Genomic DNA, 112,067 nt, shown 5'->3' on the forward strand with positions numbered 1-112,067 from the left:
GCGACCTTCCAATGTCAATCTGGCATTCTTATGGCTGTTCATCCGGTGGGATCCCTCTGTGACTCTGAAGCGTGTTAACTCCAGTTTCCCAGACCCATTCGGGTGAACAACCTATTGAGACATCACAACTAGCGGTGTCAAACGAACTGCCCCGAAGCCACTGACCGTCGTGAGGATCTCAAGCCTGAAGCCTGGGGAGACGTTGGCCGACGGCGCTGTGCGTCCAAGCAGCGGTAGCCTGAAGATCCGCAAGCGCAAGTTCGCCCATGGCACTGTTACAGAATGGATCTTCAATTGGACACGCGGCCGCAAGAGTTCTCGTCTCACCATCGGGCGTTACAGCCCGACGGAAACGGAGAACTGCTTCACTCTCTCTCAAGCCCGGAGCCAGGCTGCGCAGTTGCAGGCGCTGATCAGCGCGGGACAGGATCCGATGTTGCAGCGGGAGATCCAACGCGAGACGAAACGTGTGGCTGAGGCCATGGCGATCACGACGTTGCAGGAGGCTAAGGACAGAACCCTTGCCTTGGTGCTGGCTGCCTACATTGAATCGCTCAGGGCGCAGGAGAAAACCGATAGCGCCTCTGACGCAGAGAGCATGTTCGGCAACCACGTATTGAAAGCCTTTCCTGATCTTGCTGGGCTTCCGGCGGCAGCGATCCAGCCTGAACACATCTCGAGAATCCTGAGGCGCCTTGTAGACCGTTTTCGGTATCATGGGCGGCATCGGGGTGGATGCCGACAACGTGTTGTTCATGCGTCGAACGGCCGACAAACTGTTCGGCTAGGACTACGTCTGGTCGGTGCTGGCGGCGGGCCGCCATCAGATGCCGTTGATCACGCAGGGCGCGATGCTCGGCGGCAACGTCCGTGTCGGTCTGGAAGACAGCCTTTTCATCGGTCGGGGTGAGCTGGCCAAGAGCAATGCGCAGCAGGTGCTGAAGATCAAGGGCATTCTGAGCAGCCTCTCGCTGGACATCGCAACGCCGGCCGAGGCCTGCGAGATGCTCGCACTGAAGGGGGCATCGTCCGTGGCGTTCTGAGTCGCCGCGCGTGCTCAGGGATTCACCTCTCCGCGGAAGGGGCGTTTGCTGCCAAACTGCGCGGGCGCCGTGATCGCGGCGGCGGTGTGGGCTGCGCGAGGTGGCCCGAGGCAACGAAAGGTGGAACGGGTATGACGGGTCTGATCGCAGCCTCGGCGCTGATGCACTTCTCCGATTTGGTGGCCGGCCTGGGTGGCGATGCGAAAGCCATCATGCAGGCGCACGGCGTCGACCCAAGTGCGGCCGGCTGCGCCGAGGGCCTGCTGAGCTATTCGGCAGTGACCGCGGTCATCGGGCGCGCCGCGGTGCAGCTGGACTGTCCGGACTTCGGTATGCGCCTGGGACAGCGCCAAGGCATCGAAATCCTGGGTCCGGTAGCGCTTCTCATGCGGCATGCGGAGACGCTGGAAGATGCGTTGGAGGGCGTCTCACGCTACCTCTATCACTGTGCGCCGCCGGATGCTCTCGAACTGTGCCGGGGCTCTCGCTCGACGGCTTTCTCGCTGGAGATCGCGCCCTGGCAACTGGCACACCGCGACCAGACGGTGGAGAAGGGCCTGATGGTGGCCATGCAGGCGTTGCGGCTGGTGCTGGGCAAGGAGTTCGTGCCGCTGCGCGTGACCATGCAGCACAACCCGATCTCGACGCCTGAGACCTACCAGCACTACTTCGGCACCCGTGTCGAGTTCGGCAGCGATCGCAATGCCATTCATCTGCCCAACGAACAGTTGCACCGCGGCATCGAAGGCAGAGACCCCGCCGTACTGTCGCTGGCGAAGTATTACCTGGGCCAGATCGATCCCGTGCTGCCGCTGGCGGGCCGCGTGCAGCAGTTGATCCTGCGGATGCTGCCGGGCAACCAAGCCAACCTATCGTCGGTCGCACAGGCATTGCTTATCCACCCGCGCTTTTTGCAGCGCAAGCTGGCCGAGTCGGGTACGTCTTTCGAGGACATCCTGGACCAAGTGCGTCGTGACAAGGCCTGGTACCTGTCGGAGCGTGGACTTCAAGTCCGCCAGATCGCCAGCATGCTCGGCTACCACGAGCCGAGCAGCTATGCCCGTGCCTGCCGCCGCTGGTACGGAGAGTCACCCCGGCAGCTGATCGCGCGGCGCAGCCGCGGTCATTGAAGGCTCGCCCACAAGCGGATCCGCAACGCTGCGAGGGTAAGGCGCTCCACCTGCTCACACGTTAGCGAAAGGTCTTGCGCCAGCCCTCGCGGCCCGTCTGCCCCGGAAGGCGTGTCGCGAAATGTCAAGTATGAATCGCCAAATGACAAGACGCGTGGAAGTCGCCTGACCAGAATGACTCGGGTCCAGCCGCAAAGAAGCTGGGCCTCGAAACCGAATCAGGAGAAAAGACACATGACATCGATCCATGCGATCGGCGGGGCTGGCGACACCAGTCTCCCCGGTCACCCTACACGCCGCCTCGGGCTGCGCACCCTCTCACTAAGCCGCCGCAGCGCTTCTACGGTACGGAGGCGCATATGACGATGCGCGCCGTTGTGATGCAGGAGGGCCAGCTCTCCGTGAGCCACGTCGCGATCCCTCAGCCCGGGCCTGGAGAAGTGTTGGTTCGCACACTCGCCTGCGGCATCTGCGGCAGCGACCTGCACTGCGCCAAGCATGGTCAGCATCTGCTCCAGGCGGCATTCGAGGCCACCGGCCAGCGATTGTTCGACTACCACCAGCCCGTCGTCATGGGGCACGAGATCTGCGCCGAGGTCGTGGAGCACGGCGCTGGGTGCAGCCGTGCGCTAGCAGCGGGCGCCCGTGTCGTGTCGGCGCCCTTTTTGCTGCGCCAGCAGCCGGTGACCCTGGGCTTCGGCGGCATCGACACGCCCGGTGGCTACGCGGAGTACATGGTCCTGACCGAGGCCCTGCTGCTGCCGGTGCCCGATGGCATCCCGAACGACGTCGCGACCTTGACCGAGCCGCTGGCCGTTGCACTGCACGCGGTCAACCGGGGCGCCGTCGGCAGCCGTGACGTACCCATCGTCATCGGATGCGGACCCATCGGCCTGGCGGTGATCGCGGTGCTGCGCATGCGCGGCATCGGTCCGATCGTAGCGGCGGATTTCTCGCCGACGCGCCGCGCCATGGCCAGGGCCCTGGGCGCCGACGTGGTGGTGGATCCCCGCGACACGTCGCCCTTCGACTCGTGGAAATCGATGGCAGCCGCCACCGCACCCTCGGACTTCGGGCGGCAGACGGCAATGTTCCCGGGCTACGCCTTCCGGCCCGCGGTGGTGTTCGAGTGCGTCGGCAGTCCTGGCGTCGTTCAGCAGATTCTGGCCGGTGCCCCGCCCTCGTCCAAGGTCGTCGTTGCGGGCGTGTGCATGGAAACCGACAGCTACAAGCCCACGTTCGCGATCATGAAGGAAATCGACCTGGCCTTCTGCATGGCGTTCACGCCTGATGAATACGCCGAGGCCTTTTCGCTGCTGGCAACCGAGCAGATCCGGCTGGATTCGTTGATCACCGGCCACGTGGGCATCGAGGGTGTACAGGGCGCCTTCGATCGGCTGGCGTCGCCCGAACAGGACACCAAGATCATCATCGTCCCCTGACGATGTAAGAGGGGGTGGTGAGCGCCGCTCAACGCCTCCAGCGCCATTGACTATGCCATTTCACAACAACCAGGCCGGGGCCCGCGCGGCCCGAGGCGGAGACGCATCATGAACCCAGCCAACCCGGCAGACGCACCCACCCGCCAAGCCCTCGCGCTCGACGCAGCCGCATTGAGGCAGAAGTACGCGCACGAGCGCGACGCTCGCCTCAAACCCCAACGCAACGCGCAGTACATTGGCACCGACGCCGGTTTCGAGGCCCTGGAGGATGACCCGTATATCGAGCAGCCTCTCGTGCGCGAGGCCGTGGACGAGACCATCGACGTGCTGGTGGTGGGCGGCGGCTTCGGCGGCCTGGTCTGCGCAGCCAACCTGAAGAAGGCCGGCATCGATGACTTCCGCATCCTCGACAAGGCAGGCGACTTCGGTGGCACCTGGTATTGGAACCGATACCCCGGCGCGCAGTGCGACACCGAGTCGTACATCTACATGCCGCTTCTCGAAGAAACCGGCTATGTGCCGACGGAGAAGTACGCCCACGCGCCCGAGATCTTCGCGCACGCACAGCGCATCGCTCGTCATTTCGGGCTGTACGAGCGATCGCTGCTGCAGACGCAGGTCGCGGAGATGAACTGGGACGAAGCGACGCGCCGCTGGATCATTTCGACCGATCGGGGGGACGTGCTGCGCGCGCGCTACGTTTTCACTGCCAGCGGGCCGCTGAACCGGCCTAAGCTTCCCAACATTCCGGGCATCGAGCGCTTCAAGGGCAAGTTGTTCCACACCAGCCGCTGGGACTACGCCTACACCGGCGGCAACGCCAGTGGCGGCCTGACGGGCCTGGCCGACAAGCGCGTCGCCGTGATCGGCACCGGCGCCACGGCGGTGCAATGCGTCCCCTACGTCGCACAGTACGCCCAGCATCTGTACGTGATTCAGCGCACGCCCGTGAACGTGGGCGAACGTGGCAATGCGCCCACCGATCCGGCGTGGGCGAAGTCCCTGCAGGCTGGCTGGCAGCGCGAGCGCATGCACAACTTCAACGGATGGATCGAAGGCGTCAAGGCTGAAAAGGATCTTGTGGCCGACGGCTGGACGCGCCTTTTCTATGGCGTGCGTGCGGGCTGGATCCCTACGGACGGCACGCCGCTGACGCCAGAGATCGCGATGCCGTTGGCGGAGCAAGCGGATTTTCGGATCGGCTCGGAGTGGCGCGAGCGCGTGGCGCAGACCGTGAAGCGGCCTGACGTGGCCGACGGCCTGAAGGCCTGGTACGGGGTGCTGTGCAAGCGCCCGGCGTTCAACGACAACTACCTGCCCGCCTTCAACCGTGACAACGTCTCGCTCGTCGACACGCGCGGGGCCGGGCTCGACGAGATCGGTGAGCATGGGTTCACGCATGCCGGCGTCGAGTACCCCGTGGACTGCATCGTGTTCGCCACTGGCTTCGAGGTCGGCACTGATTACAGCAGGCGTTCGGGTTTCACGGTTCGCGGGGTGGGCGGCAAGACGCTGGCGCAACACTTCGAGAACGGCATGCGCAGCCTGCACGGTTTCTATGCGCATGGCTTTCCGAACTTCTTTTTTCTGGGCGTCGGGCAAAACGGCGTGAAGCCCAACTTCACCGACATGCTGACCGAGCAGGTTGAGCATCTGGTCGATCTCATCAATACCACGCGCAAGGTGGGCGCCACGCGCATCGAAGCCACAGCCAGCGCCGAGGCGGCTTGGCTGCAGACCCTGGTCGACAAATCGCAGATGGCCCGCGCCTACCTGGCTGCCTGTACGCCCAGCTACTTCAACGACGAGGGGGGCGACCTGAACAAGAGCTGGATCGCCAACAACTACGGTGGCGGCACGCTCGAGTTTGCCCAGTTGTTGAAGGCGTGGCGCGAGCGTGGCGACCACGAGGGCCTGAACGTCCAGTAGCCATTGTTCCGTGGACGCAAGCGTCGGGCCACCTCCAGGCCGGTGCTTGTCCGTCCGGCGAACGCCGACACTGCGCACCGGACCGTATTTGCCGCCCGTAATTTTTCCTTTTGATCCATTGGTGGCCAACTGCAACCGTTTCGTTGCCAAATTCCTACATGGCCGTACACAAATGGATCGTGACATGAATCGTGACAAGACTGGACTTCGATGTCGAAAAAGCAAAATACCCGCTATCGATAAGATAGCGGGTATTCCAGTTGCCATGCGGCTTGTAAGTGGCTCCTCGACCTGGGCTCGAACCAGGGACCTACGGATTAACAGTCCGGCGCTCTACCGACTGAGCTATCGAGGAATATTCGGTGTGTGACTAGCGATGTAAAAGGCCCTGCGTACACATGCAAGGCCTTGATGATCTTGGCTCCTCGACCTGGGCTCGAACCAGGGACCTACGGATTAACAGTCCGGCGCTCTACCGACTGAGCTATCGAGGAACAAGACTTAGATTATATACACAAAAAGTGAGCAAATTGCCGATAACTCACCCCGTTGGGCGACTACCAGCAGATGCGGCCCTGCATTCGTTCAGTGGCCCGGCTCCGGCCGTTGCCACAGCCACGCCAGCACGCACGCCATGCACAGGGACGCGCTGATGGCGACCCAGCGCGGCGCGTTGCCGAAGACGAGCATGGCAGCCGCCAGCGCCATGAGCGCGCTGGCGCTCCATTTGGCGCGGCGGCTTACCTGGCCTCCGTTGGCCCAGTCGCGCAGCATGGCGCCGAACACGGGGTGGCGCCAAAGCCAGGCATGCAAGCGCGGCGAGCTTCGGGCGGCGGCCCAGCCTGCCATGAGTATGAACACCGTCGTCGGCAGGCCCGGCACGAAGATTCCGATGACGCCGGTCACCAGGCTCAGCACGGCGAAGCACAGCAGCAACCAGCGCACGGGCAGGGGCAGCGGGGCAGGGCGCGGCGGTGGGGGCGAAGGCTCTGGCGGGGGCGGCATGTGCGGATTGTGCCTGCCGCTGTGCCACCGGCGGCGCTATGCTGCTCAGCACTTTCGACCTGGCGTCGGCTTTGTTTTTTGATCCATGACCGTTCAAACCATTCTCAAGATGGGTGACGCGCGCCTGCTGCGCGTGGCCCAGCCCGTGACCGAATTCGACACCGACGCGCTGCACCTGCTGGTGCGCGACATGCTGGAAACCATGGAGGCCGTGAATGGCGCCGGCCTCGCTGCCCCGCAGATCGGTGTCGACCTGCAGCTGGTGATCTTCGGCTCCGACCGCCTGAACCCGCGTTACCCCGACCGCCCCCTGGTGCCGCGCACGGTGCTGATCAATCCGCAGATCACCCCGCTGGGGGATGAAGAGGAGGAAGACTGGGAAGGCTGCCTGTCCATTCCCGGCCTGCGCGGCAAGGTGCCCCGCTGGACCCGCATCCGTTACCAAGGGGTTGATCCGTACGGCGACCCCATTGATCGGACGGCGGAGGGCTTCCACGCGCGCGTGGTGCAGCACGAATGCGATCACCTGATCGGCAAGCTGTACCCGATGCGGGTGCGCGATTTCACCCAGTTCGGCTTCACGGAAGTGCTGTTTCCCGAGATCGATGCCGCCGAAGACGATTGAGGCCCGAACGCGTTGGCGTTGGCGTTGGCGCTTTTAATGAAAAGTACCTCCAGCGCAATCAATACGACGGGAGTGTGCTATAAATTTTATAGCACACGAGTCGCCTGCAGGCAGTGATGCCGCTCGAGCATGCCGAGGCTGTCATCCACCGACGACCCATGCTTACTCCGAGAGCGCGTTCAGCAGTTCAGTTTCGATCTGGATCTGGCGCGCGTTGCTCTGCAGCTCGGGACCATGCACGAGGAAGGTGTCCTCCACGCGCTCGCCCAGCGTGCTGACTTTGGCCAGTTGCACGCTCAGGCGGTGGCGCGAGAGGATGCGCGCCACAAGGTAGAGCAGGCCGGCGCGATCGCTGGCGGAGATGTTGATGAGCCAGCGCTGGGCTTTCTCATCGGGGCGCAGCGTGACGCGCGGAGCGACCGGAAAGCTCTTCACGCGGCGCGATACGCGTTTGCGGCCGGGCTCCGGCAGTTCCGCGCTGCCGTCCTCGATGGCGCGGACCAGGTCGCTTTCCACCATGTGCGTGAGTTCTCGGTAGTGCCCCGCCTGCTCCGAAGCCACGACCTGGAACGTGTCGAGCGCGCAGCCGTCGTGGGCGGTGTGCACCCGCGCATCCAGAATGCTGAACCCCGCCCTGTCGAAGTACCCGCAGATGCGCGCGAACAGATCGGGCTGGTCTGAGGCGTACACCGTGACCTGAAGGCCTTCGCCCGCCAGCGATTGCCGTGCGCGCACCACCGTGCGCCCCGTGCCCACATGGCGCGACAGATGGCGCGCGTGCCAGGCGATATCGGCCGCCTCGTGGCGCATGAAGTAACCGACATCGAGCGTGTTCCACAACTTCTTGTGCGCCTCGAAAGGCTGTGCCTGAAGCGCGAGCATGACCAGGGCCTCGCGCTTGCGGGCTTCGATTTCGGCCGCGGCGTTGGGTGCATGGCCGCCCAGGGCGCGCAGCGTGGCGCGGTAAAGGTCTTCCAGCAGCTTGCCCTTCCAGGCGTTCCACACCTTGGGGCTGGTCCCGCGGATGTCGGCCACGGTCAGCAGGTACAGCGCCGTCAGGTGGCGTTCGCTGCCGACGCGCTGGGCGAAGGCGCCGATGACGTCGGGGTCCGACAGGTCCTGCTTTTGCGCGACCTGGCTCATGGCGAGGTGTTCGCGCACGAGGAACTCGACCAGCGCCGCGTCTTCTTCGTCCACGTGGTGCTGGCGGCAGAAGTGGCGCACTTCCTCGGCGCCGATCTTGGAGTGGTCGCCGCCGCGGCCTTTGCCGATGTCATGGAACAGCGCTGCCAGGTACAGCAGCCAGGGCTTGTCCCAGCCGCCCGCCAGTTGCGAGCAGAACGGGTATTCGTGGGCGTGCTCGGCCATGAAGAAACGGCGCACGTTGCGCAGCACCATCAGGATGTGCTGATCCACCGTATAGACATGGAACAGGTCGTGCTGCATCTGGCCCACGATGCGGCGAAACGGCCACAGGTAGTGGCCCAGCACCGAAGTCTGGTTCATGAGCCGCATCGCATGCGTGATGCCGGCGGGTTGCCGCAGGATCTTCATGAAGGTCGCTCGGTTCACCGGGTCGCGGCGGAAGGCGCTGTCCATCGCGCCGCGCGCGTTGTACAGCGCGCGCAGCGTGCGAACCGAAAGGTCCTTGAGCCCCACCGTGGTTTCGTAGAGCAGGAACGTTTCCAGGATGGCGTGGGGATTCTTTTCGTACAGATCGTCGCTGGCCACCTCGATCAGGCCGGCTTTTTCGAAAAAACGCTCGTTGATGCGGTGCAGTTCGTGCGTGGAGGGGCTGAGCCGCTCCTCGATGTTCAGCAGCAGCATCTGGCTGAGCTGCGACACGGCCTTGGCCGCCCAGTAGTAGCGGCGCATGAGCGTTTCGCTCGCGCGCATGGCCAGGCGCTTGCCGTCGGGCGAATGCGAGCGGTAGCCGAACGATTCGGCCACGGCGGTCTGCAGGTCGAACACCAGCCGGTCTTCGTGCCGCCCGGCGATGGCGTGCAGGCGCGAGCGGATGAGAAACAGCACCGCCTCGTTGCGCTCGATCTGGGCCACCTCGAAGGGCGTGGCCATGCCGTTGGCGGCCAGTTCACGCCAATCGCGGCCGAGGCCCGCGGCGCGGGCCACCCACAGCACCGTCTGCAGATCGCGCAGCCCACCGGGCGATTCCTTGCAGTTGGGCTCCAGGGAGTAGGGCGTGTTTTCGTATTTGGTGTGGCGCTGGCGCATCTCCAGCGTCTTGGCGACGAGGAAATCTTCGGCGTCCATCTGCGCGTCGTAACGCTGCTGGAATGCCGTGAACAGCGACGCACTGCCGCAGACGCGCCGGGCCTCCAGCAGCGAGGTCTGCACGGTCACGTCGGCGGCGGATTCGGTGAGGCACTCGCCCACCGTGCGCACGCTCGATCCGATCTCCAGGCCCGCATCCCAGCAACTGCCGATGAACGATTCGATGGGTGCGCACAACGCGCTGCCGGCAGCGGGCGAAGACCCGTCGGGCAGCAGGACGAGTACGTCCACGTCCGAATGCGGAAAGAGTTGCGCGCGCCCGTAGCCGCCCACGGCGAGCAGCGCCAGATCGTCCGGCATGCCGGCGCGCTGCCACAGCTGGCGCAGCAGCCGGTCCGCCAGGGTGGAGAGTTTGTGCAGCAGGGTGCGCACGCCGCGCGTGCTGGCGCCGGCCGATTGCAGCGACGTGAGCAAGGCCGCCTTGTCTTGGCGGTAGGCGTCGCGCAGGGTGTGCAGGTCGGTCATGGACGGCGGCAAAAGAGGTTGGCGCTGAAGGGGCAACATGGTTCTCAGGTTAGCACCGGACCGAAGCAAGAAGCGTGCGCTCCACCACCGCGCCGCCGGGTTTCTGGCCCGCCGACCGCTCGGGACGCGGGCGCTTTCAACACCCTGGCGCCCGTCGCATGATGTCTTGACGCCGTTACGTCTTGGTCGCGGTCACGAACGCGGGAGGCGGGGGCGAGCCCGCCGACAGCGTGAGCACTTCATACCCGGTTTCGGTCACCAGGACGGTGTGTTCCCACTGGGCCGACAGGCTGCGGTCCTTGGTCACGATGGTCCATCCATCGTTGCCGAATTCCTTCACTTCGCGGCGGCCGGCGTTCAGCATGGGCTCGATGGTGAAGGTCATGCCGGGCAGCAGTTCGTCCAGCGTGCCGGGGTAGCCGTAGTGCAGCACTTGCGGCTCTTCGTGGAACTTCTGGCCGATGCCGTGGCCGCAGAACTCGCGCACGACCGACAGGCCATGGTGCTCGGCGTATTTCTGGATCGCGTGGCCGACGTCGCCCAGGCGCGCGCCGGGTTTCACTTTCTGGATGCCGATCCACATGGCGTCGTACGTCAGGCTGCACAGGCGCTTGGCGGCGATGGAAACATCGCCGATCAGGTACATGCGGCTGTTGTCGCCGTACCAGCCGTCCTTGGTGATGACGGTGACATCCACGTTCATGATGTCGCCCTTCTTCAGGGGCTTGTCGTTCGGGATGCCGTGGCAGACCACGTTGTTGATCGACGTGCACAGCGATTTGGGATAGGGCGGGTAGCCCGGTGGCTGGTAGCCGATGGTGGCGGAGATGGTGCCTTGCTGCGCCATGCACTCGGCCGCGAGGCGGTCGACTTCATTCGTGGTCATGCCGGGCTGGATGTGGGGCGCAATGTAGTCCAGCACTTCCGAAGCCAGCCGGCACGCTTCGCGCATGCCGGCAATGCCTTCGGCGTCTTTGATGGTGATGCTCATGGGGCGCAATTATCCCATCGGCGCTTCGGCCGGCGCTCGCCGGGGCGAAGGCTTGCGCCGCGACCCGATCCGCCGCCGGTAAAATGCCGGGCTCAGCATTCTCCGCACCCCGTCGTGCCGGCCCCAGTCAGCGGCCGGCCGTTCCGGGGTGGGGCCGCACCCTTTCCATCACCAACAGGCCGCCGAAGTGATCTCGCCGACATCGTCCACGAAGCCCTCCTTGCACCTCAGCACGTTCGAAGGCGGCAACGCCCTCAGCGCCTTTCGCATGCGCCAGCTGCTGCCCCAGCTGCAAGCCATCCACGATCGCATCACGGGCATCGCTGCCCGCTTCGTGCACCTGGTGGCCACCGACGCGGTGCCCACCCCGGCAGAAACCGAGCGCCTGGCCGCGCTGCTGACCTACGGCGATCCCTACAGCGGTCCGGCGGACGGCCTGGCCATCGTGGTCACGCCGCGGCTGGGCACGGTTTCGCCCTGGGCGTCGAAGGCGACCGACATCGCGCGCAACTGCGGCCTGGCCATCCGGCGCGTGGAGCGGATCACCGAGTACCGCGTTTCGCTCAAATCCGGCCTGCTGGGCGGCACGCCTGCGTTGACCGACGTGCAGCGCGGCCAGATCGCCGCGCTGCTGCACGACCGCATGACCGAATCGGCCGTGGCGGACCGCTCCGGTGCCGCGGCGCTCTTCACCGAGCTGCCGGCAGCGCCGATGGATTTCGTGGATGTGCTGGGCGGCGGGCGGACCGCGCTGGAGTCCGCCAATGCCCAGTGGGGCCTGGCGCTGGCCGACGACGAGATCGACTACCTGGTGAATGCCTTTCAGGGCCTGGCGCGCAATCCGACCGATGTGGAGCTGATGATGTTCGCGCAGGCCAACAGCGAGCATTGCCGCCACAAGATCTTCAATGCGCAGTTCACCATCGACGGCGAGAAGCAGGACAAAAGCCTGTTCGCCATGATCCGCAACACGCACCAGTTGGCGCCCCAGCACACGGTGGTGGCGTACTCGGACAACGCCTCCGTCATGGAAGGCTCCCGCGTCGAGCGGTTCTTGGCAAAAATGCCATCCAGCGCAAGTAATACTAGGGCAGTGTGCTATGAAAAAAGTAGCACCACCCACCATGTGCTGATGAAGGTGGAAACGCACAACCACCCCACGGCGATCTCCCCGTTTCCCGGCGCCTCCACGGGCGCGGGTGGCGAAATCCGCGATGAGGGCGCGACGGGCCGGGGCTCCAAGCCCAAGGCGGGCATGACCGGCTTCACGGTGTCCAAGCTCTGGGGCGGCTGGAGCGATGAACGCGGCGGCAAGCCCGAGCACATCGCCAGCCCGCTGCAGATCATGGTCGAGGGCCCGCTGGGCGGCGCGGCGTTCAACAACGAATTCGGCCGTCCCAACCTGCTGGGCTACTTCCGCGAGTACGAGCAATCGGTGGCGGGCGTTGAGCGCGGCTACCACAAGCCGATCATGATCGCGGGCGGCCTGGGCACCATCGACGCGGGCCTGACGCAGAAGATCGAATTCCCCGCGGGCTCGCTGCTGATCCAGCTGGGCGGCCCCGGCATGCGCATCGGCATGGGCGGCAGCGCCGCCAGCTCCATGGCCACGGGCGCGAACGCTGCCGAACTGGATTTCGATTCGGTGCAGCGCGGCAACCCCGAGATCGAGCGCCGGGCGCAAGAGGTCATCAACCACTGCTGGGCGCAAGGTGCGGCCAACCCCATCCTTGCGATCCACGACGTGGGCGCGGGCGGCCTGTCCAATGCCTTCCCCGAACTGACCAACGACGCCGGCCGCGGTGCGCATTTCGACCTTCGCGCGGTGCAGCTCGAAGAGTCGGGCATGGCGCCCAAGGAAATCTGGTCGAACGAAAGCCAGGAACGCTACGTGCTGGCGATCGCCCCCGAATCCCTGGAGCAGTTCCGGGCCTTCTGCGAGCGCGAGCGCTGCCCCTTCGCCGTGATTGGCACCGCCACCGAGCACCGCCAGCTGGTGCTGGAAGACACGGCCGCGCCGTCCGCCGGGCAAAAGCACCCGGTCGACATGCCGATGGAAGTGCTGTTGGGCAAGCCGCCCAAGATGCACCGCGACGTGGCCACCGTGCAGCGCCAGTTCGCGCCCATCGACCTGACCGGCGTGCCGCTGCAAAAGGCCGTGATCGACGTGCTGGCCCACCCCACGGTGGCCAGCAAGCGCTTTTTGATCACCATCGGCGACCGCACGGTGGGCGGCCTGTCGCACCGCGACCAGATGGTCGGCCCCTGGCAGGTGCCGGTGGCGGACTGCGCCGTCACGCTGGCCGACTTCCAGGGCTTCGCCGGCGAAGCGATGAGCATGGGCGAGCGCACGCCGCTGGCCGCCATCGATGCGCCCGCCTCGGGCCGCATGGCCGTGGCCGAGGCCATCACCAACCTGCTGGCGGCCCCCATCGAGCTGCCCCGCGTGAAGCTCTCGGCCAACTGGATGGCCGCTTGCGGCGAGCCCGGTGAAGATGCCGCGCTGTACGCCACCGTGAAGGCCGTGGGCATGGAACTGTGCCCGGCGCTGGGCATTTCGATCCCGGTGGGCAAGGATTCGCTGTCCATGCGCACCCAGTGGAAAGACGAAAACGGCGCGAAGAAGGTCACCTCGCCCGTGAGCCTGATCGTGAGCGGCTTCGCCACGCTGGCCGACGTGCGCGGCACGCTCACGCCGCAGCTGGACGCGGTCGAAGACGACACCACGCTGGTGCTGATCGACCTGGGCCATGGCAAGGCGCGCATGGGCGGCAGCATCCTGGGCCAGGTGCTGGACCAGAGCGGCGACGTGGTGCCCGACCTGGACGACGCCCAGGACCTGGTGCGGCTGGTCGATGCCGTGAACGCCCTGCGGGCCAAGGGCCAGATCCTGGCGTACCACGACCGCAGCGACGGCGGCCTGCTGGCCACGGTGGCGGAGATGGCCTTTGCCGGCCATGTGGGCGTGGCGCTGAACGTCGATCTGCTCGTGACCGAGGGCGACGGCATCAGCGACAGCCGCATGGAAACGGGCGATGCCAAGAACTGGGCTTCGCAGGTGAGCGCGCGCCGCGAAGAACTGACGCTCAAGGCGCTGTTCAACGAAGAGCTGGGCGTGGTGCTGCAGGTGCGCACCGCCGAGCGCAACGACGTCATGCAGACCCTGCGCGAGCACGGGCTGTCCAAGTGCAGCCACTTCATCGGCAAGACGCGGCCCGCCTCGTCCGCCATGGACGCCGGCAAGGGCGAGCTGCAGGTGTGGCGCGATGCCAAGAGCGTGTTCAGCGCCACCCTGTCCGACCTGCACCAGGTGTGGGACGCGGTGAGCTGGAAGATCACGCAACAGCGCGACAACCCCGCCACGGCCGATGCCGAACACGCGGCGGCCGGCGTGCCTGCCGACCCCGGCCTGCACGTGGCGCTCACGTTCGACCCGGCCGAGGACGTGGCCGCGCCGTTCCTGAACCTCGCGCGGCCCAAGGTCGCCATCCTGAGAGAGCAGGGCGTCAACTCGCACATCGAAATGGCCTATGCCTTCAACGAAGCCGGCTTCGAGGCCCACGACGTGCACATGACCGACCTGCAATCGGGCCGCGCCCGCTTGTCGGACTTTGCCGGCGTGGTGGCCTGCGGCGGCTTCAGCTACGGCGACACGCTGGGCGCGGGCATCGGCTGGGCGCGTTCGATCACGTTCAACCCCGTGCTGTCCGAGCAGTTCCAGGGCTTCTTCGGCCGCAAGGACACGTTCGGCCTGGGCGTGTGCAACGGCTGCCAGATGTTTGCCGAACTGGCCGACATCATTCCCGGCGCCGAGGCCTGGCCGCGCTTCACCACCAACCAGAGCGAGCGCTTCGAGGCCCGCCTGTCGCTGGTGGAAGTGCTGGAATCACCGAGCCTGTTCTTTGCCGGCATGGCGGGCAGCCGCCTGCCGATCGCCGTGGCGCACGGCGAGGGCTATGCCAACTTCAAATACCGCGGCAACCCCGCGCAGGCGATTGCCGCCATGCGCTATGTGGACCACCACGGCGCCGCGACCGAGCAATACCCGTTCAACCCCAACGGCAGCGCGGGCGGCCTGACGGCCGTGACCACGGCGGACGGACGTTTCACGGCCATGATGCCGCACGCGGAACGCGTGTTCCGCAACGTGCAGATGAGCTGGACCAGCGGCGACCGCAGCGCGCTGAGCCCATGGATGCGCATCTGGCGCAATGCCCGCAAGTGGGTGGGCTGAGCCAGGGAGCCAGGGATACCGCTTCGGCCCGGCTTGACGGCATCGGCACCCTGGTTCGCCAGGGTGCCGATGTTCTTTGGGACATCCCCCGGTCGGGTCAGGCCTGGGGGCGCTGGTAGATCAGCAGCCGGCCCTTGTAGGCGGGTGCGTCCAGCACCGCAGCCTGATCCAGCCGCTCTTCCTGCAGGCCGAAGCCTTGCGCCGCCATCTGCTTGCTGAACGCGGCGCGGTTGCCGCGGTCGGGGTCCACGATCCAGATCTGCGCCTGGGGGCTGGCGTGCCGGTCGATGAACTGGGCGAGGCTGGCGCGGGCATCGCGCTCATACAGCAGGTCGCTGCCCATGATCAGATCGAAGAGCCCATGCACGGGACCGCCGTGGGCCTGCGCCAGCGGGCTTTCCAGGGCTTCGGGCGGGCCCAGGGCCTCGCCGCTGCCCCATTGGCCCTGGCGGTATTTCATGGGGGCCATGCCGTTCAGCAGCAGGTTCTCGCGCAGAAAGCTGCCTGCCAGCGGGTGGCAATCGCTCGCGGTGACGTCGGCACCCCGGCGGTGGCACACCAGGCTGGCCAGCGCCAGGCCGCAGCCCAGTTCCAGAATGCGTTCCCCGGCCTGCACCGGCCGCGACACCATGCGCGCGGCCAGTTGGGCGCCAGAGGGCCAGAGCAGGCCGAAGAGCGGCCAGGCGGCCGAGGAGATGCCCAGGGTTTCTGCGTCGCCGAAGGGGTCGGAGAACTGCTGGCGGTCCAGCAGCGATCGGATGATGAGGTTGTCCGCGCCGGCAATGGCGATGGATTCTTGCTTGGTCAGGTAGCCTGGCATGCGGCGCACGAAGAGCCCGCGTGAAGGACCCCGGTATCGGTGGGAGGGCCGCCAGTATGCGCCCTGCGCCGACACGGGCGCCTTGCGGGGCGTTGCTATAGTGGGCGCCGCCCGGCCTGCAGGCCTTCTTTCTCTCCCTCGAATTTTTTAAGGATTCCCATGGCCGGTGCCAGTCTTTTGACGCTGCTCGACGATATCGCGACCGTTCTGGACGACGTGGCGCTCATGACCAAAGTGGCCGCCAAGAAAAGCGCCGCCATGGCCGATGACGTGTCGGCGATGACCAAGGTCGCGGCGCAAAAGACGGCCGGCGTGCTCGGCGACGATCTGGCGCTGAATGCCCAGCAGGTGACCGGCGTGCGCGCCGAGCGCGAGATTCCGGTGGTCTGGGCAGTGGCCAAGGGCTCGCTGGTGAACAAGGCGATCCTCGTTCCGGCCGCGTTGCTGATCAGCGCGTTCATCCCCTGGGCCGTCACGCCGCTGCTCATGGTGGGCGGCGCTTTCCTGTGCTTCGAGGGGGCCGAAAAACTGGCCCATCGTTTCCTGCACAGCCACGATGCGCCCAAGGAAGAGGCTGGCCGCGAAGCGCATGCCCTTGCCAACGCCAACCCGGCAGTGGACATCGCCGCGTTCGAGAAAGACAAGGTCAAGGGCGCGGTGCGCACCGACTTCATCCTGTCCGCCGAAATCATCGCCATCACGCTGGGCACGGTGGCGAGCGCGCCGTTCGGCCAGCAGGTGGCGGTGCTGGCCGGCATCGCGATGATCATGACGGTGGGCGTGTACGGCCTCGTGGCCGGCATCGTGAAGCTGGACGATCTGGGCCTGTGGCTCACCGGCAAATCCAGCCGCGCCGCGCAGGCGATTGGCCGGGGCATCGTCGCTGCCGCGCCGTGGTTGATGAAGGTGCTGTCGGTCGCGGGCACGGCCGCCATGTTCCTGGTGGGTGGCGGCATTCTGGTGCACGGCGTGCCGTTCGTGCACCACGCGGTCGAGGGCCTGGCGGCATCGGCCGCGCAGTGGCCGGCGGGCGGACTGTGGCGCGTGCTCGTGCCCAACCTGCTCAATGCGGTGGTGGGCATCATCGCGGGCGCCATCGTGCTGGCGGTGGTGACGCTGGTGCAGCGCATGCGGGGCAAGGGCGCGCACTGAGCGAGCGCCGCTGCGGCAGAAGGGGCAGAAGGGGCAGAAGGGGCACAACGTGCGTGCGCCTGCCCGCCGGGGTGAGCATCGACAAGAGCAGCTGGGGCGGCGCGCTGCAGGTCGGCGTGGACATTCCGCTCACCAAGAACCTGGTGCTCAATTTCGATGTGAAGAAGGTCTATATCCAGACCGACGTGTTCGGCGCCGGCGCCAAGCTGGGCACGTTCAAGATCGATCCCGTGCTGGCCGGCATCGGCCTGGGCTGGCGGTTCTGATCGCCGTCCGCCGCGTGCCCGCAGCGGGCCGCTGATCGCCTGGTGGGGCAGGGCCGGCGCATTGCGCCGGCTTTTTTTCGCGGGTCCGCGTTGCGCGGCGGGCTCAGGGGAAGTCCCGGCTCACTGCGCTGGCTCTTCCGGTTTGCCGCTGCCTGGTCGGCGAAAGGCCGTGCGGGGCCGTGGACGATTCCGTCCGGTCCGCTCCGATCTTGTGCGACGGAGGGGATGCCGGGCGCAGTTGCGGACGTGTCCTACACCCATTTCGCGGGGCGTCTGCAATCCTCTGTTACATGGCGTTCGCCAGGTTGCCGCAGAGCGGCCCCAGAATGGCCAGGCATTGCAGCGCTGCCGCAAAGGCGCGCCGTGATCCGACAGACCCCCAGCCAGAGCGCCATGCAGAACACACCGCACCACGACGTCATCCAGGGGCTGGCCAGCCGTCCCGCGTGCATTTCACCCAAATATTTCTACGACCAGCGCGGCTCGCAACTGTTCGAAGAAATCACCCGGCTGCCCGAGTACTACCCCACGCGAACCGAACATGCGCTGATGCGACAGCACGGCGACGATCTGGCCCAGGCCGTGGGGCAGGGCGGCACGGTCATCGAACTGGGAGCGGGCAACTGCGAGAAGGCGCGCACGCTGTGCCGGCTCTTGCAGCCCGAGCGGTTCGTGGGCGTGGACATTTCGGCCGATTTTCTGCGCGAGGGCGTGGCCCGGCTGTGCCAAGATCTGCCTGGGCTGAAGGCCCACGCGGTGGCGGGCGACCTGACCCGCACCATCCATTTGCCGGCGGACATTCCCCGGGAGCGGCGGGTGGTGTTCTACCCGGGTTCGTCGATCGGCAATTTCGACCCCCCGCAGGCGCTGGACTTGCTCAAGCGCATGCGGGCGCTGGTGGACGACGACGGCGCGCTGCTGATCGGCATCGACCTGCCCAAGGACGTGCAAGTGCTGCAAGCCGCCTACGACGACGCAGCGGGCGTCACGGCGGCGTTCAACCGCAATGTGCTCACCCACATCAATCGCCTGATCGGCAGCGACTTCGAGCCCGAGGCGTGGGAGCACCGCGCGTTTTTCAACGGCGAGCAGTCGCGCATCGAAATGCACCTGGAGGCACGCGACGGTGTCCAGGTGCGCTGGCCCGGCGGTGGCCGCGAATTCGCTGCAGGCGAGCGCATCCATACCGAAAACAGCTACAAATACAGCCTGTCGGCTTTCCAGGAACTGCTGGCGCGCGCGGGCTTCTCGCGCGCCCACGCCTGGACCGACGACCGGGGCTGGTTCGCCGTGGTGCACGCACAGCCATGAACCTCGCCACCCGCCTCTCCCACGCCGTGACGCCCGGCACGCTGGGCGCCCGCTACTCCGAAGTGCGCCGCGCTTCCATGGCGCTGGCCCTGCCGCTGTCCGACGAAGACTGCTGTGCGCAGTCCATGCCCGATGCCAGCCCCGTGAAATGGCACCTCGCGCACACCACCTGGTTCTTCGAGACCTTCATCCTGGAGCCGAACGAGCCCGGCTTCGCTCCGTTCCATCCGGCCTTCCGGGTGATCTTCAATTCGTACTACAACGGCGTGGGCGACAAGCACCCCCGGCCGCAGCGTGGCCTGCTCACCCGCCCGGCGCTGCCGCAGGTGCTCGCCTACCGCGCCGACGTGGATGCCCGCATGGCACGCCTCATGGCCGACCGGCCGGACGATGCCGCGCTGGCTTCCCTGGTCGAGCTCGGGCTGCAGCACGAGCAGCAGCACCAGGAGCTGATCCTCACCGACGTCAAACACCTGCTGTCGTGCAGCCCGCTGTGGCCCGCCTACCGCTTGCCCGGCCATGCCGCGGCGCAGCCCGCGCAGTCGCCCACGGGCGGCACGCCGCTGGCATGGCATGCCTTCAACGGCGGGGTGTGCGAGATCGGGAACCCCGGCAGCGACGGCTTCGCGTTCGATAACGAGAGCCCGCGCCACCGGGTGTACGTGCAACCGTTCGAGCTGGCCTCGCGTCCCGTCACCACGGCGGAATACCTCGCTTTCGTGGAGGACGGCGGTTACCGCGATCCCGCCCACTGGCTGGCCGAGGGCTGGGACTGGTGCCGGGCGCAGGCGCTGGAGCACCCCATCTATTGGCGGCGCCAAGGCTCGGCGTGGCATGAGTTCACGCTGGCAGGACCGCGGCCGCTGCAGCCCCACGCCCCTGCGGTGCACCTGTCGTACTACGAGGCCGATGCCTACGCCCGCTGGGCCGGGGCGCGCCTGCCGACCGAAGCCGAATGGGAAGTGGCCGCCACGTTGCAGGGCGCAGACCCGTCCAGCGGACACTTCGCCGACAGCGGTGCGCTGCACCCCCGGCCCGCGTCCGATGCCGGGCGGGGCCTGGCCCAGTTGTTCGGCGATGTCTGGGAATGGACGCAGTCCAGCTACGCGGCCTACCCCGGGTTCCATGTGGCCGAGGGTGCCGTGGGTGAATACAACGGCAAGTTCATGGTCAACCAGTACGTGCTGCGCGGTGGATCGTGCGCCACGCCGCCGGGGCACGTCCGGGCGACCTACCGCAACTTCTTTCCGGCCACGGCGCGTTGGCAGTTTTCGGGCCTGCGCCTGGCGCGCGACCTTTGATGCACGCTGAATTGCTATTATTTTTATAGCTGTCAGCGCATGATTCCCTAGGGGGAGAGGCCAAAAAGACCTCAAACCCTTCGGACGGCCCCCGGTGGCGTTGTCCATGGCGCCTGGCAATGCCGTGGTGGTAGCACCGACCGGCAGCACATGTCTCGCGTGCCGGCGCGCCTTACACCGCGTCGAGCGCCTGTGCCAAATCCGCCTGCAGGTCGTCGATGTGCTCGATGCCCACCGACAGCCGCACCATGCCTTCCGTCACGCCGGCCTTGGCCAGCTCTTCGGCATCCAATTGGCGGTGCGTGGTCGATGCGGGATGGGTGGCCAGCGAGCGTGCATCGCCGATGTTGACCAGCCGCGTGAAGAGCTGCAGCGCATCCAGGAAGCGCGCCCCGGCCGCCCGCGGATCGGCTGCGCCGTCCGTGCGAAGGCTGAACGACAGGATGCCCGATGCCCGCCCACCCAACTGGCGCTGCACCAGGGCATGGTCGGGGTGGTCCGGCAGGCCGGCATAGCGCACCCATTCCACTTTCGGATGGCTTTGCAGCGCGCGGGCGATGGCCAGCGTGTTCTCGCAGATGCGGTCCATGCGCAGCGCGAGCGTCTCGATGCCCTGCAGGATGAGGAATGCGTTCTGCGGTGCCAGGGCCGCGCCGGTGTTGCGCAGCGGCACCACGCGCGCGCGGCCGATGAAGGCCGCCTCGCCCAGCGCCTCGGTATAGACCACGCCGTGGTAGCTCACATCGGGCTCGTTCAGTCGCGGAAAGCGCGCCTTGTGCCTGGCCCAGGGGAACTTGCCGCTGTCCACGATGGCGCCGCCCACGCTGTTGCCGTGGCCGCCCAGGTACTTGGTGAGCGAGTGCACCACGATGTCGGCGCCGTGCTCGATGGGCCGCAGCAGGTAGGGGCTGGGCACGGTGTTGTCCACGATCAGCGGCACGCCGTGGTCGTGCGCCACCTTCGCCAGCGCCGCGATGTCGGTCACGTTGCCCAGCGGGTTGCCGATGGACTCGACGAAGATCGCCTTGGTCTTGGCGTCGATCAGTTTGCCGAAGCTGGCCGGATCGCGGGCGTCGGCGAAGCGGGTGGTGATGCCTTGCTGCGGCAGCGTGTGGGCGAACAGGTTGTAGGTGCCGCCGTAGAGCGTGCTGGCCGAGACGATGTTGTCGCCGGCTTCGGCGATGGTCTGGATCGCATAGGTGATCGCGGCCATGCCCGAGGCCACGGCCAGCGCGGCGATGCCGCCTTCGAGTGCCGCGACGCGCTTTTCCAGCACGTCGTTCGTCGGATTCATGATGCGCGTGTAGATGTTGCCCTGCACCTTCAGGTCGAACAGGTCGGCGCCATGCTGGGCACTGTCGAAGGCGTAGGCGACCGTCTGGTAGATGGGCACGGCCACGGCCTTGGTGGTGGGGTCGGGCGACTGCCCGGCATGGACGGCGAGGGTTTCGATCCGCATGGTCTGTCTCTTTCTGGGTGACGGGAACAAGGTGCGTCGGATACAGGCGTGGCCTGCCCAACGCGGTGCGGGCCATTCTTGCACCGCACGCCCGGCGTCCGAACGACGCATTGGCTGTGTGCTTATGCGCGCACCGTCGCCGGGGCGCTGGCGCTGGGCTCCGGGCAAGGCCGGGCCTGCGACCGGCCGGGCCCGCGGTTGTCTCGTTCTCTCGTTCGGTCGTTCTCGCGCGCCGTGGCCGTGCGCTCGCCGGCCGGCCATCTCATCTGTGCTTTATGCGGTGGTGGCTTTGCCCGCAGCCGGGCGCGTGCGATAGAACTGCATGGGCACGGCCTGCATGTCCTTGGCGTGCTGGTTGATCACCGACTTCTTCATCTTGCCGACCACGTGCATCTCGCACGGCTTGCAGTCGAAGCGCAGGGTGAGCTTTTCCTTGCCGTTGATGAGCTGCAGCGGCTCGGCCTTGATCGTGCCCTTCACGCCGATCACGCCCTTGGCCTGCTTGGGGCACAGGCTCATCGAAAAGCGCACGCAGTGCTTGGTGATCATCAGGCTGACTTCGCCTTCCTCTTCCTTCGACTCGTAGGCCGCGTCGATCACCTTCACGCCGTGCTTCATGTAGAAGTCGTGCGCCTTCTGGTTGAACACATTGGCCAGGTACGTGAGCGTGTCTTCGGGGAAGGGCGCCGGCGGCTGCACCGGCTCGGCGCGCGGCAGGCGCACCAGACCGGCGGCACGGGCGGATTCGAGCGCGGCCACCGCGTCGCGGCGCAGCGGGTTCAAGGCGGAGGCCGGAATGAACCAGGGCTGAGAGAGGCTCACAGCGATGTCGTGCACGGAGAACACCGTGGCGCCGAAGCGGCCCAGCTGCTCGCGCAGGGTGGCCTCGGCCTGGGGCCCGTCGGTGGCGGGCTGGTGCGGGTGCACGATGGCCGCGCTGCCGACGAAGCCGTCCTCGTCGGTCAGCGTGAGATCGAAGCCATCGGGCGTTTCGGACAGTTGCGCCCACAGGCCGATGCGCCGGTCGCTCGACTTCTTGTCGAGCGTGCGCACCCAGTCCATGTCGCGGTTGCGGTTGATCTCCAGGCCACGGCGCAGGTCCTTGAACCCGGCGATGGGGTCTTTGGGAAACACGCGCCACAGGCCCTTCCTGGCGTTGACGGCCTCGGCGCGGTTGATCTGCAGGCCGACCAGTTCCTTTTGCAGGTCGTAGTAGCACAGGCCGTCGCCGTTGTGCAGCACGGTGTCGGGGCTGGACAGTTCGAGTTCGGCGAAGTTCTCGCCCACCTTGGTCACCCAGCCGATGGCACGGCCGGGCGTCTTGGGCGTGTCGAACGCGCCGATGTCGTCCTTGCGGCCATTGACGAAATAGTCGGTGAACTCGCGGTTGAAGTTCTGGTCCGGATCGGGCGTGAAGGTGAAGGTCGTGCGGCCCGACGATGACCGCGCCAGCGGCTCGGCCGAGAACTCGCGCTGCTCGATGATCTCGTCCAGCAGCTTGCGGTAGTGCGCCGTGATGTTCTTCACGTAGCCCATGTCCTTGTAGCGGCCTTCGATCTTGAAGCTGCGCACGCCGGCGTCGATGAGCGCGGCCAGGTTGTCGCTCTGGTTGTTGTCCTTCATCGACAGCACGTGCTTTTCGTGGGCGATGATGCGGCCGCTGCTGTCCAGCACTTCGTAGGGCAGGCGGCAGGCCTGGTTGCAATCGCCCCGGTTGGCGCTGCGGCCGGTGTGCGCATGGGTGATGTAGCACTGGCCCGAATACGCCACGCACAGCGCGCCGTGCACGAAAAATTCGATGGTGGTGCGTGCCGGGCCGGTGGCGGCGCGCACTGCGGCGATCTCCTGCAGGTCGAGTTCGCGCGCCAGCACGATCTGCGACAGCCCCGCGTCCTGCAGGAAGCGGGCTTTCTCGGGCGTGCGGATGTCGGTCTGGGTGCTGGCGTGCAACTGGATGGGCGGCAGGTCCAGCTCCAGCAAGCCCATGTCCTGGATGATGAGCGCGTCGGCCCCGGCGTTGTACACCTGCCAGGCCATTTGCCGGGCGCCTTCCAGTTCATCGTCGCGCAAGATCGTGTTGAGCGTGATGAAGATGCGGCTGTGAAAGCGGTGGGCGTGGTGGATCAGGCGCTCCAGGTCGCGCAGATCGTTGCCTGCGCCGGCCCGGGCACCGAAGGCCGGGCCGCCGATATACACGGCGTCGGCCCCGTGGTTGATGGCTTCGATGCCGATGTCGGCGTCGCGGGCCGGGGAAAGCAGTTCGATCTGGTGGGGCAGCAGGGACATGGGGCGCGATTATCCCAGCGGGCGCTGCCGGTGCCTACCCGCCCAGGGCTGGGCAGCCCGGCATTAGCACCGCGAATGCCCCGCAATCTGCACTGCATTGGTGCGGTTTATCCCGAAATCGGTGCGCGGCGCGGCTAGCATACGCACGCCTTGCCGCCGGCCCTGGCGGTTTTTTGACAAAAAGGATGGAGACTTTGACCGTGCCGAATGCTTCCCGACTGTGTTTTTCCCTGCGCGCCACCGCGCTGGCCTGTGTGGCCTTTGCCGCCTCTGGTGCCGCCATGGCCCAGGATGTGCAGACCGTCAAGATCGGCCATGTCGGCCCCCTTTCGGGCGGCATCGCCCACATCGGCAAGGACACCGAAAACGGTGTGCGCATGGCGGTGGACGACCTCAACGGCCGGAACCTGGTCATCGGTGGCAAGAAGATCCGCTTCGAACTGGCCGCCGAAGACGATGCCGGCGACCCGCGCCAGGCGACGGGCGTGGCCCAGAAGCTGTGCGACCTGAAGGTGGCGGGCGTGGTCGGCCACCTTCAGTCGGGCACGTCGATTCCCGCGTCCTCCATCTATGACAAGTGCGATCTGCCGCACATCACGGCAGCCGCCACCAATCCGGATCTGACCAAGCCCGGCTACAAGACCACCTTCCGCCTGATCGCCAACGACAGCGCACTGGGCGCGGCGCTGGCGCTGTATGCGGCGGACCACCTCAAGCTCAAGACCGTGGCGATCATCGACGACCGCACGGCCTACGGCCAGGGCGTGGCGGCGGTGTTCAAGGCCACGGCGCTGCAAAAGGGCCTGACGGTGGTGTCCGAGGAGTTCACCAACGACAAGGCCACGGACTTCATGGCCATCCTCACCTCCATCAAATCCAAGAAGCCGGACGGCATCTTCTACGGCGGCCTCGATGCCCAGGCCGGCCCCATGCTGCGCCAGATGGAGCAGCTGGGCCTGGGATCGGTGAAGTATTTCGGCGGCGACGCGCTGTGCACCGAGAAGCTGCCCGACCTGTCGTCCAAGGCGGCCGTGCTGAAGAACGTGACCTGCGCCACCGGCGGTGCCTCGGTCACCAAGATGCAAGGCGGTGCCGACTGGAAGAAGCGCTACGACGCCAAGTTCCCCGGCCAGTTCCAGATCTACAGCCCGTATGCCTACGACGCGGCCATGGTGCTGGTGGACGCGATGAAGCGCGCCGACTCGGTGGACCCCAAGGCCTACACGCCGTTTCTGGCCAAGACCCAGTACAAGGGCGTGACCGCCAACATCGCGTTCACGCCCAAGGGCGAGTTGACGGCCCCGGCCGTCACGCTGTACCACTACCCCGCGAACGCGCGGGTGGCGCTGAACTGAGCCTGGCGCTGATGTCCGGGTAGCGCATTCCAGCAGCCCGGCTGCCCGGCTGCCCGGCCAGCGTGGGGGCGAACGGCGCGGCGGGTGGGTTATTCGTTACAGTGGCGGCTTCGCCCGATGCCGCCGCCGATGCCCTGCCTTTCGCGATTTTTTCTGAGGTTCCGGCCCCTGAACGGGGCCTTCGGGCGTTGGCGCTGCGCGCGGCTGTCGCCCGGGCCGGCGATGGCGGCGCGGCGGGCTCGATCAACGTCCGGCACGGCGCGATGCCGCTGCCGCTCGCGCAACACACGGAGAACTGACCATGCGCATGGGATTCGGATTGGTGGGCCTGCTGGTGGCCCTGGCGATCGTCGCGGTGCTGGTGAAAAGGCAGATGGGCGCCACCCGGGTTGCGGTGCCGGTGGTTTCGGTGCCGGGCGCGCAGCCGCCGGCCAGCAGCGCCTCGGCCACGACGGTGCGCGAACAAAGCCAGCAGGTGCAGCAACAGGTCAAGCAGCAGGTCGAGGCCCTCATGCAGCAGGCCCGGCCCATGCCGGAAGACGAATCCAAGTGAAATCGGCCTCCCGCCCTAGGAAATCATGCGCTGGCAGCTATAAAAGTAATAGCAAATGACCCTTGCGGCCGAGGATGACGACGCCCCCTGGATGCGCCTGGCCCTGGCCGAGGCCCGTGCCGCGGGCGAGGCCGGCGAGGTGCCCGTGGGCGCCGTGGTGGTGTGCGGCGGCGAAGTGATCGCCACGGGCCGCAATGCCCCCATCGCCGGGCACGACCCCACGGCCCACGCCGAGATCGCGGCGCTTCGGGCCGCGGCGGCATGTTTGGGCAACTACCGGCTCGACGGCTGCACGCTCTACGTCACCCTCGAACCCTGCGCCATGTGCAGCGGTGCCATGCTGCACGCCCGCTTGCCGCGCGTGGTGTATGGCGCGGCGGACGCCAAGACCGGAGCGGCGGGCTCGGTGGTGGACCTGTTCGCCGAGCCGAAGCTCAACCACCACACCGAGGTGCGGCGCGGCGTGCTGGCCGACGAGTGCGGCGCCGTGCTGAGCGGCTTTTTTCGCCAGCGGCGCGGCCAGCAGCGCGCGCTGGCCCTGGCCGCGCATCCGCTGCGCGACGATGCCCTGCGCACGCCCGACTCGGCCTTCGACAGCTTGGTCGGCCATGCCTGGGCGCCGCACTACCTGAGCGATCTGCCCTCGCTCGGCGGCCTGCGGCTGCACTATCTGGACGAAGGCCCGCGCGACGCCGCCCGCACCTGGCTGTGCCTGCACGGCCTGCCGACCGGCAGCTACCTGTACCGGCACATGCTGCCCGTGTTCGCTGCCGCGGGCGACCGCGTGGTGGTGCCCGACCTGATCGGCTTCGGCCGCAGCGACAAACCCAAGAAGGAAGCCGCGCACCGACTCGAGTGGCACCGGCAGGTGCTGATCGAATGCATCGAACGGCTGGACCTGCGCCGCACGGTGCTGGTGGTCCACGGCTGGGGCGGGGCGCTGGGAATGACGTTGCCCATGGCCTTGCCCGGCCGGTTCCAAGGGCTGCTGGCCATGAACACCTGGCTGGCAGGCACCGAAGCGCTGCTGCCGGCCGGCTGGGCGGCGTGGCAGGCCGATTGCGCCCGCGCGGGCCGCAGCCCGGGCGGCGCCGGGCGCCTGATGGCGCAGGCGTGCGGCCAGCGCCTTTCCGAGCAGGACCAGGTGGCGTACGACGCGCCGTTTCCCGACCCCGGCTTTCGTGCGGCGCTGCGAGCCTTGCCGCTGGCCCGGTGGCAGGGGCCAGAGGGCAGCGCCATCGCCCGCGAGGCGGCGGCCTTCTGGCAAAACGAATGGACCGGCCGCAGCCTGCTGGTCGGGGGCACGCCCGACGCCGCCTTGGGCCTGGCCGCCATGCAGGCGCTGCACGCGGCGGTGCGGGGCAGTCCGCCACCCGTGGCGCTGGCCGGTGCCGGGCATTTCGTGCCGGAGCAGGGCGCCGGGATCGCCGCGCAGGCTGTGGAATACTTCCGCCTCTAGCGCGCCGGCATGGCTCCGGCGCACACACCGCATCCACCGGAGCGGGCCCGCGCGGCCTGAATGCCTTGTCCCTTGCTTCCCACGACGACCATGCCCATTGCGGCCATGACCACGGTCCCCGGCACATCTACATCTATTCGCCCTCCGGGGCCGTGCGCGACAAGGCGGCCTTCAAGCGCGGCGTGGCCCGCCTCAAAGCCATGGGCCATGAGGTCGAGGTGGATGCCGATGCCCTTGCCGTCCACACGCGGTTCGCCGGCGACGACGCCACCCGGCTCGCCGCCATCCACCGCGCGGCCGCCAGCGGCGCCGACCTGGCGCTGATCTCGCGCGGGGGCTACGGCCTCACCCGCATCCTGCCGGGCATCCGCTACAAGGCGGTGGCCAAGGCGGTGGCGGGCGGCACCCGCTTCGTGGGCGTGAGCGATTTCACGGCGTTCCAGAATGCACTGCTGGCCAAGACCGGCGCCATCACCTGGGCAGGCCCTTCGCTGGTGGGCGACCTGGGCACCCAGGGCGAGCCCGACGACATCATGCTGGCCTGCCTGGACGACCTGCTCACCGGCCACGGCGAGGGCAGCGGCTGGCGCATGAACGCCGAAAAGCCCAATGCCGCCGGCCAGCCTGCCGTGCGCGATATCTACGTCAAAAGCGCTCAATTGTGGGGCGGCAACCTGGCGGTGCTCGGCTCGCTGGTGGGCACGCCTTACCTGCCCGCGGTGCGCGGCGGCATTCTGTTCATCGAAGACGTGAGCGAGCACCCCTACCGCGTGGAGCGTCTGCTCACCCAATTGCTGCACGCCGGTGTGCTGGCGCAGCAAAAGGCCGTGATCCTGGGCCAGTTCACCGAGTACCGGCTGGCGCCGCACGACAAGGGCTTCAAGCTGCAGAGCGTGGTGGACTGGCTGCGCACGCAGATCAAGGCGCCCGTGCTCACCAATCTGCCTTATGGACACGTGGCCACCAAGGTGCTGCTGCCCGTGGGGGCGTCGGTGTCGCTGTCGGTGGAAGGGCGGGATGCGCTGTTGTACTGGGGACACACCCACTGACAAGGCGCTGGCACCACGGCGGTGCCCCGGCGGTGCCGCGCGCTGCACGGCGGCGATGTCGGCCCCATAATTTGCATTCCGTTTCCATTCTTTCTTTCACGTGCCTGCTCCTCTCGCGTGCTTGCACGCTTTATCGACCCTTTCCTGCCCCTGCGCTCTCAACCATCGCCGCGTGATGGCGGCTAGGGCTGCGCCCGGCATGGGCCCGGAGGTGGCGCCATGACGCCCTTCGGCAACCCCGTTCACACCGTCGTGTTCGCCGACATCGCAGGCAGCACCGCGCTGTTCGAAGCCGTTGGCAACGAGCGCGCGACCGCCGCCGTCACCCAGTTGACCGACTGGATCGGCGAAACCGTCACCTCGCACGGTGGCCGGGTGGTCAAGACGCTGGGCGATGGCGTTCTGGGGGTGTTCGAAGACGGTGCGGCCGGGGTGGCCGCCATGGCCGCGATGATGCGCAGCCACCGCCAGCGGATGCACGCCTGGCCGCGCGAACTGCGCCTGGACCTGCGGGCGGGCCTGGCCAGCGGCGAGATCGTGCAGGTGGATGGCGACTGCTACGGAGACGCCGTGAACGTGGCGGCCCGCCTGTCCGAACGCGCCGGCCCGCGCGAGATCTGGGCGACTGAAGCCACCGTCGAGCAAGCCGGTTCGGTGGACGGCACCGGGTTCGTGCGCCTGGGCGCCATGGACCTGCGCGGCCGGTCCGAGCCCATCGTGATGTACCAGGTCGAGTGGCGCGACGGCGAAGAGGGCGATTCGATCACCATGCAGGCGGCGCTGCCCAGCGCGGTGGTGCCGCTCGATTCGGGCAGCGCTTGCCTGGAGCTGTCCTGGGGCGGCGCGCACCGCGCCTTCTTGTCGGCGCAAGCGCCCGTGCACCTGGGCCGGGCCGCGCAGGCGCAGGTGCATGTGTCCGACCCGCGCGTTTCGCGCCTGCACGCCCGCATCGACTGGCGCAACGGCACCTTCGTGCTCACCGACCTCAGCAGCTTCGGCACCTGGGTGCACTTCGGGGGCGGCAGCACCGTCGTCAACCTGCGCCGCGATGCCTGCCTGCTGCACGGCACCGGGCTGATCGCGCTCGGGGTGCCGCTGGGCAAGGCCGGTGGGCCGACGGTGGGCTTTCGCGTATCGGGCGGCATCGTGCTGCCGCATTGAGACCGCGACCTTTTTTCGGCCGGTAGCCCCCAGTGCCCGCGGGCCGGCTGTTGCAGCTTGCGGCTTCATTCAGAAAGCGAGCGAACCCATGCGACATGCCCCATTGATCGAACTCACCCGCAGTGGAATCCCGGAAAGCCTGCACGCGGGCTCGGTGGCCGTGACGGACCGGCACGGCCGGCTGCTGGCCCAGGTGGGCGACCCTTTTTCGCGGGTGTTCACCCGCTCGACCATCAAGGCCTTCCAGGCGCTGCCGCTGCTGCGCTCCGGCGGCGTGCAGGCCCTGGGCTGGGGCGAGCGCGAGTTGGCCCTGCTGTGCGCCAGCCACAACGGCGAGGCGCAGCATGTGGAGGTGGTGCAGGGCATGCTGGACAGCGTGGGCCAGCCCCACACCGTTCTGCGCTGCGGCTGCCATGTGCCGATGTTCGCGGCCCTGGGGCTCGGCGCGCTGGCACCGGGTTTCGTGCCGGACGAACGCCACCACAACTGCAGCGGCAAGCACACGGGATTCGTGGCCTATTGCGTGCAGCAGGGCCTGCCGTTCGCCGACTACACCGATCCCGCGCACCCACTGCAGGCCCAGGTGCGAAACGAGGTGGCCAATGCCGTGGGGCTGTCGCCCGGCGACATGGCGATGGGCATCGACGGTTGCTCGGCCCCCAACTACGCCATGCCGCTCGCCCACCTGGCGCGGGGCTATGCCCGGCTGGCCGGCGAGGCGCCGGACGATGGTGAGCTGGGGCAGCACCTGGCGCCGCTGGCCGATGCCATGGTGGCGTTCCCCGCGCTGGGCTCGGGCACCGGGCGGCACGATGCCGACTTCATGCGCATCGGCGGCGGCGACTGGGTGTCCAAGACCGGCGCCGATGGCGTCCAGGTGCTGGGCAGCCGCAGCCGCGCAGAGGCGTTCGCGCTCAAGGTCATGGATGGCAACATGACCGCGCAGGTCGCGGCCAGCGTCGAGGTGCTGGACCAGCTCGGCTGGCTGAGCGCCGCGCAGCGCGAGGCATTGCAGCCCTGGCGATCCGCGCCGCTGCTGAGCGCACGCGGCGTGCCCGTGGGGGAACGCCGGGCCGTGTTCCGGCTGGAGCGCCCGGCGGTTTGAGTCAAAAAGGCCTCTGGCGCTTTATCGATAAGCGCTGGCAGCTACGAAAACAGTAGCAAACGGCCAGGTGTCGGGCAGGATGTAGGCCACGCCGGCCGACTGGCCGAACACCGGCGCGATGAGCCGGTCGTAGAACGCCGCGTCCACATTCACGCAGCCATAGGAGATGCGCTTGTCCTCTGCGCTGCCGTGGGTCAGCCGTTCACGGCGGCGTTCGGCAGGGCTCACGCTGCGCAGGCGGTGCAGGGAGACGGCGGCGTCGTAATCGATCCAGACGATGTCGTCGCCCCGCAGGTTCAGGCCGGGCTCGGTCAGGAAGCGGCCGGCGGGCGTCGTGCGCTCTTGCGGCCGGATCTGCGACAGCGGCCTGTCGCCGATGCCCGGCACCGTGGCGTCCCCACGCGCCGAACCCAGCAGCACCGCCGCGCTGCCGCGCCATCGGCCGTCGGGCGCGAACACATGCATGCGCGCGTGCAGCTTGTCGATCACGGCGAACGGCAGCCCGCCGTTGTCCGCGGTGCCCTGCACCCAGCGCACCAGTTGCAAGGCATGCTCCGACGTGCCCTCGGGCGGCCAGGTGGCGGCGCCCGCAGCCCAGGCGCCGGGGCAGGGCAGCAGGACCAGTGCAGCGGCGGCGGCGATGACCGCACGGCGGTGGTGGGCGGTGTTCGGATGGGCTGGCGTGGCGGTCATGCGGGTGAAGGCGGCGGAAGCGGCTGAGGTGTCTGGAGCGGCGGGCGTGGCGTGCGTGGCATTGCCGAGGGGTGGAAAGTGCGGTGCATGCCAGCCCTTGCGGGCATCACCTGCGGGTTTGGGCGAATAATGGACGCTTCTTTTTCGTTCCCCCGGATTTTCACGCCATGTTCGAGCGCTTTCGCAAAGCCTTCGCCCTGGGCATTCGCCCCGACGATCCTCCGCGCCCCGTCTCGCTGGAAGAGACGGAGCAGTGGGCGGCCGCGCAAGGCCTGGCTTTCTCCCGCACCGCGGAGCCCGGCGGCTTTCTGCTGCTGGGCCAGTACGAAGGCCACACCTGGCGGCTGGAGTGCGGCGCGCCCCAGCGCCACTACCTGCGGGGCACCGAACTGCGTGCCCGCATCGACGTCGGCGTGCGGCCCGACCTGGCGCTGATGCTCGTGTCCCGCCCGCTCAAGGAAGCGCTGGAGGGCGAGGCCTACGGTGCCTTCACCGACACGCTGCAAACCTCCCTCACCGGCGATCTGCCGGAAGAAGTGCGCTGGCTGGCCGTGTTCGAGGAAATGGCCTGGCCCGGCGTGCCGCTCGCTTTCTGGCAGCACTTCGCCGTGGTGGGCGAGGGCGGTGGCCATGCCAAGCGCTGGGTTCAGGAAACGATGATTTCGCATCTGCTGGAAATGCTGCTGCCCAGCCAGGGCGAGCCCGAAGCCTCGGGCGTGCGCCCGCCCAAAGCCCCGCCGCTGATGCTCATGGTGGCGCGCGGCAAGGTATCGCTGCGCATGCAGTACCCGGGCGATCACCTGCACGCGCTGGCGGATGCGGTGATGCTGCTGCATGAAGCAGCCCGCAGCGCCATGCAGCATCTGCCGCACGGTGCTGCCGACGAGGGCTGAGCACCGCCACTTGAGGCAGCGCGGCACCTTTTTGTGAATGGATGGGCGGCCTTACCTTGCAACCTCAGCAACCGCGCGTGATGGGCGGCTCCACGGTGCTGCCGTAGGGCGCGTATTTGCCCAGCTCCCACTTCGCGATGGCATTGCGGTGCACTTCGTCCGGGCCATCGGCAAAGCGCAGGGTGCGTGCGTTGGCGTAGGCGTAGGCGAGCGGGAAGTCATCGCACATGCCGCCGCCGCCGTGCACCTGCATGGCCCAGTCGATCACCTGGCAGGCCATGCTGGGCGCCACCACCTTGATCATGGCGATCTCGGTGCGGGCGACCTTGTTGCCCGCCACGTCCATCAGCCAGGCGGCTTTCAGCGTGAGCAGGCGTGCCATGTCGATCTTGCAGCGCGCTTCGGCGATGCGCTCCTGCGTCACGGTCTGCTGTGCCACTGTCTTGCCGAAGGCCGTGCGGCTGCTGGCGCGGCGGCACATCAGTTCGAGCGCGCGTTCAGCCAGGCCGATGAGGCGCATGCAATGGTGGATGCGGCCAGGGCCCAGGCGGCCTTGGGCGATCTCGAAGCCGCGGCCCTCGCCCAGCAGGATGTTGGAGGCGGGCACGCGCACGTTCTCGAACACCATCTCCACGTGGCCGTGGGGTGCGTCGTCGTAGCCGAACACGTTCAGCGGGCGCAGCACGCGAATGCCGGGCGCATCGGCGGGCACCAGCACCATGCTCTGCTGCGAATGGCGGGCCGCTTCGGGATCGCTCTTGCCCATGGTGATGAACACCGCGCAGCGCGGGTCCGCCGCGCCGGAGATCCACCATTTGCGCCCGTTGATGACGTATTCGTCGCCGTCGCGTTCGATGCGCGTCTCGATGTTGGTCGCGTCGCTCGATGCCACGTCGGGTTCGGTCATGGCGAAGGCCGAGCGGATCTTGCCCTCCAGCAGCGGCTTGAGCCAGCGCGCCTTGTTCTCGTCGCTGCCGTAGCGGGCGATGGTTTCCATGTTGCCGGTGTCGGGTGCCGAGCAGTTGAACACCTCGCTGGCCCATGGAACGCGGCCCATGATTTCGGCGAGGGGCGCGTATTCCTGGTTGGTCAATCCCGCGCCGTCGTAGCCCGAAGCCGCCGCGCTGTCCACGGGTAGAAACAGGTTCCACAGCCCGGCGGCGCGGGCCTTGGGCTTGAGCTGTTCGATGGTGTCCAGCGCCGTCCAGCGCTTGCCTGCGGCGGTGTTGGCCGCCAGTTCTGCGGCATAGGCGGGCTCCGAGGGGTAGATGTGGTCGTCCATGAACTGGCGCAGGCGGGCCTGCAGGTCCTGGGTCTTGGGGGAGTAATCAAAATCCATCGGGGTTCTCCGTTTGAAAGGCTGGGGCTGGCAGGCGCGGCAGCGGCGCCCGCCATGGGGTCACATGCGCTGGGCGAATCCCCAGGCCATCTGGGCCAGGGGCCGCGCCCCTTCGCCCGAAGTGCGGGCCTGGGCGCTGGAGGCGGTGCCGGCTTCGACCCGCTTGGCGATGCCTTGCAGGATCGAGGCGAGCCGGAACAGGTTGTAGGCCAGGTAGAAGTTCCAGTCGGCGCGCAGCGCCTCGGGCGTGGTGAAGCCGGTGCGTTCGCAGTAGCGGCGGATGTACTCGGCTTCGTCCGGAATGCCCAGCGCGGCGATGTCCAGCCCGGCGATGCCGCGGAACATGCCCGGCGGGATGTGCCAGGCCATGCAGTGGTAGCTGAAATCGGCCAGCGGGTGGCCCAGGGTGGACAGCTCCCAGTCCAGCACCGCGATCACGCGGTTCTCGGTGGGGTGGAACATCAGGTTGTCGAGCCGGAAGTCGCCATGCACGATGGACACGCGGTTCTCGTCGCGCGCGCTGGCCGGAATGTGCGCCGGCAGCCATTCCATGAGCCGGTCCATCTCTTCGATGGGCTGGGTGATGGAGGCGGCGTATTGCTTGCTCCAGCGGCCGATCTGTCGGTCGAAGTAGTTGCCCGGCTTGCCGTAGCTGGCCAGCCCCCGCTCGGCGAAGCGCACGCTGTGCAGCGCCGAGATCACGCGGTTCATCTCGTCGTAGATGGCGCCGCGCTCGGCCGGCTGCAGGCCGGGCAGCGACTGGTCCCACAGCACGCGGCCTTCCATGAACTCCATCACATAGAAGGCGCGGCCGATCACCGATTCGTCCTCGCACAGCACATGCATCTGCGGCACGGGCACGTCGGTGCCTGCCAGCCCGCTCATCACGGCGAATTCGCGCTCGATCGCATGGGCCGATGGCAGCAGCTTGGCGACCGGCCCGGGCTTGGCGCGCATCACGTAGCTGCGCTGGGGCGTGACGAGCTTGTAGGTCGGATTGGACTGGCCGCCCTTGAACATCTCCACCGTCAGCGGACCTTGAAAGCCTTCCAGGTGCCGGCCCAGCCAGTCGCTCAGGGCCTGGGTGTCGAACGCGTGCTGCTCGGAGACGGGCCGGGTGCCGATGAAGTGGTCGTAGTTGCTCATGGAGTGCGAAGGCTGGAGTGTGGGGCGGCGGTCAGTTGTCGGTTTCTGCGATGCGCATCAGGGCTTCGCGGTCACGCACCACGAGGCCGCCGGGTTCGATGCGGATGGCGTCCTCGCGCTCCATCGATTTCAGTTCCTGGTTCACGCGCTGGCGCGATGCGCCCAGCAACTGCGCCAGTTCTTCCTGCGCCAGTTGCAGGCCGATGCGCATCTCGCGCCCGTCCGACAAGCTGGGAATGCCGTAGCTGCGCACCAGGTGCAGCAACTGCTTGGCCAGCCGCGCGCGCAGCGGCAGGGTGTTGAGGTCTTCCACCAGGCCGTAGAGCTGGCGGATGCGCCGTGCATGCAGCCGCAGCATGGCTTCGTAGAACTCCACGTGCGCGTTCAGGATCTTGCGGAAGTCGGCCTTGGCCACGCACAGGATGGTCGTGTCGCCGTGCGCATAGGCATCGTGCGTGCGGCGGTCCCCGTCGAAGATCGCCACGTCGCCGAACCAGATGCCGGGCTCCACATACGTGAGCGTGATCTGCTTGCCCGAGATCGACGTGGAGCTCACCCGCACCGCACCGCGCGCGCAGGCGATCCACTCCTCGGGCGGGTCGCCGCGGGCGGCGATCAGGCCGCCGTCCTTGAAACGTTTGACGTACGCGCATCGGAGAATGTCGTGCCGCAGAGAGGGGGACAGGGAAGAGAACCAGCGACCGGTGTTGATCGCTTCACGTTCTTCGATGGTAAGAATGGGGTCGTCCATGGTCTGTCTTTTGGGTGACTGGTAGCACTTTCATTGTCGCGCGGGGGACCGGCGCCACCGCCTCTCGTTGTCCCGAGGCTGTCGCCTGTGTGTCTGGCGAACGCGCGCAGCTGCGCAGCGCCTGCCGCCGTGACGGGCATTCGCTGAAAGCGCAAGGGAAATATGCCCCGCGCCGCTGTTTTCTATGTCTTTTTTGCTATCTTATTGATAGCGGGCGTCGCGCTTTTCCAGAAACGCGGAGATGCCTTCGCCGGCATTGGGGTGCTGCAGGTTGCGCACGAAGTGCTGGCGCTCCTGGGCCAGTTGGGCGGTGAGCGTGTTCTGCGGGGCGTCGCCGATCAGCTCCTTCATGCTCGCCAGCGCATTGGGTGCGCGGCCGTTCAGTGTGCCGGCCAACTCCAGTGCGCAGGCCAGTGCCGAGCCGGCCTGCGAAAGCCGGTTGACCACGCCCAGCGCGTGCAGCCGTTCGGCCTCCACCTTGCCGCCGCCCATCAGCATCTCGCTGGCCAATTGGCGCGGCAGGGCGTGGGCAAGGCTCCAGCTCGCGCCGCCGTCGGGCGACAGGCCGATGTTGCTGTATGCCGTGGTGAAGGTCGCATTGCGCGCGGCCACGATCAGGTCGCACGCCAGCGCGAGCGAAAAGCCTGCGCCCGCCGCGGCGCCCTCGACCGCCGCGATCACAGGCTTCGGGTAGGCGCGGATGGTTTCGATCCAGTGGTGCAGCGCCTCCACGCCCTGCGCCTGCGCTTCGGCGTTTTCCTGGCGCCGTGCCAACAGCCGCTGCAGATTGCCGCCTGCGCAGAACGTGCCGTCGGCGCCGGTGATCACCACGCTGCGCACGTCCGTGCCGCGTTCGGTGCCGTTCAGTGCTTCGATGCCCGCCGCGTAGATGGCCGGATCGAGCGCGTTGCGCATCTCCGGGTGGCGAATGGTCAGCACGAGGGTCTGGCCGTGGGTGGTGCTCTGAAGCTGTGCGGGCATGGGCGCCTAAGGTGATGGAACGACGAAAGAAGGGCCGGACACCTGTCCGGCCTGTGAAGGGGACTGCGTGCGGACTGTGGCGCTTTTACTCTTCTTCGTGCAGCAGGCTGAGCCCGATCGCACCGCGCCGGCGCAGCCAGGGGCTGGGGCGGTAACGCGTGTCGCCGTACACCGTCTGCATGTTGAACAGCACTTCCAGGATGTTGGTCGGTCCCCAGCGGTTGCCCATGGCCAAAGGCCCGAGCGGATACCCCAGGCCCAGCGTGACCGCCGTTTCCAGGTCGGCAGGGCTGCAGATGCCTTGCTGGCAGATGTCGCTCGCGATGTTCACGATGGTGGCCACCACGCGCTGCGTGACGAAGCCGCCGCTGTCGCGGATCACGCTCACCGGCTTGCCGTCGCGTGCGAAGAGCGCGTGGGCCGCATTGCGGATGTCCACGCGCGTTGCGGGGTTGGTGGCCAGCACGCGGCGGCGCGTGGCCGTGTCTTCCACCAGCACGTCGATGCCGATCGTGCGTGCGGGGTCGAGCCGCTCCACCACGGCCACTGTGGTGATGTCGAAGCCCAGGGGCGCTACCAGCGTGATGGCGGTGGGCGAGGGCGACGTGCCGGTTTCGACCTGCGCGCCCAGGTCCTTGAGCAACTGGTACAGCTCGGCCCGGCGCGCGGCGCGGGGCGACACCCAGACCGGCGGCACCGTGTCCACGACCGGCACGGGTGGCTCGGCCGGCACCTGCGCGGCGCCGTCGGCGTAGCGGTAGAAGCCCTCGCCCGTTTTCCTGCCGAGCATGCCACCGGCCAGGCGCTGGGCGGTGATCACGCTGGGGCGGTAGCGAGGCTCTTCGAAATACTGGTGGTAGATCGACTCCATGACCGGATGCGACACGTCCAGCGCCGTCAGGTCCATCAGCTCGAAAGGCCCCAGCTTGAACCCGACCTGATCGCGCAGGATGCGGTCCACCGTGGCGAAATCGGTAATGCCTTCGTTCACGATGCGCAGGGCCTCGGTGCCGAAGCCGCGGCCCGCATGGTTGACGATGAAGCCCGGCGTGTCCTGCGCCCGCACGGGCGTGTGGCCCATGCAGCGGGCATGGGCCGCCAGCCGCTCGCACACGGCAGGGTCGGTGCGCAGGCCGGCGATCACCTCCACCACCTTCATCAACGGCACGGGATTGAAGAAATGAAAACCCGCCAATCGCTGGGGGTGTTTGAGCGCCGCTCCAATGGCCGTCACCGAAAGTGACGAGGTGTTGCTTGCAAGCACTGTTTCTGTGGCGACAATGCGTTCCATCTGCGCAAAAAGCGACTGCTTGGCGTCGAGGCGCTCCACAATGGCCTCCACGATCAGGTCGCATGGCGCCAGATCTTCGAGGGAGGACACCGCCGTTACCCGTGATTGCCACTCGGAGGCCTGGCTTTCGGACACGCGGCCCTTGCCTACAAGGCGCAGCAATTGCTGCTTGATATGGTGAATCGCTTCGCCCGCAGAATCGGGACGCGCGTCAAATAGAAGAACATTGCTGCCGGCCTGTACCGCCATCTGGGCAATGCCATGGCCCATGGCACCTGTGCCTACGATGCCCACGGTTGAGAAGGGGTTGCTGATCATGGGGCGCATTATGGCGGCGGCTTATTGGGGAGTACTTATGTGCCAGAATGGGCCGAACAAAAAAGAAACTGTTGTGAAAATAAGTAACGCGATTCTTGGTGCAAGTTTGTCGATGGTTGTCTGCAGCGCCACGGCCCTTTCGCTGGGCGCTAGCCGCGGGGCGGTCGTTCTGGGGGCTCCGGTGGATCTGGTCTTCGAGATCCAGCCCGATCCAGGAACCGATGTGGATGCCTCCTGCGTGGCGGCCCGGCTTGTTTCCGGCGAAACGCCCATTCCCGATTCGAAGGTGCGTGTCACGCCGCTGCCGGTCGCTGCCGGCCGTTCCACCGCCGTCAGAGTGCAGGCCAATGTCTCGGCCGACGAACCCATTCTGACCGCCACCCTGACCGCTGGTTGCCGCGGTGGTGTTACACGAAACTACACATTTTTTGCGCAGTTGCCCGAGTCGGCAGTCGGCGCCTCCCGTCCCGTGGACATCGGCCAGCTGGCCCGACCCCGCGCTGGCGCCAATGGCGCCTCTTCAGGGGCCGGTGCGTCCAGCGAGCGGGCGACCGGCGCTGGGACCCGCCCGGCCGGCACGGGCACTGGCACTGCTCGCCCACCCCGGACAGAACCGCGCTCCCCGGCTTCGGCCACCCGCGCGCGCGCCAGTAACGCGCCAGCGCCCGGCCGGGCGGCGATTCCCCGGGCACCGGAGCCGGCACCCGCCGAACGCCCACGCCTGGTGATGGAGCCGTTGGACGTCTGGCTCGATGCACCTTTGCCATTGCGCGCCGCGCCGGAAATGGTCGCACCCACCGCCGCCGATGCCAGCCCGCAGCGCACCGAAGCCGCTGCCTTGTGGAAGGCCCTGAATACGCCCGTGGAAGAACTGCAGCAGTCCGCAGCACGCACCGGCAGGCTGGAAGCGGAAGTGGCGACCCAGCGCGCCCAGGCCGCGTCGGAGCGCACCGCTGCGGCCGAACTCAAGCAGCAACTCGAAGCGGCCGAGTCCGAGCGTTTTTCATCCACCGTGGTCTACGGGCTTTTGGCGTTGCTGGCGCTGGCCCTCGGCCTGGCCGCCTGGATCTGGATGCGGGCACGCCGGCAATCCGAACTGGCCTGGAGCCATGCCGTGGCTGCCAGCGGCGGCCAAGGGCCGGCAGGCGGCGTGGTGGGGGACGGTCCCACGGGGCGTGAGTCCATTCAGACCGCTCCGCAGCCCGCCGACGATTGGGCCAGCGTGCCTGCGCCAGGGCCGGTATCGGCCCCGGTGCCGATGGCGGTGCCGGTGCCGATGGCGGTGCCGGTGCCTCCTGCTCCCATGCCTGCACCGGCGCCGGTCAAGCCCCCGGTCCGCGCCGCGACCTTGCCCGAGCGCGCTCCCCCTCCGGTGATGCGCCGCACCGAACCCTCGATGCGCAGCGTCCCTGCGCCGTTGGCTCCCACCGCACCCGCCCCCGTCCAGGCGCCCGCGCCGTCGCCTGCGCCTGTACCGGCCCCTGCGGCATCCGTGCCGCGGGCCGTGCCCATCGTGCATCCGGAAGACCTGTTCGATATTCAGCAGCAGGCCGACTTCTTCGTCTCGGTGGGCGAGCACGACCAGGCCATCGGGGTGCTCAAGCGCCACATCACCGAGCACGGCGAAACCTCGCCCTTCGCTTATCTGGAGCTGCTGCGCCTTTATCACACGCTGAGCCGGGTGGAGAGCTTCAACCAGCTGCGCGCCCAGTTCCAGGCGCAGTTCAATGCGAACGTGCCGGAGTTCTCTTCGTTCCATCGCACCGGCCATACGCTGGAAAGCTACACCGAAGCGCTGGCGGCCATCGAGGCCGAATGGTCGTCGCCCGACGTGCTCGACACGCTGGAAGGCTGCCTGTTCCGGCGCGGAGAAGACGCGATCGCGTCACCGTTCGATCTGTCCGCGTACGACGACCTGCTGCTGCTGCTGGCCATCGCCCAGACCACGCCCGCCAGCGCCCGGGGCGCGCCGCCGCCGCGCACCCGGACCACGCCGCTCACGCCGCCGCCTGACGACTTCGCGCCGCCGCCCATGACCGCGCCACGCGAGCCCGCGTTGAACAGCAGCGAGCAGGAATTGCAGTCCCTCGATTCGCTGTCGGCCGGTTTCTCGTGGGAGTCGATTCCTGCACCTCTGGCCGCCAAACCGATCTCCGAGGCCATGCTGGACATCGACCTGAACGATCCACCACCGCTCACGCAAAGCGACCTGCCGCCCGTGCCGGTCACCGCGCCGCCCCCGGCCGGTCAGCCGATCGGCTTCGGCATGGAGAGCGACAAACTGGAGCTGCGGCTCGAACTGGAAGAGTTGGAGCGAAAGCGCACGGAGAAGTAGGGCCGCGCAAAAAACAGGAAAAGGCCCCTCGGGGCCTTTTTCAATGGCGGGGCGCGCTGTGCCGTGGCGTTTTCGATTCGGACGGCCCAGTCCTGGTCAGCCGGCCATGCGGGCCATCAGGTCTTGCGCGGCACCTTCGGGGTCCACCGCATTCACGAGGGCCCTCACCATGGCGATCGAACCCACGCCGGTCGCCAGCACCTCGTCGAATTGCTCCGCGCCAATGCCGCCGATCGCCACCATCGGGTAGTGGCGCATCAGTCGCGCATAGCCCGCCAGCCGTGCCACGCCTTGGGGCACTGTCGCCATCTTCTTGAGCGTGGTCGGAAACACCGCACCCATGGCCACGTAGCTGGGCGATGCGGCGTCGGCGCGCACCATTTCCGCATAGCCGTGGGTGCTGACGCCCAACCGCAGGCCCGCGCCGCGAATGGCCTGCAGTTGCTCGGGCTGCAACGCGTCCAGGTCTTCCTGGCCCAGGTGCACGCCGTAAGCGCCGGCATCGATGGCGGCTTGCCAGTGGTCGTTGATGAACAGCAGCGCGGGCGTGCCGCGCACGGCCGCTACGGCGGCCCGTACTTCGGGCGCGATGGTGTCCGCATCGTCCGTCTTGTACCGCAGCTGAACGGTCGGCACGCCGGCGCGGGCCATCCGGCCCACCCATTGGGCGTCGGGCAGCACGGCATAGAGGCCGAGCTGCTGGGGGCAGGCGGGGAAGGGCTGGCGGTGCGGCAGCGGCTGCAGTCCAAAGTCTTCGGGGGCATCGGGCCACTGCGCGGCATCGAAGCCGCCGCTGCGGTCCGTCTGTGCCTGCCAGGCCCGGGCGAGGCACTCGGCATCGCTGGCGATAAAGCCCAATGCGCTGCAGGCCTGCAGGGCCGCTCGGTATACCGGGCCGCCCGACAGCGGCACGGGGGCCGGCTGGGACGGGAAGTCGGCGAAGGCGGTGCCATGCGCGGCCACGATGGCGCGCACCGATGCAGCGTGCCCCGAAGCGCTTCCGTGCAGCATTTCAGCCATGGTCGTGATGCCAGAAAGGGGTGCCCAGCACGGGGGTGCTGGGCTGGGCGGCTTCCTGCGCGGCCATGGCGCCCGCACGGCGGGCGGTGTGCCCGGCATGCACGGCGTCGGCGAAGGCGCCGGCCATGGCCACGGGGTCTTGCGCCAGGGCGACTGCGGTGTTCAGCAGCACGCCGTCGTAGCCCCATTCCATGACCTGGCAGGCATGCGAGGGCAGTCCCAGGCCGGCGTCCACGAGCATGGGCACATCCAGGCGCTCGCGCAGCAGTTGCAGCGCATACGGGTTGACCGGGCCGCGGCCGGTGCCGATGGGCGCCGCCCAGGGCATGACGGCCTGGCAGCCCACATCGACGAGGCGCTGGCACAGCACGAGGTCTTCGGTGCAGTACGGCAGCACCTGGAACCCGTCGCGGATCAACTGCGAGGCGGCATCGACGAGGTTCAACGTGTCCGGCTGCAGGGTGTAGTCGTCGCCGATCAGCTCCAGCTTGATCCACGGCGTGTTGAACAATTCGCGCGCCATCTGCGCGGTGGTGATGGCCTCCTGCACGCTGTGGCAGCCAGCGGTGTTGGGCAGCACGGGCACGTTCAGGCGCTTGAGCAGGTTCCAGAAGCCGCTGCCGGTCTCGGCCGCGTTGCTGCCCTGGCGGCGCAGCGAGGCCGTCACCATGGCGGGCCGGGCGCGCTGCACGGCGGCTTCCAGCACGCTGGGCGAGGGATAGCGGGCCGTGCCCAGCAGCAGGCGGCTGGAAAAGCGCTGGCCGTACAGGACCAGCGCGTCATCGGTTGTGGCGGTGTCGCAAGGGGATGGAGATGCCATGGCGCTCAGCCGCCCGTCACGGGCGAGATCACTTCCACCCGGTCGCCCTGGGCGAGCTGACGCAGGTGGTATTGGGTGTTGGGAACGAAGACGGTGTTCACGGCCACGGCGTAGGGCGGGCGCGCGGCGATGGCGGCCAGCGCGTCGGCCACCGTGGCGGGCTCCGGCAGGGTGGTGGCGGTCTGGTTGATGGTGATGTTCATGGAGAAAGGGCAGCCTCTTCGGCGAGGTGCAGGGCCAAATCGAAACGGGGAGCCAGCGCCGATTGTCCTTCGTTCAGCAACTCCATCACCACATCAAGGATGGCCGGGGCGATCATGAAGCCATGCCGGTACAGGCCGTTCACCTCCAGCACGCGCGGGCGCACCTGGCGAATGGCGGGCAGGTTGTCGGGCAGGGTGGGCCGGCACTGGGTGGCGACCTCCAGGATGCGGGCCTCGGCAAAGCCGGAATGCACCGCGTACGCTGCGCTCAGCAATTCCAGCGTGGAGCGAACGCTGGCGGGTGACAGGTCGTCCGATTCGATCTCGGTCGCGCCGATCACGAACAGGTGGTCTTCCTTGGGCGCGATGTAGATCGGATAGCGCGGGTGCACCAGTCGCGTGGGGCGCCGCAGCGTCACTTCGGGTGCATGCACGCGCACGACCTCGCCGCGCACGCCGCGCAGCGCATTCCACTGCGTGCGCGCGCCCAGGCCCCGGCAGTCGATCACCCAGTCGGGCTGGCCAGGCGTGCCGGGCGAGAAGTCGGTGGGCGCGCGTGGACTGTTCCAGAGCGCCCGCACCCCCAGGCCGGCGAAGCTGGCTTGCAGCGCCGCCAGAAGCTGGCGGTTGTCCAACTGGCCTTCGCCTGGCAGATACAGGCCCTGGGGGAAGCGCTGGCCCACGGCCGGTTCATGCGCTTGAACGCCCGCGGCATCCAGCACCTGCAACGCGGGCAGTTCGGGCAGCGCGGCATTGGTGCGTTCGAGCTGGCCGCGCAGCCGTGCGGCGTCGGGCGCATCCTGGCGGTGCCAGAGGATCAGCGTGCCTGCCTGCTGAAAGAACACGGGCGATTCCAGCCGGGCCAGCAACTGGGGCCATCGCGTGAGCGCGTGGTGGCCCATGCGCACCACGCCGGGCTCGGTGACGGCGGACTCGGCCAGCGGCGCCAGCATGGCGGCCGCGACGCGCGCGGCAGCGCCTTGCGCATCGGGGCCGGCCGCCTCGTGGACCGTGACGGCGTGGCCCTGGCGGGCCAGTTCCACCGCGAGCAGCCGGCCCATGAGGCCGGCGCCGAGAATGGCGATCGAAGAAGGGGAAGAGGGGGAGAGAAGGGGGCGCATCGGGTCCGTCTGTCTGCAAGCCAACAGGGGGACAAAACGGGAAGGGTCCGCCGATGAAACTCCCCACGCCAGCATGATCTGGATCGGGTCGCGGGGCAGGCGGGCCGTGGTTCGGCCGCCAGGCCCCAGGGTATTTTCTCAGTCGCGCGCCATGGGCGGGACACCCCTGTTTCGTCCGTCCAGGGATTACAGCACAGAGCCGTCACCCGCCTTTTTGACCTGGCGCATGCGCCATAATTTTTGCCCATGAACACAGAGACCCCTTCGCCATCGGCCGTGCGCCGCTACGCACGCGTGCTGTCGATCGCCGGATCGGACAGCGGCGGCGGAGCGGGCATCCAGGCCGATCTCAAGACCTTCAGCGCGCTGGGCTGCTACGGCATGACCGCCATCACCGCGCTGACCGCGCAGAACACCCAGGGCGTGCGCGCCATCCACGGCGTGCCGCCGGACATGCTGCGCCAGCAGATCGATGCCGTGGTGCAAGACATCGGGGTCGATGCCGTCAAGATCGGCATGCTGCATTCGCCCGAAACCGTGCGCGTGGTGGCCGACGCCATTCGCCGCTACCGCCTGCCGCACGTGGTGCTGGACCCGGTGATGGTCGCCACCAGCGGCGACCGGCTCATCGCGCCCGACACCGTGGGCGTGCTGGTGGGCGAGCTGTTTCCGCTGGCCACGCTGGTCACCCCCAACCTCGACGAAGCCGCGCTGCTGCTGTGCCGCCCCGTGCAAGGGGCCGACGCACTGGACCGCGCGGCGCAGGACCTGCTGGCCCTGGGTGCGCCCGCCGTGCTGCTCAAGGGCGGCCACCTGCCGGGCGACTGGGTGATCGACGTGCTGGCCGGACCGAGCGGCTTGCAGCACCGGCTGCAGTCCGCTCGCATCGCCACGCACAACGGGCATGGCACGGGGTGCACGCTGTCGTCCGCCATCGCGGCGTACCTGGCACTCGGGGAACCCTTGGTGCAGGCCGTCGAGCTGGCGCGCGCCTACATCCTGGCGGCCATCGCAGCGGGGGCCGACGTGCACACCGGCCGGGGCCACGGGCCGCTGAACCATGGGCACAGCCCGGTAGCGCAGCGCATCCTGGCGGGTTGAAAGACTCGGTGGCGAGCGCACTCACCATGGCCTTGCAGCGACCGCTACAGGCAATTAAAAAGCCAACGACGAAGCCGCCGACAACGAACAAGGGTAGAAGCGGGTCGAAGGCCGTTTGCTATAAAAATAATAGCTACATGCCCTAGTGTTTATTGCTCTGGAGGCCGATTCGATCATTTGCCTCGCGCTGCGACTCGTTTCAGCGTGGGCGTGGTCGCGTCACAAAAGCCAGCAAGAAGCACAGGCACAACGTCGGCAGTGCCGCGCCCAGCGCAGGGGCCACGCGCGGCAGCCCGTGGTAACAGGCGATGCCCGCCAGCCAGAGGCCGACCGGCAGCCACTCCACCCGCCGCGCCGTCGCCAGGGCCTGCCGCACCGGTGCGCCGAACGCGAGCCGACCGAGGATCACACCGAACAGCGGCACGAACACCGAACTGAGCAGCAGCAAAAACGGCTCCAGGCTGTGCATGGGAAGCACCAGCGCCAACGCAGTGCACAGCGCCGCCATCGCCAGGCCCCAGCGGCGCACGTCCCAGCGCGGCGCCAGGCTGTGGGCCGATACGGCGCCCGAATACGCATCGCCATAGGCGTTGTCCACCTCGTCGATGAGGATCAGCGACAGCGCGATCAGCCCGCCCTGGGCCAGCAGCAGTGCCGTCACCAGATCCTGGCTGGGCAGCGTGAGCGCCACCAGAACGCCGAGCGCATAGCACCACAGATTGGCCAGCGCATAGCCCAGCCAGGTGCCGCGCAGTGCGGCCCGGCCGTTCGTGCCATGGCGCGCGTAGTCGGCCACCAGCGGCAGCCAGGAAATCGGCATGGCGATCACCAGGTCCAGCGCCGGCAGCACGCCCATGCCGCCTTCGCCGGGGCGATTCCACAACATCGCGAAACCCTGGGCGTGCGCCAGCGACACGAACTGCCAGCTCAGCCACAGCAGCGACAACACCACCAGCGGCAGCGCGATGCGCGCGATCAGCCGGCGCACCAGTTGCACCATGGAGCCGCTGATCAGCAGCATCACCACGCCGCCCCACAGCAGCGTGGCCAGCACCGGCCATTGCGCCCCGCCCATGGCGCCGGCCTGCCGGCCGATGGCCACCGTGGCATTGCGCATCACCACCAGCTCGAACGCGCCCCAGCCCGCCAGCTGCACGATGTTGAGCCCGATGGGCAGGCCCGCGAACGCGCGCCCGTACACGGCATGCATGAGCCCGGCGCTCGCCAGGCCGCTGTCGCATCCGATCTTGGCCACCCAGCCCAGCAGGCCGGCGCCGATCAGCGAGCCCGCCACGATGGCGGCCAGCGCCTCGCGCGTGCCCAGGGCCGGCATCAGGTACGCGCCCACCTGCATGACCAGCAGCCCTACGCCGAGGCTGAACCACAGCGAGGCGTGGTCGCCGAAGCGAAACACGCGCCGGTCGGGGCCGACCGGGATCAGCGCGTCGTTGCCCGACGCCGATGGTGGGGAGGCGGCTGCGGCGGAAGGCGAAGGTGGCATGGATGCTCCGTGAATGGCAGAGCAGGGGCGCGGGCCGCTGGCTGGCCCGGCAGCGCGCAAAAAGCGGCGCGGTGGGCGTGGCGACGGGAGGCTGCTTCCCTGCGCGATGATGACATCAACAGGTTCAAAGGGACTTTCTCAGCCGCTGCCCTGTGGTGGTGGTCGTGGCGGCACCCCTGGCGAAGCCGCGATTCTAGGGGGCGGCAGCCGCCGGCACCGCCACTCCCAGCCGCTGGTGCAGCCAGGCGCTGGTCGTGGTGTATTGCAGCGCCACGGGCGCGCCGGACAGATATTCGGCCGCGCCGAAGGCCGCCAGCGTGGCCTCGTGGAATCCGCACAGGATCAGCTTGCGCTTGCCGGGATAGGTGTTGATGTCGCCCACGGCGTGGATGCCCGCGATGGGGGTGCGAAACGCCGCGGTATCGACCACGAGCTGCTTGCGCTCCATGGCCAGGCCCCAGTCGGCGATGGCGCCCAGGCGCGGCGAAATGCCCAGGCAGGCGATCAGTACATCGAGGGCAAGGCGCAGGGGCTCGCCGTCGGGGCCGATGAGCTGCAGCGCGGCCAGGCGGTCGCCGTGCACTTCGATGCCCGTGATCTGCCCGGCCACCACCGTGATGCGGCCGGCGTCGCGCAGGGCCTGCAATTGCGCCAGGGCTTCGGGCGGCGCCTGGAAGGCATCGCGACGGTGCAGCAGCGTCACGCTGGCAGCGGCCTGCGGGCCCGCTTCAGCGCAGGCGATGGCCCGGGCGACTGCGGTGTCTTCGCCGCCATGCACGACCACGTGCCGGCCAGCGGTGTCCGCCGCGTCGTCCTGGTAATGCAGCTGCGTGCCTTCGAACCGCTCGATGCCTTCGGCCTTCACGGCCCGCGGCACGAACGCACCGACGCCTGCGGCAATGAAGACGGTGCGGGCCAGCCATTGCGTGCCGCCGCTGGTCTGGAGCAAAAGCCGCCCGTCGGGCTGCGGTGCCAGCACGGCGACGCGCTGGCCCAGGTGCAGGGCGGGCTGGAACGGGGCGATCTGCCGCTGCAGCAGCGCGACGAGTTCGCGCCCGGTGCAGACGGGAATGCCGGGGATGTCGTAGATGGTCTTGTCGCCGTACAGCTCGGCGCACTGGCCGCCCACGTGGGGCAGGGCGTCGATCACATGGGCCGCGATGCCCTGCAGCCCGAGCTGGAACACCTGGAACAGCCCGACCGGCCCGGCGCCGATGACGACGGCATCCGTTTCGATGGGGCCGGGCGCAGCAGCGTGGTTCACGAAGGCAGGGTCGGGATCAGGGGCAGGTCGGTCGAGCCAGCAGCAGTGGCGGGCTCAGCGGATCAGGTCGGCCACCTTGCCGGGCTTGCCGTTCCAATCGTCGGCGTCGGGCAGGGGCGCCTTGCGCTTGGTGATGCTCTTGAATTGGGGCGACAGGTCGGCATTGATCTTGATGAACGCGATCTGGTCCGGGGGCAGGTCTTCCTCGGCAAAGATGGCGTTGGCCGGGCACTCGGGAATGCACACGGCGCAGTCGATGCATTCATCGGGGTCGATCACGAGGAAGTTGGGGCCTTCGCGGAAGCAGTCCACGGGGCACACGTCCACACAGTCGGTGTACTTGCACTTGATGCAGTTTTCGGAGACGACGTGAGTCATGGCAGGAGTTGTCGTTGGATCGGGGGTAACCCGCGATTTTAGGGCGTTTCAGGAAGCGGCCCGGAGGCCGCCCCTGCAACGGCAAGGATTGGGCGCCGCCGTTCAGGCGGTCGGGTCGTTCACGAGCACCGCGCCCGCGGTCTTGTGGCTGGCGGTATCGACCAAAATCAGCGAGCCCAGCACGCGCGCCCGGGTAAAGGGCGCGGCAGGCAGGGGTTCCTGCAGCAGCAGGTCCACGTGGCCGATGGCGTTGGGGTCGAGCTGGGCGGCATCTTCCTCGGCCAGCGTGTGGATGTTGAGCTTGTGCACCACGCGCTGCACCTTGGCCTTGACCCAGCGGTGGCCGTGCAAGGCCCAGTAAACGCGGCCGGCAACGAGCGGCTCGTCGTCCATCCACGCCACGGTGGCGCGCAGTTCGCGCCGGCCGGGCCAGGAAGGCGTCGATGCCGGGGTGTCGAAGTCGTCGGCGGCCACGGCGGCAGGCTGCGGCGCGGCGATGATCCAGTCGCCCCGCGACACGTCCACCTCGCGGTCGAGCACGATGCCCGCGCTCTGGCCGGCCGGCACGCCGACGGGGCGGCGGGCGTGGTCCAGCACCTGGGCCACGGTGGCCTGCTGTCCGCTCGGGAACACCTGCACCGCCGTGCCGGGCTCGACGTTGCCGGCGGCCACGCGGCCCCAGAACACGCGGCGGCCCTGCGAGGTATCGGCGGACGACGAGAACTTCTCGACCCACTGCACGGGAAACGCCAGCGGCAGGCCGACGTCGGTGGGCGTGTTGGGCAGTTTCTCCAGGATCTGCAGCAGGCTCGGGCCCTCGTAGCCGCACCAGCCGGGGTTCGCATCGACCACGTTCCAGCCCTTGAGGGCGGACACCGGCACCGTCGCCCGCGCGGCGATGCCCGCGGCCTGCGCGAAGGCGCCGAGCGCATCGCGGATGTGGCGGAAGGCGAGCGCCGGGTCTTGCACCGCATCGAGCTTGTTCACCGCGAACACCAGCGAATGCACGCGCAGCAGATGCACCAGCAGCGAATGGCGGCGCGTCTGCGCCAGCAGTTCGAGGCCGGGGTTCTTCCAATCGAGCTTGGTGGCATCGACCAGCACCACGGCCGCGTCGGCGCTGCTGGCGGCGGTGACCATGTTGCGGGTGTACTGCTCGTGGCCCGGTGCGTCGCCGATGATGAACTTGCGTTCTTCGGTGGCGAAGTAGCGGTAGGCCACGTCGATGGTGATGCCCTGTTCGCGCTCGGCCGACAGGCCGTCGGTCAGCAGGGCCAGGTCGGTTTCGCCCTGGCGCTGCACGCCGGCCAGGTGGTCCTGCAGCACGGCCTTGCTGTCCACCAGCAGGCGGCCGATGAGGGTGCTCTTGCCGTCATCGACCGAGCCGCAGGTGATGAACTTCAGTGCCGAAATGGCATCGTTTTGGCCCGATGCCGCCGGTTGGATTGCCTGTGCTGCTATCGAATTGGTAGTGGTCATCAGAAGTACCCGTCTTTCTTGCGCTTTTCCATCGAGGCGTCGGAGGTCTTGTCGTCCATGCGCGTCGCGCCGCGCTCGCTCACGTCCGCCGCCAGGGTTTCGATCACGATGTCGGCGGCCGTGGCGGCCGGGCTTTCCACCGGGCAGGTGCAGGTGATATCGCCCACGGTGCGAAAGCGCACGTCGCGCGTTTCCACCGTTTCGCCGTCACGCGGCGGGGTGAGGTCGGTCACGGGCACCAGCAGGCCCTTGCGCTCCACCACCTGGCGCTTGTGGGTGTAGTAGAGCGAGGGCAGGGCGATCTGCTCGCGGTCGATGTACTGCCACACGTCCAGTTCGGTCCAGTTGCTGATGGGGAACACGCGAAAGTGCTCGCCGGGCGCCAGGCGCGTGTTGAACAGCGTCCACAGCTCGGGCCGCTGGGCCTTGGGCTGCCACTGGCCGAAGCTGTCGCGGTGCGAAAAGATGCGCTCCTTGGCGCGGGCCTTTTCCTCGTCGCGGCGGGCGCCGCCGATCAGCGCGTCGAAGCGGAATTCGTCGATGGCCTCCAGCAGCGTGACCGACTGGTGCACGTTGCGGCTCTCGCCGGGGTGCGCAAGGCGCACGGTGCCGCGGGCCATGGAGTCTTCCACGCTGCGCACGATGAGCTCGGCCCCCAGTTCCTTGGCGCGAAAGTCGCGAAAGTCCGTGACCTCGGGAAAGTTGTGCCCCGTGTCGATCATCAGCAGCGGGTAGGGAATGCGGCCCGCACCGAACGCCTTTTCAGCGCACTTGAGCATCACCAGCGAGTCTTTGCCCCCCGAAAACAGCAGCGCTGGGCGCTCGAAGGCGGCGGCCACCTCGCGCAGGATGAAGATGGTTTCTTCTTCCAGCGCGTCCAGGTGGCGGTTGCTGAGGTGGCTCAGCACATGGGATTCGGTGCGGGCATTCATGCGGTGATCTCGGTGGGTGCGTCGGTGAGCGTGGCGGGGGCGCGGCGGGAGCGCGGGGTCAGGCAGCGTCGCGAAAGTGCGGCAGCGGATGCGTCACGTCGCCCTGGTAGAAGGCATGGAAGCGGTCCAGCTGGCGCTGCGCGTCGGCCATGTCCACGCCCTCGCGCAGCACGGCCACGTCGAAACCGCAGCGGGCCATCTGCACCAGCTGGTCGATCAGCACATCGCCCGTCGCGCGGATCTCGCCCGCGAACTTCAGGCGCTGGCGCAGCAGCCGGGCCTGGCTGAAAGCCCTGCCGTCGGTGAATTTCGGGAAGTGCAGGTCGATGCGCGTCACGCCTGCAAGGTCTTGCGCGAGCGGGTCGGCGTCGTTGGCCAGTTCAAGAACGTTTTGGCCTTCCGCGCTGGTGCTGTTTGCGCTGGCAGCTATTATTTTCATAGTGATTCGAGGGTCGTGGGTCTGCGGCGGGGCTCAGGCGGAGAGGACTTCGGCGGGGTGCCGGGCGGCGTTGGCGGCGGCCTTGAAGGGCTCGATGCCGACGCGGCGCACCGTGTCGATGAAGTTCTCGTGCCGCGGGCCATGGACGGCGTCCGTGACCGGCAGCCGTTCGGTGCGGTAGGTGGCCAGCAGCGCTTCGATCACGCCGGGCACCTCGCTGGCGCTGAACGACGGGCCGATGATCTTGCCGGGAATGGCCGGGCCCGACAGGTTGGTGCCGTCGGCGCCACCCAGGGTGATCTGGTACCACTCCTTGCCGTCCTTGTCGACGCCCAGGATGCCGATGTGGCCGCTGTGGTGGTGGCCACAGCTGTTGATGCAGCCGCTGATGTGCAGGTCGATTTCGCCCAGGTCCCACAGTTCGTCCAGGTCCTGGTAGCGCTCGGTGATGGCTTCGGCGATGGGCAGCGAGCGGGCGTTGGCCAGCGAGCAGAAATCGCCGCCGGGGCAGGCGATCATGTCGGTCAGCAGGCCGATGTTGGGCTTGGCCAGACCCAGCGCCTTGGCGGCCTTGTACAGCTCGGGCAACTGGTCGCGGCGCACCCAGGGCAGCAGCAGGTTCTGTTCGTGCGTCACACGGGCCTCGCCGCCCGAGAAACGGTCGGCCAGGTCGGCGGCGGCTTCCATCTGTTCGGCGGTGGCGTCGCCAGGGGCGTAGCCCAGGCGCTTGAAAGACAGCACCACGGCGCGCAGTTGGGGGTGGCGGTGCGGCATCACGTTGCGCACCAGCCAGCGCCCGAAGTCCTGGTCGTTCTCGGCGGCGGTGCGCAGCAGGGCCACGGTTTCGGCTTCGGCATCGGCCGGGCGCAGGTCCAGATCGGGCTCGCGGAACGACGAGGTCACGCGGTCCAGTTCGGCCTGGGTGATGGTGTGCGGGCCGCCTTCGATCTCTACGATCTGCCGGAACTCTTCCTCCACCTGGTCGATGTAGGTCTGGCCTTCGGACTTGACGAGGATCTTGATGCGCGCCTTCCAGGCGTTGTCGCGCCGGCCGTAGCGGTTATAGACCCGGATCACCGCCTCCAGGTAGTTCATGAGCTGGTTCCACGGCAGGAACTCGCGCAGCACCGGGCTGATGACCGGCGTGCGGCCCATGCCGCCACCGGCGCGCACGCGAAAGCCCAGCTCGCCCGCTTCGTTCTTGTGCAGTTGCAGGCCCACGTCGTACCAGCCGAGGGCGGCGCGGTCTTCCAGGGCGCCGTTGAGCGAGATCTTGAACTTGCGCGGCAGGAAGGCGAACTCGGGGTGCAGCGTGCTCCACTGGCGCAGGATTTCGCAGAAAGGCCGGGGGTCGGCGATCTCGTCGGCGGCGATGCCGGCCAGCGCGTCGCTGGTGATGTTGCGAATGCAATTGCCGCTGGTCTGGATGCCGTGCAGCTGCACGCTGGCCAGCAGGTCCATCACGTCGGCGCTCTTGTCCAGCGGAATCCAGTTGTATTGCACGTTGGTGCGCGTGGTGAAGTGGCCGTAGCCGTACTTCAATTGGGTGCCGATGCGCCGGCCGTCGTGCAGGGGAATGTCGCCCAGCTTTTCCTGCGTGGTCTGGGCCTCGGCCAGCAGGGCGGCGTCGGGCTGGTCGTAGTCACGGGCCACCTTGGCCAGCACGCGCAGCTGGGCGCTGGACAGTTCGCCGTAGGGCACGGCCACGCGCAGCATGGGCGCGTAGCGCTGCACGTACCAGCCGTTTTGCAGGCGCAGGGGCTTGAATTCGTCGCCCGAGAGCTTGCCGGCCTGAAAGCGTTCGAGTTGGTCGCGGTACTGCTCGGCGCGCAGCCGGATGAATTCACGGTCGAAGTCTGTGTATTGGTACATCGTGGGTCACTCAGATCAAAACCAGTTTGGCGCCCGCCCAGGCGAGCAGCACGGAAAGGGCCGAGCGGATCAACCGCTCCGGCGCGCGGGATACGAGGCGCGAGCCCAGCCAGATGCCAGGCAGCGATCCCGCCAGCAATTGGACCAGAAGCGGCCAGTCCACGGAGCCGAGCGACGCATGCCCCAGGCCCGCCACCAGTGTCAGCGGCACGGCGTAGGCGATATCGGCGGCAATGATGCGCGGCAGCGGCAGCAGCGGAAACACCATCAGCAGCACCGTCACGCCGATGGCGCCCGCGCCCACCGAGGTGAAGGTGACCAGCGTGCCGATCACCGCGCCCAGCAGCACCGGCAGGCTCCAGTGGCGGGGGCGCGCGGCATCCGCGCCGGCATCGGCACGGGTTTGCCGGTCGGCTGCCTGCCGCGCCGGAGAAAAAACGAAAGCCTTGTACAGCATGGCGGCGGCGGTGAGCAGCAGGGCGACGCCGAGCGTGGTGGTCATGATGCGCTGGGCGGTGCTGCTGCCGGGGCCCATCACCTTCAGCGCCCACAGCGACAGCAGCGCCGCAGGCACGCTGCCCGCGCACAGCAGGCCCACCACCCGCCAGGGCACCAGCCGCTGCCGCGCCAGGCTGACGGTGCCGCCCATCTTGGTGAAGGCGGCGAAGAGCAGATCGGTGCCGATCGCCAGGTGCGGCTTCACCCCGAAGAAGAAGATCAGGATGGGCGTCATCAGCGAGCCGCCACCGACCCCGGTGAGGCCGACGATCAAGCCCACCGCGAAGCCCGCGAAAACGAACGCCAAATCATGCATGCCGGCGAATGTAGGCGGAGTCCTTATGGAAACAAACGATTGTTTTTTCCTGCCGTTATGCGGATAAGCTTATTTCCCAGCACTGGCGCGGGTTTGCAGAGGATCGGCAGGCCCCGTCGGCTCAAAGCCGCTCGGTGCCCAAGGCCCGCGCCAGCCGCGAGTCCAGGGGAAGCGGCTCGCCGTGCAGCCGCGCCGCGATCAGTTCGCCGCACAGCGGTGCCAGGGTGAGCCCGCGCGCTCCCATGGCCGTGCACACCCACAGGCCGGGCAAGGCGTGCGGATCGACGGGGCCGGCGATCGGAAGTCGGTCGTGCGACGTGCAGCGCACGCCGGCCCAGGCCCGGACGGCCGGGTGATCCTGCGCGGTGGAGGGGGCTGCATCGGTGGCATGGTCTGCATGGGCTGCACGTGCGGCTGCCTGCTCGAAGGCCGGGGCCAGCCGGTCCGCCACCGCGGGCAGCAGGGTCTGCAATTTCGTCCAGTTGGCGGCATGGGCTGCAGCCGCTTCGTCGGCGCTCAGCGGAAGCTGCGTCGCGTCCCGCTCGAAGGTCGAGCCCATGTACCAGCGCCGAGCGCCGTTCGGCCCTGGAATGTGGGGCACCAGATTGCCGTTGCCGTTGACCGGGAACCCCGGCCAAACTCCAGGTGCTCCAGAAGCTCCAGATTCGCCATCTTCGGCGCCGTGGTCCCCCCAGGAGACCTGGCCGCGCAGTGGCTGCAGCACCCAGCGCTCGTCCAGCAACGGCATGCTTTGCGGTCCGGCGGCCACGACGACGTACGGCGCCTCGGCCAGCACTGCACCCTGTGCATCGATCGCCTGCCAGTTCGCCGTGCCCTCCGGGTTGGCGGGGCCACGGCGCAATCGGTGGACCGATGCCCCGCCTTGCCATGCGATGGCCTGGTGGTCCAGCAGCGCGCCTATCCATCGGGCCGGGCGCACCCAGCCGGCCCGTGCGTGCCAGCAGGCGACGGCGCCGTTCGGCAAGCCGGCCTGGGCAAGGGCCTTCGCGTCGGCAGGGCGGCTCCAATCGCTGCCCGCGCCATGGCCCCAGGCGGCAGGCATGCCAGGGCTGCCGTCCACGCGATGCTCCAGCACCCCGCAGGGGCTCCACGCCTCCCCGACGGGCAAAGCGGACAACGCTTGCAGCGTGGTCCGCACGCCGCTGCGCGACAGGCGCGAGAGCACGCTGTCGTCGGGCGAAACATGGGGGGCGAACAGGCCGGCAGGCAGGCCGGACGCGCCGCTGGCGGGCGCATCGGCCCGGTCCAGCACCCGCACCTTCCACCCGCGCCGCGCCAGACTGGCAGCCACCGAGGCGCCTGCCAGGCCGGCGCCGATCACCAGGCATTCGGAAGGTGCTTCCACCTCGACGGGTGGCGGGGCATTGCGTGCGGCGCGGGGTTCCCAAGCCGGGTCGAAGGTGGCCTGCAGGTTGTCGCGCTTGGGCGGCACGCCGGGCACCTTCGCCACCAAAAAACCGCATTGGGCCAGCGTGTCGCGCACGGCCCGCGCGATCGTCCAGGTTGCGAGACGCGTGCCGCGTCGGCAGCAGCGCGCCACGGCCTTCAGCGTGTGTTCATCCCAGATGCCGGGGTTGCGCTGCGGGCTGAAGCCGTCCAGGTACACCGAATCGGCCACGGGCATCTGCTGGCGCAGCATGGCCTGGGCATCGCCCACGTAGAGCGTGAGCAGCACGCGGCCTTGTTCGAACGCGAGGCGGTGCACGCCCGGCAAAAGGCCCCAGAACTGGTCGTGCAACTGCTGCGCGAGCGGCGCCAGTTCGGGATGGGCGGCACCGGCACGCAGCAGATCGGCCGCCGCCACGGGGAACGCCTCGCAAGAGGCGAAATGCAGCAGTGCGGGGCGGCCGGGGTCGGCGCGCCAGACGGCCCAGGTCACGAGGAAGTTGAGACCCAGGCCGAAGCCGGTCTCCAGAATGCGCCAGCGGGCCTGGCCAGCCCAGGCCAGCGGCAGGCCGCAGCCGTGCAGGAACACGCGGTGGGCCTGGTCCAGGCCACCGTTTTCACTGTGGTAGCGGTCGCCGAATCGCGGGCTGTAGGGGGTGCCGTCGGCCAGCCAGTCGATGGGCTCGGTCATGGACGGCGCCGGGTGTACGCCAAGGGTTCAGGCGCTGGGCGGTACGTAGCCCTGGGCGGCGTCCGCGCCCTCGCCGAAGAAGTGCTGCTCCATCTGGCGGGCCAGGTATTGGCGGGCGCGGGCATCGGCCAGGTTGAGGCGGTTTTCGTTCACCAGCATCGTCTGGTGCTTGAGCCAGGCGGCCCAGGCTTCCTTGCTGACGCTTTCCCAGATGCGCTTGCCCAGATCACCGGGGTAGGGGGGAAAGTCGAGGCCCTCGGCTTCTTTGCCGAGCTTGATGCATTGAACGGTACGTGCCATGGGAAAGGGATCCTGGAAATCGTTGGGTTAGATGTTTTAGGTATTTAAAACTGAAATTTCAGTAGTTCCAGTTTTGAAGAGGGACTTTCAGAATGCGTTGCATCGGTGATTCGCACCGGATCGCATCCACACAAGAAAGCCTCTCATGAACGTTCGCCGCGACTTTATCAAGTTTCCTCTGGCAGCTGCCCTGTGGGCCGGTTTGGCCCTGACGGCTTTGCCGTCGTTCGCACAAACGGTGCAGTTCCTGAACGTTTCCTACGACCCGACCCGCGAGCTGTACGTCGAATACAACCAGGCGTTCGCCAAGCACTGGAATGCCAAGAGCGGGCAGGACCTGGCGATCAAGCAGTCGCACGGCGGCTCCGGCAAGCAGGCGCGTTCGATCATCGACGGCATCGACGCCGATGTGGCCACGCTGGCCCTCGGGGGCGATATCGATGCGCTGGGCACCCACGGCGGTTTGGTCAAGGCCGACTGGCAAAAGCGGCTGCCCCACAACTCGGCGCCTTACACATCGACCATCGTCTTCCTGGTGAAGAAGGGCAACCCCAAGGGCCTCAAGGATTGGGACGACCTCGCCAAGCCCGGCGTGCAGGTGATCACCCCCAACCCCAAGACCTCCGGCGGCGCCCGCTGGAACTACCTGGCGGCCTGGGAGTTCGCCAAGCGCAAGTACGGCGGCGATGCACAGGCCAAGGACTTCGTGGCCAAGCTGTACGGCAACGTGCCCGTGCTGGACACCGGCGCGCGCGGCTCCACCATCACCTTCGTGCAGCGCGGCGTGGGCGACGTGCTGCTGGCCTGGGAGAACGAAGCCTTCCTGGCCCTCAAGGAATTCGGTCCCGAGAAGTTCGAGATCGTCGTGCCTTCGATTTCCATCCTGGCCGAGCCCAGCGTGGCGGTGGTGGACAAGAACGTGGATAAGAAGGGCACCCGCGCCGTCGCCGAGGAATACCTCAAGTACCTGTACTCCGACGAAGGCCAGGACATCGCCGGCAAGAACTTCTACCGCCCCACCGGCGACAAGGCCAAGGCCAAGTACGACAAGCAGTTCCCCAAGCTCACGCTGGTCACCATCGACCAGGCTTTCGGCGGCTGGGGCAAGGCCGACAAGGCGCACTTTGCCGATGGCGGCAGTTTCGACCAGATCTACACGAAGAAGTGAAGACGGCGGCGCCCGCATCCCGTCGCCAGCGCCTGTCGCTCAAGCCAGAAAGCCCTTACATGTCCGTTCTATTGATCGCCGGCAGCCCTTCGGAGCGTTCCCGCTCCGCCGCCTTGCTGGACACCGTGTCGCAGCGCCTGTCGGTGCGCGGTGCGCTGGTGCAGCGCCTGCGCATCCGCGACCTGTCGCCCCAGGCGCTGCTGCTGGCGGACACGGGCCACCGTTCCATTGCCGCCGCAGTGGAAAGCGTGGCAGAGGCCAGCGTGCTGGTGGTGGCGACGCCCGTGTACAAGGCGGCCTACAGCGGCGTGCTCAAGGTGTTTCTCGACCTGCTGCCGCAAACGGCGCTCAAGGGCAAGACCGTGCTGCCGCTGGCCACCGGCGGCAGCGCCCACCACATGCTGGCGCTGGACTACGCGCTGCGGCCGGTGCTGCAGTCGCTGGGCGCCAAGCACATCCTGCCGGGCATCTATGCCACCGATGCCCAGGTCACGCTCACGCCCGAGGGGGCCTACGAAGTGGGGCACGACGTGTCCGACCGCCTGGACGACGCCGTGAACGTGCTCATTACCGAAACCCTGCGGCCCGCGCCCGCCCAGGCCACGCGGTTTGCTCCGGTGCATTTCTCGCAGGTGCGATGTAGCGTCTGACGCGCCAGCGGTGGCGGCGCCGATTCAGGCCGCGCCGTCCCCCATTTCCTTCCCTTCTCCCGTTTTGAGAACCCGCCCGCTGCGGGGTGGGCCGCCGCATTCCCGCCTGCACCGGCTGGCCCTCGCCAGAAAGACCGATCGCATGACCTCCAATTTCTCTTCCCTGCGCCGCAAGCTCGTGGCCTCCGGCTTCGGCGCCGCGCTGGCCACCGGCCTGCCAAGCGCTTTTGCCCAGAAACCCGGGCGCACGCTGCGCGTGGGCCACCAAAAGGGCTGGCTGTCGCTGCTCAAGGCGCGTGGCACGCTGGAAAAGCGCCTGGCCCCTTTGGGCGTGAAGGTGACCTGGACCGAGTTCAACGCCGGCCCGGTGCAACTGGAGGCGCTGAATGTCGGCTCCATCGACTTCGGCGACGTGGGCGAGGCGCCGCCCATCTTCGCCCAGGCTGCCGGCGCACCGCTGGTGTATGTCGGCGCCACGGTGCCGCGCCCGCAACTGGAGGCGATCGTCGTGCCCAAGGGCTCGGCGATCCGGAGCGTGGCCGAGTTGAAGGGCCTGCGCATCGCGCTCAACAAGGGCTCGAACGTGCACTACCTGCTGGTCAAGGTGCTGGAAAAGCATGGCCTGCATTACCGGGACGTGCAGCCCGTGTTCCTGGCGCCGCCCGACGCGCGCGCGGCCTTCGAGAAAGGCGCCGTGGATGCCTGGGTGATCTGGGACCCGTTCCTCGCTTCGGCGCAGAAAACGCTGCAGGCACGCGTGCTGGCCGACGCGACCGGCGTGGCGAACAACCGCGCGTACTACTTCTCGTCGCGCGACTTTTCCGCCAAGAACTCCGACGTGCTGCGCATCGCCATCCAGGAGGTGGACGACATCGATCAATGGATCTCGGCGAACAAGGCCGATGCGGCGGTGGAGCTGGCCAACGTGCTGGGCCTGGACCGCTCGGTCACCGAGCTGTTCGTGGGCCGCGCCGGCTACGGCACGTCGCTGGTGTCGCGCGACATCCTGGCCGAACAGCAGGTGATCGCGGACACGTTCTTCGATCTGAAGCTCATTCCCCGCAAGCTCAACCTGCAGGACGCCGCTCCGGTGGACCTGCTCTGAAAGGGCGCGCCCATGTCCGCACCTTTCTCGACCCCTGTGCAGGTCCGCGTGCTCCGGGTGCTGGGCGTCACCGCCCAGGCCTGGGGCCTTTCCGAGCCGCATGAAAGCGCCCGCGTGATGCCGCTGCCTCTGCCGCCCACGCCCACGCTCCCGTTTTCAGCCCAGGCGCCGCGCCGGCGCAGGGCCATCGCCCACGCGCCATTTTTCGCCATCTCCTACTGAACGACGACGAGGTCATCGCATGCAAGTTTTCTGGTTCATTCCCACCCATGGCGACAGCCGCTATCTGGGCACCACCGAAGGCGCGCGCCAGCTCAGCCACGACTACGTGAAGCAGGTGGCCGTCGCAGCCGACAGCCTGGGCTATGAAGGCGTGCTCATTCCCACCGGACGGTCGTGCGAGGACCCGTGGGTGGTAGCTTCCAGCCTGGTCGCCGTCACGCGCCGGCTCAAGTTCCTGGTGGCGGTGCGGCCCGGGCTGCACCAGCCCAGCCTGGCCGCACGCATGGCCGCCACGTTCGACCGGCTCTCGGGCGGGCGGCTGCTGATCAACCTGGTCACGGGCGGCGACCAGATCGAGCTGGAGGGCGATGGCGTCTTCCTCGACCACGCGGCACGCTACGAGCAATCGGCCGAGTTCATCCGCATCTGGCGCGAGATCCTCACCCGCAGCCACGACGGCGGCACCTTCGACTATGAAGGCAAGCACCTGTCGGTCAAGGGCGCCAAGCTGCTGTTTCCGCCGCTGCAAAAACCGTATCCGCCGGTGTACTTCGGCGGTTCGTCGGCCGCGGCGCACGACCTGGCGGCCGAACAGGTCGAGGCTTACCTGACCTGGGGCGAGCCACCTGCCGAAGTGGCCAAGAAAGTGGCCGACGTGCGCGAGAAGGCTGCACGGCTGGGCCGCACCGTGAAGTTCGGTATCCGCCTGCACGTGATCGTTCGCGAGACCGACGCCGAGGCCTGGGCCGCGGCCGAAAGCCTCATCAGCCGCGTGAAGGACGAAACCGTGGTGCAGGCCCAGGCCGTGTTCGCCCGCATGGATTCCGAGGGCCAGCGCCGCATGGCTGCGCTGCATGCTGGTGGCGCCAAGCGCTCGCGGGCCGACCTGGAGATCAGCCCTAACCTGTGGGCCGGCGTGGGCCTGGTGCGCGGCGGAGCCGGCACGGCGCTGGTGGGCGACCCGCAGACCGTGGCCGACCGCATCAAGGAGTACGCCGCGCTGGGCATCGACACCTTCGTGATGTCGGGCTACCCGCACCTCGAAGAGGCCTACCGCTTTGCCGAGCTGGTGTTTCCGCTGCTGCCGCTGGCGCTGCAGGAAAAGCTGGCGGGCGGCTCGCCCGGCGGGCCGTTCGGCGAGGTCGTCGGCAACCAGTACGCGCCGCGCGCGTCGCAAAGCTGATCGAGGGGAGGGCACACCATGGCGATCCATTCCATCAACCACGTGCAACTGGCCTTTCCGGCCGGTGCCGAGGGCCAGATCCGCAACTTCTACGGCACGCTGCTGGGCCTGCCCGAATTGCTTCACCCCGCGGGCAACACGCTGCGCTTCGCCGCAGGCGCGCAGCGCATCGAGCTGGTGCCCACCGACGGCTGGCAGCCCGTGCCGGCCGTCTCCCACCTGGCCTTCGAGGTGGAGAACCTGCCCGAGTTGCGCGGGCGGCTGCTGCAGGCCGAATTGCCGCTGGTGGAGAACCGGGCGCTGCCCGGCTACCTGCGCTTTTACGTGAAGGACCCGGCAGGCAACCAGCTGGAGTTCCTGGAGCCCGACAACGACCCGAGGTACGACGCATGACCGATACGGTACGAGAGCTGCAGGTTTCGCCCCTGCCCGAATCGCCCGATGGCCCGGCCGGAAGCTGGCCCGCGCCGCTGGTGCAACTGGCCGCCGCCGTGTGGCGCCGGCTGCTGCCCTGGCTCGTGCCGGTGACGCTGATCGCGCTGTGGCAGGTGGCGTCCGCATTGGGGTGGCTCTCCACGCGCGTGCTGCCCGCGCCGCTGGATGTGATCAAGGCCGCATGGACGCTGACCGAATCGGGCGAGCTGTGGACCCATGTGAAGGTGAGCGCCAGCCGGGCGCTGGTGGGCCTGGCGATCGGCGGCGGCCTGGGGCTGGTGCTGGGGCTGCTGACGGGCTCGCTGCGGCTGGCCGAAACGCTGCTCGACTCCACCATCCAGATGGTGCGCAACATTCCGGCGCTGGCGCTCATCCCGCTGGTGATCCTTTGGTTCGGCATCGACGAGTCGGCCAAGCTCTTCCTCATCAGCGTGTCGGTGTTCTTTCCGATCTACCTGAACACCTTCCACGGCATCCGCAACGTGGACCCGGGGCTGATCGAGATGGGGCGCACCTACGGCCTGTCGCGCTGGCAGCTGTACCGCGAAATCATCCTGCCCGGGGCCCTCTCGTCCATCCTCGTGGGCCTGCGGTTTTCGCTCGGGCTGATGTGGGTGATCCTGATCGTGGCCGAGACGATTTCGGCCCAGGCCGGCATCGGCTACCTGACCATGAACGCCCGCGAGTTCCTGCAGACCGACATCGTTCTGGTCGGCATCCTGCTGTATGCGCTGCTGGGCAAGCTGGCCGACGTGTTCGCCCGTGGACTGGAGCACTGGTGGCTGCGCTGGCACCCTGGATATCAGTGAACAACCCCCTGAGGCGCTGCGCGCCTTCCCCCTTCACGGCTCGCGCGGCGAGCCATGAAGGGGGACGCCGCCAGTGGCCCGGCAAAGCCGGTTCCACGGCGTCTGCTGGCCCTGGGCCGCGCCGGTTTTTGACATCTCTCACCTCTACAGGAACGTCATGAGTTTGCATTTCGATCGCCGTGCCTTGCTGGCCGCGTTGGGGTTGTCCTTAGCGGGGCTGGCTAATGCGCAGCCTGCGGGCGCCACCGTGCGCATCGGCTACCAGAAGTCATCCACGCTGACGGTGCTGCTCAAAGCGCAGGGCACGCTGGAAAAACAGCTCGCCCCGCTGGGCGTGCAGCCGTCGTGGCACGAGTTCACCAGCGGCCTGCCGTTGCTGGAGGCGCTGAATCTCGACAACCTGGATTTCAGCGCCGACGTGGCCGATACCGTGCCGGTGTTCGCCCAGGCGGCGGGCGCGCAGGTCACCTTCGTGGCGCAAGAGGCGCCTTCGCCGACCGCGCAGGCCATCGTGGTGCGGGCCGATTCGCCGCTCAAGACCGTGGCCGGGCTCAAAGGCAGGAAGGTCGGTTTTGCCAAGGCGGCCGGCGCGCATTACCTGCTGATCGCCGCGCTGGAAAAGGCCGGCCTGTCGTTCAAGGACATCGAGCCCGCCTACCTCACACCCGCCGATGGCCGGGCCGCCTTCGAGCGCGGCGCCATCGATGCCTGGGTGGTGTGGGACCCGTTCCTCGCCGCCGCGCGGCAGCAGTCGGGCGCCCGGGTGCCCGCCGACGGCACGGGCCTTGCGTCTTACCAGCGCTACTACCTGGCCAGCACGCGGTACGCCCAGGCAAAGCCCGAGGTGCTGCGCACGCTGTACACCGAACTGGAAAAAGCCGGCCGCTGGGCGAAAGCCCGTCCGAAGGAGGCTGCCGCGCTGCTGGCGCCGGTATGGGGGCTGGACGCCGCCGTCATCGAGCAGGCCAACAGCCGCCGCAGCTACAGCGTGCGGCCCGTGGTGCCCGAAGGGCTGGCCGAGCAACAGCGCATCGCCGATGCCTTCTTCGCCGAGAAGCTGATTCCGCGCCGGGTCGATGCCCTGGCCCTTCCCCTGTTCAAGCCCGGAGCGTGAACCATGCCTGAAGCCCGATCTGCTTCCTCTTCCTCCCCTTTTTCCCCTGCGTCCGCGCCGTCCCAGCCGGGCGCTGGCGGCGTGCGCCTGCAGGCCCGCGGGCTCTCAAAGCGGTATGGGCCGCGCGAAGTGCTGCGCAATGCGCACCTGGACATCGAGCCTGGCGAGTTCATCGCCATCGTGGGCCGAAGCGGCTGTGGCAAGAGCACCTTGCTGCGGCTGGTAGCGGGCCTGGAAACCGCCAGTGGCGGCACGCTCACCACCGACGGCAAGGCGGTCGCCGGCCTGCACAACGACACGCGCATCATGTTCCAGGAGGCCCGCCTGCTGCCCTGGCGCCGGGTGCTCGACAACGTGGCCATCGGCCTGCCCAAGGCGGCCCACGCGCGCGGTCGCGAGGTGCTGGCGCAGGTGGGCCTGGCCGACCGCGAGGGCGAATGGCCGGCCCGGCTGTCGGGCGGCCAACGCCAGCGCGTGGCCCTGGCACGCGCCCTGGTACACCAGCCGCGCCTGCTGCTGCTCGACGAGCCGCTGGGCGCGCTGGATGCGCTCACCCGCATCGAGATGCACCGCCTCATCGAAGGGCTGTGGCAGCGCCACCGCTTCACCGCGCTGCTGGTCACCCACGACGTGCAGGAGGCCGTCGCCCTCGCCGACCGTGTGGTGCTGATCGAGGACGGCCGCATCGCGCTGGACGAGCGCATCGACCTGGCGCGCCCGCGTTCGCAGGGCGACGCCGCCTTCGCCGCCATCGAAAAACGCATTCTCGACCGCGTGCTGCAAAAGCCCGAGGCCGACCCGCCGGCCGATCCGGCCTGGCCCGGCATTCCCGCGCACGGGCTGCGCTGGGCGGTCTGAGGCGCCGCGTTTCCGTTGTTCCGTTCGCCTGATCTTTCGATCCAACCCGTTTTCCGTTCCCGGACTTTTCAAGGAGAAAACCATGTCCATCCAAGCCATCAACGTGCGCAATCAATTCAAGGGCAAAGTGCGCGAGATCGTCCGCGGCGATGTCGTGTCCGAGGTCGATGTCGAAACGCCCTGGGGCATCGTCACCTCCGTCATCACGACGCGCTCGGTCGATGAGCTGAGCCTGGTCGTGGGCTCCGACGTCGTGGCGCTGGTCAAATCCACCGAGGTGTCGATCGCCAAGCTGTGAAGAGAGTTGAGGCAAAAAATGGCCCCAGCGCATGATTCACTAAGGGGTTGTGCTATAAAAATAGTAGCACATTGATTGGAGAGGCGGCTTGCGGGCCGCCTTTTTCATGGGCTGTGCGATTTTGGTGGGCGCTTGCCGTTGCATGCGCGCCCGGCGTTTCCTCCTTCATCCGTGCTCGCGCCGCAGCGCCTCGCCCGTGCGGCGCACCGTCGGCTCTGCGCTGGGCAGCGCGCTGCTCGTGCGGGCCGCCAGCGGGCGCCAGGGCCTGGCCGCTGCCCTGCGGTACCTGCCGCTGGGTCGGCGCTGGTAGTGCGCGGCGAAGCGGCTGAACCAGGCCGCTTCGTCCCCACTGCAAACATGCGGGGCGGTACAGGTCGTTCTCAGCACGGTGGCCAGCTCGGTGGCGAAGCGGGACCAAACTGCCGGGTCTGCCGCGTGGTACCGCCATCCCGCTCGTCGCGGCGCTGGGGCTACCGGGCCGATGACGACCGCATCAAGGGTCGCTGGCGCCTGCCTCTGATGGAGCCGGTCACGGCCCATTGACCGGAGGGCGAAGGCAACGCGGCCGGCATGCCCGGTGGCGTGGCCGAAGCAGGGCGGCTCGGCTTCGGCCTGCGTTCAGGCCCCGAGCGCCGAAAGTTTTATTAACGCATGTCAGTTGCGTTATTGGGTCTAGAATCCGGCACTGCAACGCCGTTCGGCTGCAGCAGCGAACAAATTCACCTTCGGCCCTCGCCATCCCTTTTAAACTGCGGCACCTTTCCCTGTGATCCCCCGTGGCGCTTGGCTGCGGCGGCCGGCGGCTCTGGCATCCGCACGGCTCGCGCGCATGGAGCCTGCCTTTTCCACCTTCCACGCCGGCTTCGCTTTCAGCGCCCGCTCCCTGTCTTTGTTCCATCCCACCATGCGACCGCTTTGCCCCACCGCTTCCCTCTGGTTGACCCCTTTGCTGGCCCTGTCCGCGCCCGGCGCCATGGCCCAGGAGGGGGGCGGTACTGCTGGTGCCCTGCCCACGGTGGTCGTGAAGGAGCAGGCCATGCCGGGCGCGCTGGACCAGCCGGCCGAGGGCGCGTCCCGGCTGGGCCTGTCGGTGCGCGAAACGCCGGCCTCCATCGACGTGGTTTCCCGCCAGGTGCTGGGCGAACGCGGGCTGCGCACCGTGACCGAAGCGGCCCAGGCCGCCGTGGGCGTGACGGCGGGGGACTTTCCGGCCGAGCCCAGCGCGTTTTCGATGCGCGGCTTTGCCAACAGCCAGATCAACACGCTCTACAACGGCATCAAGATCGGTCCGCCCAACATGACGTCGCGCGTGATGGACACGGCCAATCTGGAGCGCATCGAATTCCTGAAAGGCGCTGCCTCGCTGATGTCGGGCGAGGGCGCGTCGGGCGGAGCGGTGAATTTCGTCACCCGCGCGCCGCACCGCGGCCCGGTGCAGACCGAGGTCGAAACGGCCGCGGGTTCTTTCGGCGAGCGGCGCCTGCGCCTGGGCTCTGGCGGCACCACCGTCTGGAAAGACCTGGACTACCGGATCGACATGAGCGGCTCTGAAAGCGATGGCCCCGTGCAGGCCACCGGCCAGCACAACCGCCATCTGTCCGGTGGGCTGGATTGGCATGTGCAGCCGGGCCTGAAGTTCTTCGTGGCCGGCGAGATCAAGCGCGACCGCGGCAGCAGCTACTGGGGCACGCCGCTGGTGTCCGCCGCCGCGCCGGGTATCGAGCCCGAAGGCGGCGTGGTGTCGGGCACCTACACGTCGGGGTTCAACGGCAGCGCGCTCGGTCCGGTCGCCATCGACCGGCGCACGCTGCGCACCAACTACAACGTGCTCGACAACCGCAACGAGGCCCGTGAAACCTGGCTGCGCGCAGGCATGGACTGGCGCATCGACAAGGCGTTCACCCTTCGCACGCAGGTCTATCGCTACACCGCCGCACGCACCTGGTTCAACAACGAGATCGCCGCGTTCAACGCCGGCACCGGCCTGGTGGACCGCGAGCGCTTCTATGTGGCGCAGGACCAGACATCGGTCGGGCAAAAGACCGAACTGCAATGGGACGGCCAGATCGCCGGCCGCGACAACCGCTGGGTGGCAGCGCTCGAGTACAGCGACCTGGATTTGACCCGGCCCGGTGCCGCCAACTTTCCGGGCGACAGCGTGAGCCTGGTGAACCCCGACCGCGGCACCTACGGCCCGCTCACCCGGCAGTGGCAGACGAGCGGCGTGCGCAACACCGTCCTGGCGCTCGAAGACCGGTTTTCGGTAGCGCCGGGCTGGGCGTTGATCGGCGGGCTGCGGCACGAATCGATCGAGTTGTCTCGCACCTCCACCGACGCGGCGGGCGCCTCGCGCACGGGCTTTCCCTTCGACAAGACCTGGCACCCGACCACGGGGCGGCTGGGCGTGACCTGGGCGCCGGCGGCGGGCACCACCATTTACGGCCAGTACGCCACGGGCGCCGACGTGGCGGCCAACAACCTGTTCCTGCTGCGCGGCACGCAGCCGCTCGACCTGACCCGCACGCGCAATCTGGAGGCGGGCGTGAAGCAGTCGTTCTGGCAGGACCGCGGCGAATGGACCTTCGCGGTGTACGACAGCCAACGCCGCAACGTCTATGCCGCGCAGGGCGGGCAGTCGCTGGCGCTGGCAGGATCGCTGCAGTCGCGCGGGGCCGAAGCCTCGCTGGCGCTGCGGCCCGATGCGCACTGGAGCGTGTGGTCCAACCTGGCGCTCAATCGCGCACGCTATGAGGACTACGCGCTGGCCGGTGGCGGCTCGCTTTCGGGCAACACCCCGCCCAATGCGCCGCGCGTGGTGGCCAATGCCGGCGTGGGCTACCGCTTCGTCGCCGGCGTGCCGGTGCAGGTTTCAGCTTCGCTGCGGCACGTGGGCGAGCGGTTCCACAGCGATGCGAACACCGTGCGGCTGTCCGCCTACACCGCGCTCGACGCCGCAGTGGCCGTGGATGTGGCGCGTGGCGTGCAGTTGACGCTGCGCGGGCGCAACCTGACCAACCGCGTGTATGCGGCCTGGGCCGATCCGTTCTACCCCGACCAGATCCTGCTCGGCGCCCCGCGCAGCTTCGAACTCGCTCTTCGCTGGGTGCTGTGACATGCAGGCGCTGCTGCGTGCCGAAAACCTGGGCTTCAGCACCCCCCTGGGGCGCCAACTGGTGCGCGGTGTGGATGCCTGCGTCGCGCCTGGCGAATGCGTGGCGCTCGTCGGCCCCAATGGCGCGGGAAAAAGCACGCTGCTGAAACTGCTGAGTGCGCGCGCCGCGCCCACGCAGGGCAGGGTGTGCGTGCTCGGGCACGACCTGACCGAGTGGCCGGCCCTGGAGCGTGCGCGGCATGTCGCCGTGCTGGCGCAGACCGAAAGCGTGGACCTTGCCTTCAAGGTGCGCGACTACGTGGCACTGGGCCGCCTGCCCCACCAGGCGCACGCCGGCCGCGACGAGCATGCGCGGGTGGTGGACGAAGCGATGCAGACCTGCGGCGTGGAGGGGTTCGCCCAACGCGCGCTGTCCACATTGTCCGGAGGAGAGAGGCAAAGGGTCCATCTGGCACGCGCTCTGGCCCAGCAGCCTGCGTTGCTGCTGCTGGACGAGCCCACCAACCACCTCGACCTCGCAGCGCGGGCTGACCTGCTGGCACTGGTGCGCGGCCTTCGCATCGCCGTGGTCGCCGCGCTGCATGAACTCGGGCTGGTGCCTTCGTTCGCGGACCGGGTGTGGATGTTGCAGGCCGGTGCGCTGGTGGCCGATGGCCCGCCCGGCCAGGCCTTGAGCGCCGGGCGCGTGGCCGATGTGTTCGGCATGGAACTCGTGCACACGCAGCACCCCCGCCATGGCGGAACGCTGTGGTCGTTCGAGCGCGGAGCGGTGGCATGAATCGCGGCCTGAATCGCTGCAGGCATCGGACCCTGGCGCGGCGGACCGCGCTGGCCCTGGGCCTGGCGTTGGGTGTCGCCATGGGCACGGGCGTGGGCAGCGCACTGGCCCAGGGCGCTGCCGCACCGGGCGCACCGGCCAGTTCGAGCGCAGCGCCCGGCTTTCCCGTCACGGTGCCCAACTGCGGCGACACGCTGCGCATCGCGGCGCCGCCCCAGCGCATGGTCGTGCACGATCTGAACATGGTCGAGATGGCGATGGCGCTCGGCCTGCAGCCGTCGATGGTGGGCGTGACCGGCATCACCGGCTGGTACAAGACCGACGCCGCATTCCTGCGCGGGCTGGGCAATGTTCCAGAGCTGGCGCCCAAGTACCCCACGCTCGAAACCCTGGTGGCGGCCAAGCCGGACCTGTTCTTCGCCGGCTGGTATTACGGCATGCAGCCCGGCGGCGACGTGACGCCCGCCACGCTGGCACGCCATGGCATTCAGACGCTGGTGCTCACCGAGAGCTGCGCACACGCCCTGGGCGACAAGCCGCGCGCCACGATGGATCTGCTGTATGGCGACCTGCTGCGCCTGGGCACCGTGTTCGGCCGGCGTCCCGAGGCCGAGCGGCTCGTCGCCCAATGGCGCGAAAGGGTGCGTGCTGCGGCCGTGCCTGCGTTGCCCGCGCCGCCGCGCGTGTTCGTCTACGACTCGGGCGAGGACAAGCCGTTCACCGCTGGCCGCGCCGCCATGCCCACTGCGCTGATCGAGGCCGCCGGCGGGCGCAATGTGCTGGGCGATGTCTCTATGAGTTGGGGCACGTCGGCCTGGGAAACCGTCGCGGCCAGCAATCCGCAGTTCATCGTGCTGCTGGACTACCAGAACGGCCAGGGCCCAGAGCATTTGCAGCAGATCCTGCAGGCGCACCCTGCGATGCGGCTGACCGACGCCGTGCGCCATCGGCGTTTCATCACGCTGCGCTACGCCGAACTCACCCCGGGCCCCGCCAACATCGGCGCGGTCGAAAAGCTCGCCCGTGCGCTGAGGCAATCGCCATGAAGACCCGGCCGGCGGACCGTGAGACCGCAGCGGCAGGCAGCGCGGCAGGGCCGGTGCTCGTCGATGCGCGTGATTCCGCTGCCGTGCTGCGCGGCGGCGGCCTGCGCCGGCTTCTTCCGCTGGCTCTGGTGCTGGGCATGCTGCTGCTCGTCATGCTCTCGCTCACTGCTGGCAGCGCGCCGGTGTCGTGGCGCGAAGCCGCTGCTGCGCTGGCCGGGTCGTGGGCCGGCGATGCGGGCCGTGCGGATTCGAACAGCATGGTGAACGTGATCGTTCTGGACCTGCGGCTTCCGCGCGTGCTGCTGGCGCTGCTGGTGGGCGCTGCGCTGGCGCTGGTGGGTGGCCTGCTGCAGAGCACCACGCGCAATGACCTGGCCGATCCGTTTCTGTTCGGGCTGTCTTCAGGCGCATCCACCGGGGCGGTGGCCGTCATCACCTTGACCGGCGACTGGCTGGGCGCGTGGACCCTGCCGGCCGCCACATTCGCGGGGGCCTCGGTCGCGGCTGGAGCGGTGCTGCTGCTGGTGCGCCGGGCAGGCGGACACGGCCCGGCGCAAACCGTGCTGGCCGGCCTGGCGGTGTCGTTCCTGTTCGGTGCGCTGACCCATGGGCTGGTCTTCGCGGGGGACCAGCGCGCGGCCCATGCCGTGGTGTTCTGGTCGCTCGGCGGGCTGGGGCTGGCGCGCTGGGACAACCTCTGGCTGGCCGTCCTGGGACTGCTCGTTCCGGCCGTTTTCGTGTGGCGCAGCCACCGGGCGCTGGACGCCTTGCTGGCCGGCGACGACACGGCCTACAGCCTGGGCATCGCCCCGGAGCGCCTGCGCACCCGGGCGTTCTTGGTCGCAGCCGTGGCCACGGCGTGCTGCGTGGCACTGGCAGGCGTCATCGGCTTTGTCGGGCTGATGGTGCCGCATCTGGCACGGCGGCTGACTGGGCCGCTGCATGCGGCTTTTCTGCCGGTGGCAGCGGTGCTGGGCGGTGCGTTGCTGCTCGCCAGCGACTTGGTGGCGCGCACGCTGCTGGGCTCGCAGGAGCTGCCGGTGGGCATCGTCACCGCCGGCATCGGGGCCGTCTTCGTGATGGCTTTGCTGAGGCGCTCGGCGCACGCCTGATCGCAGACCGCCTGCTTATATAGTTTCAACCTTAAGTCATGGAAATATATTCTTTCTGGTTTTAAAGAACGGTTTCTAAGATCGCGGCAGCTTCCTAAAACAGGTGTGTTCCGTGACCCGACCGCTCTCTATTTCCATGTCCATGTCCATGTCCATCGCATCCGCCTTCGCTGTAGATGGCGATGGCGATGACGGCTTCGGCATTCCCTTCATTGACGCGCTAATGGCAGGGCGGGGCGCATGAACTTCCAGCAACTGCGCTCGGTGCGAGAGGCCGTGCGGTGCGGCTTCAACCTGACCGAGGTGGCCGCCATGCTCTACACCTCGCAGCCCGGGGTGAGCCGCCAGATCCGCGAACTCGAAGAAGAACTGGGTCTCGAAATTTTCGTGCGGGCCGGCAAGCGCCTCACCGGGCTCACGCCGCCCGGTGCCACGCTGCTGCCCATCGTCGAGCGGCTGCTGCTGGAGGCCGAGAACCTCAAGCGGGCGGGCCTGGATTTCAGCGCCAGCGAAGAAGGGCGCCTGTCGGTGGCCGCCACGCACTCCCAGGCCCGCTATGCGCTGCCCCAGGTGGTGCGCGACTTTCGGGCGCTGTATCCCCAGGTGTCGCTGCACCTGCACCAGGGCTCGCCCCGCCAGGTGGCCGAAATGCTGCTGTCCGGCGAGGCCGACATCGGCGTGGCCACCGAAGCGCTGGCCGGTTACGACAGCCTGGTCACGCTGCCGTGCTACCGGTGGTCGCACAGCATCGTGGTGCCCCCGGAGCATCCGCTGCTGGGCCAGACGGAGCCGGTCACGCTGCAGCAGCTCGCCCGCTTTCCCATCGTCACCTATGAACTGGGCTACACCGGCCGCGCGCACATCGACGAAGCCTTCGCGCGCGAGGGAATGAAGCCCGACGTGGTGCTGACGGCCATGGATGCCGACGTGATCAAGACCTATGTGGAACTGGGCATGGGCGTGGGCATCGTCGCATCGATCGCCGTGGACCCCGACCGCGACCGCCACCTGCGCATGCTGGACGCGCGCCATCTGTTCGAGGTCAACCTCACCCGCCTTGGGCTGCGGCGCGGCAGCTGGATGCGCGGGTATGCCTATCGCTTCATCGAGAGCTTCGTGCCGACCCTCACGCGGGACGTGGTGGAAGCCGCCATGAAAGCGGCGTAGAACCTCCCAGGTGTCTGGGCGCGGGCGCTCGCGCTGTCAGGGCGGCGGTGGCTGCGACAGCACCCACTGCGCCAGCGCACGCGATTCGGTCTCGGTGATGCGGCTTTGGCGCGGCATGATGACCCGGCCCCACGTTCCCACGCTGCCGTTACGTATCTTGCCGGCCAGCCGCTCGGGTGCTTCGGCGTCGTTGCGGTAGCGCTCGGCGATCTGCGCGAAGCCCGGACCGACCTGCTTGCGCACCATGCCGTGGCAGGCCATGCAGCCGTGCTCCTTTCCCAGATGCCCTTCCTGCGCTGCTTGGCCAGCGCTGGGGCCGCATGCCAGCCAGGCGACCAGCGCACACGCTGCCAGGATGTGCATGCCGGTGCGATGGTTGCCAGCCAGGCCCGGGGGGCAGGGCGTCGAAGGCATGGCGGCGTCGGCATGCCCGGCTCGAAATCGGACGTCGTTCATGGTGGCGAGCATAGCGGCGGTGGACGATGTCGCACCCTGTGACCGTTGCACGGTTTTGCGCATATTCAAACGCATTTCGGTCGCTTGGACAGCCCATGAGCTCCCGGTAGATTCGCTTTTGAGCCCAGTGCCCCTGCCGCACATCCGCCACCCGCAGCCCTTTTTTCACCCCTTGGGTTGCGGGTTGCCAGCGCCGATCCAGTTTTTGTCAGTAGGGGGTCTCTTTCAAGCCCGCCGCGTGCGGGCTTCTTTTTGTTCGGCGAATGAGGGGGCGCCAGGCATTTTGGCATTTTCGCCCGCCACCGCAGTATTCATTAGGTGGTGAGCTATCAAAAATATAGCAAGCCGGTGCTTGGCAGGCGCCCCGCATGCAGCGGCACTCCCATGCATTGCGGCCCCGTCCGACGCCGAAGGGCGTCTTGGCTGACGAGAGCGTGCTTGCGGTCGAGCCACCATCGCCGGGTCGCCCGCGCCGCGGGCCCGAACCAGGACCAGGGAGCCCATGGCATCCAAAGACAAAGCCGCCGACGTGGCCGTGAGTGAGAAAGAAGAAAAGGCGCAGCGCCAGCTGTGCGTACTGGGGCCGCATGGCGATCTGGAACTGGAGTCCGTCACCATCGACGGCTACAGCCTGGAACTGCGCGATGGCGACGGTTTCGTCGGCGACAACGCCAGCCGCACCGCATTTCGCGAAATGCTCGATGCCTGGCGCAAGCTCTACGCCGACATGGTCGGCAAGGACCCGCTGGGCGGCAAGCCCACGCGCGAAATCAGCAAGCAGCGCCTGGACGAACTGCTGGAAAAAGACGGCATCGGTGCCCGTGCCATCGAAGCCGCCTCGGAGGATTACGCGCTGCAACTCGCCCACGTGGTGCAGTGCTTCATCAAGCACAAGACCTGGCGCGGTGTGAAGCGCGTGATCATCGGCGGCGGGTTTCACCAGAGCGAAGTGGGCGAACGGGCCATCGCCCGCGCGGCCGAAATCCTCAAGAAGGGAAAAACGCAGGTCGAGCTGCGCACGCTGCACCACCATGCGGACGAGGGCGGGCTGATCGGCTGGGTGCACCTGGCGCCCCCCGCGTTGCTGCAAAGCTACGACGCCATCCTGGCAGTGGACATCGGCGGCACCAACGTGCGCTGCGGCATCGTGCAGACCCACCTGCACAGTGCCCCCGACATGTCCAAGGCCGAGGTGGTGATCCGCGAGAAATGGGGCCACGCCGACGACGCCCCCAAGCGCGATGAACTGGTCGAGGGCATCGCCGAGATGCTGGAAGACCTGGTCGGCTATGCCGAGAAGAAGAACATTCGCCTTGCCCCTTACGTGGGCGTGGCCTGCCCGGGCCTGGTGTGCGAGGACGGCTCGCTGGCAGGCGGCACGCAGAACCTGCCGGGCAATTGGGAGAGCATTCGCTTTCACCTGCCGCGCGACCTGTGCGAGCGGTTGCCGTATATCGGCCAGGGCCGCACCCAGGTCTGCCTGCACAACGACGCGGTCGTGCAGGGCCTGTCGGAGTTGCCCTTCACCACCGACGTGAAGCACTGGGCCGTGCTCACGGTGGGCACGGGCCTCGGCAATGCCAGCTATACCAACCGCCAGGGCGCTTGATCGACCCGCGACCGGCGCTACGGCGGTCCTTTTCGGGTGGCCGGCCAAGGGGGCGGCGCGTTGCGGCGGACCGCCAGCGCAGCGCGGCCGGCGCCGCCGGGCCGCCCGATGGCGCACACGGTGCCCAGCCATGCCCCGAAACCTATAATCGACGTCCCCAGCCTCGCCGGCCCACACGTGCCTTCACGTGCGTTCACTTGCGTTGAGGCACCTCGGCACCCCACCAGATTCCAAGATGAGCCAGCCCACTTCCAGCGTCGCAGACATTCGCAAGACCTTCCTTGATTTCTTCGCATCGAAGGGCCACACCATCGTCCCGTCGAGCCCGCTCGTGCCGGGCAACGACCCGACGCTGATGTTCACGAACTCGGGCATGGTGCAGTTCAAGGACGTGTTCCTGGGCACCGACAAGCGGCCCTATCGGCGCGCCACGTCCGTCCAGGCGTGCCTGAGGGCCGGCGGCAAGCACAACGACCTGGAAAACGTGGGCTACACCGCGCGCCACCACACGTTCTTCGAGATGCTGGGCAACTGGAGTTTTGGCGACTACTTCAAACGCGAATCGCTGAAGTGGGCCTGGGAGCTGCTGACCGAGGTGTACAAGCTGCCCGCAGAGCGCCTGCTGGCCACCGTCTATGAAGAAGACGACGAGGCCTACGACATCTGGACCAAGGAGATCGGCCTGCCCCCTGAGCGCGTGATCCGCATCGGCGACAACAAGGGCGGCCGCTACAAGTCCGACAACTTCTGGATGATGGCCGACACCGGCCCCTGTGGCCCGTGCAGCGAAATCTTCTACGACCACGGCCCCGAAATTCCCGGTGGCCCGCCCGGCAGCCCCGATGAAGACGGCGACCGCTTCATCGAAATCTGGAACAACGTGTTCATGCAGTTCGACATGGCAGAAGACGGCTCCGTCAAGCCGCTGCCCGCGCCCTGCGTGGACACCGGCATGGGTCTGGAGCGCCTGGCCGCCATTCTTCAGCACGTGCACAGCAACTACCAGATCGACCTGTTCGACGCGCTCATCAAGGCCGCTGGACGCGAGACGCACACGGCCGATTTGACCAACCCTTCGCTGAAGGTGATCGCCGACCACATCCGCGCCACCTCGTTCCTGATCGTGGACGGCGTGCTGCCGAGCAACGAAGGCCGCGGCTATGTCGAACGCCGCATCGTGCGCCGCGCCATCCGCCACGGCTACAAGCTGGGCCAGAAGACGCCGTTCTTCCACAAGCTGGTCAAGGACCTGGCGCAGCAGATGGGCGATGCCTACCCCAAGCTGCGCGAACAAGAACAGCGCATCACCGAGGTGCTCAAGGCCGAGGAAGAGCGTTTCTTCGAAACGCTGGCCAACGGGATGGAAATCCTGGACGCAGCCCTGTCCGGCGGCGCAACCGTGCTGCCCGGCGACGTGGCCTTCAAGCTGCATGACACCTACGGCTTTCCGCTCGACCTCTCGGCCGACGTGTGCCGCGAGCGCGGCGTGACGGTCGATGAAGCCGGCTTCGCCGCCGCCATGGACAAGCAGAAAGCCCAGGCGCGTGCTGCCGGCAAATTCAAGATGGACCGCGCCCTCGAGTACACGGGCGACCTTAACCGCTTCACCGGCTACGAGCGCCTGGCGGAAAGCGCCAGGATCACGGCCATCTACGTGGACGGTGTGAGCGCTACTGCCCTGAACGCGGGGCAGGAGGGCATCGTGGTGCTCGACACCACGCCGTTCTATGCCGAAAGCGGCGGCCAGGTGGGCGACCAGGGCGTGATCAGCAGCGGCGAAGCCCGCTTCGCGGTGGACGACACGCTCAAGATCCGGGCCGATGTGTACGGCCACCATGGCCGCCTGGCGGCCGGCACCCTGAACGTGGGCGATGCGGTCACCGCCGAGGTGGATACCGCCCTGCGCGCTGCCACCATGCGCAACCATTCGGTCACCCACCTGATGCACAAGGCCCTGCGCGAAGTGCTGGGCAGCCATGTCCAGCAAAAGGGATCGCTGGTCAATGCCGAGCGCACGCGCTTCGACTTCGCCCATGGCGCTCCGGTGACGGATGCGCAGATTCGCGAGATCGAGCGCCGCGTGAACGAAGAAATACTTGCCAACACCGCGACCGGCGCGAAGGTGATGGACATTGAATCGGCCCAGAAAACGGGCGCCATGATGCTGTTCGGCGAGAAGTACGGCGAAAACGTGCGCGTGCTGGACATCGGTTCCAGCCGCGAACTGTGCGGCGGCACCCACGTGGCGCGCACCGGCGACATCGGCCTGTTCAAGGTCGTGGCCGAAGGCGGCGTGGCGGCAGGGGTGCGCCGCATCGAAGCCGTCACCGGCAGCAATGCGCTGGCGTACCTGCAGCAGCTGGAGGACACCGTGACCCGCGCGGCCAGCGTGCTCAAGGCGCCCGTGACCGAGCTGACCGGCCGCATCGGCCAGGCGCTGGACCAGGTGAAGGTGCTGGAGCGTGAAGTGGCTGCTCTCAAAGGCAAGCTCGCGTCCGCCCAGGGCGACGAAATGCTGGCCCAGGCGGTGGACATCAACGGCGTGAAGCTGCTGGCGGCCCAACTCCCGGGCGCGGACGCCAAGACGCTGCGCGACACCATGGACAAGCTCAAGGACAAGCTCAAGTCCGCCGTGATCGTGCTGGCCGCCGCCGATGGCGACAAGGTGCAACTGGCGGCGGGTGTCACGGCCGACAGCGTGGGCAAGGTCAAGGCCGGCGAGCTGGTCAATTTCGTGGCCCAGCAGGTCGGCGGCAAGGGCGGCGGCAAGGCCGACATGGCCATGGCCGGCGGCACCAATGCCGCTGCGCTGCCTGCGGCGCTGGCGTCGGTGCAGGCGTGGGTGGCTGAGCGCCTCTGACCAGACTGCGACAGGTTGCGAAAAGGCCGGTCAGCCCATTGGGGCTGACCGGCCTTTTTTTGGTGGGATGCGCAGCGTGTCGAGCGCCGTCGCACCGCAAAGCGGTCCCGGCTTTCGGCCGGTGCCCGCTGCCCGCTAGAACAGTTCCACGTCGTCGTTGGCCACCTTGGTGTGCAGATGGCCCTGGTCGATCAGCTCGTCGTAGTAGCAGACGCGGTTGCGGCCGTTTTCCTTGGCGAAATAAAGCGCCTGGTCGGCCTGGCCCAGGATTTCGACCGGCGCGCCGCGCTCGGTGCACACGAAGCCCAGGCTCACCGTCACCTGGCCGACCTGTGGAAAGTCGTACTCCTGCACGGCAAGGCGGAAGCGATTGAACACCTTGTGCGCAGTGGAGAGGGTCGTCGAGCGCAGCAGCACCACGAACTCTTCGCCGCCGAAGCGGAAGATGCGGTCGTGGCTGCGAAACGATGAGCGAAGGATGTTGGCGATCAGGATCAGCACTTCGTCGCCGTACAAGTGCCCGAAACGGTCGTTGACCTGCTTGAAGTGGTCGATGTCCACCACCGCCAGCCACTGCTGCAGCGGCTCGCTCGTGTCGGCGCCTTCGCCCTCCGCCAGCATTTCGGCCGCGGAGGCGATGCGCACGCTGCCCGACACCCCGGCGCGGCGGGCGAATTGCTCGTCGAAGGTCTTGCGGTTGAACAGCCCCGTGAGCGCGTCGCGCTCGCTGTAATCCAGCAGGCTCTGGTAGTTCTGGTACACGTAGAAAACGCTCTGGATCACGTCCAGCTTGTGGGCCGAAAACGCGCGGGTCTGCGTGACCTCGATGCACGCGTGCACCTCGTCGTGCATCCAGACAGGCATCCACAGCGTGTGCTCGCCCTTGCGCCGCGATTGCAGCGCGCTGCGCTCTTTCTGGACGATGCATTCGTTCAGCGCGGCATATTCGGTGAGCAGTTCACGCCGCGGGTCAGCCGCCGCTTCGGAGTTGGTCGAAACCATCTGGCCCTGGTCGCACCAGGTGCGGGGCCGCACGTAGGCCACGCCGTTGTCGCTGAAAATTTCCAGCGCTCGCACCGCCTTGATCGAAGGCAGCTTCTGCAGCGTGGAGAGCACCGACACCTCCAGGCGCAGATGGTCGCGGTGGCCGGTCATTTCGACCAGGTTGTCGAGAATGGGCTTCATGGAGGCGTCGGTTCTGCGGTCATGCGATCAATGCGATCAACTCCGGCGCACGAACACCACGTCCCACACGCCGTGTCCCAGGCGCAGGCCGCGGTTTTCGAACTTGGTGAGCGGGCGGTATTCCGGCTGCGGTGCGTAGGCTTGCGCGGTGTTGGCCAGTTGCGGCTCGGCCGACAGCACCTCGAGCATCTGCTCGGCATAAGGCTGCCAGTCGGTGGCGCAATGCAGATAGCCGCCCGGCTTGAGCCGCGCGGCCAGCTTGGCCACCAGCGGCGGCTGGATCAGCCGGCGCTTGTTGTGCTTGGTCTTGTGCCAGGGGTCGGGAAAGAAGATGTGAACCCCGTCCAGGGTGCCGGGCGGCACCATGTGGTCGATTACCTCGACCGCGTCGTGCTGAAGGATGCGGATGTTGGCCAGGCCCTGCTCGCCGATGCGCTTGAGCAGTGCGCCCACGCCGGGCTCATGCACTTCGCAGCACAGGAAGTCGTCCTGCGGGCGAACGCTGGCGATGTGGGCCGTTGCCTCGCCCATGCCGAAACCGATCTCCAGCACCAGGGGCGCGGTGCGGCCGAACACGGCCGGGGCATCGATGGGCCGGGGCGAATAGTCCAGCACGAAGCGCGGTCCCAGTTCTTCGAAGGCCTTGGCCTGCCCGGTGGTGGTGCGGCCCGCGCGGCGCACGTAGCTCTTGATGGTCTTGGGATAGGGAACGTCGGCGGGGGCTCCGCCGCCCGCGCGCGCGGGGCGCGGCTCGGGAGGATTCGTAGGGCCGGCATCGGCCAGGGGGAAGTGCGTTTCTGTCACGGTGAGCGATTGTAGATTCGGGACCATGCTTGCGCCCACAGCGCCAGCGCATCACCGATGGGGGTGTCGTTTGGCCGCACCAGTGGCGCAAGGCCCAGGGTTTTCGCCGCCGCCGACAGCACCTTGACCGGCTCGCGCGTATCCAGCGCCGGCGCGCCATGTTGTTTGGACAGCTTGGCGCCATCCTCCGCGTACACCAGCGGCGCATGAAGATAGCTCGGCGTGGGCGCTCCCAGCGCCTTTTGCAGCAGGATCTGGCGTGGCGTGTTGTCGGCCAGGTCTTCCCCGCGCACGACGTGGGTGACGGCCTGGTCTGCATCGTCCACCACGACAGCCAGTTGGTAGGCCCACAGGCCATCGGCCCGGCGAAGCACGAAGTCTCCGACGGCACGGGCCACATCCTGCGACTGCAGGCCCAGCCGGCGGTCTTCCCACATCACGCCTTCTCGCGATGCCGAAGCGCCCGTGCCACGCCCGCAAGGGGTGCCGTGCACCGGCAATTTTTTCTGAATTTCCGATGAGCGGAATCGCCAGGATCGCGCCGTGCGGCCTTGCAAACCGGCGCGGCAGGTGCCGGGGTAGGGCAGCTCGACATTGGGCTGGCGCACATGGCCCAGCCGGGCCTGAACCTGTTCGATATCGCTGCGGGAGCAGGCGCAGGGGTAGGCCTGGTTTTGTACCAGCAGCCGCTCCAGCGCCTGCTGGTACAGCGCGCCGCGCCGCGACTGCCACTGCACCGGCCCATCCGGCAGCAGGCCGCAATCGGCCAATTGGGAAAGGATCACCGCATCGGCGCCCGGCGCACAGCGCGGTGTGTCGATGTCTTCGATGCGCACCAGCCACTGTCCGCCGTTCACGCCCGGGGCCGTGCGTGCGTCCAGCCAGCTGGCCAGCGCCGCGACCAGCGAGCCTGCATGCAGCGGGCCGGTGGGCGACGGCGCGAAACGGCCGACGTAGCGGTGCGGTAAGCCAGGTGTCATGCCACGGCGAGCGCGAGTTCCAGTCCGGACACGAACGCATCTTCCAAACGGTGGCCCAGGCACCAGTCGCCGCACAGGCCGATGCCGGCGCTGGCGTCCCACAGATGCGAGCGGGCCAGGGGCGCCACGGTCTGCGCGTAGCGCCACCGGCAGACCTGCGCGTGGGCAGGCTCGGCGCGGATGCCGGTCACTTCGGAGAACGCTTTCATGAGCTTGGCCTGCACCCGCGCTTCGTCGTCTTCCAGGTGTTCCTGCGACCATGCGGGGCTGGCCTGCACAGTCCAGCGCTCCACCGGGCCCCGGCCGGGCTTGGAGGATTCGCGTGCCAGCCAGGCGATGCGGTGGTGCGTGCTGCGGGCGGCATTCCACTGCGGCCCCAAGGTGGTGAGCCCAGGGCGCACAGCCTGCGGAAACGCCAGCATGAGGGTCCAGCAGGGCGCGATGGTGACGCCAGCCAGCGGCTGGTGCAGCGATGGGGCGATGTCGTTGCCGCAGGCCTGCAACAGCGCCAGCGCGGGCACCGAAGGCTGGGCCAGCAGCACGGCATCGAAGCCGGCATGCACCTGGGTGCCGCCATCGGAGGTTTCGGTGCGCAGCTGCCAGCGTGTGCCGTCCATGGCATCGCGCTCGATGCGGGCGACGCGCTGGCCCGTGTGCAGCCGGCCTGCCTGCGACAGCGGGCGCGCCCAGGCATCCACCAGCGACTGCATGCCCGGGCTGGCCACCCAATGCGGCTCGCCCGGCGGGGGCGACGCGGCGGCCACGCGGCCTGCGGCGTCCAGCACGCGCACGGTGTTGGCGCTCCATGGCCGGCACAGGCCGGGCACGGTTTCGAGTGCCTGGGTAAAGCGCGCGTCGCGCACGGTGAAATATTGGGCGCCGGCATCGAAGCTGCCGAAGGCGGTGTCCAGCGTTGTCGTGCGCCCGCCGGCATGCGGCGACTTTTCGAACACGGTGACTTCATGGCCCGCCTGCACCAGCGTGCGGGCGCACGCGATGCCCGCCATGCCCGCGCCGATGACGGCGAACCGCCGCGGGGAGGCGGGCGGCAGGGGGGCGGGGGAAGGGGTTTCGGCGGCGGAGCTGCGTCGCAGCCGTTGCTTGGATCGTTGGGCAGGTGATGGCATGGGCCGGGCCTTTCGGAAGCGAAGTTCAGGAGCAGGAAAACAAGGCCCACTCTACACGCGCGGCCGTTCGCCGCGCGGCTTGAACGGCTAGAAATGATGATGGTTTTCGAGCAGTGCCTTGCGCGTGGCGGGGCTTTGCAGCTGCGACAGCCACCATTGCAGCGCCCGCCCCGGCGCGCTGTGGCCGGGGCCGCCCCACACGTAATGCACCGGCACGCTGCGGGCGGCCCGCGCCACCTTGCGGGTCACCAGCCGGCCGGCCTGCAGGTACGGACGCGCCATGGGCTCCGGCAGGAAGCCGCCGCCCAGGCCCCTCAACTGCGCCTGCAGCTTGGCCTGCATGCTGTCCACGGTGAACACGTCCTGACCGCCCAGCAGCCCCATGGTGACGCTGCCGCGCTGGGCGGAATCGGCCACGGCCACCGCACGGTGCTCGCGCAGCACGGAATCGGTGATGGGCTCGGGCGCCTCGGCCAGCGGATGGTGGGGCGCGATGGCGTACAGAAATTCCAGGTGGCCCATCTCGATCTGCTGCAGGCCCGACACGTTGGAGCCGTTCACGGCCACGCCGATGGCAAGGTCCGCCCGTCCCGAGGTGAGCATTTCCAGCGTGCCCGACAGGATGCCTGTGCGCAGCTTGAGGCGGGTAGGGGGCTGCAGCGCGTAGAACGCCTCGGTCAGTTCCAGCAGGGTCGTGGGCGAGATGATGCCGTCCACGCTGATCGTCAGCTGCGGCTCCCAGCCGGTCGCCACGCGGCGCACCCGGTTCGCCACCGCGTCCACCTCTTCCAGCAGCCGGGCGCCTTCGCGCAGCAGTTCCGAGCCGGCTTCGGTCGGGCGTGCCTGGCGGGCGCTGCGGTCGAACAGCAGCACGTCCAGCGCATCCTCGATCTGGCGCACGCGGTACGTCAGGGCGCTAGGCACCAGCCCCAGCCGCCGCGCGGCCGCCGCGAAACTGCCGGTGTCCGCAATCACCTGCAGCATGGCCAGGCTGTCGGGAGTGAGCGCATCGCGGGCGTTTTGCATGGTGGGGTGGTCGAGAGTTCAAACGTTTTGAATGATGCCTTCAATCGGATTGGCTGCGCAAGCGCAGGTCTGCTTCTACAGTCCCCCATCGAAGGAGCGCGCCCATGCTGACCGTCCGCAAATCACAAGACCGGGGCCATGCCGACCATGGCTGGCTGCAGTCCAACCACAGCTTTTCCTTCGCCGGCTACTACGACCCCCGCTACATGGGCTACGGCAGCCTTCGCGTCATCAACGAAGACCGCATCGCCCCGGGCACCGGATTCGGCCCCCACGGCCACCGCGACATGGAAATTCTCAGCTACGTGCTGTCCGGCGAACTGGGGCACAAGGACAGCCTGGGCAACATCCAGGGCATTCCGCCCGGCGACGTGCAGCGCATGAGCGCCGGCACCGGCGTGACGCACAGCGAGTTCAACCATGCCGACGGGCAGTCCACGCACTTCCTGCAGATCTGGCTGGAGCCCGACACGCGGGGCATTGCCCCCGAGTACGAGCAGAAAACCTTTCCCGAGACCGAAAAGCGCGGCGTGCTGCGGCTGCTGGCCTCGCCCTGTGGCGAACGCGGCTCGCTCACCGTGCATGCGGATGCCCGGCTCTATGCGGGCCTTTTCGATGGCTCGGAAGCCGCCACGCTGGCCCTGCCGGCCGATCGCAAAGCCTATGTGCATGTCGTGCGGGGCGCCATCGAGGTCAACCACCGCACGCTGATGGCGGGCGATGCGGCGTTCGCCGAGCAGGAGCCCCTGCTGGCGTTCGAGCGCGGCACGCAGGCCGAGGTGCTGGTGTTCGATCTGGCGGCCTGACGTGCTTCGCTGCGCCGCCTTTTTTCCTGGCGTTGATTCATTTCCTTCAATGCCTTCCAACCCTGAAATTCAGAGGAACTTTCCATGACCAAAATCGCAGTCGTCTTTCATTCCGGATACGGCCACACCCAGCGCCTGGCCCAGGCCGTTGCCGAGGGTGCCAACGCCCAGCTCGTCGCGATCGACGCCGACGGCAACCTGCCCGAAGGCGGCTGGGAAACCCTGCAGGAGGCCGATGCCATCCTGTTCGGAACGCCGACCTACATGGGTGGCCCGAGCTGGCAGTTCAAGAAATTCGCCGATGCCTCGTCCAAGGCGTGGTTCGGCCGCAGCTGGCAGGACAAGGTGTTCGGCGGCTTCACCAACAGCGCCAGCCTGAACGGCGACAAGCAAGTGACGCTGATCTATCTGCAGACCCTGGCCTCGCAGCATGGCGGCATCTGGGTGAGCCTGGGCCTGCTGCCCAGCAACTCCAAAGCCGCCACGCGCAACGACCTCAACAACCTGGGCGGTTCGGTCGGAGCCCTGGCTCAGTCTCCCTCCGATGCCAGCGTGCAGGAAATGCTCCAGGGCGACCTGGACACCGGCCGTTCGTACGGCGCCCGCGTGGCCGAGATCGCGAAGCGCCTGCACGGCTGATAGATTGGCCGGCCATTCCTGATCCTTCTGATCCCTCCCTTCCTTCGACCGGAGCTTTCCCCATGACCCTGGAACTGCGGCGCATTGCCGGCGCCCCGCTCGCACACACGCTGTCGGTGCGCGACCATCAGTTGGTCGTCGATGGAACGGCTGCCGAGGGCGGGGACGACACCGGCCCCAATCCGCACGATCTGTACGACGCCGCGCTCGGCGCGTGCAAGGCGCTCACCGTGCTCTGGTACGCGCGCCGCAAGGGCATGGCGGTGGACGATGTGCGCACCGTGATCGACCGCGATGCATCGGCCGAGCGCACCGGCACCTACCGCCTGGCAGCCCGGCTGCAGGTGAGCGGCGATCTGACCGACGCGCAGATCGAAGAGTTGGAAGCCGTGGCCGCCAAGTGCCCGGTGCACAAGCTGATGACCAGCGTCACCACCGAAATCACGACCGCCGTGGAGCGCATGCCATGAGCGGGCCGTTGATCCTCGAGGGCCACGACAAGGACCTGGGCGGCGGGTTCACGGTGCGCAGGCTGCTGCCTTCGCTGCAGCGGCGCTCCATCGGCCCCTTTCTGTTCTTCGACCATTTCGGTCCGGTCACGGTGGAGCCGGCGTCGCAATACGACGTGCGGCCGCATCCGCACATCGGCCTGGCCACCGTCACCTACCTGTTCGACGGTGCGATCCTGCACCGGGACAGCCTGGGCTCGTTGCAGGAGATCGCCCCCGGCGCCATCAACTGGATGACCTCGGGCCGCAGCATCGTGCACTCGGAGCGCCGACCCGACACCCTGCGCGACCGCAGCTATGTCAACCATGGCATTCAGCTGTGGGCGGCCCTGCCTCTCGCCCATGAAGAAGACGAGCCCAGCTTCGTGCACACGCCCGCCGCCGACATTCCCGAGTTTTCGCGGGACGGCGCCACGGTGCGGGTGCTGATCGGCGAGGCTTTCGGACATGTCTCTCCGGTGGCGACGCTGTCGCCCACGCTGTACCTGGATGTGCGGCTCGATGCCGCGGCGGAGCTGGCGCTGCCCGCATCGTTGGCGCAAGAGATCGCGATCTATGCCGTGGACGGCGATCTGCAGCTGGACGGCCAGCCATTCGCCGCGCACACGCTGGCGGCGCTGGAGCCGGGCGCAGGCGCCGTGCTGCGTGCCACGGGCCAGGCGGTGCGGCTGATGGTGATCGGCGGCGAGGCGCTGGATGCGCCGCGCCACATGTGGTGGAACTTCATCTCCAGCCGCAAGGAGCGCATCGTGCAGGCCGCCGATGACTGGGAAGCCCAACGCATGGGGCACGTGCCCGGCGAGACCGAGTGGATTCCGCTGCCGGAGCGGCGCTTCAAGTCCTGAAACGCCGAGTATTGGGTGAAATCTGCCTCGCGCCCTAGATAATCATGCGCTGGCAGCTCACTTTTTAATAGCACCCTCGGCCATGGGCGTGGTGGCCAGGTCGCTCGATAGCACCCGGCGCTCGTCGAACACGAAGCAGCCGCCGTGGTAGTGCGCGCCGTCGGTTTCCTCGAAGTATTTGAGGATGCCGCCTTCCAGCTGGAAGACGTTTTCGATGCCTTCCTCGCGCATCAGGATGGCGGCCTTTTCGCAGCGGATACCGCCGGTGCAGAAGCTCACCACCGTCTTGCCTGCCAGCTCGGCCTTGTGGGTGCGCAGCGCGGGTGGAAATTCGGTGAACTTGTCGATGCGCCAGTCGATGGCGTTGTCGAACGTGCCTTCGTCCACTTCGAAGGCGTTGCGCGTATCGAGCGTGACCACCGGGCGCCCCGCATCGTCATGCCCCTGGTCCAGCCAACGGCGCAGCGTGGGTGCATCGACCGCCGGCGCTCGGCCGCTGGCCGGGCGAATGGTGGGATGGTCCATGCGGATGATCTCGCGCTTGACCTTCACCAGCATCTTGCGAAAGGGCTGCGTGGCCGACCAGCTTTCCTTCGGCGCCAAGGCTTCGAAACGCGCGTCTTCCTTCAGTTCGGCGATGAAGCCGCGCACGTCGGGCGCCGGGCCTGCCAGGAAGAGGTTGATGCCTTCCTCGGCCAGAAGAATGGTGCCTTTGAGCTGTGCAGCCTCGGCCCGCGCCTGCAGCAGATCGCGCAGCGCACCGGCGTCCGGCAGCGGGACGAACAGGTAGCAGGAAACGTTCAGGACATCGTTCACGGTGGAGTCGGGCATGGCGTGGCGGGCCGGCTGGCCAGCGGTGTGGCCCCGGCGTTCGGCTAACTGGCGGGCGTGAGCAGCGCGGTGTCGATCTTGTTGGCCAGCTGGGCAATGGCCAGCGCCGCAGGACAGCCGGGCATCTGCATCAGCAGCAGCTGGCGGCGCATGACGGCATCGCGCACCGACGTATCGGCCGGGATGTCGCCCATGTGCAGCAGCCGCATCGACCGGCCGGACTCGGTGCTCACGAAGCGGTCCAGCACCTGCTGCAGCTGGCTGGTGATGGCGCGGCCATCGCCGGGCCGCGCCGCCTGGTTGACCACCATGCGCACATGCTGGCGCTTTTGCTGGGTGGCCAGCACCTTGATCGCGGCGTAGGCGTCGGTCAGGGAGGTCGGCTCCGGCGTGGCGACGATCAGCACTTCGGACGCGAGCGATACCGAGAACAGCACCACGTCGGAGATGCCGGCGCCGGTGTCCAGCAGGATCACGTCGAAGCGTGGCGCCAGCGTCTGGATCACGTTCAGGAACTCGCTGCGCACCTCGGGCGTGAGTCGCGAATACTCGACCATGCCGGAGCCGGCCAGCACGACCGAAAAGCCGCCGGGCGCATCGATCACGGCGTCGTCCAGGTCGGCCTTGCCGGTGAACACGTCGTGCAGCGTGACCTTGGGGTGCAGATTGAGCACCACGTCCAGATTGGCCAGGCCCAGGTCGGCATCCAGCACGAGCACGCGGTGTCCGCGGCGGGTGAGGGCGGCTGCCAGGTTGGCGGAAACGAAGGTCTTGCCCACGCCGCCTTTGCCGCTGGTGATGGCGATGATGCGGGCGCCGGGCGGCGTCGGACTGTTGGAGTGCGCAGGCATGTTCGGGCCGGCGGGAGTGGTGGGTTGTGGGGACAGCGCGTCGGTCATCTCTGGGCTTTCAATAGGCGCTGCCTGTGGAATCCATGGGCGGGGGCAAATCGCCCCATCCCGACGGAGTGTATAACGGCCCGAAGAGCAGGCTCTTCTCTTCGGCGCTCACGGTGCTGTCGGGCTGCTCTTCGATGCTGACGCGGTTGCGGCCAGCCATCTTGGCCTTGTATAGCTGGCTGTCGGCGCGCTCGCTCCACAGCAGCGTGGTGCTGCGGATCCATTGCAGGGCGAAGGCGCCGCCCACGCTGACCGTGACATTCAACTCCACCGACGGCGAAATACGCACCGGCGTGCGCTCGATGGCGCGGCGGATGCGTTCGGCCACCACGCGGCCGAAACCGGCCTGGCAGGCGGGCAGCACCACCGCGAACTCTTCACCGCCGTAGCGCGCCAGGGTGTCCATGGGACGCACGCAGCCGTTCAAGGTGCGCGCCACCGATTGCAGCACGATGTCGCCGGCCAGATGGCCGTAGGTGTCGTTGACGCGCTTGAAGTTGTCGATGTCGAGCATGAGCAGCAGCGCGGCTTCACCAGCGCGGGTGACGCGATCGATCTCGCGCTCCAGCACGGTGCGGAAGTGGCGCCGGTTGGCCAGCCCGGTGAGGGGATCCTTGAGCGACAGCTCGCACAGGCCGTCGATCAAGCCCTGCAGGTAGTGCAGCGGCGTGTCGGAGGGCAAAGCGGCTTCGGAGCCGGCGGCCTGGGCCACCAGCGCATGCGCCGTGGTCAGGCGCAGGTCGCGCAGGTTCACGAATTGAGGGGTCGCAGATTCAGTCACAAAATGCAACAAACAGAGTTCACCGAGTGTAGCAGCGGGGGGCGGTTTTAACGCTTGCTATCCGGTTCATTGCGTTAATTGTTGCAACACTGCCAGTGTCTGCGCATCGGTGCGGTACAGGGCGAGGCCCGGTCCTTCTTCCAGCAGACCGGCACGGCGAAGCACTTGCTCCACCGGTAGTTTGATGCCGCTCACATGCAGCTTGCCGCCGCGCGAGGATGCCAGCGCGCGCAGCCGGCCGAAGGTTTCCACGCCGGTCACGTCGATGCGGTTGATGGGTTGCGCGAAGAGGCACAGGTGGCGAATCTCCGGGTGGGCGGCCCAGTGCTCGGCAATGCGGCGCTCCAGCGCGGCGGCCGAGGCGAAGTCCAGCTCGGCATCCATGCGCAGCGCGAACAGCCCGGGCGCGATCGGTGGCAGCAGCCACAGGTGGCGGTTGCGCATGCTGCCATCCGGGTGTGGGGCGACTTCGATGATGCGGGGGTGCAGCCGCTGGTACAGGAAATGCCCCAGGTTCAGCACCAGGCCGACCAGCACGCCCCAGTACATGCGGGGCGCCGTCGCCAGGGTGAGGGCGAAGGTGACGCCGCCGATCACGGCCTCGACCTTGGACAGGCGCCACAGCCGCAGCAGCGTGCCCGGCTTGATCAGGCTGGTGACCGCAGTCACCACGACGGCGGCCAACACCGAGTGCGGCACGTGGTACAGCGCCGGGGTGAGCCACAGCAGCACCGCCAGCACGAGGGCCAGCGCGAAGATGGTGGCCCAGCCGCTCTTGGCGCCGGCATAGAGGTTGATGGCCGAACGCGAGAACGACGCGCTGGTGGCGAAGCTGCCGCACAGGCCCGAGCTCATCTTGGCGAGGCCATGCGCGATGAGGTCCTGGTTCTCGTTCCAGCGCGTGCCGCCCTGCTGGTGCTCGACCTTGGCGCTGGAAGCCGTTTCCAGAAAGCTCACCAGGGTGACGACCAGCACCGGCAGCACGAGGGCCCCGAACTCGTCCCAGGACAGCCATCCGGGCCAATACGGCTGGGGCAGGCCGGCGGGCAGATGCCCGACGACGGCACCGTCGTGGTCGGCGTAGCCGATCGCCCAACTCACCAGGGCCGCCAGACCGACGATGACGATGGCCGCCGGAAAGGTGGCCCGCCAACGCCGGCCCGCCATCAGCAGACCCAGGCTGCCCAGGCCGAACGCCGCCGCCGTCAGGTCGAAATGGTGCAGCGACGGCGACGCGGCCAGCGCGTTCCAGGTGGTGCGCAAACCGAGCAGGTCCGGCAGCTGCGACGCCAGGATGAGCAGGGCCGCCGCCTGGGTGAAGCCATTGAGCACGGGCGAGGTGACCAGATTGAGCAGCCAGCCGAAACGCACGACCCCCAGCATCATCTGCAGCAGGCCCGACAGCAGTGCCATCCACGCCGCCAGGGCCACCCAGTGCGCGCTGCCAGGCTCGGCCAGGCCGGTGAGCGAAGCGCCGATGAGCAGGCTGGTCAAAGCGGTGGGCCCGACGCCCAGGCGCGTGGACGAACTCCAGAGCACCGCGATCAGCGCGGGAACGAGCGAGGCATAGATGCCGGTGATGACGGGCATGCCCGCCAGCGCGGCATAGGCGACGCCCTGGGGAACCAGCATGAGCCCTACCGTCATCCCGGCCCAGAACTCCCCCTTGAGCAAATGGCGGTCTGGCCGGGGCCAGCCCAGAAAGGGAAACCATCGGGAAAGGGACTGAAGGCGCATCCTGCGATTGTCGCGCGGCGACGGCGCGGCGTGGGCGTTCAAGGCTGCGTTGTCCTACGCGAGCTTCGGCGCGTTCCCACCGGCCCGAAGAAGCCGCAAATCTACAGTGCTGCTCATATCCCATATTTCCCGCAAGGAGGTACCCCATGAGCGATCCGACCCCCAACACTCCCTCCCGTCGCCTGCTGGGCATCCTTTCCGCCACGGTGCTGGCGCTCGGTCTGGCGGCGTGCGACAAGGCCGACGACCGAACGGTGGGCCAGCAACTCGACTCCGCCGTCGCCAAGAGCGGGCAGGTGGCCTCCGACGCCCAGCGCAAGATGGAAGCCGCAGCGAACGAAGCCAGCGATGCCACCCGCAAGGCAGCCGAGCGCGCCGCTGCCGTCATGGACGATGCCGGCATCACGGCCAAGGTTTCCGCCGGGCTGGCGCGGGACGCTGAACTCAGCGCCGTCAAGATCGATGTGGATACGCGCAATGGCATCGTGACCCTGAACGGCCCCGTCAAGACCAAGCAGGCAAGCGAACGCGCCACGCAGATCGCCCAGGGCGTGCAGGGCGTGAATTCCGTCGTCAACCAACTCACGGTTTCCAGCGCTGGATAAGGCGTTCTCACCCGGCCGCCTGGCGCTGTCGCCAGGTGTCGCCGGGCGCTACCATGGCGCCATGACTTCACCCGCCGACCTCGTTACCCGACTCGTCCACCACGACTACAGCCCGCCTGCGGGCTTCTCGGCGCCGCAGCCGGCGGTGTACAAAGCCTCGACGGTGATCTTCCCGAACGTGGCCGCCATGCGGGCCCGCGAGTGGAAAGACAAGACCAGCTACACCTACGGCCTGCACGGCACGCCGACCACGTACCAGCTGGAAGAGCGGCTGAGCGAACTCGAAGGTGGCAAGCAGTGCCTGCTGGTACCCAGCGGGTTGGCCGCGATCGCCAACGTGGCTCTGGCCGTGCTGCGGTCGGGCGACGAAGTGCTGATTCCCGACAATGCCTACGGCCCGAACAAGTCGCTGGCCGAAGCCGAACTGGCGCAATTCGGCATTCGCCATGTGCTGTACGACCCCATGGACCCCGCAGAACTCGCGGCGAAGATCACGCCCGCCACTCGGCTCGTGTGGCTGGAAGCTCCGGGTTCCGTGACGCTGGAGTTTCCCGATCTGGTCGAACAGGTGCGCCTTTGCCGCGATCGGGGCGTGCTTTGCGCCCTGGACAACACCTGGGGCGCAGGGCTGGCGTTCGCTCCCTTCGATCTGCTGGGCGACGGGCAATGGGGCGTGGATATTTCGGTGCATGCATTGACCAAGTACCCCAGCGGTGGGGGCGATGTGCTCATGGGCAGCATCGTCACGCGCGACCAGGCATTGCATCTGCGCATCAAGCTGTGCCATATGCGGCTGGGGCTGGGGGTGGGGGCCAACGATGTGGAATCGGTGCTGCGCTCCCTGCCGAGCATCGCGCTGCGCTACCGTGCGCACGACCTTACGGCGCGCGCTCTGGCGCGGTGGCTGGGCATGCAGCCCGCCGTGGCGCAGGTGCTGCACCCGGCGCTGCCGGAATCGCCCGGCCATGCCCACTGGCGCGCGCTGTGCGCAGCGGACGGCGGGGAGGGCGCGGCCGCCGGATTGTTCAGCGTGGTGATCGACGCACGCTACTCGCAGGCGCAGGTGGATGCGTTTTGCGACCGCCTGCAGTACTTCAAGCTGGGCTATAGCTGGGGTGGCCCGATGAGCCTGGTGGTTCCCTACGAGTTGGCCAGCATGCGCAGCCGGGCGACTCCGCACCTGGTGCCCGGCACGGTGGTCCGGTTCTCGATCGGGCTGGAAGCCGAAGCCGATCTTCGCCGCGATCTGGCGCAGGCCCTGGCGCATGCCTTTCCCGGTGCCTGACGGTTCGCGGGCCCCGGCCACGCGCCCGATGCGGCGCGCTGGCCCGGATACCGTGCGCCGCAGGGGCATGCTGTTACATTGACCGCTTCAATTCAGGAAGGTAATACCTTGGCAACACCCAACTACGGATACGAAAAACGCCAGCGCGAGCTCGCCAAAAAGAAGAAAAAGGAAGAGAAGGCACAAGCGAAGACGCACCGCAAGGACGATCCGCGTGAAGGCTTCAGCCAGGACGGCGGGCAGCCCGGTGCTCCCCCGGCCGATGGCAACGGTGGCCCCGGCCCTGCGGCTTGATCCCTGTCTTCTGATGCTTCGGGCCCCCTCAACGTAAAGACCGCTCAGCCTTCAGAGGGCGGGCCGCTTGCACGGCGCCCCGGCGGCTTCGAGCCCCCGAAGCCATGGCTGCGCCGGCCTTCAGCGCAGCAGCTTGCGCAGTTCTGGCCACACGTTGGCCAGCATGGTCGGGTGGGCTTCGGCCTTGGGATGGATGCGGTCGGCCTGGAACAGCGCGGTAGGGTCCGGCACGTCGGCCACGCCCTTGAGCAGAAAAGGCACCAGCGCCGACTGGGTTTCCCTGGCTACGCTGTCAAACGTGTCGGCAAACCGTTTCGAATAGTCGGCGCCGTAATTGGGGGGCACCTGCATGCCCACGATCAAGACCTTCGCTCCCGACTGCTTGGCCGCCTGTGCCATCGCTTTCAGATTGTCGGCCGTGTTCTTCAAAGGCAGCCCGCGCAGGGCATCGTTGCCGCCCAGTTCGATCACGACATGGCTGGGCTTGTGCTGGGTGAGCAGCGCGGGCAACCGGGAACGCCCGCCCGATGTGGTGTCGCCGCTGACGCTGGCATTCACGACCGTGGCATCGATTTTTTCCTCGGCCAGCTGTTTTTCCAGCAGCGCCACCCAGCCCTTGCCACGGGCCAGGCCGTATTCGGCGCTCAGCGAATCGCCCACCACCAGAATGACCGGCTTGCGCGCTGGTGCGGCCATGGCGGCCGGGGCGCAAAGCCCTGCACCCATGGCGGCCGCCATGGCCGAGATAAAGTCACGCCGCACCCACAGATTTCGATTCACAGCAAAGCACCTTTCATGTCGGAAACTTCTCCCCTGCCAGCCCACCCCACCATCATCGCCGTGGAGCACGTGCACAAGTCGGTGACGGATTCGACCGGCACCCTCGACATTCTGCGGGATATCGATTTCCGCCTGGCCGCGAGGGAAACCGCCGCCATCGTGGGGGCCTCGGGCTCCGGCAAGAGCACGCTGCTGTCGATCATCGCCGGGCTGGACACCCCCACGCGGGGCACCGTGCGCCTGGATGGGCAGGACCTTTTCGCCATCGACGAAGACGAGCGTGCCGCGCTGCGCGCGCAGAAGGTGGGCTTCGTGTTCCAGAGTTTTCAGCTCATGGGCAACCTCACCGCGCTGGAAAACGTGATGCTGCCGCTGGAGCTGGCCAACCGCCGCGACGCGCGCAAGCTCGCTGCCGACATGCTGGGGCGCGTGGGGCTGGGGCAGCGCCTGTCGCACTATCCCAAGGTGCTGTCGGGCGGCGAGCAGCAGCGGGTGGCGCTGGCCCGTGCCTTCGTGGTCGAGCCCGCAGTGCTGCTGGCCGACGAACCCACCGGCAGCCTGGACTTCGCGACGGGCGAAACCATCATGCAGCTGATGTTCGAGCTGAACCGCGAGCAGGGCACCACGCTGGTGCTGGTCACCCACGACCGGGGCATCGCCGCGCAATGCGAGCGGCGCATTACCATCGACGCGGGGCGCGTTTCCGAGGCGTGATGGACGCCCGTGGAAGGCTTGCGGTGTTTTCGCCATCCACCGCAGCATCCATTACATTGTTTGCTATTAAATAAATAGCAAATCGGCAGCGGGCACGTGGCGCGGATAATCCCCGTATGTCCAGCCCCAAAGTCCTCTTCGGCTTTCACGCCGTGGGCGTGCGCCTGAAGACCGCGCCGCAATCCATCATCGAGATCTATTACGAGGTCACGCGGCGCGACGCGCGCATGCGCCAGTTCCTCGACCGCGCCAACGCCGCCGGCGCGCGCCTCATCGAAGCCGACAGTGCCCGCATTGCCAAGCTGGCCGGCAGCCAAGGCCACCAGGGCGTGGCGGCGCGCGTCGAACCCATCGCCCTCGCCACGTCGCTCGACGAATTGCTCGAAGACCTGGAAGCCTCCGGCGTGGCCCAGCCACTGATCCTCGTGCTGGACGGCGTGACCGATCCGCACAACCTGGGCGCCTGCCTGCGCGTGGCCGACGGTGCCGGCGCGCAAGCCGTCATCGCGCCCAAGGACCATGCCGTGGGCCTGAACGCCACCGTGGCCAAGGTCGCCAGCGGTGCGGCTGAAACCGTGCCGTACTTCATGGTGACCAACCTGGCGCGCACCTTGAACGAACTCAAGGAGCGCAACATCTGGTGCATCGGCACGAGCGACGATGCACCCAAGACGATCTACCAGGTCGATCTGAAAGGCCCCGTGGCCCTCGTGCTGGGCGCCGAAGGCGACGGCATGCGCCAGCTCACCCGCAAGACCTGCGACGAACTGGTGTCCATCCCCATGAAGGGCGGGGTGGAAAGCCTGAACGTCTCCGTGGCCAGCGGCGTGTGCCTGTACGAGGCCCTGCGCCAGCGCAGCCTCTGAAACCCGCCATGCCGGGCGCGCCGCAAAGTCCCGAGAGCGTTCCCCGGGCCCTGCCGGCAGGGTTGCCGCCGGGCGCCACGGCGCACGCCGCTCTCCAGACCGCCATCGCCTGGATTGCTGCAGCCCGGCGAATCGCCGTGCTGACCGGCGCGGGGGTGAGCGCCGAATAGGCCAGGACGCCAATGCCGCCACGGCAGCGGCCGAGACGCCGCCCGGCGAACCCGCCTGAGGGCGCTGCAGGCCGCAGGGCGCCTTGAGCGCCTCGGCTGCCGCCTTGTCAGAGCGCCTCTGGTTCGGCGCTGGCCTGGCTCAGCGATTCGAGGGCATCCGCGTCCAGCTTCAGGCTCGCGGCCTGCACCAGTTCCTGCAACTGCGCCAGCGACGAGGCGCTGGCGATCGGCGCGGTGATGCCGGGCTGCGCCATCTGCCAGGCGATCGCTACCTGGCCGGGCGTTACCTCGTAGCGCTCGGCCACCTGGTCCAGTTCGGCCAGGATGCGCAGGCCCCGGTCGTTCAGGTAGGTCTGGACCACCTTCGCGCCGCGAGGGCTTTTGTCCACGTCGTCTGCCGTGCGGTATTTGCCCGTGAGGAAGCCGGCGGCCAGGGCGTAGAAGTTGATCACGCCCACGCCTTTTTCCAGGCACAGCGGGCGCAGCTCTTTCTCGAACACCGCCCGGTCGTACAGGTTGTACAGCGGCTGCAGGCTTTCGTAGCGCGGCAGGCCCAGGCGCTCGCTGGTGGACAGGGCTTCGCCCAGGCGCTGCGCGGTGTGGTTGGAGGCCCCGATGGCGCGCACCTTGCCCTCGCGGATCAGGTCGGCATAGGTGCCCAGGGTTTCTTCCAGCGGGGTGCCGGCGTCGTCGTCATGCGATTGATACAGGTCGATCACGTCGGTGTGCAGGCGGCGCAGCGAATCGTCCACCGCGCGGCGGATGTAGTCGCCGCGCAGGCCCACCTTGCCGTCGCCCATGTCCTTGCCGACCTTGGTGGCCAGCACGATGCGATCGCGCTTGCCGCTGCGCTTGAGCCACTGGCCGATCATGGCCTCGGACTCGCCGCCCATGTGGCCGGGCGCCCAGCGCGAATACACGTCCGCCGTGTCGATGAAGTTGAAGCCCGCGTCCACCCAGGCGTCGAGCAGGGAGAACGTGGTGGGCTCGTCCACCGTCCAGCCGAACACGTTGCCGCCGAAGCACAGCGGCGAAACCTGCAGGCCCGAGCGGCCGAGGGGGCGAAATTGCATGGAGTCTCCTTGGATTGCGAACAGGACAGGCCCGGCCATGGGGCACGGGCCGCGAAGCACCGAAAGGCGCCGTTCCGGCCGGGGCCGGGCACCGCACGCTGCGGATGCGCCGGAGCCATTGTTGCGGGCCGCGCCGGCCGGGCCGGTAAGACAGCGGCTCAACCTGCACGGCGGGGGGGCGGACCCGCCTGCGCTGCCTGCGGCCGCCGCAACCGCTCACACCACGCCCAAGGCTCCCAGCAGCGCGCCCGCACCGAGCAGCCACAGAAGGTGCAGCCGCGTGCGCCACACCACCACCGCGCAGGCGCCGCTCAGCAGCCACAGGCGCGGATCGGTGCCGGTGCCATGGCGGGCGCTGCCCAGCAGCCATGCGGTGGCCAGCAGCAGCCCGATCACCACCGGCGCCATGCCCTGCTTGAAGGCGCGCACGCTGCGCCGGTGCTTGTTGCGGTGTCCCCAGCGCGTGGCCAGCCAGGTGAGCACCGTGCTGGGCAGCATGATGCCGACCAGGCAAATCACCATGCCCAGCGTGGCGGCGGCCCAGCCGGCAGCACCCGGGCCGCCGGCGTTCATGCCCACGTTCCAGCCCAGCAGGCCGACGAACAGCACGCTCGGCCCCGGCGCCGCCTGCGCGATGGCCACGGAGGCGTTGAACTGCAGGTCGGTGATCCAGCCCTGGCGCTCGACCAGAAAGCGGTGCATGTCGGGCGCCGCCGCGATGGCGCCCCCCACCGCGAGCAGCGAGATCGACAGGTAGTAAAGGAACAGGTTGAGCCAGTCCAGCGGCTGCATGGCGATGGCGGCAGCGGGCGTCATGGGGCCAGCTTTCGCCAGGTGAGCGCGCAGGCCGCGCCGCCCACGAGGGGCAGCACCCAGGCCAGCGGCCAACGCAGCAGCGCCATGGTGCCGAAGGTCGCCGCCACGAGCGCCGCGCCCACCCATGGCCCCAGCGGATGGGTGCGCAACGCCCCGGCCATGCGCAGCGCCACACCCGCCACCAGGCCGGCCGCCACCGCACCCATGCCGCGCAGCGCCCCGCCCACGGCGGCGTGTTCGGCGAACCGGGCATAGACCACGGCCAGGGCCAGCACCAGCAGCAGGGGGCAAAGCAGCATGCCGGCCAGCGCCACCATCGCGCCCCGAAGGCCGAAGTAGCGGTCGCCGATTACCACGGCCAGATTGACCACGTTGGGGCCGGGCAGGATCTGCGCCACGGCCCAGTCTTCGAGAAACTCCTCGTTGGTGAGCCAGCCTTTGCGCTCCACCAGCTCGCGCTGCACCACGGCCAGCACGCCGCCAAACCCCTGTAGTACCAAAAGGGTGAACGACCAGAACAGGTCGGCCAGGTTCTTTGGCTGGGGCCGTGGTTCGGCCGCTCGGGTGGCATCGACGGGGGCAGGGGGCGGCAGGGGTTCGGGCATGGCGGCTTCTGGGCGGAAGAAGGGGCGATCGCCGTGCGCCTTCGCCGGACGGTGCAGGGCGCACCACCGTCCGCCGGCGGACACGGCCAGCGCCGCCGATGTTACGCCCGGCCGCCGCCTTCAGCCGGCGCGCAGCCGTTGCCGGACACGGTCAGCGCCAGCCTGGAGTGCAGCGAATGAGTTGTGGTGAAAAACGCCTCCAACGCAATGAAATCAACGGCATTTAGCTATAAAAATAATAGCAATCATGACAACCTTTAGTCGTCCCCTGAGCGACCCCTAAGATGTGCCTGCGGCACGCGCCGCTAAGGAGTTGCCATGAAATTGATCCGATACGGCCAGCCGGGCGCAGAGCGTGCCGGGCTGGTCGATGCGCAAGGGGTGCTGCGCGACCTGTCCATGCTGCTGCCGGACATCGGCCCCGGCCAGCTGTCGCCCCGCACGCTGTCCGCGCTGGCGGCGCTGGACACCGCTCGCCTGCCGGTCGTGGCCGGGGCGGTGCGCCTGGGCTGCCCGGTGGCGGGGGTGGGCAAGATCGTCTGCGTGGGTTTGAACTATGCCGACCACGCCGCGGAAGCGGGCCTGGCCGCGCCGGCGGAGCCGGTGCTGTTCATGAAGGCCACCACGGCGCTCAGCGGGCCCAACGATCCGGTGCGCATTCCCCCGGGCGCCGAGAAAGCCGACTGGGAGGTGGAGCTGGGCATCGTCATCGGCACGCGCGCCCAGCACGTGTCCGAAGCGGCGGCGCTGGAACATGTGGCCGGCTACGTGCTGGCCAACGACGTGTCCGAGCGCAGCTACCAGATGGAGCGGGGCGGCCAGTGGGACAAGGGCAAGGCCTACGACACCTTCGCGCCCATCGGCCCGTGGCTGGTGACGGCCGACGAAGTGCCCGACCCGCATGCCATCGGCCTCTGGCTGGAGGTGAACGGCCAGCGCATGCAGGACGGAAGCACGCGCAACTTCATCTTCGGCGTGCCGAAGGTGCTGTCGTACATCAGCCAGTTCATGACGCTGGAGCCGGGCGACATCGTGCTCACGGGCACGCCCGCCGGCGTCGGCCTGGGGCAAAAGCCTCCGCGCTTTCTGCAGCCCGGCGACGTGATGCGCCTGGGCGCCACCGGCCTGGGCGAGCAGCGCGTGGTGTGCGAGGGCGGCTGACCGGATGGGCCGCACGCGCCGCGCCAGCCAAAGGCGCTTTCAGAGAAACTGCGCGCGCAGGCCCACCATGACGCGGCGGCCGGCCGCGGGCTCGAAGAACCGGCCATTGCCGTCGTTCACGATGAGCGAGCCCGCATAGCGCCGGTCGAACAGATTGTCGAGCCGCGCCCACGCCTGCCAGCGGGTGTCGCCCGTGCGAAAGGCATAGCCGGCGCGCAGCCCGGCGACCGCGAAGCCGCTGGCGGCTTCGGTGTTGACGTCATTGGCATAGACCTTGCCCGAGACATCGAGCGTCGCGCCCCATTGCCACGCGGGCGAGAGGGCATGGTCCAGCGCCAGCTGCACCACGTGGCGCGCGGTGCCGGGCAGCCGGTTGCCTGACGGCACGGCCGCCCCGCCTGCCACGGCGTAGGGGCTGTCGAAGAACGCATCGAGGTAGGTGTACGCAGCCCTTGGCTTGAAGGCGCCGGCCTGGGCGCTCCAGGCCACCTCCAGCCCGCGCCGGCGCACGCGGTCGGCGTTCTGGTAGACCGTGCGGCCGTTCACCGTGGCGGCGGGCACGATCTCGCCGCGGCTTTGCGCGTCGAACCACGCCGTTTCGATGCGGTGCACCGCTCCCTGCCACTTGGCCCCGATCTCCATCTGCCGGCTGCGCGAGGCATCGAGGCCATAGTTGGGGCCGGTATTGCCCGGGCTGTAGGCCATTTCGGCCAGGGTGGGCGTTTCGAAGCCTCGGCCGATGTTGGCATACAGGTTGAGCTGGTCGGTCGCGCTCCATACCAGGCCCAGCACCGGACTGGTCTGGCGCCAGGTGCGCTGGCCGCTGTCGTCGGGATTGGCCGCATTGACGAATCGGTCGGCCACTTCGGCACGCACACGGCTCGCGCGCAGGCCGGCCACGGCGCGCCAGGTGGGCGACAGCCAGGCATCGACCTGGGCGAACAGGTCGGTGTTGCCCGCACGGTCCTTTTCGTCGCGGCGCAGCGCGCCGGGCGTGCCGTTGTTGTTGACGAAGCCCTGGCGGTGTTCGGAGAGCCGGTCGGCATCCAGCCCCAGGGTCCAGGTGAGCGGCAGGCCGGAGGCGCGGCGCACGGTGTGGGTCCATGCCACGCCCAGGCCGTAGTAATCGCGGTCCAGGTCCACCACGCCGCCCGCGCTGTTGGCCGCCGCGCCGCTGAACGACAGAAACTGGGTGAGCGTGCGCGTGCCGCCATAGGCGCGCACCCGCACGCTGTCTGCGGCGCCCAACTGCCGCTCCAGCACGACGCCGAGCTGGTTCTGGGCCACCGATTTGCGCGTGTCGAAATCGGCGGCCACCGATGGCGCCTGGCGCGGATTGGCATTGAACTGCGCCCGGGTCAGCCCCAGCGGGTCTTGTGCCAAGGGCTGGTCGTAGAGGTTGAGCAACGCGGTGACCTTGGTGTCGGCATCGGGACGTGCCACCAGCTTGCCGTTCAGGTGCGTGCGCCGCGCGGCGCTGTGGTCGCGCCAGCCATCGGTCTCGAAGTGCGACACATCGACCAGCCCGCCGAGCGTGCGGTCGCCGAAGTCCAGCGAGGCATCCACCAGCCGCTGGCCGAACGAGCCCGCAGCCACCGAGGCCGCCGCACCGCCGCCTTCGCGCGGCTCCCGCGTGGTGACCTGCAGCACGCCGCCGGCCGCATTGCCATACAGCTGCGCCAGCGGCCCGCGCAACACCTCGACCTGCGAGGCCGATTGCAGTTGTGCGGTCGCCGCCTGGCCCTGGCCGTCCGGCATGGTGGCGGGAATGCCATCCACCAGAATGCGCACGCCCCGCACCCCGAAGGTGGAGCGGGCGCCGAAGCCGCGCACGGCGATCTGCAGGTCTTGCGCGTAGTTCTGCCGGTCCAGCGCCACCACACCTGCTTGGGCCGAGAGCAGTTCGGACAGGTTCACGAGCGGGCTGGGCGTGGAAAACGCATCGACCGGCACGCTGGTGTGGCTGGCGGCCGCATCGAAGCGCCGCTGCGCCTCGGCATGGCCCTCGACCTTCACGGCGGGGAGGATGGCCGTGGGCGCGTCGGCGACGGACTGCGCCAGTGCCGGGCCGCAGGATGCCAGCGCGCAGCACAGCAGGGCTGCCTGCGGGCTCACGCGCCGCGCGAAAGGGGGGGCTGCAAAACGCCGGCCTGTGGAAAGGGGCGCAGCCCCCGGCCCGAACCGGCGCGTGAATGAACGCATCGCCGAGGAAGGCGGGCGGCCCGCGCCGGACCCGTCGGGCGCGGGCTGTGCGCCGCCCATCAACGCACCAGCAGCGAGGGCACGGCAGCCTTGTCGCCCACCACGGTGCTGGCGAGCGCGGGTTCGATCACGCCGCACAGCAGCCGGCCGCCGGAGTTTCCGGCGGGGTTGGTGGTGTAGTCGTCTTCCTTTTCATGCACGACGAGTGCCCGGCCGACCACCGACGCCTTGCCCGGCGTGAGCGTGATGTTGGAGTTCACGTAGCGCACGCTGCCGCGGCCATCGTCGCCCACCGGAATGTTGGGCAGCTCGCCCGCGTGCGCGTCATGCACCGATTGGCCCGGGTGGCCGTGCTTCTTGGACATGCCGGGGTCGAAATGCCCGCCGGCCGCGCCGAAGGCGACGGTCTGGCCGGTGGCGGCATCCGGCCCGGGGGCGCAGGCGCCATTGGCGTGGATGTGAAAGCCGTGCTGTCCGGGAGCGAGGCCCTGGACCTGGATGGCGACTTCGACACCGGCTGCGGTGTCGGTCAGCACGGCATTGCCGGCGGGCGCGCCCTGGGGCGTGACCAGCCGTGCCGTCGCCATGGCACGTTCGGTGCCGGGCACCGGTGTTTTCGCCACGGCGGAGCGGGAGTCGTCGGTGCTGCCGTGGCCGGCGCAGCCTGCCAGGAACAGCATGGCCGCCAGGGCGGCACCGCCGGCCGCAAGGCCTGCACGGCTGCGATGGCGCGGAGTGAGAGGGCTGAGGGTGTTGGGAAGATGGGCCATGGGTTCTCCTGAAATGAAGCGGCGGAACAAGGTGCGAAAAATCGAACGGCGGACAAAGAGCGGGGCCGGCCCACGGCATGCAGCGGTGCCGGTCTGATGCACGGCGGCATCGCCGGGCTGCCCGCCTGGCGGACAGCCGTGGCGCCCCCAGCGCAGCGCGCTGGCCCCGCCAGGCCGCAGCCGGCAGCACCGGCGAAACAGACGGCCCGGGGCCGCCACGGGCGAAGGCCCGAGGATGGACTCATGCGTTGGCGCCGGGCGTAGGACAAGGGCGGCTATGCGGGTGGCGGTGCGCTGGATGCATGGGCCATACTCGTCCAATCGGGCAAGGCAGCCAGCACAGCCATCGAAGGAGCCGGGCACATGGGATCGGACAGCGAAGACCGCGAGCGCGCAAACCGCATCGGCGTGAAGGGCGCGAGCGAAGCGACGGACGTGGAAGACGCGCACCTGCCCGGCGAGCGGCGCACGCGCTCGTTGGCCCGGCGCGGCCTGTGGGGCATTCTGGCCTTCTGGCTGGCCGTGATGGGCGTGCTTTACGTGGCGATGGACCATTTCCTCAAACCGCGCGGCGCCAGTGTGACGGCCGAAGGCGCGCTGGTCATACCGCGCCACCGCGACGGGCACTTTCGCGTGGCCGGCACGGTGAACGGACAGCCGGTGATGTTCATGGTGGACACCGGCGCCAGCCTGGTGAGCGTGACCGATGCGCTCGCCCGCAAGGCCGGCCTGTCGGGCGGCGAGCGCACCCAGTTCCGCACCGCCAACGGCACGCGCGAGGGCCGCGTGGTCGCCGCCGATTCGGTCACCGTGCGGTCGCTGGCCGTGTCGGGCCTGCGCGTGGGCACCGGCTACACCGGCGACGACGAGGAAGACGCGCTGCTGGGGCAGAACTTCCTGCAGCACTTCGATGTGGAGATCGGGCGCGACCGCATGGTGCTGCGGCCGCGGGGCTGAGGGCAGGGCGCCGCCCGCCGCGGGTCAGCCTTTCTTTTGCACCGCCTGGATGATGCTGGAGAAATCCAGCGCGCCGTGGCCGGCCAGGCTGTGGGCGGCGTACAGGCTGCGCGCCAATCCGCCCAGCGGCGTGGCCGCCTTCACGGCCATGGCGTTTTCCTGCGCCAGCCCCAGGTCTTTGAGCATCAGGTCGGTGCCGAAGCCGCCGGCGTAGCCCTTGCTGGACGGCGCGGTGTCCATCACGCCGGGGTAGGGGTTGTACTTTTCCAGCGCCCAGTTGCCCCCCGAACTGCGGCGCATGATTTCGGACAGCACCTTCGGATCGAGCCCGTTGGCCACCCCGAGGGCAATGGCTTCGCTGGTGCCCGCCATCAGAATGCCGAGCAGCATGTTGTTGCAGATCTTGGCCGTCTGCCCCGCGCCCACCGCGCCCGCGTGGAACAGGTTGGCACCCATCTTCTCCAGCAGGGGCCGGGCGCGTTCCAGGTCGGCTGCGCTGCCGCCGATCATGAAGGTCAGCGTGCCGGCCACGGCGCCGTTCGTGCCGCCGGAGACGGGCGCGTCGATGAACGCGATGCTCCGGGCCTGCGCCGCATCGGCCACCTTGCGGGACGTGGCGGCAGCGATGGTCGAGCAGTCGATCACCAGCGTGCCCGCCGCCAGCAGCGGCAGCAGGCCGGGCTGCTGGCCGTTGCCCAGGTACAGCGACTCCACGTGCTGGCTGGCCGGCAGCATGCTGATGACCACTTGCGCACCCTGCACGCAGGCCGCCGCGTCGGCGGCAATGGACACGCCGCCCTCGGCGAGCTTGTCGCGCGCGGGCTGGGACAGATCGAACGCGCGGACGCCATGCCCCGCCTTGTGCAGGTTGAGCGCCATGGGGCCGCCCATGTTGCCCAGGCCGATGAATGCAATGTTCATGGATTGTCTCCTTTGGTTTTGATGAAATAAGCCTCCAGCACAATCAGTACTAGGGGGTTGTGCTATGAAATTAATAGTGACTTCGATTCAGCGGATCGCATCGGGCGCATCGCCCTCCAGCATGCGGCGCGCGATGATCACCCGCATGATCTCGTTCGTGCCCTCCAGGATCTGGTGCACGCGCGCATCGCGCATCAGCCGCTCCAGCGGGTACTCGCGGATGTAGCCGTAGCCGCCGTGCAGCTGCAGTGCCTCGTTGCACACGTTGAAGCCCGCATCGGTGGCGAATCGCTTGGCCATGGCGCAATAGGTGCTGGCATCGCGCGCGCCGGCATCGAGCTTGGCGGCCGCCAGCCGCACCATCTGGCGCGCGGCGACCAGCTCGGTCGCCATGTCGGCCAGCTTGAACTGCAGCGCCTGGAAGCTGGCGATGGGTTTGCCGAACTGCTTGCGGTCGTGCATGTACTGCTGCGCCTGCGCCAGAGCGCCCTGCGCCGCGCCCACCGAGCAGGTGGCGATGTTGATGCGCCCGCCATCGAGCCCCTTCATCGCGATCTTGAAACCCTCGCCCTCGGCGCCCAGCCGGTGGTCGGCCGGAATGCGCACGTTGTCGAAGCCGATGGTGCGTGTGGGCTGGCTGTTCCAGCCCATCTTCTCTTCCTTCTTGCCGTAGCTGATGCCGGGCGCATCGGCCGGCACGGCGAAGGCGGTGATGCCGCCCGCGCCCGACGCGGCATCGCCCGTGCGCGCCATCAGCACCAGCACGTCGGTGGCGCCCGCGCCGCTGATGAAGGCCTTCGCGCCGTTGATGACGTATTCATCGCCGACAGGCTCTGCCCGTGTCTTGAGCGAGGCCGCATCCGACCCCGCGCCCGGTTCGGTCAGGCAATACGAGGCGAGCTTTTCGCCGCTGGCCAGCAGCGGCCCCCAGTGGCCGCGCACCGCCTCGGTGGCCCAGGTGCCCAGCATCCAGGTGGCCATGTTGTGGATCGTGATGAAGGCGGTGGTGGAGGGGTCCACCGCGGCCATTTCCTCAAACACCATGGTGGCGTCGAGCCGCGGCAGGCCCAGGCCGCCGGCGTTTTCGGGCGCGTACAGCCCGCAAAAGCCGAGGGCGCCCGCCTTGGCGATCGCCTCGCGCGGGAAGATGCCTTCGGCGTCCCAGCGGGCGGCGTGCGGCGCGAGTTCGGCCCGCGCGAAATCGCGCGCGGTCTCGGCGAACGCGCGCTGGTCTTCGGTCAGTTCAAAGTCCATGGATCGTGTCTCGCTGGCAGGTTGTTATCGTCGTGCCGCTCTTTTGGCGCGGTGGAATCGGGGCGGCTCAGGGCTTGGCGGACGGATGGTCCAGCGTCAGCCAGCGCATCAGGCCCTGGCGGCGCGCTTCGGTCTCGGCCGTCAGGCAGGCGTGGTACAGACGCGGCCATTCGGGCTGGCCTTCCGTGGACTGGGTGCCTTGCTTGCACAGCATGGTGCGCTGGCGCTGCCAGGCGGTCTGCTCCTGCCGCAGCTGCGGCCGCTCATGGGCGGACAGGGCCCGCATCACGTCGCCGTAGAGAATCGAAATGGCCGTGTCCGCCGCCTGGAAGGTCTGCACGGCGCAGGCATTGGTTTCGGCCACCGTGCCCTCGGGCTTGCAGGCCGCGCCCGCCTGGGCATGGGCGCTCGTGCTGAAAAGCAGGGCGCAGGCCGCGCTGGCAGCCATGGCCAAGCAGAGTGCGGGTCTCGCCAGTCGTTTCGTGGTCGGGTGATGAAGAATGTGCATTCCCCGCTTGTAGCACTGCGCGCGCTGCACTGGCCTTTGCATAGCCATGTACAGCGCGGCCGATCGATCGATTACTTCAAGCTGATCGTGGTGTTCACGCCGTGCGAGATCGTGCTGTCGTCGAACCAGCGGGCCGTGACCGTCTTGGTCTGCGTGTAGAACAGCACGACCTGCTTGCCGTAAGGCCCCAGGTCGCCCAGCTTGGAGGCGCGCGAACCCGAGAACGAGAACAGCGGGACCGGCACGGGAATCGGCACGTTGATGCCGACCTGTCCCACGTCGATTTCCTCCTGGAACTTGCGCGCGGCGGCGCCCGACTGCGTGAAGATGGCGGTGCCGTTGCCGTTCGGGTTGTCGTTGATGAAGGCAATGGCTTCATCGATGTCCGCGGCCGAGGCCAGGCACAGCACGGGGCCGAAGACTTCCTGCTCGTAGATGCTCATTCCGGGCTTCACGCCGCTGAACACCGTGGGGCCGACGAAGTTTCCCTTCTCGTAGCCCGCCACCTGCGGCTTGCGGCCATCCAGCTCCAGCGTCGCACCATCGGCGATGCCGCGCTCGATCAGGCTTTCCACGCGGTCCTTCGCGGCGCATGAGACCAGCGGGCCCACGTCGGTGCCCTTGTCGGTGCCGCCGCTGACCTTGAGCGTCTTGGCCTTGGCGACCAGGTCGGGAATCCACTGCCGGGCCTCGCCCACCAGCACCACCACCGACAGCGCCATGCAGCGCTGGCCGGCCGCGCCGAAGGCCGCGCCCGCCAGGGCGTTCAGCGTCTGCTCCTTGTTGGCATCGGGCATGACGATGGCGTGGTTCTTCGCGCCCATCATGCATTGCACTCGCTTGCCGTTCAGGCTCGCGCGGTTGTACACGTGCGTGCCCACCTTGGTGGAGCCGACGAAGCTGATCGCCTTGATGTCCGGGTGGTCGCAGATGGCATTCACCGCGTCCTCGCCGCCGTGCACCACGTTCAGCACGCCGGGCGGCACGCCGGCTTCGAGCGCCAGCTCGCACAGGCGCATGGTGACCATGGGGTCTTGCTCGGACGGCTTCAATACGAAGGTGTTGCCCGTGGCGATGGCCATGGGAAACATCCACAGCGGGATCATGGCCGGGAAGTTGAACGGCGTGATGCCTGCGCACACGCCCAGCGGCTGCATCAGCGTGTAGGTGTCCACCCCGCCGGCCACGTTGTTGGCCAGCTCGCCCAGTTGCAGGTTGCCGATGGCGCTGGCGTGCTCGACCACTTCCAGGCCGCGGAACACGTCGCCCTCGGCGTCGGGCAGCGTCTTGCCTTGCTCGGCCGTCAGGATGGCGGCCAGCTCGGCCATGTTCTCGCGGATCAGCTGCTGGTACTTGAGGAAGATGCGCGCCCGGGCGCCGATGGCCGTCTTCTTCCAGGTCTTGAACGCTTCCTTGCCGGAAGCCACGGCGGCGTCGATCTCTTCGGGCGTCGCGAAGGGCACGCGCGCCAGCACTTCCTGGGTGGCGGGGTTCACCACGTTGCGCCATTGCGTGGTCTTGGACTCGACGAACTGGCCGCCGATGAGCAGCTTGACGGTGGGGGCCAGGGTGGCCTGCTGGGCCTGTTGAGTGGTGATGGATGCGTCCATGGTGCTGTGTCTCCTGTGAGTTCTGTCATGTGGCACCGGAACAATGCGGGTCGCCCGTGCTTCGGCAGCAAGGGCGGGGCGCCTTTCCCAACGCAGCGGGGGGCACCTGGGCAAATCCGGTGGCTTGCGCATCGTAGCTGTGCGAAATTGTTGGGACAAGACGCACGAATGCATCCTGGGTTTGCAAATTTGCACGGGTGGAAGTGTTGAGGTTGGCCGTTGCCACCATCACACACGACTCCACACACACGACGAGAGGGAACGAAGGCCATGGATTGGGACAATCTGCGCTACTTTCTGGAGCTGGCCCGCTCCGGCACCCTGGCCGGTGCCGCGCGCCGCACGGGCGTGGAGCACACGACCGTGGCGCGCCGCATCCAGTCGCTGGAAAAGCAGATGGGCGCACCGCTGTTCGCCCGCGAGGCCGGCGGGCATCGCCTGACCGAAGCCGGCCGCCAACTGCTGCCGGCCGCAGAAGCGATGGAGTCCGCCGTGCTCACCGTGGAGCAGGCCGCCCCCGCGGCCGGCAGTGGCCCCTCCGGCCTGTTGCGGGTGGGCGCGACGGAGGGTTTTGGCACGCTGATCCTCGCGCCGCATCTGGCGCGGCTCACGCAGCAACACCCGAATCTGAGCATTGACCTGCTGGCGCTGCCGCGCATGCTGCACCTGAGCCGGCGCGAGGCGGACATCGTGATCTCGCTGGAGCAGCCCCAGGAGGCCCGGTTCACCCGGACCTTCTGGATGAGCATGACCGCCGAGGCCAAGCACCTGGCCCAAACCCAGGCCGTGTGGAGTTTGCTCAAAAACACCGTGGCGCTGGAGAAGAACCGGCTCTGTCCGGCAGAAAGCGTGTAACTCCTTGAAAGCGATGGCGCGCTCCGCCCAGTAAGCCACCTTGCGAACCCCGGCGCCGGGCGCGAAACCGGCGCGGGCGTGGTTTATTCTCTCGCCCTTTCATGGGGAGGCGAGGTGCCTGGCTGCCGTTGGCAGCAGGCCTTGGCAGGTCTTTGCCCGACTTTGCTCTGGCAGAGCGGCGCGGTATCCGGGAGCGATCTGCAGGTCGGCGGCTTGGCGCCTGAGCCGCGCGTCCCATGAAAACAAAAATCAATTCAGGAGGTTTTTCATGAACAACAAGGTTTCCCCCGCAAGTCCGGGCCCGCACGACAACGACCATCTGCAGCGCAGCCTGTCCAACCGGCACATTCAGCTCATCGCCATCGGAGGAGCCATCGGCACCGGGCTTTTCATGGGGTCGGGCAAGACGATCAGCCTGGCTGGTCCGTCGATCATCTTCGTGTACATGATGATCGGCTTCGTTCTGTTCTTCGTCATGCGTGCCATGGGCGAACTGCTGCTGTCCAACCTGCAGTACAAATCCTTCATCGATTTCGCGGCCGACCTGCTCGGTCCCTGGGCCGGGTTCTTCACAGGCTGGACCTATTGGTTCTGCTGGATCATCACGGGCATCGCGGACGTGATCGCCATCTCGGCCTATTCGCAGTTCTGGTTTCCGGGCCTGCCGCAGTGGGCGCCGGCGCTGGCCTGCGTGGGGCTGCTGCTGTCGCTCAATCTGCTCACGGTGAAGCTGTTCGGCGAGATCGAGTTCTGGTTCGCGATGATCAAGATCGTGGCCATCGTCGCTCTGGTCTCCACCGGGATCTACATGGTCTGCGTGCATTTCGTATCGCCGGCAGGCCGCACGGCGAATGTTGCCAATCTGTGGAACGACGGCGGCATGTTTCCGCACGGCTGGATGGGGTTCTTCGCCGGGTTCCAGATCGCGGTGTTTGCCTTCGCAGGGGTCGAGCTGGTGGGCACCACCGCGGCCGAAGCCAAGGACCCGGAGCGCACGCTGCCGCGCGCGATCAATTCCATTCCGCTGCGCATCATCTTCTTCTACGTGTTCTCGCTCATCGCGATCATGGCGGTCACGCCCTGGCGCGACATCGTTCCGGGCAAGAGCCCGTTCGTCGAACTGTTCGTGCTGGCCGGCCTGCCGGCGGCAGCGGGCGTGATCAATTTCGTGGTGCTGACGTCGGCGGCGTCTTCGGCCAACAGCGGCGTGTTTTCCACCAGCCGCATGCTGTTCGGCCTGGCCGAAAAAGGCGTGGCGCCGGGCCGCTTCGCAAAGCTCTCCGGCCGGGGCGTGCCTTCGAGCGGGCTGGTGTTTTCGTGTACATGCCTGCTGGGCGGCGCCTTGCTCATGTGGGTGATTCCGGACCTGGTCGAAGCGTTCACCCTGGTGACGACCGTGTCGGCCATCCTCTACATGTTCGTCTGGTCGCTGATTTTGCTGTCGTACATCGCCTATCGCCGCCAGCGGCCCGGGCTGCACGCTGCTTCGAAATACAAAATGCCGGGTGGCGTCTGGATGTGCGGCGTGTGTCTGGCCTTCTTCGCGGGCATCGTGGTGCTGCTGTCGTTCGAGGCCGATACGCGCCAGGCCCTGATTGCCACGCCCGCCTGGTTCGTGCTGCTGGTGCTGGCTTATCGGTTCGTGCGGCGCCAGGCGCCAACGGCGCACCCGTCGGGAGCGGGCGATGCCTCGGCCAGCGGCCTCGGAACCCGCGTGGCCACCGAGCGAAGCTGACCGCAACGCACGCGCTTGGCGGCCCTCGCATGTGCCGCGCCTGCGGGCTTCGCTTGCGCTTTGAAGGGGGGGAACGCTGGGCGCGAACGTGGTTCGGTCAGGTAAAGGCCGAAGGCCGGTAAAGGCCCGGAGATCGCTGCCTTTTCGCGGCATCGCCATCTTTGCCAACGCCTACCCTGCAAGGGCCGGGCGAAGGGCGCTTATTTTGTGGATTGCTTCGCCATCGACAGGAGTACTTTGGCGATGACACCTCTTATTTCCGGCCTCGCATCGGTCGCATCCCTGCTGTTCAACGCGTCGTCCTCCGGGTCGGCGAAACCTTCTGCTTCCGGTCGGGGCAGCGGGTCCACCGATTTACCCGAGCCGTCCGCGCAAATCACCCTGAGCAAGGAAGCCGAAGCGCTGTCCGGCGTGGCGAGTCAGAGCGTGAGCACGTCATCGGCGCGGGCCATGGCGGGCCGGTCAGCGCTGGCGGGCTCGGGCAACTCGGTGTCTGCGGAAAATTTCGGTGAGCTGCTCACCCGCTTCGGCGCGACCGAAGCGCAGAAGGAGCAACTCACGGCAGGGTTCGATGCCAATCACGACGGCAAGATTTCGCAAGATGAGTTCATGAAGGGCCTTGGCGATACCTCGGGCGCCAAAGGCAGCAGTGAATTGTCCCAGGCGATCTTGCAGCTCATGGACCAGGGTGGCAATGCCAACGGCGTGGTGGACGGCAAGGAGTTCGCCAAGTTCTCGATGGCTTTCGTTGCGGCGGAGAGGCGCCCGGCCTGACGCGAGCGGCGTGAAACTACACTGGGCCATCGCCCATCGGCGCTTCATGAAGGCAACGCGTGCAAGACATTCTTGGCGTAGCAGTTTTCACGGCGGTTGAAGCCGTTTTGCTGTTCACCGGCAAATGCGTGATCCGGCTCGCCAGCCTGGGTCACTGGCGTGAAGAAAATCCGGACCGCATCGAGAGCCGGGTCTTTGCCGCCGCCGGTGCTTTCTCTTTCAAGCGGGACGGCCAGCGCGTCTTCACATTCAATGGATTGCTGGTCGCTGGCATTCTGTTTTACGCGCTGGTGGCCTGCGCTCTGGTTTGGCATCTTTCATGACCTTCCATGCGTTGCTCAGCCGAGCAGCGCGACGCCTCTTCCAGGCAGGGTGTCGGCTATCTCTTCCACCTTGCTTCCACCGTGCTGCCGCCGCTGGCCGGCGGCAGCACGGTGGTGGCCCATGCGATCGCAGCCTTATTGCAGGAAGGCCAGCGATTTCAGGACGAAGTCGTCGTGGTACTGAAAGGCCCCAGCATGGCCGGCGTCGGGGTAGATGATGATTTCGCTGTGCGGCAGCCGCCGCGCGAGGTCATAGGTGTTCGCCGTCGGGACCATGCGATCGTCGTCGCCGTTCACGACCAGCACCGGCTGCCGGACAACTGAAAGATCCGCGGGATTTTTATTTCCCCAGGCGTACAGCGCCCACAACTGCGCCGTGTAGGCGGTGACGGAAATCTCTTTGTCACGGTTGTCCGTTCGCTCCTTCAGGCGCTCCAGGAAAGCCTTGCCAGCCTCGATCCCGCCCGGGGTGCGGGTGAAGAACAGGAATTGCTTCGGGTCCTGGCCGGTGAACAGGCCGCGCAGCAGGTCGTAGTTGGCGACGCCAGCCACCTTGCTGATGCCTTCTCCCCCGGCGGGCCCCGTGCCCGCCAGCACCATCTTGCGCACCAGTTGCGGCTCCTTGAGGACGATCTCCTGGGCAATCATTCCGCCCATGGAGAAACCCACCAGATCGACCTGCCTGAAGCCCATGGCTTTGATGAAGGCGATGGCGTCGTCCGCCATTTCCTCGATCGAATGGGGCGGTGAGCCGGTCGATGCGCCGACGCCGCGGTTGTCGAAAGTCACGACGTGGCGCTTCGCGGCGATGCCATCTATGACCCGAGGGTCCCAGTGGTCGAGCACGGCCGCCAGATGGGTCAGGAACACCACGGGCGTTCCCTCGTGCTGCCGTCCCAACTCGCGGTATGCGAAGTTCACACCGTTCGCTGCGAGGGTCTGGGTGGGAACGGTTTTCCAGGAATGCTCCTGAGGGTTGGCCGCTGCCGGCAGGCCCTGGGCGGTGCCTGCGGGAACGGCTTGTGCCGCCGCCGCCGGTGCCGAATGGAATGCGATGGCCATGGTGAATGCGCCGACAGTGGATTGAAGAAGCCGGCGCAGCAGGGCTGTGGGTCGGATGGAACGCATGGATGATCCCAGGCTTAATCGGTCTGAGTTCATTGCGCCGCCGGCAGATAGGAAGGGCGGGGAGCCGTCAGCCCTTGCTTGACTTGCTGGGTCAACGCATCTGCCAGAACCTCGTCCTCGCCTGCTTCCAGACCATCGAGCGCACGCTGAACGATGTCTTCGGCGCTGCTCTTGGGCACTTCGAACCCGCGTGTCAGGTCGGTATCGACATAGGCCATGTGCAGGCCCAGCACCTGGGTTTTTTGCGCCCTCAATTCATTGCGCAGAGCGTTGGTGAGCGACCAGGCGGCCGACTTGCTGGCGGAGTAAGCCGCCAACTCGCCGCCGTTGACCCACGATCCCGCTGACAGGACGTTGAGAAAGGCGCCGCCGCCGTTGGCTTGCAGCACAGGGGCGAAGGCCTTGCTCACATTGAGCACGCCAAAAAAATTGGTTTCCAACATGCGGCGTGACACTTCGTCGCTGTCTGGCGCGAGAAAGCCGCCCGGCTGGGCGATACCGGCGTTGTTGATGACCAGGGTCACATCGCTGGCCCGTTGAGCGGCAGCGGCTACCTGGTCGTGATGGGTCACGTCCAGAGTGAGGGCATCCACTCCCGGCAGGGTGATCGAGGCGGGGTTGCGCGCGGCAGCGTAGACCTTGCGGGCTCCACGGCGCAGCAGTTCACGGGTGAATGCGAGGCCGATGCCGCGATTGGCACCGGTGACGAGGACGACAGCGTTTTCGATGTTCATGGCTGACTCCAGAATTTCACGTTGAAAAATATGATGGCCATCATATGAATTGATAAAAAAAGAGGGCGGATTTAGCGCACCTTGATGACGACCTTTCCTTTCGCGCGACCGCTCTCGACATATTCCAGCGCTTCGTTGGTCTTGTCGAAAGGGAAAATCTTGTCGATGACAGGAAGAATGGCGCCTGATTCGACCAATGCGGTAATTTGGCGCAATTGATTCCCGCTGGCTTTCATGAAAAGGAAAGAGTATTGAATGTTCAATTGCTTGGCCGCCTTTCTGGTGCCGAAGCTGAGCGCGCGCATGATCTGTTTCACAAACCAGGGGGCCTTGATTTCATCAGCGAATGCAGGGTCTGGCGGTCCGGAAATCGAAACCAAACGCCCCTGAGGCTTCAGCACATTCATCGACTTTTTCAGGGTGGCTGCATCCTGACTGTTCAAAACGACGTCGTAATCGCGAATGGCTTTTTCGAAGTCATCCTTTTTGTAGTCGATCACCACGTCGGCCCCCAGATTTTTCACCATGGCAACGTTGGCTGCACTGGTGGTGGTGGCGACGGTCGCTCCCAGGTGCTTGGCCAACTGGATGGCAAAGATTCCGACGCCTCCGGAGCCCGCTTGAATAAAGACCTTCTGGCCTTTTTTGAGCTTTGCCTGTTCCACCAGTGCCTGCCATGCCGTCAGGCCGACCAGCGGCAGGGATGCGGCCTCTTCCATGGTGATGTTGTCGGGCTTGATGGCCAGTGAAGATTCCTTGACGGCAACGTATTCTGCAAAGGTGCCGGTTCGGAAATCATCCGGCCTCGAATAGACGGCGTCCCCGGGTTTGAAACCACTCACTCTTGCGCCCACACGCACCACGGTGCCCGCGACGTCGTGCCCTAAGACAAAAGGTGTTTTGTAGGGCAAGAGAATTTTGAATTCGCCGGCCTTGACCTTCGAATCCAGAGGATTCACCGCTGCGGCATGCACCTGCACCAGCACCTCATCGTCCTGGATGTCTGGCTCGGGAATTTCCCTCAGGCTCAGCTTTTCTTTCTTGCTGTAGCGTTCGACTAAAAATGCCTTCATGGTTTTCCTTCTTTGTGCGGTGATCTTTGTAGATCAGTAAGACTGACGAGTGGGGATCTTTTTAACGCGACCCTTGATGCGTTGATGCGCTCGGAATCGATGATTTTTATATTAATTTCACATGATGATCGTCATATTTTTAGGCGAGCAAAGGCGGCAAGGGCACGTGTTTTTTAAGACGGGGTGGCCGTGAGACTGGCCAGGGCCGCTTCGCGCAGCGCATCGGACAGGGCAGCGTCATCCACCGCACGGGCCAATATCAGCGTGCCGACCAGCGTGGCTGCCGTGACCAGCGCACGTTCGTGGGCGCTGGGCTGTCCCCAGTCCGGTGACTGGCGGGCAATGAGGTCGATCATTTCCTTGATCCGGCGTGTGGCTGCACGGCGCACTTCAGGGGACTGGCGCGGCATCTCGGAGCCCAGCGCAGAAATCGGGCAACCCAGTTCGACGCTGTCGAGGTACAGCTTGGACAGATAGGTCTGTATGAGCGCGTTGAGTGCCTGCTCGGGGGGCACACCGGCGATGACGTTCGCTGCCGCTGCGTTGGATTCCGCACCTGCCCGGTCTGCGGCTTCCGCGAGCATGGCTTCGCGCGATTCGAAGTGGGCGTAGAACGCGCCGTGGGTCAGGCCTGCCTCTCTCATGATGTCGGCCACACCCGTGCCCGCGTATCCGCTGCGCCGTATGGCCCGTGCTGCTGCACTGACGATGCGTTCGTGAGAGGCCTCCTTGGCCGCACTTCTGAGAGTGGGTTGCGTTTTTCGCATGATGCGCATCATATCCAAACGATGGCGATGCCCCTGGAGCCAAATAACTATCGGCGTTGGATGGCTCAGGCTATGGCAGGCAAAAAAACGGCCTGGAGATGCCGCTTTGCCGAGTCGTTGCCGACGATCCGTCGGCCGCATCGACGCATCTGGAAAGGGCTAGATCCTGCCCATCAGCAGCAAGACCAGCAGGATGACGACCACCAGCCCGATACCGCCGCTGGGTCCGTATCCCCACGAGCGGCTGTGGCCCCAGGTAGGAAGCGCGCCGACGAGGATCAGGATCAGGATGATGAGCAGAATGAGCGAGATAGACATTGGGCGTCCTTTGTTAGCGTTGATAAAAGATGAACTGATTGTTGAAGGCAGCCCTGGCTCGCTTGGCAGGACCTCAACCCCAGCCCACGTAGGCGT

At 67.6% G+C, this 112,067-nt stretch carries 101 protein-coding genes, 2 tRNA genes and 3 pseudogenes; 53 read left to right on the forward strand and 53 right to left on the reverse strand.

Annotated elements, in window-relative coordinates:
* Positions 1 to 217: 217 nt before the first annotated feature.
* The 5 genes and pseudogenes from AVHM3334_RS23845 to AVHM3334_RS01810 all read left to right on the forward strand — a co-directional run.
* Positions 218 to 388 (forward strand): annotated as a pseudogene (locus AVHM3334_RS23845) (hypothetical protein); the annotation flags it as partial.
* A 313-nt stretch (positions 389 to 701) separates the two neighbouring features.
* Positions 702 to 1,043: pseudogene (locus AVHM3334_RS01795) on the forward strand (beta-keto acid cleavage family enzyme); the annotation flags it as partial.
* 131 nt (positions 1,044 to 1,174) lie between these two features.
* On the forward strand, positions 1,175 to 2,173 hold the full coding sequence (locus tag AVHM3334_RS01800) for an AraC family transcriptional regulator (RefSeq protein WP_284409136.1): 999 nt from the start codon (positions 1,175 to 1,177) through the stop codon (positions 2,171 to 2,173).
* A gap of 359 nt (positions 2,174 to 2,532) precedes the next feature.
* The gene (locus tag AVHM3334_RS01805) at positions 2,533 to 3,615 is read left to right on the forward strand and encodes a zinc-binding dehydrogenase (protein ID WP_284409138.1); all 1,083 of its coding nucleotides are present in this window, start codon (positions 2,533 to 2,535) and stop codon (positions 3,613 to 3,615) included.
* 108 nt (positions 3,616 to 3,723) lie between these two features.
* Positions 3,724 to 5,544: a flavin-containing monooxygenase gene (locus tag AVHM3334_RS01810; RefSeq protein ID WP_284409140.1), complete on the forward strand. Its 1,821-nt coding sequence runs from the start codon at positions 3,724 to 3,726 to the stop codon at positions 5,542 to 5,544.
* Between the two features lie 279 nt (positions 5,545 to 5,823).
* On the opposite strand, the gene AVHM3334_RS01815 is transcribed toward AVHM3334_RS01810, so the two are convergent.
* From AVHM3334_RS01815 to AVHM3334_RS01825, 3 genes are all read right to left on the reverse strand, one after another.
* Positions 5,824 to 5,899: transfer RNA gene (locus tag AVHM3334_RS01815), tRNA-Asn, on the reverse strand.
* Positions 5,900 to 5,962: 63 nt separating this feature from the next.
* Positions 5,963 to 6,038 (reverse strand) — tRNA-Asn (locus tag AVHM3334_RS01820).
* Positions 6,039 to 6,129: 91 nt separating this feature from the next.
* A complete protein-coding gene (locus tag AVHM3334_RS01825) occupies positions 6,130 to 6,549 on the reverse strand; it encodes a YbaN family protein (RefSeq protein WP_284409143.1) in 420 nt (139 codons plus the stop codon).
* 85 nt (positions 6,550 to 6,634) lie between these two features.
* On the opposite strand from AVHM3334_RS01825, the gene def reads away from it, so the two are divergent.
* Positions 6,635 to 7,174 carry a peptide deformylase gene (gene def, locus AVHM3334_RS01830; RefSeq protein ID WP_284409145.1) on the forward strand — a complete coding sequence of 180 codons (540 nt, stop codon included), beginning with the start codon at positions 6,635 to 6,637 and terminating at the stop codon, positions 7,172 to 7,174.
* 162 nt (positions 7,175 to 7,336) lie between these two features.
* On the opposite strand, the gene AVHM3334_RS01835 is transcribed toward def, so the two are convergent.
* Complete coding sequence (locus AVHM3334_RS01835) at positions 7,337 to 9,931, reverse strand: [protein-PII] uridylyltransferase (protein WP_284409147.1); 2,595 nt, start codon at positions 9,929 to 9,931, stop codon at positions 7,337 to 7,339.
* 175 nt (positions 9,932 to 10,106) lie between these two features.
* A complete protein-coding gene (gene map, locus AVHM3334_RS01840) occupies positions 10,107 to 10,922 on the reverse strand; it encodes a type I methionyl aminopeptidase (protein ID WP_284409149.1) in 816 nt (271 codons plus the stop codon).
* 220 nt (positions 10,923 to 11,142) lie between these two features.
* On the opposite strand from map, the gene purL reads away from it, so the two are divergent.
* Positions 11,143 to 15,156, forward strand: a complete 4,014-nt coding sequence (gene purL / locus AVHM3334_RS01845) for a phosphoribosylformylglycinamidine synthase (RefSeq protein WP_284409150.1) — start codon at positions 11,143 to 11,145, stop codon at positions 15,154 to 15,156.
* Positions 15,157 to 15,253: 97 nt separating this feature from the next.
* On the opposite strand, the gene AVHM3334_RS01850 is transcribed toward purL, so the two are convergent.
* Complete coding sequence (locus AVHM3334_RS01850) at positions 15,254 to 15,976, reverse strand: class I SAM-dependent methyltransferase (protein WP_284409151.1); 723 nt, start codon at positions 15,974 to 15,976, stop codon at positions 15,254 to 15,256.
* Positions 15,977 to 16,135: 159 nt separating this feature from the next.
* Between AVHM3334_RS01850 and AVHM3334_RS01855 the strand changes: the two genes are divergently transcribed.
* The 4 genes and pseudogenes from AVHM3334_RS01855 (at position 16,136) to egtB (ending at position 20,006) form a co-directional block, all read left to right on the forward strand.
* Entirely contained in the window at positions 16,136 to 17,128 is a 993-nt protein-coding gene (locus AVHM3334_RS01855) for a DUF808 domain-containing protein (RefSeq protein ID WP_284409152.1), read from the forward strand.
* Between the two features lie 53 nt (positions 17,129 to 17,181).
* A pseudogene (locus AVHM3334_RS01860) lies at positions 17,182 to 17,394 on the forward strand (OmpW family outer membrane protein); the annotation flags it as partial.
* Between the two features lie 393 nt (positions 17,395 to 17,787).
* Positions 17,788 to 18,705: an L-histidine N(alpha)-methyltransferase gene (gene egtD, locus AVHM3334_RS01865; protein WP_284409396.1), complete on the forward strand. Its 918-nt coding sequence runs from the start codon at positions 17,788 to 17,790 to the stop codon at positions 18,703 to 18,705.
* Complete coding sequence (egtB, locus tag AVHM3334_RS01870; protein WP_284409154.1) at positions 18,702 to 20,006, forward strand: ergothioneine biosynthesis protein EgtB; 1,305 nt, start codon at positions 18,702 to 18,704, stop codon at positions 20,004 to 20,006. Before egtD ends, egtB begins: the two co-directional genes overlap by 4 nt.
* A gap of 172 nt (positions 20,007 to 20,178) precedes the next feature.
* On the opposite strand, the gene AVHM3334_RS01875 is transcribed toward egtB, so the two are convergent.
* Both AVHM3334_RS01875 and AVHM3334_RS01880 read right to left on the reverse strand, forming a co-directional pair.
* A complete protein-coding gene (locus tag AVHM3334_RS01875; RefSeq protein ID WP_284409156.1) occupies positions 20,179 to 21,465 on the reverse strand; it encodes an O-acetylhomoserine aminocarboxypropyltransferase/cysteine synthase family protein in 1,287 nt (428 codons plus the stop codon).
* 273 nt (positions 21,466 to 21,738) lie between these two features.
* Positions 21,739 to 23,751, reverse strand: a complete 2,013-nt coding sequence (locus AVHM3334_RS01880; RefSeq protein ID WP_284409157.1) for a peptidase U32 family protein — start codon at positions 23,749 to 23,751, stop codon at positions 21,739 to 21,741.
* 218 nt (positions 23,752 to 23,969) lie between these two features.
* Here AVHM3334_RS01880 and AVHM3334_RS01885 point away from each other — a divergent pair, with 218 nt between their 5' ends.
* From AVHM3334_RS01885 to AVHM3334_RS01915, 7 genes are all read left to right on the forward strand, one after another.
* On the forward strand, positions 23,970 to 25,106 hold the full coding sequence (locus tag AVHM3334_RS01885; RefSeq protein ID WP_502869836.1) for a branched-chain amino acid ABC transporter substrate-binding protein: 1,137 nt from the start codon (positions 23,970 to 23,972) through the stop codon (positions 25,104 to 25,106).
* Between the two features lie 101 nt (positions 25,107 to 25,207).
* On the forward strand, positions 25,208 to 25,405 hold the full coding sequence (locus AVHM3334_RS01890) for a hypothetical protein (RefSeq protein WP_284409161.1): 198 nt from the start codon (positions 25,208 to 25,210) through the stop codon (positions 25,403 to 25,405).
* A 2-nt stretch (positions 25,406 to 25,407) separates the two neighbouring features.
* Positions 25,408 to 25,659 carry a hypothetical protein gene (locus AVHM3334_RS01895; RefSeq protein WP_284409162.1) on the forward strand — a complete coding sequence of 84 codons (252 nt, stop codon included), beginning with the start codon at positions 25,408 to 25,410 and terminating at the stop codon, positions 25,657 to 25,659.
* Between the two features lie 55 nt (positions 25,660 to 25,714).
* On the forward strand, positions 25,715 to 27,118 hold the full coding sequence (tadA, locus tag AVHM3334_RS01900; protein ID WP_284409163.1) for a tRNA adenosine(34) deaminase TadA: 1,404 nt from the start codon (positions 25,715 to 25,717) through the stop codon (positions 27,116 to 27,118).
* A gap of 65 nt (positions 27,119 to 27,183) precedes the next feature.
* Complete coding sequence (locus tag AVHM3334_RS01905) at positions 27,184 to 28,167, forward strand: LD-carboxypeptidase (protein WP_284409165.1); 984 nt, start codon at positions 27,184 to 27,186, stop codon at positions 28,165 to 28,167.
* Positions 28,168 to 28,386: 219 nt separating this feature from the next.
* Positions 28,387 to 29,328 carry an adenylate/guanylate cyclase domain-containing protein gene (locus AVHM3334_RS01910; RefSeq protein ID WP_284409167.1) on the forward strand — a complete coding sequence of 314 codons (942 nt, stop codon included), beginning with the start codon at positions 28,387 to 28,389 and terminating at the stop codon, positions 29,326 to 29,328.
* Between the two features lie 88 nt (positions 29,329 to 29,416).
* Positions 29,417 to 30,433: an asparaginase gene (locus AVHM3334_RS01915; protein ID WP_284409169.1), complete on the forward strand. Its 1,017-nt coding sequence runs from the start codon at positions 29,417 to 29,419 to the stop codon at positions 30,431 to 30,433.
* A gap of 21 nt (positions 30,434 to 30,454) precedes the next feature.
* On the opposite strand, the gene AVHM3334_RS01920 is transcribed toward AVHM3334_RS01915, so the two are convergent.
* Positions 30,455 to 31,126 (reverse strand): hypothetical protein, encoded by a 672-nt coding sequence (locus AVHM3334_RS01920; RefSeq protein ID WP_284409171.1) that lies wholly within the window; start codon positions 31,124 to 31,126, stop codon positions 30,455 to 30,457.
* Between the two features lie 167 nt (positions 31,127 to 31,293).
* Here AVHM3334_RS01920 and AVHM3334_RS01925 point away from each other — a divergent pair, with 167 nt between their 5' ends.
* Positions 31,294 to 32,019, forward strand: a complete 726-nt coding sequence (locus AVHM3334_RS01925) for a hypothetical protein (protein ID WP_284409173.1) — start codon at positions 31,294 to 31,296, stop codon at positions 32,017 to 32,019.
* A gap of 64 nt (positions 32,020 to 32,083) precedes the next feature.
* Here the strand turns inward: AVHM3334_RS01925 and AVHM3334_RS01930 are convergent, their stop codons facing one another.
* The 5 genes from AVHM3334_RS01930 to AVHM3334_RS01950 form a co-directional block, all read right to left on the reverse strand.
* The gene (locus AVHM3334_RS01930; protein ID WP_284409175.1) at positions 32,084 to 33,358 is read right to left on the reverse strand and encodes an acyl-CoA dehydrogenase family protein; all 1,275 of its coding nucleotides are present in this window, start codon (positions 33,356 to 33,358) and stop codon (positions 32,084 to 32,086) included.
* 60 nt (positions 33,359 to 33,418) lie between these two features.
* Positions 33,419 to 34,504, reverse strand: a complete 1,086-nt coding sequence (locus AVHM3334_RS01935) for a phosphotransferase (RefSeq protein ID WP_284409177.1) — start codon at positions 34,502 to 34,504, stop codon at positions 33,419 to 33,421.
* Between the two features lie 31 nt (positions 34,505 to 34,535).
* A complete protein-coding gene (locus tag AVHM3334_RS01940; RefSeq protein ID WP_284409178.1) occupies positions 34,536 to 35,255 on the reverse strand; it encodes a Crp/Fnr family transcriptional regulator in 720 nt (239 codons plus the stop codon).
* 201 nt (positions 35,256 to 35,456) lie between these two features.
* Positions 35,457 to 36,236 (reverse strand): oxepin-CoA hydrolase, alternative type, encoded by a 780-nt coding sequence (locus AVHM3334_RS01945; RefSeq protein WP_284409180.1) that lies wholly within the window; start codon positions 36,234 to 36,236, stop codon positions 35,457 to 35,459.
* Positions 36,237 to 36,321: 85 nt separating this feature from the next.
* Positions 36,322 to 37,845: a 3-hydroxyacyl-CoA dehydrogenase gene (locus AVHM3334_RS01950; protein WP_502869831.1), complete on the reverse strand. Its 1,524-nt coding sequence runs from the start codon at positions 37,843 to 37,845 to the stop codon at positions 36,322 to 36,324.
* 112 nt (positions 37,846 to 37,957) lie between these two features.
* On the opposite strand from AVHM3334_RS01950, the gene AVHM3334_RS01955 reads away from it, so the two are divergent.
* Positions 37,958 to 40,180 (forward strand): hypothetical protein, encoded by a 2,223-nt coding sequence (locus AVHM3334_RS01955; RefSeq protein WP_284409184.1) that lies wholly within the window; start codon positions 37,958 to 37,960, stop codon positions 40,178 to 40,180.
* 96 nt (positions 40,181 to 40,276) lie between these two features.
* Here the strand turns inward: AVHM3334_RS01955 and AVHM3334_RS01960 are convergent, their stop codons facing one another.
* The 4 genes from AVHM3334_RS01960 to AVHM3334_RS01975 are packed head-to-tail and all read right to left on the reverse strand — an operon-like array spanning position 40,277 to position 43,344.
* Positions 40,277 to 41,200: a thiamine phosphate synthase gene (locus AVHM3334_RS01960; protein WP_284409186.1), complete on the reverse strand. Its 924-nt coding sequence runs from the start codon at positions 41,198 to 41,200 to the stop codon at positions 40,277 to 40,279.
* Entirely contained in the window at positions 41,193 to 42,020 is an 828-nt protein-coding gene (locus tag AVHM3334_RS01965) for a thiazole synthase (protein WP_284409188.1), read from the reverse strand. Before AVHM3334_RS01965 ends, AVHM3334_RS01960 begins: the two co-directional genes overlap by 8 nt.
* A 5-nt stretch (positions 42,021 to 42,025) precedes the next feature.
* Positions 42,026 to 42,223, reverse strand: coding sequence for a sulfur carrier protein ThiS (gene thiS / locus AVHM3334_RS01970; RefSeq protein WP_284409190.1), 198 nt, complete (start codon positions 42,221 to 42,223; stop codon positions 42,026 to 42,028).
* On the reverse strand, positions 42,220 to 43,344 hold the full coding sequence (locus AVHM3334_RS01975) for an FAD-dependent oxidoreductase (protein ID WP_284409192.1): 1,125 nt from the start codon (positions 43,342 to 43,344) through the stop codon (positions 42,220 to 42,222). The genes thiS and AVHM3334_RS01975 overlap by 4 nt, the downstream gene beginning before the upstream one ends.
* 246 nt (positions 43,345 to 43,590) lie before the next feature.
* Between AVHM3334_RS01975 and thiD the strand changes: the two genes are divergently transcribed.
* On the forward strand, positions 43,591 to 44,445 hold the full coding sequence (gene thiD / locus AVHM3334_RS01980; protein ID WP_284409194.1) for a bifunctional hydroxymethylpyrimidine kinase/phosphomethylpyrimidine kinase: 855 nt from the start codon (positions 43,591 to 43,593) through the stop codon (positions 44,443 to 44,445).
* Positions 44,446 to 44,644: 199 nt separating this feature from the next.
* Here thiD and AVHM3334_RS01985 read toward each other — a convergent pair whose 3' ends face one another.
* From AVHM3334_RS01985 to AVHM3334_RS02030, 10 genes are all read right to left on the reverse strand, one after another.
* A complete protein-coding gene (locus AVHM3334_RS01985; RefSeq protein ID WP_284409196.1) occupies positions 44,645 to 45,946 on the reverse strand; it encodes a purine-cytosine permease family protein in 1,302 nt (433 codons plus the stop codon).
* Between the two features lie 193 nt (positions 45,947 to 46,139).
* A complete protein-coding gene (locus tag AVHM3334_RS01990; RefSeq protein ID WP_284409198.1) occupies positions 46,140 to 47,210 on the reverse strand; it encodes an NAD(P)/FAD-dependent oxidoreductase in 1,071 nt (356 codons plus the stop codon).
* Positions 47,211 to 47,264: 54 nt separating this feature from the next.
* On the reverse strand, positions 47,265 to 47,588 hold the full coding sequence (gene fdxA / locus AVHM3334_RS01995; protein ID WP_284409199.1) for a ferredoxin FdxA: 324 nt from the start codon (positions 47,586 to 47,588) through the stop codon (positions 47,265 to 47,267).
* 102 nt (positions 47,589 to 47,690) lie between these two features.
* A complete protein-coding gene (locus AVHM3334_RS02000; RefSeq protein WP_284409200.1) occupies positions 47,691 to 49,067 on the reverse strand; it encodes a sulfate adenylyltransferase subunit 1 in 1,377 nt (458 codons plus the stop codon).
* Complete coding sequence (gene cysD, locus AVHM3334_RS02005) at positions 49,067 to 49,999, reverse strand: sulfate adenylyltransferase subunit CysD (RefSeq protein WP_284409201.1); 933 nt, start codon at positions 49,997 to 49,999, stop codon at positions 49,067 to 49,069. The genes AVHM3334_RS02000 and cysD overlap by 1 nt, the downstream gene beginning before the upstream one ends.
* A 58-nt stretch (positions 50,000 to 50,057) precedes the next feature.
* The gene (locus AVHM3334_RS02010) at positions 50,058 to 50,438 is read right to left on the reverse strand and encodes a DUF934 domain-containing protein (RefSeq protein WP_284409202.1); all 381 of its coding nucleotides are present in this window, start codon (positions 50,436 to 50,438) and stop codon (positions 50,058 to 50,060) included.
* A 33-nt stretch (positions 50,439 to 50,471) separates the two neighbouring features.
* Positions 50,472 to 52,310 (reverse strand): nitrite/sulfite reductase, encoded by a 1,839-nt coding sequence (locus AVHM3334_RS02015; RefSeq protein WP_284409203.1) that lies wholly within the window; start codon positions 52,308 to 52,310, stop codon positions 50,472 to 50,474.
* Positions 52,311 to 52,320: 10 nt separating this feature from the next.
* Positions 52,321 to 53,124 carry a sulfite exporter TauE/SafE family protein gene (locus tag AVHM3334_RS02020; RefSeq protein WP_284409204.1) on the reverse strand — a complete coding sequence of 268 codons (804 nt, stop codon included), beginning with the start codon at positions 53,122 to 53,124 and terminating at the stop codon, positions 52,321 to 52,323.
* A gap of 121 nt (positions 53,125 to 53,245) precedes the next feature.
* On the reverse strand, positions 53,246 to 55,222 hold the full coding sequence (gene mnmC, locus AVHM3334_RS02025) for a bifunctional tRNA (5-methylaminomethyl-2-thiouridine)(34)-methyltransferase MnmC2/FAD-dependent 5-carboxymethylaminomethyl-2-thiouridine(34) oxidoreductase MnmC1 (RefSeq protein WP_284409205.1): 1,977 nt from the start codon (positions 55,220 to 55,222) through the stop codon (positions 53,246 to 53,248).
* A 27-nt stretch (positions 55,223 to 55,249) separates the two neighbouring features.
* Positions 55,250 to 55,522 (reverse strand): oxidative damage protection protein, encoded by a 273-nt coding sequence (locus AVHM3334_RS02030; RefSeq protein WP_092743728.1) that lies wholly within the window; start codon positions 55,520 to 55,522, stop codon positions 55,250 to 55,252.
* 145 nt (positions 55,523 to 55,667) lie between these two features.
* Here AVHM3334_RS02030 and AVHM3334_RS02035 point away from each other — a divergent pair, with 145 nt between their 5' ends.
* The 15 genes from AVHM3334_RS02035 to AVHM3334_RS02105 all read left to right on the forward strand — a co-directional run bounded on the left by AVHM3334_RS02035 (position 55,668) and on the right by AVHM3334_RS02105 (position 70,579).
* Positions 55,668 to 56,690, forward strand: coding sequence for a sulfate ABC transporter substrate-binding protein (locus AVHM3334_RS02035; RefSeq protein WP_284409206.1), 1,023 nt, complete (start codon positions 55,668 to 55,670; stop codon positions 56,688 to 56,690).
* 59 nt (positions 56,691 to 56,749) lie between these two features.
* Positions 56,750 to 57,340: an NADPH-dependent FMN reductase gene (gene ssuE / locus AVHM3334_RS02040; RefSeq protein ID WP_284409207.1), complete on the forward strand. Its 591-nt coding sequence runs from the start codon at positions 56,750 to 56,752 to the stop codon at positions 57,338 to 57,340.
* A 142-nt stretch (positions 57,341 to 57,482) separates the two neighbouring features.
* On the forward strand, positions 57,483 to 58,445 hold the full coding sequence (locus AVHM3334_RS02045; protein ID WP_284409208.1) for a sulfonate ABC transporter substrate-binding protein: 963 nt from the start codon (positions 57,483 to 57,485) through the stop codon (positions 58,443 to 58,445).
* Positions 58,446 to 58,457: 12 nt separating this feature from the next.
* Positions 58,458 to 58,667: a hypothetical protein gene (locus tag AVHM3334_RS02050; RefSeq protein WP_284409209.1), complete on the forward strand. Its 210-nt coding sequence runs from the start codon at positions 58,458 to 58,460 to the stop codon at positions 58,665 to 58,667.
* A 19-nt stretch (positions 58,668 to 58,686) separates the two neighbouring features.
* Complete coding sequence (ssuD, locus tag AVHM3334_RS02055; protein ID WP_284409210.1) at positions 58,687 to 59,850, forward strand: FMNH2-dependent alkanesulfonate monooxygenase; 1,164 nt, start codon at positions 58,687 to 58,689, stop codon at positions 59,848 to 59,850.
* An 18-nt stretch (positions 59,851 to 59,868) separates the two neighbouring features.
* Positions 59,869 to 60,243 (forward strand): VOC family protein, encoded by a 375-nt coding sequence (locus AVHM3334_RS02060; RefSeq protein ID WP_284409211.1) that lies wholly within the window; start codon positions 59,869 to 59,871, stop codon positions 60,241 to 60,243.
* Entirely contained in the window at positions 60,240 to 61,094 is an 855-nt protein-coding gene (ssuC, locus tag AVHM3334_RS02065) for an aliphatic sulfonate ABC transporter permease SsuC (RefSeq protein WP_284409212.1), read from the forward strand. The genes AVHM3334_RS02060 and ssuC overlap by 4 nt, the downstream gene beginning before the upstream one ends.
* A gap of 157 nt (positions 61,095 to 61,251) precedes the next feature.
* Positions 61,252 to 62,208 carry an aliphatic sulfonate ABC transporter substrate-binding protein gene (locus AVHM3334_RS02070; RefSeq protein WP_284409213.1) on the forward strand — a complete coding sequence of 319 codons (957 nt, stop codon included), beginning with the start codon at positions 61,252 to 61,254 and terminating at the stop codon, positions 62,206 to 62,208.
* A 3-nt stretch (positions 62,209 to 62,211) separates the two neighbouring features.
* Positions 62,212 to 63,066, forward strand: coding sequence for an ATP-binding cassette domain-containing protein (locus tag AVHM3334_RS02075; RefSeq protein WP_284409214.1), 855 nt, complete (start codon positions 62,212 to 62,214; stop codon positions 63,064 to 63,066).
* An 82-nt stretch (positions 63,067 to 63,148) separates the two neighbouring features.
* Positions 63,149 to 63,364 carry a TOBE domain-containing protein gene (locus AVHM3334_RS02080; RefSeq protein WP_092743710.1) on the forward strand — a complete coding sequence of 72 codons (216 nt, stop codon included), beginning with the start codon at positions 63,149 to 63,151 and terminating at the stop codon, positions 63,362 to 63,364.
* Between the two features lie 904 nt (positions 63,365 to 64,268).
* Complete coding sequence (locus AVHM3334_RS02085; RefSeq protein WP_284409215.1) at positions 64,269 to 66,476, forward strand: TonB-dependent receptor; 2,208 nt, start codon at positions 64,269 to 64,271, stop codon at positions 66,474 to 66,476.
* A 1-nt stretch (position 66,477) separates the two neighbouring features.
* On the forward strand, positions 66,478 to 67,254 hold the full coding sequence (locus AVHM3334_RS02090; protein ID WP_284409216.1) for an ABC transporter ATP-binding protein: 777 nt from the start codon (positions 66,478 to 66,480) through the stop codon (positions 67,252 to 67,254).
* Positions 67,251 to 68,300 (forward strand): ABC transporter substrate-binding protein, encoded by a 1,050-nt coding sequence (locus AVHM3334_RS02095; protein WP_284409217.1) that lies wholly within the window; start codon positions 67,251 to 67,253, stop codon positions 68,298 to 68,300. Before AVHM3334_RS02090 ends, AVHM3334_RS02095 begins: the two co-directional genes overlap by 4 nt.
* On the forward strand, positions 68,297 to 69,412 hold the full coding sequence (locus AVHM3334_RS02100) for a FecCD family ABC transporter permease (RefSeq protein WP_284409218.1): 1,116 nt from the start codon (positions 68,297 to 68,299) through the stop codon (positions 69,410 to 69,412). The genes AVHM3334_RS02095 and AVHM3334_RS02100 overlap by 4 nt, the downstream gene beginning before the upstream one ends.
* Before the next feature lie 240 nt (positions 69,413 to 69,652).
* Entirely contained in the window at positions 69,653 to 70,579 is a 927-nt protein-coding gene (locus tag AVHM3334_RS02105) for a CysB family HTH-type transcriptional regulator (protein ID WP_284409219.1), read from the forward strand.
* A 36-nt stretch (positions 70,580 to 70,615) separates the two neighbouring features.
* On the opposite strand, the gene AVHM3334_RS02110 is transcribed toward AVHM3334_RS02105, so the two are convergent.
* Complete coding sequence (locus tag AVHM3334_RS02110) at positions 70,616 to 71,035, reverse strand: c-type cytochrome (RefSeq protein ID WP_349816603.1); 420 nt, start codon at positions 71,033 to 71,035, stop codon at positions 70,616 to 70,618.
* Between the two features lie 502 nt (positions 71,036 to 71,537).
* Between AVHM3334_RS02110 and AVHM3334_RS02115 the strand changes: the two genes are divergently transcribed.
* Both AVHM3334_RS02115 and alaS read left to right on the forward strand, forming a co-directional pair.
* The gene (locus AVHM3334_RS02115) at positions 71,538 to 72,644 is read left to right on the forward strand and encodes an ROK family protein (protein ID WP_284409220.1); all 1,107 of its coding nucleotides are present in this window, start codon (positions 71,538 to 71,540) and stop codon (positions 72,642 to 72,644) included.
* 235 nt (positions 72,645 to 72,879) lie between these two features.
* Positions 72,880 to 75,504: an alanine--tRNA ligase gene (gene alaS, locus AVHM3334_RS02120; RefSeq protein WP_284409222.1), complete on the forward strand. Its 2,625-nt coding sequence runs from the start codon at positions 72,880 to 72,882 to the stop codon at positions 75,502 to 75,504.
* A 135-nt stretch (positions 75,505 to 75,639) separates the two neighbouring features.
* On the opposite strand, the gene AVHM3334_RS02125 is transcribed toward alaS, so the two are convergent.
* The 5 genes from AVHM3334_RS02125 to AVHM3334_RS02145 all read right to left on the reverse strand — a co-directional run bounded on the left by AVHM3334_RS02125 (position 75,640) and on the right by AVHM3334_RS02145 (position 80,626).
* A complete protein-coding gene (locus AVHM3334_RS02125; RefSeq protein WP_284409225.1) occupies positions 75,640 to 76,689 on the reverse strand; it encodes a GGDEF domain-containing protein in 1,050 nt (349 codons plus the stop codon).
* Positions 76,690 to 76,725: 36 nt separating this feature from the next.
* On the reverse strand, positions 76,726 to 77,520 hold the full coding sequence (gene trmB / locus AVHM3334_RS02130) for a tRNA (guanosine(46)-N7)-methyltransferase TrmB (RefSeq protein WP_284409227.1): 795 nt from the start codon (positions 77,518 to 77,520) through the stop codon (positions 76,726 to 76,728).
* Entirely contained in the window at positions 77,490 to 78,473 is a 984-nt protein-coding gene (gluQRS, locus tag AVHM3334_RS02135; protein ID WP_284409229.1) for a tRNA glutamyl-Q(34) synthetase GluQRS, read from the reverse strand. Before gluQRS ends, trmB begins: the two co-directional genes overlap by 31 nt.
* Positions 78,470 to 79,600, reverse strand: coding sequence for an NAD(P)/FAD-dependent oxidoreductase (locus tag AVHM3334_RS02140; RefSeq protein ID WP_284409230.1), 1,131 nt, complete (start codon positions 79,598 to 79,600; stop codon positions 78,470 to 78,472). The genes gluQRS and AVHM3334_RS02140 overlap by 4 nt, the downstream gene beginning before the upstream one ends.
* A gap of 87 nt (positions 79,601 to 79,687) precedes the next feature.
* Entirely contained in the window at positions 79,688 to 80,626 is a 939-nt protein-coding gene (locus AVHM3334_RS02145) for a LysR family transcriptional regulator (protein ID WP_284409233.1), read from the reverse strand.
* Between the two features lie 104 nt (positions 80,627 to 80,730).
* Between AVHM3334_RS02145 and AVHM3334_RS02150 the strand changes: the two genes are divergently transcribed.
* From AVHM3334_RS02150 to AVHM3334_RS02165, 4 genes are all read left to right on the forward strand, one after another.
* Entirely contained in the window at positions 80,731 to 81,432 is a 702-nt protein-coding gene (locus AVHM3334_RS02150) for a pirin family protein (RefSeq protein WP_284409235.1), read from the forward strand.
* An 84-nt stretch (positions 81,433 to 81,516) separates the two neighbouring features.
* The gene (locus AVHM3334_RS02155) at positions 81,517 to 82,071 is read left to right on the forward strand and encodes a flavodoxin family protein (RefSeq protein WP_284409237.1); all 555 of its coding nucleotides are present in this window, start codon (positions 81,517 to 81,519) and stop codon (positions 82,069 to 82,071) included.
* A gap of 62 nt (positions 82,072 to 82,133) precedes the next feature.
* Positions 82,134 to 82,541: an OsmC family protein gene (locus AVHM3334_RS02160; protein ID WP_284409239.1), complete on the forward strand. Its 408-nt coding sequence runs from the start codon at positions 82,134 to 82,136 to the stop codon at positions 82,539 to 82,541.
* Entirely contained in the window at positions 82,538 to 83,425 is an 888-nt protein-coding gene (locus tag AVHM3334_RS02165; RefSeq protein ID WP_284409241.1) for a pirin family protein, read from the forward strand. Before AVHM3334_RS02160 ends, AVHM3334_RS02165 begins: the two co-directional genes overlap by 4 nt.
* Positions 83,426 to 83,482: 57 nt before the next feature.
* On the opposite strand, the gene AVHM3334_RS02170 is transcribed toward AVHM3334_RS02165, so the two are convergent.
* The 4 genes from AVHM3334_RS02170 to AVHM3334_RS02185 all read right to left on the reverse strand — a co-directional run bounded on the left by AVHM3334_RS02170 (position 83,483) and on the right by AVHM3334_RS02185 (position 87,673).
* Positions 83,483 to 84,256: a sulfurtransferase gene (locus tag AVHM3334_RS02170; RefSeq protein ID WP_284409242.1), complete on the reverse strand. Its 774-nt coding sequence runs from the start codon at positions 84,254 to 84,256 to the stop codon at positions 83,483 to 83,485.
* A 44-nt stretch (positions 84,257 to 84,300) separates the two neighbouring features.
* Positions 84,301 to 85,155: a MinD/ParA family protein gene (locus AVHM3334_RS02175; protein ID WP_284409244.1), complete on the reverse strand. Its 855-nt coding sequence runs from the start codon at positions 85,153 to 85,155 to the stop codon at positions 84,301 to 84,303.
* Positions 85,156 to 85,165: 10 nt separating this feature from the next.
* On the reverse strand, positions 85,166 to 85,909 hold the full coding sequence (locus AVHM3334_RS02180) for a GGDEF domain-containing protein (protein WP_502869832.1): 744 nt from the start codon (positions 85,907 to 85,909) through the stop codon (positions 85,166 to 85,168).
* Between the two features lie 93 nt (positions 85,910 to 86,002).
* Positions 86,003 to 87,673 carry a SulP family inorganic anion transporter gene (locus tag AVHM3334_RS02185; RefSeq protein ID WP_284409400.1) on the reverse strand — a complete coding sequence of 557 codons (1,671 nt, stop codon included), beginning with the start codon at positions 87,671 to 87,673 and terminating at the stop codon, positions 86,003 to 86,005.
* Positions 87,674 to 87,819: 146 nt separating this feature from the next.
* On the opposite strand from AVHM3334_RS02185, the gene AVHM3334_RS02190 reads away from it, so the two are divergent.
* The 3 genes from AVHM3334_RS02190 (at position 87,820) to AVHM3334_RS02200 (ending at position 89,857) form a co-directional block, all read left to right on the forward strand.
* A complete protein-coding gene (locus AVHM3334_RS02190; protein ID WP_284409246.1) occupies positions 87,820 to 88,278 on the forward strand; it encodes a BON domain-containing protein in 459 nt (152 codons plus the stop codon).
* 61 nt (positions 88,279 to 88,339) lie between these two features.
* On the forward strand, positions 88,340 to 89,563 hold the full coding sequence (locus tag AVHM3334_RS02195; protein ID WP_284409248.1) for a PLP-dependent transferase: 1,224 nt from the start codon (positions 88,340 to 88,342) through the stop codon (positions 89,561 to 89,563).
* 108 nt (positions 89,564 to 89,671) lie between these two features.
* On the forward strand, positions 89,672 to 89,857 hold the full coding sequence (locus AVHM3334_RS02200; RefSeq protein ID WP_284409249.1) for a hypothetical protein: 186 nt from the start codon (positions 89,672 to 89,674) through the stop codon (positions 89,855 to 89,857).
* Positions 89,858 to 89,977: 120 nt separating this feature from the next.
* Here AVHM3334_RS02200 and AVHM3334_RS02205 read toward each other — a convergent pair whose 3' ends face one another.
* The gene (locus tag AVHM3334_RS02205; RefSeq protein WP_284409401.1) at positions 89,978 to 90,583 is read right to left on the reverse strand and encodes an arylesterase; all 606 of its coding nucleotides are present in this window, start codon (positions 90,581 to 90,583) and stop codon (positions 89,978 to 89,980) included.
* 69 nt (positions 90,584 to 90,652) lie between these two features.
* Between AVHM3334_RS02205 and AVHM3334_RS02210 the strand changes: the two genes are divergently transcribed.
* Both AVHM3334_RS02210 and rlmB read left to right on the forward strand, forming a co-directional pair.
* Positions 90,653 to 91,351, forward strand: coding sequence for an ABC transporter ATP-binding protein (locus AVHM3334_RS02210; protein ID WP_284409251.1), 699 nt, complete (start codon positions 90,653 to 90,655; stop codon positions 91,349 to 91,351).
* 116 nt (positions 91,352 to 91,467) lie between these two features.
* A complete protein-coding gene (rlmB, locus tag AVHM3334_RS02215; protein WP_092743666.1) occupies positions 91,468 to 92,217 on the forward strand; it encodes a 23S rRNA (guanosine(2251)-2'-O)-methyltransferase RlmB in 750 nt (249 codons plus the stop codon).
* 277 nt (positions 92,218 to 92,494) lie between these two features.
* Here rlmB and AVHM3334_RS02220 read toward each other — a convergent pair whose 3' ends face one another.
* From AVHM3334_RS02220 to AVHM3334_RS02230, 3 genes are all read right to left on the reverse strand, one after another.
* Positions 92,495 to 93,460 (reverse strand): aldo/keto reductase, encoded by a 966-nt coding sequence (locus AVHM3334_RS02220; protein WP_284409253.1) that lies wholly within the window; start codon positions 93,458 to 93,460, stop codon positions 92,495 to 92,497.
* A 216-nt stretch (positions 93,461 to 93,676) separates the two neighbouring features.
* Positions 93,677 to 94,276: a chromate transporter gene (locus AVHM3334_RS02225; RefSeq protein WP_284409254.1), complete on the reverse strand. Its 600-nt coding sequence runs from the start codon at positions 94,274 to 94,276 to the stop codon at positions 93,677 to 93,679.
* Entirely contained in the window at positions 94,273 to 94,881 is a 609-nt protein-coding gene (locus tag AVHM3334_RS02230; protein WP_284409256.1) for a chromate transporter, read from the reverse strand. Before AVHM3334_RS02230 ends, AVHM3334_RS02225 begins: the two co-directional genes overlap by 4 nt.
* A gap of 318 nt (positions 94,882 to 95,199) precedes the next feature.
* Here AVHM3334_RS02230 and AVHM3334_RS02235 point away from each other — a divergent pair, with 318 nt between their 5' ends.
* The gene (locus AVHM3334_RS02235) at positions 95,200 to 96,042 is read left to right on the forward strand and encodes a fumarylacetoacetate hydrolase family protein (protein WP_284409258.1); all 843 of its coding nucleotides are present in this window, start codon (positions 95,200 to 95,202) and stop codon (positions 96,040 to 96,042) included.
* Positions 96,043 to 96,081: 39 nt separating this feature from the next.
* Here the strand turns inward: AVHM3334_RS02235 and AVHM3334_RS02240 are convergent, their stop codons facing one another.
* Positions 96,082 to 98,244 (reverse strand): TonB-dependent receptor family protein, encoded by a 2,163-nt coding sequence (locus AVHM3334_RS02240; protein WP_502869833.1) that lies wholly within the window; start codon positions 98,242 to 98,244, stop codon positions 96,082 to 96,084.
* 59 nt (positions 98,245 to 98,303) lie between these two features.
* A complete protein-coding gene (locus tag AVHM3334_RS02245) occupies positions 98,304 to 99,014 on the reverse strand; it encodes a superoxide dismutase family protein (protein WP_284409259.1) in 711 nt (236 codons plus the stop codon).
* Positions 99,015 to 99,377: 363 nt separating this feature from the next.
* Between AVHM3334_RS02245 and AVHM3334_RS02250 the strand changes: the two genes are divergently transcribed.
* Positions 99,378 to 99,971, forward strand: coding sequence for a retropepsin-like aspartic protease family protein (locus tag AVHM3334_RS02250; RefSeq protein ID WP_284409261.1), 594 nt, complete (start codon positions 99,378 to 99,380; stop codon positions 99,969 to 99,971).
* 24 nt (positions 99,972 to 99,995) lie between these two features.
* On the opposite strand, the gene mmsB is transcribed toward AVHM3334_RS02250, so the two are convergent.
* From mmsB to AVHM3334_RS02270, 4 genes are all read right to left on the reverse strand, one after another.
* Entirely contained in the window at positions 99,996 to 100,892 is an 897-nt protein-coding gene (mmsB, locus tag AVHM3334_RS02255) for a 3-hydroxyisobutyrate dehydrogenase (RefSeq protein ID WP_284409262.1), read from the reverse strand.
* Positions 100,893 to 100,979: 87 nt separating this feature from the next.
* Positions 100,980 to 102,146, reverse strand: a complete 1,167-nt coding sequence (locus tag AVHM3334_RS02260) for an acyl-CoA dehydrogenase family protein (RefSeq protein WP_284409264.1) — start codon at positions 102,144 to 102,146, stop codon at positions 100,980 to 100,982.
* A gap of 67 nt (positions 102,147 to 102,213) precedes the next feature.
* The gene (locus tag AVHM3334_RS02265; RefSeq protein ID WP_284409265.1) at positions 102,214 to 102,594 is read right to left on the reverse strand and encodes a lysozyme inhibitor LprI family protein; all 381 of its coding nucleotides are present in this window, start codon (positions 102,592 to 102,594) and stop codon (positions 102,214 to 102,216) included.
* Between the two features lie 131 nt (positions 102,595 to 102,725).
* A complete protein-coding gene (locus AVHM3334_RS02270) occupies positions 102,726 to 104,264 on the reverse strand; it encodes a CoA-acylating methylmalonate-semialdehyde dehydrogenase (RefSeq protein ID WP_284409267.1) in 1,539 nt (512 codons plus the stop codon).
* Positions 104,265 to 104,534: 270 nt separating this feature from the next.
* On the opposite strand from AVHM3334_RS02270, the gene AVHM3334_RS02275 reads away from it, so the two are divergent.
* From AVHM3334_RS02275 to AVHM3334_RS02290, 4 genes are all read left to right on the forward strand, one after another.
* Positions 104,535 to 105,119 (forward strand): LysR family transcriptional regulator, encoded by a 585-nt coding sequence (locus AVHM3334_RS02275; protein WP_284409268.1) that lies wholly within the window; start codon positions 104,535 to 104,537, stop codon positions 105,117 to 105,119.
* Between the two features lie 268 nt (positions 105,120 to 105,387).
* Positions 105,388 to 106,854, forward strand: coding sequence for a D-serine/D-alanine/glycine transporter (gene cycA / locus AVHM3334_RS02280; protein ID WP_284409270.1), 1,467 nt, complete (start codon positions 105,388 to 105,390; stop codon positions 106,852 to 106,854).
* A gap of 243 nt (positions 106,855 to 107,097) precedes the next feature.
* Entirely contained in the window at positions 107,098 to 107,628 is a 531-nt protein-coding gene (locus AVHM3334_RS02285) for an EF-hand domain-containing protein (RefSeq protein WP_284409272.1), read from the forward strand.
* A gap of 59 nt (positions 107,629 to 107,687) precedes the next feature.
* A complete protein-coding gene (locus AVHM3334_RS02290; RefSeq protein ID WP_284409274.1) occupies positions 107,688 to 107,951 on the forward strand; it encodes a hypothetical protein in 264 nt (87 codons plus the stop codon).
* Positions 107,952 to 108,086: 135 nt separating this feature from the next.
* Here AVHM3334_RS02290 and AVHM3334_RS02295 read toward each other — a convergent pair whose 3' ends face one another.
* The 5 genes from AVHM3334_RS02295 to AVHM3334_RS02315 all read right to left on the reverse strand — a co-directional run bounded on the left by AVHM3334_RS02295 (position 108,087) and on the right by AVHM3334_RS02315 (position 111,971).
* Complete coding sequence (locus AVHM3334_RS02295; RefSeq protein WP_284409276.1) at positions 108,087 to 109,079, reverse strand: alpha/beta fold hydrolase; 993 nt, start codon at positions 109,077 to 109,079, stop codon at positions 108,087 to 108,089.
* A 29-nt stretch (positions 109,080 to 109,108) separates the two neighbouring features.
* Positions 109,109 to 109,813, reverse strand: coding sequence for an SDR family oxidoreductase (locus tag AVHM3334_RS02300; RefSeq protein ID WP_284409278.1), 705 nt, complete (start codon positions 109,811 to 109,813; stop codon positions 109,109 to 109,111).
* 71 nt (positions 109,814 to 109,884) lie between these two features.
* Positions 109,885 to 110,886, reverse strand: coding sequence for an NADP-dependent oxidoreductase (locus AVHM3334_RS02305; RefSeq protein ID WP_284409281.1), 1,002 nt, complete (start codon positions 110,884 to 110,886; stop codon positions 109,885 to 109,887).
* 173 nt (positions 110,887 to 111,059) lie between these two features.
* Complete coding sequence (locus AVHM3334_RS02310) at positions 111,060 to 111,665, reverse strand: TetR/AcrR family transcriptional regulator (protein ID WP_284409283.1); 606 nt, start codon at positions 111,663 to 111,665, stop codon at positions 111,060 to 111,062.
* A gap of 147 nt (positions 111,666 to 111,812) precedes the next feature.
* Positions 111,813 to 111,971, reverse strand: a complete 159-nt coding sequence (locus tag AVHM3334_RS02315) for a DUF3309 family protein (RefSeq protein ID WP_284409285.1) — start codon at positions 111,969 to 111,971, stop codon at positions 111,813 to 111,815.
* Between the last annotated feature and the right edge of the window lie 96 nt (positions 111,972 to 112,067).

Origin of the sequence: Acidovorax sp. SUPP3334 (assembly GCF_030159055.1) — a bacterium.
Classification (GTDB): domain Bacteria; phylum Pseudomonadota; class Gammaproteobacteria; order Burkholderiales; family Burkholderiaceae_C; genus Paracidovorax.

Coding starts and splice junctions, on each gene's coding strand:
- AVHM3334_RS01920 (WP_284409171.1), bottom strand. CDS start 31,126: ATGACCGCCACGCCAGCCCATCCGAACACCGCCCACCACCGCCGTGCG.
- trmB (WP_284409227.1), bottom strand. CDS start 77,520: ATGGTCCCGAATCTACAATCGCTCACCGTGACAGAAACGCACTTCCCC.
- AVHM3334_RS01835 (WP_284409147.1), bottom strand. CDS start 9,931: ATGACCGACCTGCACACCCTGCGCGACGCCTACCGCCAAGACAAGGCG.
- AVHM3334_RS01805 (WP_284409138.1), top strand. CDS start 2,533: ATGACGATGCGCGCCGTTGTGATGCAGGAGGGCCAGCTCTCCGTGAGC.
- AVHM3334_RS01940 (WP_284409178.1), bottom strand. CDS start 35,255: ATGGACGACCCCATTCTTACCATCGAAGAACGTGAAGCGATCAACACC.
- AVHM3334_RS02015 (WP_284409203.1), bottom strand. CDS start 52,310: ATGTACCAATACACAGACTTCGACCGTGAATTCATCCGGCTGCGCGCC.
- AVHM3334_RS02030 (WP_092743728.1), bottom strand. CDS start 55,522: ATGGCACGTACCGTTCAATGCATCAAGCTCGGCAAAGAAGCCGAGGGC.
- AVHM3334_RS01855 (WP_284409152.1), top strand. CDS start 16,136: ATGGCCGGTGCCAGTCTTTTGACGCTGCTCGACGATATCGCGACCGTT.
- AVHM3334_RS02060 (WP_284409211.1), top strand. CDS start 59,869: ATGGCGATCCATTCCATCAACCACGTGCAACTGGCCTTTCCGGCCGGT.
- AVHM3334_RS02010 (WP_284409202.1), bottom strand. CDS start 50,438: ATGAAAATAATAGCTGCCAGCGCAAACAGCACCAGCGCGGAAGGCCAA.
- ssuE (WP_284409207.1), top strand. CDS start 56,750: ATGTCCGTTCTATTGATCGCCGGCAGCCCTTCGGAGCGTTCCCGCTCC.
- AVHM3334_RS01975 (WP_284409192.1), bottom strand. CDS start 43,344: ATGCGCCCCCTTCTCTCCCCCTCTTCCCCTTCTTCGATCGCCATTCTC.
- AVHM3334_RS02170 (WP_284409242.1), bottom strand. CDS start 84,256: ATGCCCGACTCCACCGTGAACGATGTCCTGAACGTTTCCTGCTACCTG.
- AVHM3334_RS01825 (WP_284409143.1), bottom strand. CDS start 6,549: ATGCCGCCCCCGCCAGAGCCTTCGCCCCCACCGCCGCGCCCTGCCCCG.
- AVHM3334_RS02195 (WP_284409248.1), top strand. CDS start 88,340: ATGACTTCACCCGCCGACCTCGTTACCCGACTCGTCCACCACGACTAC.
- AVHM3334_RS02275 (WP_284409268.1), top strand. CDS start 104,535: ATGGATTGGGACAATCTGCGCTACTTTCTGGAGCTGGCCCGCTCCGGC.
- AVHM3334_RS02070 (WP_284409213.1), top strand. CDS start 61,252: ATGAGTTTGCATTTCGATCGCCGTGCCTTGCTGGCCGCGTTGGGGTTG.
- egtB (WP_284409154.1), top strand. CDS start 18,702: ATGAACCTCGCCACCCGCCTCTCCCACGCCGTGACGCCCGGCACGCTG.
- AVHM3334_RS02190 (WP_284409246.1), top strand. CDS start 87,820: ATGAGCGATCCGACCCCCAACACTCCCTCCCGTCGCCTGCTGGGCATC.
- AVHM3334_RS01880 (WP_284409157.1), bottom strand. CDS start 23,751: ATGTCCCTGCTGCCCCACCAGATCGAACTGCTTTCCCCGGCCCGCGAC.
- AVHM3334_RS01985 (WP_284409196.1), bottom strand. CDS start 45,946: ATGCCACCTTCGCCTTCCGCCGCAGCCGCCTCCCCACCATCGGCGTCG.
- AVHM3334_RS02095 (WP_284409217.1), top strand. CDS start 67,251: ATGAATCGCGGCCTGAATCGCTGCAGGCATCGGACCCTGGCGCGGCGG.
- AVHM3334_RS02100 (WP_284409218.1), top strand. CDS start 68,297: ATGAAGACCCGGCCGGCGGACCGTGAGACCGCAGCGGCAGGCAGCGCG.
- AVHM3334_RS02210 (WP_284409251.1), top strand. CDS start 90,653: ATGTCGGAAACTTCTCCCCTGCCAGCCCACCCCACCATCATCGCCGTG.
- tadA (WP_284409163.1), top strand. CDS start 25,715: ATGACCCTTGCGGCCGAGGATGACGACGCCCCCTGGATGCGCCTGGCC.
- alaS (WP_284409222.1), top strand. CDS start 72,880: ATGAGCCAGCCCACTTCCAGCGTCGCAGACATTCGCAAGACCTTCCTT.
- AVHM3334_RS02300 (WP_284409278.1), bottom strand. CDS start 109,813: ATGAACATCGAAAACGCTGTCGTCCTCGTCACCGGTGCCAATCGCGGC.
- mnmC (WP_284409205.1), bottom strand. CDS start 55,222: ATGACCGAGCCCATCGACTGGCTGGCCGACGGCACCCCCTACAGCCCG.
- AVHM3334_RS01955 (WP_284409184.1), top strand. CDS start 37,958: ATGGTTGTCTGCAGCGCCACGGCCCTTTCGCTGGGCGCTAGCCGCGGG.
- AVHM3334_RS02160 (WP_284409239.1), top strand. CDS start 82,134: ATGACCCTGGAACTGCGGCGCATTGCCGGCGCCCCGCTCGCACACACG.
- map (WP_284409149.1), bottom strand. CDS start 10,922: ATGAGCATCACCATCAAAGACGCCGAAGGCATTGCCGGCATGCGCGAA.
- AVHM3334_RS02230 (WP_284409256.1), bottom strand. CDS start 94,881: ATGCCCGAACCCCTGCCGCCCCCTGCCCCCGTCGATGCCACCCGAGCG.
- AVHM3334_RS02205 (WP_284409401.1), bottom strand. CDS start 90,583: ATGGGTGCAGGGCTTTGCGCCCCGGCCGCCATGGCCGCACCAGCGCGC.
- AVHM3334_RS02105 (WP_284409219.1), top strand. CDS start 69,653: ATGAACTTCCAGCAACTGCGCTCGGTGCGAGAGGCCGTGCGGTGCGGC.
- AVHM3334_RS02185 (WP_284409400.1), bottom strand. CDS start 87,673: ATGCGCCTTCAGTCCCTTTCCCGATGGTTTCCCTTTCTGGGCTGGCCC.
- AVHM3334_RS01810 (WP_284409140.1), top strand. CDS start 3,724: ATGAACCCAGCCAACCCGGCAGACGCACCCACCCGCCAAGCCCTCGCG.
- AVHM3334_RS02020 (WP_284409204.1), bottom strand. CDS start 53,124: ATGCATGATTTGGCGTTCGTTTTCGCGGGCTTCGCGGTGGGCTTGATC.
- AVHM3334_RS02240 (WP_502869833.1), bottom strand. CDS start 98,244: ATGCGTTCATTCACGCGCCGGTTCGGGCCGGGGGCTGCGCCCCTTTCC.
- AVHM3334_RS02250 (WP_284409261.1), top strand. CDS start 99,378: ATGGGATCGGACAGCGAAGACCGCGAGCGCGCAAACCGCATCGGCGTG.
- AVHM3334_RS01915 (WP_284409169.1), top strand. CDS start 29,417: ATGCGACATGCCCCATTGATCGAACTCACCCGCAGTGGAATCCCGGAA.
- AVHM3334_RS02155 (WP_284409237.1), top strand. CDS start 81,517: ATGACCAAAATCGCAGTCGTCTTTCATTCCGGATACGGCCACACCCAG.
- AVHM3334_RS02265 (WP_284409265.1), bottom strand. CDS start 102,594: ATGGCTGCCAGCGCGGCCTGCGCCCTGCTTTTCAGCACGAGCGCCCAT.
- AVHM3334_RS02305 (WP_284409281.1), bottom strand. CDS start 110,886: ATGAAGGCATTTTTAGTCGAACGCTACAGCAAGAAAGAAAAGCTGAGC.
- ssuC (WP_284409212.1), top strand. CDS start 60,240: ATGACCGATACGGTACGAGAGCTGCAGGTTTCGCCCCTGCCCGAATCG.
- cycA (WP_284409270.1), top strand. CDS start 105,388: ATGAACAACAAGGTTTCCCCCGCAAGTCCGGGCCCGCACGACAACGAC.
- AVHM3334_RS02295 (WP_284409276.1), bottom strand. CDS start 109,079: ATGCGTTCCATCCGACCCACAGCCCTGCTGCGCCGGCTTCTTCAATCC.
- ssuD (WP_284409210.1), top strand. CDS start 58,687: ATGCAAGTTTTCTGGTTCATTCCCACCCATGGCGACAGCCGCTATCTG.
- AVHM3334_RS02220 (WP_284409253.1), bottom strand. CDS start 93,460: ATGCAATTTCGCCCCCTCGGCCGCTCGGGCCTGCAGGTTTCGCCGCTG.
- AVHM3334_RS02080 (WP_092743710.1), top strand. CDS start 63,149: ATGTCCATCCAAGCCATCAACGTGCGCAATCAATTCAAGGGCAAAGTG.
- egtD (WP_284409396.1), top strand. CDS start 17,788: ATGCAGAACACACCGCACCACGACGTCATCCAGGGGCTGGCCAGCCGT.
- mmsB (WP_284409262.1), bottom strand. CDS start 100,892: ATGAACATTGCATTCATCGGCCTGGGCAACATGGGCGGCCCCATGGCG.
- gluQRS (WP_284409229.1), bottom strand. CDS start 78,473: ATGACACCTGGCTTACCGCACCGCTACGTCGGCCGTTTCGCGCCGTCG.
- rlmB (WP_092743666.1), top strand. CDS start 91,468: ATGTCCAGCCCCAAAGTCCTCTTCGGCTTTCACGCCGTGGGCGTGCGC.
- AVHM3334_RS02035 (WP_284409206.1), top strand. CDS start 55,668: ATGAACGTTCGCCGCGACTTTATCAAGTTTCCTCTGGCAGCTGCCCTG.
- AVHM3334_RS02150 (WP_284409235.1), top strand. CDS start 80,731: ATGCTGACCGTCCGCAAATCACAAGACCGGGGCCATGCCGACCATGGC.
- AVHM3334_RS01800 (WP_284409136.1), top strand. CDS start 1,175: ATGACGGGTCTGATCGCAGCCTCGGCGCTGATGCACTTCTCCGATTTG.
- AVHM3334_RS01925 (WP_284409173.1), top strand. CDS start 31,294: ATGTTCGAGCGCTTTCGCAAAGCCTTCGCCCTGGGCATTCGCCCCGAC.
- AVHM3334_RS02125 (WP_284409225.1), bottom strand. CDS start 76,689: ATGAAGCCCATTCTCGACAACCTGGTCGAAATGACCGGCCACCGCGAC.
- AVHM3334_RS01895 (WP_284409162.1), top strand. CDS start 25,408: ATGCGCATGGGATTCGGATTGGTGGGCCTGCTGGTGGCCCTGGCGATC.
- AVHM3334_RS02110 (WP_349816603.1), bottom strand. CDS start 71,035: ATGAACGACGTCCGATTTCGAGCCGGGCATGCCGACGCCGCCATGCCT.
- AVHM3334_RS01910 (WP_284409167.1), top strand. CDS start 28,387: ATGACGCCCTTCGGCAACCCCGTTCACACCGTCGTGTTCGCCGACATC.
- AVHM3334_RS02045 (WP_284409208.1), top strand. CDS start 57,483: ATGACCTCCAATTTCTCTTCCCTGCGCCGCAAGCTCGTGGCCTCCGGC.
- def (WP_284409145.1), top strand. CDS start 6,635: ATGACCGTTCAAACCATTCTCAAGATGGGTGACGCGCGCCTGCTGCGC.
- AVHM3334_RS02245 (WP_284409259.1), bottom strand. CDS start 99,014: ATGGCCCATCTTCCCAACACCCTCAGCCCTCTCACTCCGCGCCATCGC.
- AVHM3334_RS01945 (WP_284409180.1), bottom strand. CDS start 36,236: ATGCCCGCACAGCTTCAGAGCACCACCCACGGCCAGACCCTCGTGCTG.
- AVHM3334_RS02140 (WP_284409230.1), bottom strand. CDS start 79,600: ATGCCATCACCTGCCCAACGATCCAAGCAACGGCTGCGACGCAGCTCC.
- AVHM3334_RS01850 (WP_284409151.1), bottom strand. CDS start 15,976: ATGCCAGGCTACCTGACCAAGCAAGAATCCATCGCCATTGCCGGCGCG.
- AVHM3334_RS01960 (WP_284409186.1), bottom strand. CDS start 41,200: ATGGCTGAAATGCTGCACGGAAGCGCTTCGGGGCACGCTGCATCGGTG.
- AVHM3334_RS02145 (WP_284409233.1), bottom strand. CDS start 80,626: ATGCAAAACGCCCGCGATGCGCTCACTCCCGACAGCCTGGCCATGCTG.
- AVHM3334_RS01875 (WP_284409156.1), bottom strand. CDS start 21,465: ATGCGGATCGAAACCCTCGCCGTCCATGCCGGGCAGTCGCCCGACCCC.
- AVHM3334_RS02165 (WP_284409241.1), top strand. CDS start 82,538: ATGAGCGGGCCGTTGATCCTCGAGGGCCACGACAAGGACCTGGGCGGC.
- AVHM3334_RS02090 (WP_284409216.1), top strand. CDS start 66,478: ATGCAGGCGCTGCTGCGTGCCGAAAACCTGGGCTTCAGCACCCCCCTG.
- AVHM3334_RS02000 (WP_284409200.1), bottom strand. CDS start 49,067: ATGACCACTACCAATTCGATAGCAGCACAGGCAATCCAACCGGCGGCA.
- AVHM3334_RS02260 (WP_284409264.1), bottom strand. CDS start 102,146: ATGGACTTTGAACTGACCGAAGACCAGCGCGCGTTCGCCGAGACCGCG.
- AVHM3334_RS01935 (WP_284409177.1), bottom strand. CDS start 34,504: ATGAGCAACTACGACCACTTCATCGGCACCCGGCCCGTCTCCGAGCAG.
- cysD (WP_284409201.1), bottom strand. CDS start 49,999: ATGAATGCCCGCACCGAATCCCATGTGCTGAGCCACCTCAGCAACCGC.
- thiD (WP_284409194.1), top strand. CDS start 43,591: ATGAACACAGAGACCCCTTCGCCATCGGCCGTGCGCCGCTACGCACGC.
- AVHM3334_RS02270 (WP_284409267.1), bottom strand. CDS start 104,264: ATGGACGCATCCATCACCACTCAACAGGCCCAGCAGGCCACCCTGGCC.
- AVHM3334_RS02175 (WP_284409244.1), bottom strand. CDS start 85,155: ATGACCGACGCGCTGTCCCCACAACCCACCACTCCCGCCGGCCCGAAC.
- fdxA (WP_284409199.1), bottom strand. CDS start 47,588: ATGACTCACGTCGTCTCCGAAAACTGCATCAAGTGCAAGTACACCGAC.
- AVHM3334_RS02285 (WP_284409272.1), top strand. CDS start 107,098: ATGACACCTCTTATTTCCGGCCTCGCATCGGTCGCATCCCTGCTGTTC.
- AVHM3334_RS01950 (WP_502869831.1), bottom strand. CDS start 37,845: ATGATCAGCAACCCCTTCTCAACCGTGGGCATCGTAGGCACAGGTGCC.
- AVHM3334_RS02225 (WP_284409254.1), bottom strand. CDS start 94,276: ATGACGCCCGCTGCCGCCATCGCCATGCAGCCGCTGGACTGGCTCAAC.
- AVHM3334_RS02315 (WP_284409285.1), bottom strand. CDS start 111,971: ATGTCTATCTCGCTCATTCTGCTCATCATCCTGATCCTGATCCTCGTC.
- AVHM3334_RS02310 (WP_284409283.1), bottom strand. CDS start 111,665: ATGATGCGCATCATGCGAAAAACGCAACCCACTCTCAGAAGTGCGGCC.
- AVHM3334_RS02075 (WP_284409214.1), top strand. CDS start 62,212: ATGCCTGAAGCCCGATCTGCTTCCTCTTCCTCCCCTTTTTCCCCTGCG.
- AVHM3334_RS01930 (WP_284409175.1), bottom strand. CDS start 33,358: ATGGATTTTGATTACTCCCCCAAGACCCAGGACCTGCAGGCCCGCCTG.
- AVHM3334_RS02115 (WP_284409220.1), top strand. CDS start 71,538: ATGGCATCCAAAGACAAAGCCGCCGACGTGGCCGTGAGTGAGAAAGAA.
- AVHM3334_RS02050 (WP_284409209.1), top strand. CDS start 58,458: ATGTCCGCACCTTTCTCGACCCCTGTGCAGGTCCGCGTGCTCCGGGTG.
- AVHM3334_RS02235 (WP_284409258.1), top strand. CDS start 95,200: ATGAAATTGATCCGATACGGCCAGCCGGGCGCAGAGCGTGCCGGGCTG.
- AVHM3334_RS01965 (WP_284409188.1), bottom strand. CDS start 42,020: ATGGCATCTCCATCCCCTTGCGACACCGCCACAACCGATGACGCGCTG.
- AVHM3334_RS02085 (WP_284409215.1), top strand. CDS start 64,269: ATGCGACCGCTTTGCCCCACCGCTTCCCTCTGGTTGACCCCTTTGCTG.
- thiS (WP_284409190.1), bottom strand. CDS start 42,223: ATGAACATCACCATCAACCAGACCGCCACCACCCTGCCGGAGCCCGCC.